At 59.5% G+C, this 109109-nt stretch carries 124 protein-coding genes and 4 tRNA genes (1 of these 128 only partly in view); 53 read left to right on the top strand and 75 right to left on the bottom strand.

Going from position 1 to position 109109, the window contains the following annotated elements:
* Positions 1-969, top strand: the 3' end of a protein-coding gene (locus ASC80_RS06135) for a TonB-dependent receptor family protein (RefSeq protein WP_056293970.1). The gene continues 1131 nt to the left of window position 1, outside the view; 969 of the gene's 2100 nt are visible here — the last part of the coding sequence; its start codon lies beyond the left edge, outside the window; the stop codon is at positions 967-969.
* Positions 970-1447: 478 nt separating this feature from the next.
* Here ASC80_RS06135 and ASC80_RS06130 read toward each other — a convergent pair whose 3' ends face one another.
* The 22 genes from ASC80_RS06130 to ASC80_RS06030 all read right to left on the bottom strand — a co-directional run bounded on the left by ASC80_RS06130 (position 1448) and on the right by ASC80_RS06030 (position 21940).
* The gene (locus tag ASC80_RS06130; RefSeq protein ID WP_056293967.1) at positions 1448-1717 is read right to left on the bottom strand and encodes a DUF1467 family protein; all 270 of its coding nucleotides are present in this window, start codon (positions 1715-1717) and stop codon (positions 1448-1450) included.
* A 4-nt stretch (positions 1718-1721) separates the two neighbouring features.
* Complete coding sequence (gene mce, locus ASC80_RS06125; protein ID WP_056293964.1) at positions 1722-2126, bottom strand: methylmalonyl-CoA epimerase; 405 nt, start codon at positions 2124-2126, stop codon at positions 1722-1724.
* Between the two features lie 16 nt (positions 2127-2142).
* Positions 2143-3813 carry a ribonuclease J gene (locus ASC80_RS06120; protein ID WP_056293961.1) on the bottom strand — a complete coding sequence of 557 codons (1671 nt, stop codon included), beginning with the start codon at positions 3811-3813 and terminating at the stop codon, positions 2143-2145.
* Positions 3813-4622, bottom strand: a complete 810-nt coding sequence (locus tag ASC80_RS06115; protein ID WP_056293958.1) for a biotin--[acetyl-CoA-carboxylase] ligase — start codon at positions 4620-4622, stop codon at positions 3813-3815. The genes ASC80_RS06120 and ASC80_RS06115 overlap by 1 nt, the downstream gene beginning before the upstream one ends.
* Position 4623: 1 nt before the next feature.
* Positions 4624-6057, bottom strand: a complete 1434-nt coding sequence (nuoN, locus tag ASC80_RS06110; protein ID WP_056293955.1) for an NADH-quinone oxidoreductase subunit NuoN — start codon at positions 6055-6057, stop codon at positions 4624-4626.
* A 25-nt stretch (positions 6058-6082) separates the two neighbouring features.
* Complete coding sequence (locus tag ASC80_RS06105) at positions 6083-7594, bottom strand: NADH-quinone oxidoreductase subunit M (protein ID WP_056293952.1); 1512 nt, start codon at positions 7592-7594, stop codon at positions 6083-6085.
* On the bottom strand, positions 7591-9660 hold the full coding sequence (nuoL, locus tag ASC80_RS06100; protein WP_056293947.1) for an NADH-quinone oxidoreductase subunit L: 2070 nt from the start codon (positions 9658-9660) through the stop codon (positions 7591-7593). Before nuoL ends, ASC80_RS06105 begins: the two co-directional genes overlap by 4 nt.
* Before the next feature lie 112 nt (positions 9661-9772).
* The gene (gene nuoK / locus ASC80_RS06095) at positions 9773-10081 is read right to left on the bottom strand and encodes an NADH-quinone oxidoreductase subunit NuoK (RefSeq protein ID WP_056293945.1); all 309 of its coding nucleotides are present in this window, start codon (positions 10079-10081) and stop codon (positions 9773-9775) included.
* Positions 10078-10713, bottom strand: coding sequence for an NADH-quinone oxidoreductase subunit J (locus tag ASC80_RS06090; protein ID WP_056293944.1), 636 nt, complete (start codon positions 10711-10713; stop codon positions 10078-10080). The genes nuoK and ASC80_RS06090 overlap by 4 nt, the downstream gene beginning before the upstream one ends.
* A gap of 9 nt (positions 10714-10722) precedes the next feature.
* Positions 10723-11211: an NADH-quinone oxidoreductase subunit NuoI gene (gene nuoI, locus ASC80_RS06085; protein ID WP_056293941.1), complete on the bottom strand. Its 489-nt coding sequence runs from the start codon at positions 11209-11211 to the stop codon at positions 10723-10725.
* 7 nt (positions 11212-11218) lie between these two features.
* Positions 11219-12289: an NADH-quinone oxidoreductase subunit NuoH gene (gene nuoH / locus ASC80_RS06080; protein WP_056293939.1), complete on the bottom strand. Its 1071-nt coding sequence runs from the start codon at positions 12287-12289 to the stop codon at positions 11219-11221.
* 4 nt (positions 12290-12293) lie between these two features.
* The gene (nuoG, locus tag ASC80_RS06075) at positions 12294-14369 is read right to left on the bottom strand and encodes an NADH-quinone oxidoreductase subunit NuoG (RefSeq protein WP_056293936.1); all 2076 of its coding nucleotides are present in this window, start codon (positions 14367-14369) and stop codon (positions 12294-12296) included.
* A gap of 4 nt (positions 14370-14373) precedes the next feature.
* Positions 14374-15699 (bottom strand): NADH-quinone oxidoreductase subunit NuoF, encoded by a 1326-nt coding sequence (gene nuoF, locus ASC80_RS06070; protein WP_056293933.1) that lies wholly within the window; start codon positions 15697-15699, stop codon positions 14374-14376.
* Positions 15700-15718: 19 nt separating this feature from the next.
* Complete coding sequence (locus ASC80_RS24135) at positions 15719-15889, bottom strand: hypothetical protein (RefSeq protein ID WP_200941149.1); 171 nt, start codon at positions 15887-15889, stop codon at positions 15719-15721.
* Positions 15889-16515 (bottom strand): NADH-quinone oxidoreductase subunit NuoE, encoded by a 627-nt coding sequence (nuoE, locus tag ASC80_RS06065; protein ID WP_056293931.1) that lies wholly within the window; start codon positions 16513-16515, stop codon positions 15889-15891. Before nuoE ends, ASC80_RS24135 begins: the two co-directional genes overlap by 1 nt.
* Before the next feature lie 20 nt (positions 16516-16535).
* Complete coding sequence (locus ASC80_RS06060) at positions 16536-17489, bottom strand: FkbM family methyltransferase (protein ID WP_056295670.1); 954 nt, start codon at positions 17487-17489, stop codon at positions 16536-16538.
* A 29-nt stretch (positions 17490-17518) separates the two neighbouring features.
* Positions 17519-18727: an NADH-quinone oxidoreductase subunit D gene (locus ASC80_RS06055; protein WP_056293928.1), complete on the bottom strand. Its 1209-nt coding sequence runs from the start codon at positions 18725-18727 to the stop codon at positions 17519-17521.
* Complete coding sequence (locus ASC80_RS06050; protein WP_056293925.1) at positions 18727-19377, bottom strand: NADH-quinone oxidoreductase subunit C; 651 nt, start codon at positions 19375-19377, stop codon at positions 18727-18729. The genes ASC80_RS06055 and ASC80_RS06050 overlap by 1 nt, the downstream gene beginning before the upstream one ends.
* Positions 19378-19387: 10 nt before the next feature.
* The gene (locus tag ASC80_RS06045) at positions 19388-19984 is read right to left on the bottom strand and encodes a NuoB/complex I 20 kDa subunit family protein (RefSeq protein WP_056293921.1); all 597 of its coding nucleotides are present in this window, start codon (positions 19982-19984) and stop codon (positions 19388-19390) included.
* Entirely contained in the window at positions 19975-20340 is a 366-nt protein-coding gene (locus ASC80_RS06040) for an NADH-quinone oxidoreductase subunit A (protein ID WP_056293919.1), read from the bottom strand. Before ASC80_RS06040 ends, ASC80_RS06045 begins: the two co-directional genes overlap by 10 nt.
* 262 nt (positions 20341-20602) lie before the next feature.
* The gene (locus ASC80_RS06035) at positions 20603-21694 is read right to left on the bottom strand and encodes a tartrate dehydrogenase (RefSeq protein ID WP_056293916.1); all 1092 of its coding nucleotides are present in this window, start codon (positions 21692-21694) and stop codon (positions 20603-20605) included.
* 169 nt (positions 21695-21863) lie between these two features.
* Positions 21864-21940 (bottom strand) — tRNA-Asp (locus ASC80_RS06030).
* 219 nt (positions 21941-22159) lie between these two features.
* Between ASC80_RS06030 and ASC80_RS06025 the strand changes: the two genes are divergently transcribed.
* Together ASC80_RS06025 and pepT are read left to right on the top strand one after the other, a co-directional pair.
* Positions 22160-22459, top strand: a complete 300-nt coding sequence (locus ASC80_RS06025; protein ID WP_056293912.1) for an HU family DNA-binding protein — start codon at positions 22160-22162, stop codon at positions 22457-22459.
* A 249-nt stretch (positions 22460-22708) separates the two neighbouring features.
* Positions 22709-23959, top strand: coding sequence for a peptidase T (gene pepT / locus ASC80_RS06020; RefSeq protein ID WP_056293909.1), 1251 nt, complete (start codon positions 22709-22711; stop codon positions 23957-23959).
* A gap of 155 nt (positions 23960-24114) precedes the next feature.
* Here pepT and ASC80_RS24130 read toward each other — a convergent pair whose 3' ends face one another.
* The 10 genes from ASC80_RS24130 to ASC80_RS05970 all read right to left on the bottom strand — a co-directional run bounded on the left by ASC80_RS24130 (position 24115) and on the right by ASC80_RS05970 (position 33066).
* A complete protein-coding gene (locus ASC80_RS24130) occupies positions 24115-24315 on the bottom strand; it encodes a hypothetical protein (protein WP_156464282.1) in 201 nt (66 codons plus the stop codon).
* A gap of 166 nt (positions 24316-24481) precedes the next feature.
* Positions 24482-24610, bottom strand: a tRNA-Val gene (locus tag ASC80_RS23600).
* Positions 24586-25449, bottom strand: coding sequence for an SDR family oxidoreductase (locus ASC80_RS06010; protein WP_056293904.1), 864 nt, complete (start codon positions 25447-25449; stop codon positions 24586-24588). Before ASC80_RS06010 ends, ASC80_RS23600 begins: the two co-directional genes overlap by 25 nt.
* Positions 25450-25509: 60 nt before the next feature.
* Positions 25510-25586, bottom strand: a tRNA-Val gene (locus ASC80_RS06005).
* A 68-nt stretch (positions 25587-25654) separates the two neighbouring features.
* Positions 25655-26059 (bottom strand): GFA family protein, encoded by a 405-nt coding sequence (locus ASC80_RS06000; protein ID WP_056295667.1) that lies wholly within the window; start codon positions 26057-26059, stop codon positions 25655-25657.
* Between the two features lie 102 nt (positions 26060-26161).
* A complete protein-coding gene (gene lon / locus ASC80_RS05995; protein ID WP_056293903.1) occupies positions 26162-28588 on the bottom strand; it encodes an endopeptidase La in 2427 nt (808 codons plus the stop codon).
* Positions 28589-28939: 351 nt separating this feature from the next.
* Positions 28940-30214 (bottom strand): ATP-dependent Clp protease ATP-binding subunit ClpX, encoded by a 1275-nt coding sequence (gene clpX / locus ASC80_RS05990; RefSeq protein WP_056293902.1) that lies wholly within the window; start codon positions 30212-30214, stop codon positions 28940-28942.
* A 396-nt stretch (positions 30215-30610) separates the two neighbouring features.
* The gene (locus ASC80_RS05985) at positions 30611-31246 is read right to left on the bottom strand and encodes an ATP-dependent Clp protease proteolytic subunit (protein ID WP_056293899.1); all 636 of its coding nucleotides are present in this window, start codon (positions 31244-31246) and stop codon (positions 30611-30613) included.
* A 226-nt stretch (positions 31247-31472) separates the two neighbouring features.
* Positions 31473-32834 carry a trigger factor gene (gene tig, locus ASC80_RS05975; protein WP_056295666.1) on the bottom strand — a complete coding sequence of 454 codons (1362 nt, stop codon included), beginning with the start codon at positions 32832-32834 and terminating at the stop codon, positions 31473-31475.
* Between the two features lie 147 nt (positions 32835-32981).
* Positions 32982-33066 (bottom strand) — tRNA-Leu (locus tag ASC80_RS05970).
* Between the two features lie 161 nt (positions 33067-33227).
* On the opposite strand from ASC80_RS05970, the gene ASC80_RS05965 reads away from it, so the two are divergent.
* Complete coding sequence (locus tag ASC80_RS05965) at positions 33228-34541, top strand: multicopper oxidase family protein (RefSeq protein ID WP_056293893.1); 1314 nt, start codon at positions 33228-33230, stop codon at positions 34539-34541.
* A gap of 4 nt (positions 34542-34545) precedes the next feature.
* Here ASC80_RS05965 and ASC80_RS05960 read toward each other — a convergent pair whose 3' ends face one another.
* A complete protein-coding gene (locus ASC80_RS05960) occupies positions 34546-36045 on the bottom strand; it encodes a bifunctional ADP-dependent NAD(P)H-hydrate dehydratase/NAD(P)H-hydrate epimerase (protein WP_056293889.1) in 1500 nt (499 codons plus the stop codon).
* A 406-nt stretch (positions 36046-36451) separates the two neighbouring features.
* Between ASC80_RS05960 and ASC80_RS05955 the strand changes: the two genes are divergently transcribed.
* Together ASC80_RS05955 and glnA are read left to right on the top strand one after the other, a co-directional pair.
* The gene (locus ASC80_RS05955) at positions 36452-36790 is read left to right on the top strand and encodes a P-II family nitrogen regulator (RefSeq protein ID WP_056293886.1); all 339 of its coding nucleotides are present in this window, start codon (positions 36452-36454) and stop codon (positions 36788-36790) included.
* A 94-nt stretch (positions 36791-36884) separates the two neighbouring features.
* Positions 36885-38294: a type I glutamate--ammonia ligase gene (glnA, locus tag ASC80_RS05950; RefSeq protein ID WP_056293883.1), complete on the top strand. Its 1410-nt coding sequence runs from the start codon at positions 36885-36887 to the stop codon at positions 38292-38294.
* 94 nt (positions 38295-38388) lie between these two features.
* Here the strand turns inward: glnA and ASC80_RS05945 are convergent, their stop codons facing one another.
* Positions 38389-39087, bottom strand: a complete 699-nt coding sequence (locus ASC80_RS05945) for a hypothetical protein (RefSeq protein ID WP_056293880.1) — start codon at positions 39085-39087, stop codon at positions 38389-38391.
* A 132-nt stretch (positions 39088-39219) separates the two neighbouring features.
* Between ASC80_RS05945 and ASC80_RS05940 the strand changes: the two genes are divergently transcribed.
* A complete protein-coding gene (locus tag ASC80_RS05940) occupies positions 39220-40353 on the top strand; it encodes an AI-2E family transporter (protein WP_056293876.1) in 1134 nt (377 codons plus the stop codon).
* 82 nt (positions 40354-40435) lie between these two features.
* Here ASC80_RS05940 and ASC80_RS05935 read toward each other — a convergent pair whose 3' ends face one another.
* The 6 genes from ASC80_RS05935 to ASC80_RS05910 all read right to left on the bottom strand — a co-directional run bounded on the left by ASC80_RS05935 (position 40436) and on the right by ASC80_RS05910 (position 44157).
* Complete coding sequence (locus ASC80_RS05935) at positions 40436-40732, bottom strand: antibiotic biosynthesis monooxygenase family protein (protein ID WP_056295663.1); 297 nt, start codon at positions 40730-40732, stop codon at positions 40436-40438.
* A 118-nt stretch (positions 40733-40850) separates the two neighbouring features.
* Positions 40851-41084, bottom strand: a complete 234-nt coding sequence (locus ASC80_RS05930; protein ID WP_056293872.1) for a hypothetical protein — start codon at positions 41082-41084, stop codon at positions 40851-40853.
* Positions 41085-41134: 50 nt separating this feature from the next.
* Complete coding sequence (locus ASC80_RS05925) at positions 41135-42385, bottom strand: GGDEF domain-containing protein (RefSeq protein ID WP_056293869.1); 1251 nt, start codon at positions 42383-42385, stop codon at positions 41135-41137.
* A gap of 248 nt (positions 42386-42633) precedes the next feature.
* Positions 42634-43110 (bottom strand): 30S ribosomal protein S9, encoded by a 477-nt coding sequence (gene rpsI, locus ASC80_RS05920; RefSeq protein WP_056293867.1) that lies wholly within the window; start codon positions 43108-43110, stop codon positions 42634-42636.
* Positions 43110-43574 carry a 50S ribosomal protein L13 gene (rplM, locus tag ASC80_RS05915; protein ID WP_056293865.1) on the bottom strand — a complete coding sequence of 155 codons (465 nt, stop codon included), beginning with the start codon at positions 43572-43574 and terminating at the stop codon, positions 43110-43112. Before rplM ends, rpsI begins: the two co-directional genes overlap by 1 nt.
* Positions 43575-43725: 151 nt before the next feature.
* Positions 43726-44157: a PaaI family thioesterase gene (locus ASC80_RS05910; protein ID WP_056293859.1), complete on the bottom strand. Its 432-nt coding sequence runs from the start codon at positions 44155-44157 to the stop codon at positions 43726-43728.
* 135 nt (positions 44158-44292) lie between these two features.
* On the opposite strand from ASC80_RS05910, the gene ASC80_RS05905 reads away from it, so the two are divergent.
* From ASC80_RS05905 to ASC80_RS05895, 3 genes are all read left to right on the top strand, one after another.
* Positions 44293-45126 (top strand): enoyl-CoA hydratase, encoded by an 834-nt coding sequence (locus ASC80_RS05905; protein WP_056293856.1) that lies wholly within the window; start codon positions 44293-44295, stop codon positions 45124-45126.
* 20 nt (positions 45127-45146) lie between these two features.
* Positions 45147-45752: a CoA-binding protein gene (locus ASC80_RS05900; protein ID WP_056293855.1), complete on the top strand. Its 606-nt coding sequence runs from the start codon at positions 45147-45149 to the stop codon at positions 45750-45752.
* Between the two features lie 135 nt (positions 45753-45887).
* Positions 45888-47168 carry an O-acetylhomoserine aminocarboxypropyltransferase gene (locus ASC80_RS05895; RefSeq protein ID WP_056293852.1) on the top strand — a complete coding sequence of 427 codons (1281 nt, stop codon included), beginning with the start codon at positions 45888-45890 and terminating at the stop codon, positions 47166-47168.
* Between the two features lie 88 nt (positions 47169-47256).
* Here ASC80_RS05895 and ASC80_RS05890 read toward each other — a convergent pair whose 3' ends face one another.
* Positions 47257-48075 carry an FTR1 family iron permease gene (locus ASC80_RS05890; protein ID WP_056293848.1) on the bottom strand — a complete coding sequence of 273 codons (819 nt, stop codon included), beginning with the start codon at positions 48073-48075 and terminating at the stop codon, positions 47257-47259.
* A 169-nt stretch (positions 48076-48244) separates the two neighbouring features.
* Positions 48245-49336: a COX15/CtaA family protein gene (locus tag ASC80_RS05885; protein WP_056293846.1), complete on the bottom strand. Its 1092-nt coding sequence runs from the start codon at positions 49334-49336 to the stop codon at positions 48245-48247.
* 96 nt (positions 49337-49432) lie between these two features.
* On the opposite strand from ASC80_RS05885, the gene ASC80_RS05880 reads away from it, so the two are divergent.
* Both ASC80_RS05880 and ASC80_RS05875 read left to right on the top strand, forming a co-directional pair.
* Entirely contained in the window at positions 49433-49648 is a 216-nt protein-coding gene (locus ASC80_RS05880; RefSeq protein ID WP_056293843.1) for a DUF2842 domain-containing protein, read from the top strand.
* Between the two features lie 161 nt (positions 49649-49809).
* Positions 49810-50997: a GNAT family N-acetyltransferase gene (locus tag ASC80_RS05875; protein ID WP_200941148.1), complete on the top strand. Its 1188-nt coding sequence runs from the start codon at positions 49810-49812 to the stop codon at positions 50995-50997.
* Positions 50998-51005: 8 nt separating this feature from the next.
* Here the strand turns inward: ASC80_RS05875 and ASC80_RS05870 are convergent, their stop codons facing one another.
* Complete coding sequence (locus tag ASC80_RS05870; RefSeq protein ID WP_056293842.1) at positions 51006-53165, bottom strand: GumC family protein; 2160 nt, start codon at positions 53163-53165, stop codon at positions 51006-51008.
* A gap of 177 nt (positions 53166-53342) precedes the next feature.
* Between ASC80_RS05870 and ASC80_RS05865 the strand changes: the two genes are divergently transcribed.
* From ASC80_RS05865 to ASC80_RS05845, 5 genes are all read left to right on the top strand, one after another.
* Positions 53343-53972, top strand: a complete 630-nt coding sequence (locus ASC80_RS05865) for a polysaccharide biosynthesis/export family protein (protein WP_056293840.1) — start codon at positions 53343-53345, stop codon at positions 53970-53972.
* 1 nt (position 53973) lies between these two features.
* Positions 53974-55104 carry a glycosyltransferase family 4 protein gene (locus ASC80_RS05860; protein WP_056293838.1) on the top strand — a complete coding sequence of 377 codons (1131 nt, stop codon included), beginning with the start codon at positions 53974-53976 and terminating at the stop codon, positions 55102-55104.
* A 137-nt stretch (positions 55105-55241) separates the two neighbouring features.
* Positions 55242-56750 carry an undecaprenyl-phosphate glucose phosphotransferase gene (locus ASC80_RS05855; protein WP_502690945.1) on the top strand — a complete coding sequence of 503 codons (1509 nt, stop codon included), beginning with the start codon at positions 55242-55244 and terminating at the stop codon, positions 56748-56750.
* 21 nt (positions 56751-56771) lie between these two features.
* Entirely contained in the window at positions 56772-58031 is a 1260-nt protein-coding gene (locus ASC80_RS05850; protein WP_056293833.1) for an O-antigen ligase family protein, read from the top strand.
* A 153-nt stretch (positions 58032-58184) separates the two neighbouring features.
* The gene (locus tag ASC80_RS05845) at positions 58185-58901 is read left to right on the top strand and encodes a DUF1236 domain-containing protein (protein WP_056293831.1); all 717 of its coding nucleotides are present in this window, start codon (positions 58185-58187) and stop codon (positions 58899-58901) included.
* Between the two features lie 99 nt (positions 58902-59000).
* Here ASC80_RS05845 and ASC80_RS05840 read toward each other — a convergent pair whose 3' ends face one another.
* The 5 genes from ASC80_RS05840 to ASC80_RS05820 form a co-directional block, all read right to left on the bottom strand.
* The gene (locus ASC80_RS05840; protein WP_056293828.1) at positions 59001-59249 is read right to left on the bottom strand and encodes a PilZ domain-containing protein; all 249 of its coding nucleotides are present in this window, start codon (positions 59247-59249) and stop codon (positions 59001-59003) included.
* A gap of 24 nt (positions 59250-59273) precedes the next feature.
* Positions 59274-59468 carry a hypothetical protein gene (locus ASC80_RS05835; protein ID WP_056293825.1) on the bottom strand — a complete coding sequence of 65 codons (195 nt, stop codon included), beginning with the start codon at positions 59466-59468 and terminating at the stop codon, positions 59274-59276.
* Positions 59469-59798, bottom strand: coding sequence for a PilZ domain-containing protein (locus ASC80_RS05830; protein ID WP_056293823.1), 330 nt, complete (start codon positions 59796-59798; stop codon positions 59469-59471).
* 211 nt (positions 59799-60009) lie between these two features.
* Complete coding sequence (locus ASC80_RS05825; protein ID WP_056295659.1) at positions 60010-60294, bottom strand: hypothetical protein; 285 nt, start codon at positions 60292-60294, stop codon at positions 60010-60012.
* 445 nt (positions 60295-60739) lie between these two features.
* A complete protein-coding gene (locus ASC80_RS05820) occupies positions 60740-61033 on the bottom strand; it encodes a hypothetical protein (RefSeq protein ID WP_056293820.1) in 294 nt (97 codons plus the stop codon).
* A gap of 394 nt (positions 61034-61427) precedes the next feature.
* Between ASC80_RS05820 and ASC80_RS05815 the strand changes: the two genes are divergently transcribed.
* A complete protein-coding gene (locus ASC80_RS05815) occupies positions 61428-62687 on the top strand; it encodes a tyrosine-type recombinase/integrase (protein WP_056293816.1) in 1260 nt (419 codons plus the stop codon).
* A gap of 50 nt (positions 62688-62737) precedes the next feature.
* On the opposite strand, the gene ASC80_RS05810 is transcribed toward ASC80_RS05815, so the two are convergent.
* Positions 62738-62983 carry a hypothetical protein gene (locus tag ASC80_RS05810; RefSeq protein WP_056293813.1) on the bottom strand — a complete coding sequence of 82 codons (246 nt, stop codon included), beginning with the start codon at positions 62981-62983 and terminating at the stop codon, positions 62738-62740.
* A 251-nt stretch (positions 62984-63234) separates the two neighbouring features.
* Between ASC80_RS05810 and ASC80_RS05805 the strand changes: the two genes are divergently transcribed.
* From ASC80_RS05805 to ASC80_RS05765, 9 genes are all read left to right on the top strand, one after another.
* A complete protein-coding gene (locus ASC80_RS05805) occupies positions 63235-63420 on the top strand; it encodes a hypothetical protein (RefSeq protein ID WP_056293810.1) in 186 nt (61 codons plus the stop codon).
* A 348-nt stretch (positions 63421-63768) separates the two neighbouring features.
* Complete coding sequence (locus ASC80_RS05800) at positions 63769-64257, top strand: hypothetical protein (protein WP_056293809.1); 489 nt, start codon at positions 63769-63771, stop codon at positions 64255-64257.
* Positions 64258-64431: 174 nt separating this feature from the next.
* Positions 64432-65013: a TMEM175 family protein gene (locus tag ASC80_RS05795; protein ID WP_056295658.1), complete on the top strand. Its 582-nt coding sequence runs from the start codon at positions 64432-64434 to the stop codon at positions 65011-65013.
* Positions 65014-66270: 1257 nt separating this feature from the next.
* Entirely contained in the window at positions 66271-66696 is a 426-nt protein-coding gene (locus tag ASC80_RS05790) for a Rap1a/Tai family immunity protein (protein WP_156464280.1), read from the top strand.
* A gap of 138 nt (positions 66697-66834) precedes the next feature.
* Entirely contained in the window at positions 66835-67311 is a 477-nt protein-coding gene (locus ASC80_RS05785; protein ID WP_056293804.1) for a hypothetical protein, read from the top strand.
* A gap of 122 nt (positions 67312-67433) precedes the next feature.
* A complete protein-coding gene (locus ASC80_RS23595) occupies positions 67434-68060 on the top strand; it encodes a hypothetical protein (protein WP_156464279.1) in 627 nt (208 codons plus the stop codon).
* A gap of 60 nt (positions 68061-68120) precedes the next feature.
* A complete protein-coding gene (locus tag ASC80_RS05775) occupies positions 68121-68381 on the top strand; it encodes a hypothetical protein (RefSeq protein WP_056293800.1) in 261 nt (86 codons plus the stop codon).
* Between the two features lie 65 nt (positions 68382-68446).
* The gene (locus tag ASC80_RS05770) at positions 68447-68815 is read left to right on the top strand and encodes a hypothetical protein (RefSeq protein WP_056293797.1); all 369 of its coding nucleotides are present in this window, start codon (positions 68447-68449) and stop codon (positions 68813-68815) included.
* 139 nt (positions 68816-68954) lie between these two features.
* Positions 68955-69170, top strand: a complete 216-nt coding sequence (locus tag ASC80_RS05765; protein WP_056293794.1) for a hypothetical protein — start codon at positions 68955-68957, stop codon at positions 69168-69170.
* A gap of 1219 nt (positions 69171-70389) precedes the next feature.
* On the opposite strand, the gene ASC80_RS05760 is transcribed toward ASC80_RS05765, so the two are convergent.
* The 8 genes from ASC80_RS05760 to ASC80_RS23590 form a co-directional block, all read right to left on the bottom strand.
* Complete coding sequence (locus ASC80_RS05760; RefSeq protein WP_056293791.1) at positions 70390-71883, bottom strand: hypothetical protein; 1494 nt, start codon at positions 71881-71883, stop codon at positions 70390-70392.
* Between the two features lie 860 nt (positions 71884-72743).
* Positions 72744-72959 carry a cold-shock protein gene (locus ASC80_RS05750; protein WP_056293783.1) on the bottom strand — a complete coding sequence of 72 codons (216 nt, stop codon included), beginning with the start codon at positions 72957-72959 and terminating at the stop codon, positions 72744-72746.
* A 123-nt stretch (positions 72960-73082) separates the two neighbouring features.
* Positions 73083-74192 carry a phage major capsid protein gene (locus ASC80_RS05745; RefSeq protein ID WP_200941147.1) on the bottom strand — a complete coding sequence of 370 codons (1110 nt, stop codon included), beginning with the start codon at positions 74190-74192 and terminating at the stop codon, positions 73083-73085.
* Complete coding sequence (locus tag ASC80_RS05740) at positions 74189-74509, bottom strand: hypothetical protein (protein WP_056293776.1); 321 nt, start codon at positions 74507-74509, stop codon at positions 74189-74191. Before ASC80_RS05740 ends, ASC80_RS05745 begins: the two co-directional genes overlap by 4 nt.
* Before the next feature lie 15 nt (positions 74510-74524).
* Complete coding sequence (locus ASC80_RS24240; protein ID WP_210168405.1) at positions 74525-74857, bottom strand: hypothetical protein; 333 nt, start codon at positions 74855-74857, stop codon at positions 74525-74527.
* Positions 74858-75198: 341 nt separating this feature from the next.
* Positions 75199-76047, bottom strand: coding sequence for a hypothetical protein (locus ASC80_RS05730; protein WP_244487191.1), 849 nt, complete (start codon positions 76045-76047; stop codon positions 75199-75201).
* 208 nt (positions 76048-76255) lie between these two features.
* Positions 76256-78331, bottom strand: coding sequence for an AAA family ATPase (locus ASC80_RS22950; protein WP_082512418.1), 2076 nt, complete (start codon positions 78329-78331; stop codon positions 76256-76258).
* Positions 78312-78572, bottom strand: coding sequence for a hypothetical protein (locus ASC80_RS23590; protein ID WP_156464278.1), 261 nt, complete (start codon positions 78570-78572; stop codon positions 78312-78314). The genes ASC80_RS22950 and ASC80_RS23590 overlap by 20 nt, the downstream gene beginning before the upstream one ends.
* A gap of 136 nt (positions 78573-78708) precedes the next feature.
* Between ASC80_RS23590 and ASC80_RS05720 the strand changes: the two genes are divergently transcribed.
* Positions 78709-78963 carry a hypothetical protein gene (locus tag ASC80_RS05720; RefSeq protein ID WP_056293767.1) on the top strand — a complete coding sequence of 85 codons (255 nt, stop codon included), beginning with the start codon at positions 78709-78711 and terminating at the stop codon, positions 78961-78963.
* Positions 78964-78990: 27 nt separating this feature from the next.
* Here ASC80_RS05720 and ASC80_RS22945 read toward each other — a convergent pair whose 3' ends face one another.
* Positions 78991-79200 carry a helix-turn-helix transcriptional regulator gene (locus ASC80_RS22945; protein WP_082512417.1) on the bottom strand — a complete coding sequence of 70 codons (210 nt, stop codon included), beginning with the start codon at positions 79198-79200 and terminating at the stop codon, positions 78991-78993.
* Between the two features lie 450 nt (positions 79201-79650).
* Between ASC80_RS22945 and ASC80_RS05710 the strand changes: the two genes are divergently transcribed.
* The 5 genes from ASC80_RS05710 (at position 79651) to ASC80_RS22935 (ending at position 83606) form a co-directional block, all read left to right on the top strand.
* Positions 79651-80958 carry a tyrosine-type recombinase/integrase gene (locus ASC80_RS05710; RefSeq protein ID WP_156464277.1) on the top strand — a complete coding sequence of 436 codons (1308 nt, stop codon included), beginning with the start codon at positions 79651-79653 and terminating at the stop codon, positions 80956-80958.
* A gap of 235 nt (positions 80959-81193) precedes the next feature.
* Complete coding sequence (locus ASC80_RS24535) at positions 81194-81397, top strand: helix-turn-helix transcriptional regulator (RefSeq protein ID WP_056293757.1); 204 nt, start codon at positions 81194-81196, stop codon at positions 81395-81397.
* A gap of 196 nt (positions 81398-81593) precedes the next feature.
* Entirely contained in the window at positions 81594-82460 is an 867-nt protein-coding gene (locus ASC80_RS05700) for a bifunctional DNA primase/polymerase (protein WP_162244578.1), read from the top strand.
* 77 nt (positions 82461-82537) lie between these two features.
* Positions 82538-82888, top strand: a complete 351-nt coding sequence (locus ASC80_RS24715) for an AAA family ATPase (protein ID WP_162244577.1) — start codon at positions 82538-82540, stop codon at positions 82886-82888.
* Positions 82889-82907: 19 nt separating this feature from the next.
* The gene (locus ASC80_RS22935; protein WP_162244576.1) at positions 82908-83606 is read left to right on the top strand and encodes a tyrosine-type recombinase/integrase; all 699 of its coding nucleotides are present in this window, start codon (positions 82908-82910) and stop codon (positions 83604-83606) included.
* 133 nt (positions 83607-83739) lie between these two features.
* Here the strand turns inward: ASC80_RS22935 and hxsC are convergent, their stop codons facing one another.
* The 4 genes from hxsC to hxsA2 are packed head-to-tail and all read right to left on the bottom strand — an operon-like array spanning position 83740 to position 87009.
* Positions 83740-84924 carry a His-Xaa-Ser system radical SAM maturase HxsC gene (hxsC, locus tag ASC80_RS05685; RefSeq protein ID WP_200941146.1) on the bottom strand — a complete coding sequence of 395 codons (1185 nt, stop codon included), beginning with the start codon at positions 84922-84924 and terminating at the stop codon, positions 83740-83742.
* On the bottom strand, positions 84921-86378 hold the full coding sequence (gene hxsB, locus ASC80_RS05680) for a His-Xaa-Ser system radical SAM maturase HxsB (RefSeq protein ID WP_056293744.1): 1458 nt from the start codon (positions 86376-86378) through the stop codon (positions 84921-84923). Before hxsB ends, hxsC begins: the two co-directional genes overlap by 4 nt.
* A gap of 12 nt (positions 86379-86390) precedes the next feature.
* The gene (locus ASC80_RS05675) at positions 86391-86741 is read right to left on the bottom strand and encodes an HxsD-related protein (protein WP_156464276.1); all 351 of its coding nucleotides are present in this window, start codon (positions 86739-86741) and stop codon (positions 86391-86393) included.
* The gene (gene hxsA2, locus ASC80_RS23585) at positions 86725-87009 is read right to left on the bottom strand and encodes a His-Xaa-Ser repeat protein HxsA2 (RefSeq protein ID WP_156464275.1); all 285 of its coding nucleotides are present in this window, start codon (positions 87007-87009) and stop codon (positions 86725-86727) included. Before hxsA2 ends, ASC80_RS05675 begins: the two co-directional genes overlap by 17 nt.
* 400 nt (positions 87010-87409) lie before the next feature.
* On the opposite strand from hxsA2, the gene ASC80_RS05670 reads away from it, so the two are divergent.
* From ASC80_RS05670 to ASC80_RS22930, 5 genes are all read left to right on the top strand, one after another.
* Positions 87410-87943: a hypothetical protein gene (locus tag ASC80_RS05670; protein ID WP_156464274.1), complete on the top strand. Its 534-nt coding sequence runs from the start codon at positions 87410-87412 to the stop codon at positions 87941-87943.
* An 83-nt stretch (positions 87944-88026) separates the two neighbouring features.
* Positions 88027-88302 (top strand): hypothetical protein, encoded by a 276-nt coding sequence (locus tag ASC80_RS05665; RefSeq protein WP_056293734.1) that lies wholly within the window; start codon positions 88027-88029, stop codon positions 88300-88302.
* A gap of 94 nt (positions 88303-88396) precedes the next feature.
* Positions 88397-88849, top strand: coding sequence for a hypothetical protein (locus ASC80_RS23580; RefSeq protein WP_156464273.1), 453 nt, complete (start codon positions 88397-88399; stop codon positions 88847-88849).
* 31 nt (positions 88850-88880) lie between these two features.
* Positions 88881-89282 carry an MAPEG family protein gene (locus ASC80_RS05655; RefSeq protein ID WP_056293728.1) on the top strand — a complete coding sequence of 134 codons (402 nt, stop codon included), beginning with the start codon at positions 88881-88883 and terminating at the stop codon, positions 89280-89282.
* A gap of 156 nt (positions 89283-89438) precedes the next feature.
* Positions 89439-89654 carry a hypothetical protein gene (locus ASC80_RS22930; RefSeq protein ID WP_502690944.1) on the top strand — a complete coding sequence of 72 codons (216 nt, stop codon included), beginning with the start codon at positions 89439-89441 and terminating at the stop codon, positions 89652-89654.
* A 40-nt stretch (positions 89655-89694) separates the two neighbouring features.
* Here the strand turns inward: ASC80_RS22930 and ASC80_RS23575 are convergent, their stop codons facing one another.
* The gene (locus tag ASC80_RS23575; RefSeq protein WP_156464272.1) at positions 89695-89985 is read right to left on the bottom strand and encodes a hypothetical protein; all 291 of its coding nucleotides are present in this window, start codon (positions 89983-89985) and stop codon (positions 89695-89697) included.
* Between the two features lie 60 nt (positions 89986-90045).
* Here ASC80_RS23575 and ASC80_RS22925 point away from each other — a divergent pair, with 60 nt between their 5' ends.
* Positions 90046-90345, top strand: a complete 300-nt coding sequence (locus ASC80_RS22925; protein WP_082512413.1) for a hypothetical protein — start codon at positions 90046-90048, stop codon at positions 90343-90345.
* Positions 90346-90718: 373 nt separating this feature from the next.
* Here the strand turns inward: ASC80_RS22925 and ASC80_RS05640 are convergent, their stop codons facing one another.
* Positions 90719-90991: an HAD family hydrolase gene (locus tag ASC80_RS05640; RefSeq protein ID WP_056293718.1), complete on the bottom strand. Its 273-nt coding sequence runs from the start codon at positions 90989-90991 to the stop codon at positions 90719-90721.
* Positions 90992-91044: 53 nt separating this feature from the next.
* Here ASC80_RS05640 and ASC80_RS05635 point away from each other — a divergent pair, with 53 nt between their 5' ends.
* The 5 genes from ASC80_RS05635 (at position 91045) to ASC80_RS22920 (ending at position 93355) form a co-directional block, all read left to right on the top strand.
* The gene (locus ASC80_RS05635; RefSeq protein ID WP_056293715.1) at positions 91045-91770 is read left to right on the top strand and encodes a DUF6328 family protein; all 726 of its coding nucleotides are present in this window, start codon (positions 91045-91047) and stop codon (positions 91768-91770) included.
* Positions 91767-91961: a hypothetical protein gene (locus ASC80_RS05630; protein WP_056293712.1), complete on the top strand. Its 195-nt coding sequence runs from the start codon at positions 91767-91769 to the stop codon at positions 91959-91961. Before ASC80_RS05635 ends, ASC80_RS05630 begins: the two co-directional genes overlap by 4 nt.
* Before the next feature lie 203 nt (positions 91962-92164).
* On the top strand, positions 92165-92401 hold the full coding sequence (locus ASC80_RS05625; protein ID WP_056293707.1) for a hypothetical protein: 237 nt from the start codon (positions 92165-92167) through the stop codon (positions 92399-92401).
* A gap of 304 nt (positions 92402-92705) precedes the next feature.
* Positions 92706-92867: a hypothetical protein gene (locus tag ASC80_RS05620; RefSeq protein WP_244487189.1), complete on the top strand. Its 162-nt coding sequence runs from the start codon at positions 92706-92708 to the stop codon at positions 92865-92867.
* 71 nt (positions 92868-92938) lie between these two features.
* Positions 92939-93355, top strand: a complete 417-nt coding sequence (locus tag ASC80_RS22920; protein ID WP_082512412.1) for a hypothetical protein — start codon at positions 92939-92941, stop codon at positions 93353-93355.
* A gap of 312 nt (positions 93356-93667) precedes the next feature.
* Here the strand turns inward: ASC80_RS22920 and ASC80_RS23570 are convergent, their stop codons facing one another.
* On the bottom strand, positions 93668-93820 hold the full coding sequence (locus ASC80_RS23570) for a hypothetical protein (RefSeq protein ID WP_156464271.1): 153 nt from the start codon (positions 93818-93820) through the stop codon (positions 93668-93670).
* A 627-nt stretch (positions 93821-94447) separates the two neighbouring features.
* Between ASC80_RS23570 and ASC80_RS05610 the strand changes: the two genes are divergently transcribed.
* Entirely contained in the window at positions 94448-94636 is a 189-nt protein-coding gene (locus tag ASC80_RS05610; protein WP_056293698.1) for a hypothetical protein, read from the top strand.
* Between the two features lie 319 nt (positions 94637-94955).
* Complete coding sequence (locus ASC80_RS05605; protein ID WP_056293696.1) at positions 94956-95150, top strand: hypothetical protein; 195 nt, start codon at positions 94956-94958, stop codon at positions 95148-95150.
* 145 nt (positions 95151-95295) lie between these two features.
* Here ASC80_RS05605 and nhaA read toward each other — a convergent pair whose 3' ends face one another.
* Entirely contained in the window at positions 95296-96495 is a 1200-nt protein-coding gene (gene nhaA, locus ASC80_RS05600; RefSeq protein ID WP_056293695.1) for a Na+/H+ antiporter NhaA, read from the bottom strand.
* Here nhaA and ASC80_RS05595 point away from each other — a divergent pair.
* Positions 96477-97859, top strand: coding sequence for a cytochrome P450 (locus tag ASC80_RS05595; protein ID WP_244487188.1), 1383 nt, complete (start codon positions 96477-96479; stop codon positions 97857-97859). The two genes, nhaA and ASC80_RS05595, sit on opposite strands and share 19 nt — an antisense overlap.
* A gap of 180 nt (positions 97860-98039) precedes the next feature.
* Here the strand turns inward: ASC80_RS05595 and ASC80_RS23565 are convergent, their stop codons facing one another.
* A complete protein-coding gene (locus ASC80_RS23565) occupies positions 98040-98219 on the bottom strand; it encodes a hypothetical protein (RefSeq protein WP_156464270.1) in 180 nt (59 codons plus the stop codon).
* A 177-nt stretch (positions 98220-98396) separates the two neighbouring features.
* On the opposite strand from ASC80_RS23565, the gene ASC80_RS05590 reads away from it, so the two are divergent.
* The 4 genes from ASC80_RS05590 (at position 98397) to ASC80_RS24120 (ending at position 101300) form a co-directional block, all read left to right on the top strand.
* Positions 98397-98600 (top strand): cold-shock protein, encoded by a 204-nt coding sequence (locus ASC80_RS05590; protein WP_056293691.1) that lies wholly within the window; start codon positions 98397-98399, stop codon positions 98598-98600.
* An 854-nt stretch (positions 98601-99454) separates the two neighbouring features.
* The gene (locus tag ASC80_RS24125; protein WP_200941145.1) at positions 99455-99592 is read left to right on the top strand and encodes a hypothetical protein; all 138 of its coding nucleotides are present in this window, start codon (positions 99455-99457) and stop codon (positions 99590-99592) included.
* A gap of 720 nt (positions 99593-100312) precedes the next feature.
* Positions 100313-100495 carry a hypothetical protein gene (locus tag ASC80_RS24235; protein WP_156464269.1) on the top strand — a complete coding sequence of 61 codons (183 nt, stop codon included), beginning with the start codon at positions 100313-100315 and terminating at the stop codon, positions 100493-100495.
* A 613-nt stretch (positions 100496-101108) separates the two neighbouring features.
* Positions 101109-101300 (top strand): hypothetical protein, encoded by a 192-nt coding sequence (locus ASC80_RS24120; protein WP_056293686.1) that lies wholly within the window; start codon positions 101109-101111, stop codon positions 101298-101300.
* Between the two features lie 189 nt (positions 101301-101489).
* Here the strand turns inward: ASC80_RS24120 and ASC80_RS05575 are convergent, their stop codons facing one another.
* The 6 genes from ASC80_RS05575 to ASC80_RS05550 all read right to left on the bottom strand — a co-directional run bounded on the left by ASC80_RS05575 (position 101490) and on the right by ASC80_RS05550 (position 105581).
* Positions 101490-101927: a hypothetical protein gene (locus ASC80_RS05575; RefSeq protein ID WP_056293685.1), complete on the bottom strand. Its 438-nt coding sequence runs from the start codon at positions 101925-101927 to the stop codon at positions 101490-101492.
* Between the two features lie 2 nt (positions 101928-101929).
* The gene (locus ASC80_RS05570; RefSeq protein WP_156464268.1) at positions 101930-102856 is read right to left on the bottom strand and encodes an LAPAL motif-containing putative phage structural protein; all 927 of its coding nucleotides are present in this window, start codon (positions 102854-102856) and stop codon (positions 101930-101932) included.
* Between the two features lie 323 nt (positions 102857-103179).
* Positions 103180-103497, bottom strand: a complete 318-nt coding sequence (locus tag ASC80_RS05565) for a hypothetical protein (protein WP_056293679.1) — start codon at positions 103495-103497, stop codon at positions 103180-103182.
* A gap of 416 nt (positions 103498-103913) precedes the next feature.
* Positions 103914-104195, bottom strand: coding sequence for a hypothetical protein (locus tag ASC80_RS05560; RefSeq protein ID WP_056293677.1), 282 nt, complete (start codon positions 104193-104195; stop codon positions 103914-103916).
* A gap of 151 nt (positions 104196-104346) precedes the next feature.
* A complete protein-coding gene (locus tag ASC80_RS05555; RefSeq protein WP_056293676.1) occupies positions 104347-104670 on the bottom strand; it encodes a hypothetical protein in 324 nt (107 codons plus the stop codon).
* On the bottom strand, positions 104670-105581 hold the full coding sequence (locus tag ASC80_RS05550; RefSeq protein ID WP_056293669.1) for a peptidoglycan-binding domain-containing protein: 912 nt from the start codon (positions 105579-105581) through the stop codon (positions 104670-104672). Before ASC80_RS05550 ends, ASC80_RS05555 begins: the two co-directional genes overlap by 1 nt.
* Before the next feature lie 290 nt (positions 105582-105871).
* On the opposite strand from ASC80_RS05550, the gene ASC80_RS05540 reads away from it, so the two are divergent.
* Positions 105872-106699, top strand: a complete 828-nt coding sequence (locus tag ASC80_RS05540) for a class I SAM-dependent methyltransferase (protein ID WP_056293664.1) — start codon at positions 105872-105874, stop codon at positions 106697-106699.
* A 185-nt stretch (positions 106700-106884) separates the two neighbouring features.
* A complete protein-coding gene (locus ASC80_RS05535; protein ID WP_056293662.1) occupies positions 106885-107727 on the top strand; it encodes an acyltransferase family protein in 843 nt (280 codons plus the stop codon).
* A gap of 133 nt (positions 107728-107860) precedes the next feature.
* Here ASC80_RS05535 and ASC80_RS05530 read toward each other — a convergent pair whose 3' ends face one another.
* Both ASC80_RS05530 and ASC80_RS05525 read right to left on the bottom strand, forming a co-directional pair.
* Positions 107861-108139: a hypothetical protein gene (locus ASC80_RS05530; protein WP_156464267.1), complete on the bottom strand. Its 279-nt coding sequence runs from the start codon at positions 108137-108139 to the stop codon at positions 107861-107863.
* Positions 108140-108186: 47 nt separating this feature from the next.
* On the bottom strand, positions 108187-108954 hold the full coding sequence (locus ASC80_RS05525) for a trypsin-like serine protease (RefSeq protein WP_056293658.1): 768 nt from the start codon (positions 108952-108954) through the stop codon (positions 108187-108189).
* Positions 108955-109109 lie beyond the last annotated feature (155 nt).

Here is a 109109-nt window from a genome sequence, read left to right as displayed (position 1 = left end):
GCCAATCTCGGCGGCCAGAAAGGTGCGCTGCTGTCGTCATCGCTCGACCGCTCCAGGAACACCTCGGTCTATGTCGAGGATTCGTTCTACGTCCTGCCCAACGTGGCGGCGATCGGCGGCACGCAATTCCTCTACGCCACGCGCGACCGCGAGGCGCGCTTCGGCAGCAAATCGGGTTCGACGGAGTTCAATCTCTGGAGTCCCAAGGGCGGACTGCTGTGGGACATCGATCCGACCTGGCAGGCCTTCGCCAACATTTCGCGGAGCGCCGAGGTGCCGAGCTTCGGTGAAAGCGCATCGGGGCCGGGTATTCCAAACATTCCGTTCACCGACATTCGCCCGCAGCGCGCCACCACCTACGAGATCGGCACCCGCGGCAAACGACCGGATATGACCTGGGAGCTCACCGCCTACCGCGCCAACATCCGCGACGAGCTGCAGTGCATTTACAGCGCGTTCGGCAATTGCAACGTCACCAATGCCGACCGCACCGTGCATCAGGGGATCGAGGCGGGTCTTGGCGTCGCCGTGCTCAGGGGCCTGTTCGACCACGGGCCGCAGCCTAACAAGGTCTGGCTCAACGTCGCCTACACCTACAACGACTTCCGCTTCGACAACGACCCGACCTTCGGCAACAACCAGTTGCCCGGCGCGCCGCGCCACATGCTGCGTGCGGAACTGCTCTACAAGAACGCCAACGGCTACTACATCGGGCCGAATGTCGAATGGGTGCCTCAGGCCTACTATGCCGATAGCGCCAATACGCTGACGACGGACGCCTATGCGATTTTCGGACTGAAAGCCGGCGTCGATGACGGCAAGTATTCGATGTACATCGAAGCACGCAACATCGCCAACACCGCCTACATCGCCAGCACCAGCATCCTCGACCGTGCGACTGCCACGTCGCCGCTGTTCGAGCCCGGCACCGGCCGCGCCGTCTACGCCGGATTCAAGATGAAATGGTAAACAAACGGCGCACTGTCTGCAGGCTGCAGACAGTGCGCCGGAATGAGCGCTTTCATCGTCAATACGCTCGACCTGCGCGGACGAATGAAAAAACCCTTGCGAAACCCACTTTCACGTGTGCCGACGGTAAGACTGTAGGAGGTGCCGCGAGAAAAAACTATTGCTTGAGCCTTGAACAAATATTGCCGAAAAACGTGACAACACGAAATGTTTCGGCTACACACAATCCCTCAGACTGGCGACGCATTCCGCTCACCCAGTCTGGTGGTCCAAGTCTTGGGAGGAGCCCTTGGCGCGCACAAGCAGCGCCACCCCCGTTCAACCAAAGATTAAATCCAACGCAGTCGGGGAAATATAGGGTCGACACAATTTTTCAGAGCAGGGCTTGGCCCTGCTCTTTTTTTGTGTGCGGTTTTTGTGTGCGATCTTTATGTGCAGTGGTTTTGTCTGCAATGGCGCTGATCGACGCGGCGCACGCCTAGATCGGAACCCCCAGCAGCTTCGATAGCCACTCGACGTTGAAATAGCCCGCGAGATAGAGCGTTGCGCCGATCGTAAAGACGATCGCCGAAACGATGGTGGTCCACAGCAGCTTGCGCCCCATCGCCGCCATCACCGGGGCGCCTGGATCCGTTCCCGGTGCACCCTCACCGTCCTCGTGCTGGCTGCGGACGCCGAACGGCAGCACCGCGAACAGCACCACCCACCACAGGACGAAATAGATCGCGATGCCTGATGAGATTGACATGACGTTACGACTGTTCGATTTCGACGAGCGCGCCGGAGAAGTCCTTCGGATGAAGGAACAGCACCGGCTTGCCGTGGGCGCCGATCTTCGGATTGCCGTCGCCCAGCACGCGGGCCCCCTCGGCGATCAGCGTGTCACGCGCCGCGATGATGTCCGGCACCTCGTAACAGACGTGATGGATGCCGCCGTCGGCGTTGCGCTCGAGAAATTTGGCGATCGGGGATTCAGCGCCGAGCGGCTGGATGAACTCGATCTTGGTGTTCGGCAGCGTGGCGAACACGGTGATGACACCATGCTCCGGCAGCGGCACGGCTTCCGAAATCTCGGCGCCGAACGCGGTGCCGTAAATCTTCGCCGCCTTTTCGGCGTCGCGTACCGCAATCGCCACGTGGTTGAGCCGGCCGAGCATGATGTCCTCCGTTAATTCAGACTGTCAGGACGTGAACGACGCAAAGCGGCTTCTTGCCCCATTGCTCGGCGACCGAGGAGCGCACCGCGCGCCGCACGGACTCCGCTACCGCATCCGGATCGCGGCGGCGCGCCCGCGGCAGCGTTTCGACCGTCGACACCACAATGTCAAACACCTCGTCGGCGATGACCTCGCCGGCCATGTTCTTTTCCGGGATACCGACCAGATCGACCTCGGGATCGTCGGCCAGTTCGCCCTTCCCGTCCAGCACCAGCGCAACGAAAGCGCAACCGGCGAACGACAGCTTGCGGCGCTCGGTCACAGCCCGCGCTTTCGCTGTTTCGAGAATATTGCCGTCCTTGTAGATGCGGCCTGCCGGAACCTCGCCGATGATCGCAGGCTCGCCGGGACCGAGCCGGACCTGATCGCCGTTGCGGCAGACGATCACTTTCGGCACGCCGCAGGCCCGCGCGAGTTTGGCATGCTCGGACAGATGCAGCGCCTCGCCGTGGGCCGGAATCAGCAGCTGCGGCCGCACCCACGAGATCATCTCGCGCAGTTCATCGCGCCGTGGATGGCCGGAGACATGCACCAAATGGGTGCGGTCGGTGATGACCTCGACGCCTTGCGTCACCAGCCCGTTGATGATGGCGCCGACCGCCTTCTCGTTGCCTGGAATCGTGCGCGACGAAAAGATCACGGTATCGCCCTGGTTGAGCGTGACCTGCGGATGATCGTCATTGGCGATGCGCGCCAGCGCCGCACGCGGTTCGCCCTGGCTGCCGGTGCACAGCGCCAGCACCTTGTCGGGCGGAAAATGCCCGTAGAGATCGGCGCGGCGAAACGCACCGACGCCGTCGAGATGCCCGGTCTCGCGCGCGACCTGCACCACGCGCTCCATCGCCCGGCCGACAAGGACCACCTCGCGGTCGGCGGCCTTCGCGGCTTCCGCCACGGCGCGCAGCCGGCCGACATTCGAGGCAAAGGTAGTCACCGCGACGCGGCCTCGCGCGGCCTTGATGATCTCGGTGAGATTTTTCGCGACTTCCTGCTCCGATGGAGAGCGGCCCTCGCGCACCGCGTTGGTGGAATCGCCGATCAGCGCCAGCACGCCCTCGTCGCCGAGTTCGCGCAGCCGCTTCTCGTCGGTCGGCTTGCCGGTGATCGGCGTCGGATCGATCTTCCAATCGCCGGTGTGCAGCACGACGCCGGCCGATGTTCGGATCGCCAGTGCATGCGACTCCGGAATCGAATGGGCGACCGGAATGAACTCGACGCTGAACGGGCCTATTTCCACGGTGCCGCCGGATTCGATGACGGTGACTGGAATCTTCGGCGGATTGCGCTCGCCTGCACATTTCGCCTCGAACAGCGCTGCGCTGAAAGCAGTGGCATAGATCGGGCATTTGAGCCGCGGCCACAGGTCGATGATCGCGCCGAAATGATCCTCGTGAGCGTGAGTGAGGACGAGGCCGACGAGGTTCTTCCGCTCGCTCTCCAGAAACCGGATGTCCGGCATCACCACGTCGATACCCGGAAGATGCTCCTCGTTGCCGAACGACACGCCGAGATCGACCGCAAGCCAGCTGCGCTGATGGCGGTAGCCAAGGCCGTAGAGCGACAGGTTCATGCCGATCTCGCCGACGCCGCCAAGCGGCGTGAATGTCAATTCGTCCGGCCGCGCCATCATGCCGCTCCTGCTGATCGCGCGGTGCCGAAATGAACATCACCGGCGGCAATGGAAATACGCTCGCCGCCGTCGGTTTTAAGGATCAGGCAACCAGTGTCGTCGATGGTCTCGAAAATACCTTCGACCGATTTCTCACCGGCCTGAATCGAAATCGGCGCGCCGATACCGGCCGCGCGCTCGAGCCACAGGCGGCGAATTTCGCTGAAACCGTGCCCCTCGTCCCAGATGCCGCGGAATTCGGCCCAGGCATCGGACAGCGCATGAAACAGATCCTCGGCGCCGACCTGGATGCCGAGCGCCGCCAGCGAGGTCGCCGGATACGGCGTGCCTTGTGGCGCGGAGACGACGTTGGTGCCCATCCCGACCACGATCGCCAGCCCGCCGGCCACCGCTTCTGCCTCGAGCAGGATGCCGGACAGCTTCTCACGTCCGGCCAGAACATCGTTGGGCCACTTCAGCGCGAAGCCCCAGTCGGCTGCACCGCCCGTGCGCAAAGCGGCTTCGATGCTGACCTGCCGCAACGCGGCGTCCAGCGCCAGACCCGCGGCAAAGCCGAGGGTGGCGGCGACGGCGGGCGTCACGTCGATGATTTCAAGGATACTGGCGGCGAGGTTGCCGCGCGGCGAAACCCATGCACGCGAGCGGCGTCCGCGTCCGGCGGTCTGCTGATCGGTCACCAGCCATAGCGGACCGGCCTCTCCGGCCCTTGCCCGCGCAAGCGCTTCCGCATTGGTGGAACCGATGCTCTCGAACGCAACGAGCCGGGTGCCGGATGATTGTGATCGCGGACCGAGGCTAAAGGCCATCTCAGAACAGCGATTTCGCGGCCACTGTCGCCGCGTTGACCAGAGGCGCTGGATAGAAGCAGAACAGGATGTTGAAGATGCCGGCCACCGCCAGCACGGTGCGCAGTTCCGGCTGCACCGGATCGACCGCACCGACCGGTTCGTCGAAGTACATCACCTTCACGATCGCCAGATAGTAGAATGCGCCGACCACGCTGGTCAGAACGCCGATCACCGACAGCACGAACAGGCCGGAATGGATCGCCGCGAGGAAAACGTAAAACTTGGCGAAGAAGCCCGCGAGCGGCGGAATGCCGGCCAGCGAGAACAGCAACATGGCGAACAGGAAAGCCAGCACCGGGTTGGTGCGCGACAGGCCCGCGAAATCGCTGATCTGCTCGACCGCCTGCCCCTTGCGCTTCAAGGCAAGGATGAACGCGAAGGACCCGAGCGTCATCGCGACATAGATGGCGATGTAGACGAGCACGCCCTGCGCACCTTCCGCCGTTCCGGCCGCAAGGCCGACCAGCGCGAAGCCCATGTGGCCGATCGACGAATAGGCCATCAGGCGCTTGATGTTCTTCTGGCCGATGGCCGCGAAAGAGCCGAGCGCCATCGAGGCGATCGACACGAACACGACAATCTGCTGCCACTCATGGGTGACGGCCGGAAATGCGGTGAGCAGGATCCGAACCAGGACCGCCATCGCCGCGACTTTCGGCGCCGAGGCGAAGAACGCCGTGACCGGAGTCGGTGCGCCTTCATAAACGTCAGGCGTCCACATGTGGAACGGCACGATCGAAATCTTGAAGCAAAGCCCGACAAGCAGGAAGACGATGCCGAACAGCACACCGATGCTGCCGGTTTTGGCCACGGCCGCGATGCCGGCAAAATTCACCGTTCCGGTGAAGCCGTAGATCAGCGATGCACCGTACAGCATCATGCCCGACGACAGCGCGCCAAGGACGAAATACTTCAGGCCGGCTTCGGTGGACTTGGCGTTATCGCGATGGCTCGCCGCAACCACATACAGCGCAAGGCTCATCAGTTCGAAACCGAGATAGAACGTGATGAGATCGGCGGCCGAAATCAGCACCATCATGCCGACGGTCGAGAGCGTCACCAGAATGGAATACTCGAAAATCTTCGCCTGTTCGGCGAGGAAGCCGCGCGACAGGATCAGCGTGACGACGGAACCGATCAGCGCCAGGATCTTCAGGAAGCGGGCATAATCATCGAGGATGAAGCTGCCGCCGAAGGTCGTCAGCTTTCCAGCGGGAAGCCACAACACCAGGGCTCCCGTCACGACAAGGAGAGCCGCCGCGAGTGCGGTCACCGTCCCAACCGTGCGCTGGCCGCGATACGCTCCCAGCATCAGCAGGAGCATGGCGCCAACGGCCAGCACGATCTCCGGTATCACCGGAAGCAGCGAATACCCTGCAACGTTCAAATTCATAGCGCCCTGTCCTGACCTGTTGCGCTCAGTGCAACAGCGCGGCTGCCTTCACGACAGATACCGCCTGATTGTAGTTGGTCACGAGTTGCTGCACCGACGCCGCCGACATATCGAGCACCGGCGCCGGATAGACGCCGAACAGGATCGTCAGAATGAGAAACGGCGCCAGAATGATGATCTCGCGGAATGTCAGATCCTTGATGCCGGCCAGCGACGGCTTGTCGAGCGTGCCGAACACAACCTTGCGATAGAGCCACAACGCATAAGCCGCCGACAGGATCACGCCGAGCGTCGCGAAGAACGCGGTCGGCAGCGAAACCTTGAAGGTGCCCAGCAACGTCAAGAATTCACCGACGAAGCCGGACGTTCCGGGCAGGCCGACATTGGCCATCGTGAAGGTGAGGAACACCACCGCATAGAGCGGCATCCGGTTGACCAGACCGCCATAGGCGGCGATCTCGCGGGTGTGCATGCGGTCGTAGATGACGCCGACGCAGAGGAAGAGCGCGCCCGACACGATGCCGTGCGACACCATCTGGAACACGCCGCCTGCGACGCCCTGCATGGTGCCGGCGAAAATGCCCATCGTCACGAAGCCCATATGTGCGACCGACGAATAGGCGATCAGCTTCTTCATGTCCTGCTGCACCAGCGCGACCAGCGAGGTGTAGATGATCGCGATTGCCGACAGGGTGAAGATCAGCGGCGCGAAGTCATGCGACGCCAGCGGGAACATCGGCAGCGAGAAGCGCAGGAAGCCGTAGCCGCCCATTTTCAACAGGATAGCCGCCAGCACCACGGAGCCTGCGGTCGGCGCCTCGACGTGCGCATCCGGCAGCCAGGTGTGGACCGGCCACATCGGCATCTTGACCGCGAACGAGGCGAAGAACGCGAGCCACGCCCACGTCTGAAGGTTACGCGGCACGGCGGTGTGCATCAGCGTCGGGATGTCGGTGGTCCCGGCATTCCAGTACAGCGCCATGATGGCGAGCAGCATCAGCACCGAGCCGAGCAGCGTATAAAGGAAGAACTTGAAGCTGGCATAGACTCGGCGCGGGCCGCCCCAGACGCCGATGATCAGGAACATCGGGATCAGGCCGCCTTCGAAGAACAGGTAGAACAGCACGAGATCGAGCGCCGAGAACGTGCCGATCATCAGCGTTTCGAGCACCAGAAACGCCATCATGTATTCGCGCACGCGCAGTTGCACCGACTTCCAGCTCGCGAGGATGCAGAACGGCATCAACGCGGTGGTGAGGATCACGAACGGCAGTGAAATGCCGTCGACGCCCATGTGATAGCCGATGGTGTTGGCGAGCCAGGGCGCCTTCTCGACAAACTGAAAACCGGCCTGCGACGGATCGAACCGCGCCACCAGGATGAGGGAGACGGCGAAGTTAACGACCGTCGTCCACAGCGCGATCCAGCGCGCGTTGCGGTCGGCGGCTTCGTCCCGCCCCCGCGCCAGCAGATAAAGCAGCAGTGCGCCGACAGCCGGCAGGAAGGTGACTACGGAAAGGATGGGCCAGGTCGTCATTGCTGGCCCCCAAGACCGAACATAAACCAGGTGATCAGCCCGGCGACGCCGATCAGCATCGCGAAGGCATAGTGATAGAGATAGCCGGTCTGGATGCGGACGACATTGCGCGTCACATCAAGCACGCGCGCCGAAACACCATCCGGTCCGAAGCCGTCGATGATGGAGCCGTCGCCCTTCTTCCAGAACAAACGCCCGATCCATAACGCCGGCCGCACGAAAATCGCATCGTACAGTTCGTCGAAGTACCATTTGTTGAGCAGGAATTTGTAGAGCATCTGGTGCTGGTTCGCGAGTTCGACCGGCAGGTACGGCCGGCGGATGTAGAACAGCCACGACACCAGGAAGCCGATCACCATCATCACCGTCGGCGAGAACGCGATCCAGCCGGGGATGTGGTGCATCTCTTCGATGACGTGCGGGTTCATCTTGATCGATTCACGGAAGAACTCTCCGATGCCGTGTCCGGCGAACAGCTCCTTGAACGGGAAGCCGGCCAGCACCGATCCCATCGCGAGCACCGCCAGCGGGATCAGCATCACGAACGGGCTTTCGTGCGCCGCCTCATAGTGATGACGATCATGCGGTTGGCCGTGGAAAGTCTTGAAGATCAGACGCCAGGAGTAGAACGAGGTCAGTCCGGCGGCGATCACGGTGCACAGGAAACCGTAGAGCGCGAACGGATTGTGCGCCACGAACGACGATTCGATGATCGCATCCTTGGAGAAATAACCGGCTGTCAGCGGGAAACCGGTCAGCGCCAGTGTGCCGATCACCATCACCGTATAGGTGAAGGGAATCCGGTCCTTCAGGCCGCCCATGTGGCGGATGTCCTGCTCGTGGTGCATCGCGTGGATCACCGAGCCGGAGCCGAGGAACAGCAGCGCCTTGAAGAAGGCGTGGGTGAACAGGTGGAAGATGCCGACCGAATAGGCCCCCGCCCCCATTGCCACAAACATGTAGCCGAGCTGCGAACAGGTCGAATAGGCGACGATGCGCTTGATGTCGTTCTGCACGAGGCCGATGGTCGCGGCGAACAGCGCCGTGGTGGCGCCGATGAACATCACGAACGCCTGCGCGTTCGGCGCAAGTTCGAACAATGGCGACAGCCGCGCGACCATGAACACGCCGGCTGTGACCATGGTCGCGGCATGAATCAGCGCCGACACCGGGGTCGGGCCTTCCATCGCGTCCGGCAGCCAGGTGTGCAGCAGGAACTGGGCGGACTTGCCCATCGCGCCCATGAACAGCAGCAGGCAGGTCAGCGTCAGCGCGTCGACGTTCCAGTGGAAGAACGGAATGGTCTTGCCGACGAGGCCCGGCGCACCGGCGAAGATGGTTTCGAAATCGGTCGAACCGACCAGCGCGAAAATCGCGAAGATGCCGAGCGCGAAGCCGAAGTCGCCGACGCGGTTGACGACGAACGCCTTGATCGCCGCGGCGTTGGCCGACGGTTTCTGGAACCAGAAGCCGATCAGCAAGTAGCTTGCGAGGCCGACGCCTTCCCAGCCGAAGAACAGCTGCACGAGGTTGTCGGCGGTCACCAGCATCAGCATCGCAAAGGTGAACAGCGACAGATAGGCCATGAACCGCGGACGGTTCGGGTCTTCATGCATGTAGCCGATGGAATACATGTGCACGAGCGACGACACCGTGGTCACCACCACCAGCATCACCGCCGTCAGGGTGTCGACCCGCAGCGTCCAGTTCACCTTGAGATCGCCGGAGCTGATCCAGCTGAACAGTTGCACCCGCACGTCGTGATGCATCAGGCCGACATCGACGAACGCGACCCATGACAGCGCCGCCGAAATCAGCAGCAGCGCCGTTGTGATGACTTCAGCCGTTCGTGAACCGGCCGCCGGCGGCTCGACCGGATGGTCGTGGTCGTCGTGACCGTGATCACCGTGAGCATGATCGTCATGAGCAGCGGCGGCATGGCCGTCCCCATGATCGGCATGATCCATTTCGTCGCCGCTGGGGTTGCGCGAGTGGGCGCCCACGATCGTGATCGCGCCTGCAAGCAGCGCGCCGATGAGCGGCAGAAAAACGATGGCCTCGATCATGATAACATTCCCGCGTGGAACGTTGCGGTCCAACCGGCAACGCTCCGCCTGCCCTTTATCTCGAGCATGATCTGATCCGAAAACCGGTTCCCACTTTTCGGGATCATGCTGCTCAGCCCTTCATCAGGTTGATGTCCTCAACCGCAATCGAACCGCGAATGCGGAAGAACACCACCAGCACAGCAAGGCCGATCGCCGCTTCCGCTGCCGCCACCGTCAGCACCAGTAGCGCGAAAATCTGCCCCACAATGTCATTGAGAAAACTCGAGAACGCCACGAGGTTGATGTTGACCGAGAGCAGGATTAACTCGATCGACATCAGGAGAACGATGACGTTCTTGCGGTTGAGAAAAATACCGAGGATGCCGGTCGTGAACAGGATCGCCCCGACGGCGAGATAATGGCCAAGACCGATCGTCATTGCACCCACTCCCCTGCGTCGGTGTCCTGCAATCCCTGGCCCGGCGTGACCTTGCGCATCGCCATTGCGGTCGCCTTGCTGCGCGCGTTCTGCACGCTGACGACCTGACGCTTGACGCTCGCCTTGTGACGCAGCGTCAGCACGATCGCACCAATCATCGCCACCAGCAGAACCAGGCCCGCGAGCTGGAAGTAATGGATGTAGCGCGTATAAAGCACCATGCCGATGGCTTCGGTATTGCTCATCGTGGCCGAAATCGGTGCGGTGATCGATTTGGAAATCGTCGGCGAAATCACCCAGCCGCCGACGACCAGCAGCAGCTCGGCGAGGAATATTCCGCCGATCAGCAGGCCGAACGGCATGTATTCAAGGAATCCCTGACGCAGTTCGGCGAAATCGACATCGAGCATCATGATGACGAACAGGAACAGCACCGCCACCGCGCCGACATAGACGACGACAAGGATCATCGCCAGGAATTCGGCGCCGAGCAGCACGAACAGTCCCGCCGCGTTGACGAAGGCGAGGATCAGGAACAGCACCGAGTGCACGGGGTTGCGCGACGTCACGACCATCACGGCCGAGGCGACGCAGACGCCGGCAAACAGGTAAAAGAACAGCGCGGGGATCATGCGTCAGCCTTACCGGTACGGCGCGTCGAGCGCGATGTTCTTGGCGATCTCCCGCTCCCAGCGGTCGCCGTTGGCGAGCAGCTTCGCCTTGTCATAATAGAGTTCCTCGCGGGTCTCGGTGGCGAACTCGAAGTTCGGTCCCTCCACGATGGCATCGACCGGACAGGCCTCCTGGCACAGTCCGCAATAGATGCACTTCACCATGTCGATGTCGTAGCGCACGGTGCGGCGGGTGCCATCGTTGCGGCGCGGGCCGGCTTCGATGGTGATGGCCTGCGCCGGGCAGATCGCCTCGCACAGCTTGCATGCGATGCAGCGTTCCTCGCCGTTCGGATAACGGCGCAGCGCATGCTCACCGCGAAAGCGCGGCGAGATTGGCCCTTTCTCGAACGGATAGTTCAGCGTCGGCTTCGGCTTGAAGAAATAGCGCATCGTCAGCACGAAGGCTGCGGCGAACTCTTTCAGCAGAAGCGAATTAGCTGCGGTTGCTATACCCATGACGACCTCATTGCGGGGCAAGACCCGCGAATTGCAGCACACCCGCGACGATCACGACCATCGCCAGCGAAATCGGGAGAAACACCTTCCAGCCCAGCCGCATGAGCTGGTCGTAGCGGTAGCGCGGCACGATCGCCTTCGCCATGGCGATCATGAAGAACATGAAGAACAGTTTCAGCGAGAACCAGATCACGCCCGGCACCCAGTTGAACGGCGGCAGGTCAATCGGCGGCAGCCAGCCGCCCATGAACAGGATCGCGCCCATTGCGCACATCGTGCAGATCGCGACGTATTCGCCGAGCATGAACAACAGGTATGGCGTCGAGCCGTACTCGACCATGAAGCCGGCGACCAGTTCGGATTCCGCTTCGACGAGATCGAACGGCGGACGGTTGGTTTCCGCCAGCGCCGAGACATAGAAGATCACGAACATCGGCAGCAGCGGCAGCCAGTACCAGTTCAGGAAGGTCAGCCACGGCAGGCCGATCAGATTGGCAAGGCCCTTGGTGTGCTGCGCCTCGACGATGGCCGTGAGATTCAGCGAACCGACACAGAGCAGAACGGTGATGATGACAAAGCCGATCGAGACTTCGTAGGACACCATCTGTGCCGCCGAGCGAAGCGCCGCGAGGAACGGATACTTCGAGTTCGACGACCAGCCGGCCATGATGATGCCGTAGATCGACAGCGACGAGATCGCAAAGATGTAGAGGATGCCGACATTGATGTCGGCGATCACCCAGTTGAGATTGACCGGGATCACCGCCCAGGCGGCGAGCGCGAGCACGCAGGTCACCAACGGCGCCAGCAGGAACACGCCCTTGTTGGCACCGGCTGGGATCGTCGGCTCCTTGAGCACGAACTTCAAAAGGTCCGCGAACGATTGCAGCAATCCCCATGGCCCGACCACGTTGGGGCCGCGCCGGATCTGCACCGCCGCCCAGATCTTGCGGTCGGCGAGCAGGATGTAGGCGATCGCGATCAGCAGCACGACGAGGAGCAACAGGCTCTGCGCCAGCATGACGATCAGCGGCCAGAGGTAGTCGGTCCAGGCAGAGCTTGCGAAAAATTCAGCCATCACGTCACTCCGCCGCCGCCAGCGTCTGCCCGGAAGCGAGACGCGAGCATTCGGCCATCACCGCGGATGCCCGCGCGATGGGGTTGGTCAGATAGAAATCAGAGATTGCGTTCTTGAACGCGGTCTTTTCGAGATTGCCGCCGCGCTTCGCCAGCGCGCCGACGCCCGCAGCATCGGCCGCCGCGATCTGGTCGATGCGCATCAGATGCGGCACCGCTTTGAACAGCGCCTGCCGCAGCTGCGCCAGTGAATCGAACGGCAGCTTCTTGCCGAGCGTTTCCGACAGCGCGCGGACGATCGCCCAATCCTCGCGCGCCTCGCCCGGCGGAAAGCCGGCACGGTTCGCCATCTGGACGCGGCCTTCGGTGTTGACGTAGAGGCCGGATTTTTCGGTGTAGGCCGCGCCCGGCAGGATCACGTCGGCGCGATGCGCGCCACGGTCGCCGTGAGTGCCGATGTAAACGACGAAGGTGCCGTCAGCGGCTTCGATCTCATCCGCGCCCAACGAGAACAGCACGTCGAGCGTGCCGAACGCGGTCATCTGCGCGGCAGTCAACCCGCCCTCGCCCGGCACAAAGCCGATGTCGAGCGCTCCGACCGTGGACGCCGCACTGTGCAGCACCGCGAAACCGTTCCAGCCGTCCTTGATCGCGCCGAGATCGGTCGCAAGTTTCGCCGCAGCCGCAAGCACCGCCGCGCCGTCATGACGGCCGAACGCACCGGAGCCGACCAGGACGATCGGGGTCTTGGCGGTCTTGAGGACGTCCGCGAACGAATGCTTGCCGGCGGCGAGTTCGCCAAGCGTGTCCACGCCCGCGCCGATGTGCTCGTATTTATACGTGAGGTCGGCCTTCTCGCCGATCATGCCGATCTTGAGCTGGCCGGTGCGCCAGCGCTTGCGGATGCGCGCGTTGAGAACGGCGGCTTCCTTGCGCGGATTGGAGCCGACGATCAGCAGCGCATCGGCCTGCTCAATCCCGGCAATGGTCGGGTTGAAAATGTAGGACGCGCGGCCGGCCTTCGGATCGAATGCCGCGCCTTGCTGAACCGCGAGATTGGCCGAACCGCATTTCGCGAGCAGTTCCTTCAGCGCAAACATATCCTCAGTAGCAGCAAGATCGCCCGCGATGGCGCCGATGCGCTTGCCGTCGGATCGCGCAACCTTGGCTGCAATCGCCGCGAACGCTTCGGTCCACGATGCCGCGCGCAACTTGCCGTTCTCGCGGATGTACGGACGGTCGAGGCGCTGGGTACGCAGGCCGTCGACAATGTGACGGGTCTTGTCGGAAATCCATTCCTCGTTCACCGCCTCATTGACGCGCGGCAGGATGCGCATCACCTCGCGGCCGCGGGTATCGACGCGGATCGCCGAGCCGACCGCGTCCATAACGTCGATCGACTGGGTCTTGCCAAGCTCCCACGGACGGGCTGCGAAGGCATAAGGCTTCGAGGTCAGCGCGCCGACCGGGCAGATATCGACGAGGTTGCCCTGCAACTCGGACGTCAAAGCGCTTTCGAGATAGGTGGTGATCTCGACATCCTCGCCGCGGCTGATCAGGCCCATCTCCGGCACGCCGCAGACTTCGGTGGAAAAGCGGACGCAGCGCGTGCACTGGATACAGCGGGTCATCGAGGTCTTGACCAGCGCGCCGAGATACTTGTCCTCGACCGCACGCTTGTTCTCGGCGAAACGGCTGGTGTCGACGCCGTAGCCCATCGCCTGATCCTGCAAATCGCACTCGCCGCCCTGATCGCAGATCGGGCAATCGAGCGGATGGTTGATGAGCAGGAATTCCATCACGCCTTCGCGCGCCTTCTTCACCATCGGCGAGCGGGTCTTGACCGACGGCAATTCGCCATTCGGACCGGGACGGCAGTCGCGCACGCCCCAGGCGCAGCTTGCCACCGGCTTCGGCGAACCCGCGACCTCGACGAGGCACATGCGGCAGTTGCCGGCGATCGACAGCCGTTCGTGGTAGCAGAAGCGCGGAATCTCAGCGCCGGCGGCTTCGCACGCCTGCAGCAGCGTGTACTCCGCCGGAACGTCGATCTCTTTTCCGTCAACGAGAATCTTGGTCATCACCCTACTCCGCCGCGACCATGTTGACGGGATCGAGCACGCCGATGTCGTCGATGGTGGACTTGCGTGCGTATTCGTCGATGCGCCGTTCGATTTCCGGCCTGAAGTGGCGGATCAGGCCCTGAATCGGCCACGCCGCCGCGTCACCCAACGCGCAGATGGTATGGCCTTCGACCTGCGTCGTCACTTCGAGCAGCATGCCGATTTCTTTCTTGTGCGCGCGGCCTTCCGCCATGCGCGACAGCACGCGCCACATCCAGCCGGTGCCCTCGCGGCACGGCGTGCACTGGCCACAGCTCTCATGCTTGAAGAAGTAGCTGATGCGGGCGATCGCGCGCACGATGTCGGTGGACTTGTCCATCACGATCACGCCAGCGGTGCCGAAGCTCGACTTGACGGCGCGGGTGCCGTCGAAATCCATGATCAGTTCTTCGCAATCAGCCGCCGGAATCAGCGGGCATGACGCGCCGCCGGGAATGATCGCCAGCAGGTTGTCCCAGCCGCCGCGAATGCCGCCGCCGTGCTTCTCGATCAGTTCCTTGAACGGAATGCTCATCTGTTCTTCGATCACGCACGGCGTGTTGACGTGACCAGACAGGCCGTAAAGCTTGGTGCCGACATTATTCGGACGGCCGATGCTCGCGAACCACGCCGCGCCGCGCCGCAGGATGTCCGGCGCCACCGCGATCGATTCAACGTTGTTCACTGTAGTGGGACAACCGAACAGGCCGACGTTGGCCGGGAACGGCGGCTTCAGGCGCGGCTGGCCCTTCTTGCCTTCGAGGCTTTCGAGCAACGCGGTTTCCTCGCCGCAGATATACGCGCCGGCACCGTGGTGAACGTAAAGGTCGAACGGGAAACCGTGAATGTTGTCCTTGCCGATCAGCTTGGCCTCATAGGCCTGATCGATCGCGGCCTGCAGATTCTCGCGCTCGCGGATGAACTCGCCGCGCACATAAATGTAGCCGACATGCGCGCCCATCGCGCAGCCGGCGATCAGGCAGCCCTCGATGAGAAGATGCGGATCGTGCCGCATGATCTCGCGATCCTTGCAGGTGCCCGGCTCGGATTCGTCGGCATTGACCACGAGGTAGCTCGGCCGACCGTCGGCGTTGTCCTTCGGCATGAACGACCACTTCATGCCGGTCGGGAAGCCCGCTCCGCCCCGGCCGCGCAGGCCGGAGGCTTTCATCTCGCTGATGATCCAGTCGCGCCCCTTGTCGAGAATGGCCTTGGTGCCATCCCAGCCGCCACGGCGGCGCGCGCCCTCGAGGCCCCAGTCGTCGAGGCCGTAGAGATTACGGAAGATGCGATCCTTGTCGTCGAGCATTATGTCGCTTCCTGACCAATCAGCTTTTCGTTTGCCGGTAGGCGAGCCCAGCCGCCATCGCAGCGAACGCCACCGCCCAGCTCAGGCTCGATTCAAGTCCCGAGTTGAGCACGTAATAGTTCAGCACGAACATGAACACACCGGCGCAAATCGTGTGCAACGCGACCTGACGGATCCTGGCGGCGTCCATCATTTGCTCCCTGCCTTTTCGGGTGCCTTGAGAACCCTCGGTCCTCCAACAGGCGCGGCGCAATGGCGATCGATTTGCGGACCCGGCTTCGGCGGATTGCCCGAAGCGAATCCGTCGAGAACCTTGTTCAGGGTCTCCGGCGTCAGGTCCTCGTAGGTGTCCTTCCAGATCATCACCATCGGCGCGTTCACGCAGGCACCGAGGCACTCGACCTCTTCCCAGCTGAAATCACCATCGGCCGAAACATGGAACGGGTCGTGATGGATACGATGCTTGCAGACGTCGATCAGTTCGCCGGCGCCGCGCAGCATGCACGGCGTCGTACCGCACACCTGAACGTGGGCCTTCTTGCCGACCGGCGACAGCTGGAACATGGTATAGAAGGTCGCGATCTCCATCACGCGGATATGCGGCATCCCAAGCAGATCGGCGACGCCACGGATCGCCGCCTCCGAGATCCAGCCGTCATGCTGCTCCTGCGCGCGCCACAGCACCGGAATCACCGCTGCCGCCTGACGGCCGGGCGGATACTTCTCGATCTGCTTCTTCACCCAATCGAGATTCTCCGCGCTGAATGCGAAGCTCGCAGGTTGCAGTTCCTTCGGGGCCAAACGGCGAACAGCCATCGTACCAGTCTTTCAATCTTTCAGTGCGCCACGTTGCCTTGCGTCATGGCGCGGCGCGCGTTGCCAGAATTCATGCTGTAGAGACGCTGTTCCCAGAACGCGCTCGCGGTCGCAAACACGTTGTAGCCGACGTGGGAGGCGACCTTGATGCGATCGAGCGTGGAGAGCTGCGTCAGCGGTTCGAAGCGGTCGGTCGCCGGATCGTGGACGATCGCCTTCATCGGCGTGTTCTCGAGAATATAGCGCGACACCGTGTGATTACGGTCGCTGCCGTGCTCCTCGCAAATTACCATCGAGTCGGTCTGCAAAATCCGCGTCCCGCCTTTGATGGCGTCGATCTCGACACCTTCGACATCGAGCTTGATCAGATACTTGCCGGTCGCCGGAATCTTGCCGTCGTCGATCAGATTATCGAGCGCCAGCACCGGCACCTCTTCCCCGCTCGCATCGGCGCCGCCTGCGATGCTGAAGGCTTCGTGCTTGGTGCCGGACAGCCGCGCCGTCCCGCGCTCCGATCCGATGGCGCTCTTGATCGCCTCGAAGCGGTTGCCGTTGACGCGGACATTGTTTTCCAGCTTCGGAAAATTCTGCGACGACGGTTCGATCGCGATCGCCCGATGCGAGCCAAAACGCTGGCTCGACACCATTACCGACCAGTAGCCGTAGTTGGCGCCGCAATCGAGCAGGACATAATCGACATCGCGCGAATCTAGCAGCAATAGCTCGAGTTCGTCCTCATACTTGAAAGTACGGTTGAGCAGCTTGCTCCAGTAGCCGTCGCCATACGGAAACGCGAAGGTCGCGTCCGGGTTGAGCATCACGTTGATGTTGCGCTCCGGCAGCATCATCTTCAGCATGTTGGCGCACATATTGTAGCCGCGATGAGACATCAGCGCGCCCACCTTCGATCCAGCCAGCAATGCGAGGCCGATGGTGCGCTCCCACGGAGACGCACCGCGCATCGCGCCGGTCATGCGGTCGAACTCGATGGGCGGCTGCACCGTCACCGATCCACCTCGCCGAACACGATGTCGAGCGAACCGAGAATCGCGGACACGTCCGCAAGCAGGTGCCCCCTGCAGATGAAATCCATCGCCTGCAGGTGTGCAAATCCCGGCGCACGGATCTTGCACTTGTACGGCTTGTTGGTGCCGTCGGAGACCAGATAGACGCCGAACTCACCCTTGGGCGCCTCGACCGCGGCATAAACCTCGCCGGCCGGAACGTGGAAGCCTTCGGTGTAGAGCTTGAAGTGATGGATCAGCGCTTCCATCGAGCGCTTCATCTCGCCGCGCTTCGGCGGCACGACCTTGTTGTCCTGGATCGAAACCGGCCCCTGCCCTTCGGCGACGCGCAGCTTCTCGATGCACTGCTTCATGATGCGCACCGACTGGCGCATTTCTTCCATACGGATGCAGTAGCGGTCGTAACAGTCGCCGTTCTTGCCGATCGGGATGTCGAAATCCATCTCGGCATAACATTCGTAGGGCTGCGACTTGCGCAGGTCCCATGCGGCGCCCGAGCCGCGCACCATCACGCCCGAGAAGCCCCACTCCCACGCCTGCTCCAGCGTCACCACGCCGATGTCGACGTTACGCTGCTTGAAGATGCGGTTGTCGGTGAGCAGAACTTCGAGATCGTCGACGACCTGAAGGAACGGATCGCACCAGTTCCAGATGTCCTCGATCAGTTTGGGCGGCAAATCCTGATGCACGCCGCCGACGCGGAAGAACGCCGCGTGCATGCGCGAGCCGGACGCGCGCTCGTAAAACACCATCAGCTTTTCGCGCTCTTCGAAACCCCACAGCGGCGGGGTCAGCGCGCCGACATCCATCGCCTGAGTAGTGACGTTAAGCAGATGCGACAGGATGCGGCCGATCTCGGAATACAGCACGCGGATCAACTGGCCGCGGCGCGGCACGGTGATGCCGAGCAGCTTCTCCGCCGCGAGGCAGAAGGCATGTTCCTGATTCATCGGCGCGACGTAGTCGAGCCGGTCGAAATACGGAATCGCCTGCAGATAGGTCTTTTGCTCGATCAGCTTTTCAGTGCCGCGGTGAAGCAGGCCGATATGCGGATCGACGCGCTCGACGACCTCGCCATCCAGCTCCAGCACAAGCCGCAGCACGCCGTGCGCGGCCGGATGCTGCGGGCCGAAGTTAATCGTGAAATTGCGCATTCCGGGGACTGCGGTACCAAGGGCTTCGGTCATCAGCCACCTGCCTTTGCAGGAGTAGAAACGGGCGCCGCCGGTGCTTCGCCGGTTTTCTTCTCATCGCCCGGCAACGCATAGTCGGCGCCCTCCCACGGCGAGAGGAAATCGAACTTGCGGAATTCCTGGTTGAGCCGGACCGGCTCATAGACCACGCGCTTCTCCTGGTCGTCGTAGCGGACCTCGACGAACCCGGTGAGCGGAAAGTCCTTGCGCAGCGGATGGCCGTCGAAACCGTAGTCGGTCAGCAGGCGGCGCATGTCCGGATGCCCAACGAAGATCACACCGTAGAGATCGTAGGTCTCGCGCTCGAACCAGTCGGCGCCGGGGAACACTCGAATGATCGAGGGCACCTGCGTGGTTTCGTTGGCCTCGCCGCGCAAGCGGATGCGCGCGTTCAGGGTCGGCGACATCAGGTGATAGACCACATCGAAGCGGTTCTCGCGGCCCGGATAGTCGACGGCCGTGATGTCGGTGAAGCTGACGAAGCGGCAGCGCGGATCGCTCTTCAGGAAGCTTGCGACCTCGACGATCTTCGCCAGATCGACCGAGACGGTGAGCTGGTTGAAAGACACGTCATGGCTCAGCGCCGCTCCCGGCAGCGCACCAGTAATGAGTTGACCAAGGGCATCGAGCCTGGCGTCTTCCATCAGTTAAGCCTTAGCGTTCAATCGTTCCGGTGCGGCGAATCTTCTTCTGCAGCAGCAGTACGCCGTAGAGCAGTGCTTCCGCCGTCGGCGGACAGCCCGGCACATAAATGTCGACGGGCACGATGCGGTCGCAGCCGCGCACCACCGAATACGAATAGTGATAGTAGCCGCCGCCGTTGGCGCACGACCCCATCGAGATCACGTAGCGCGGCTCGGGCATCTGGTCGTAGACCTTGCGCAGCGCCGGAGCCATCTTGTTGGTCAGCGTGCCGGCCACGATCATCACGTCCGACTGGCGCGGCGAGGCGCGCGGGGCGAAGCCGAAGCGCTCGACGTCATAGCGCGGCATCGAGACCTGCATCATCTCGACGGCGCAGCACGCGAGGCCGAAGGTCATCCACATCAGCGAGCCGGTGCGCGCCCACGTAATCAGGTCGTCGGCAGCGGCAACGAAGAAGCCCTTGTCGGACAGCTCGTGATTGATCTCGAGATAATAGCGATCATCCGCGCCGACCGGCTGGCCGGTGCGCGGATCGAGAATCCCTGTCGCAGCCTGCGACACGGCCGGTTGCAAAACCGGTTTAGCCGGGGTCGGACTCAATCCCATTCGAGCGCCCCTTTCTTCCATTCATAGGCGAAGCCGACGGTCAGCACGCCGAGGAACACGATCATCGACCAGAAGCCGACCAGCCCGAGTTTGCCGAAAGCCACTGCCCACGGAAACAGGAAGGCGACTTCCAGATCAAAGATGATGAACAGGATCGCCACCAGATAGAATCGCACATCGAATTTCATGCGCGCATCATCGAAGGCGTTGAAGCCGCATTCGTACGCCGACAGCTTCTCCGGATCGGGTTGCTGATAGGCGACCAGAAACGGCGCCACCAGTAGCGCCAGACCGATGACGGTCGCGACACCGATGAACACCACAAGCGGCAGATAATTCTGCAAGATTCCGCCCATCGGCGACCCTTTGCTGCCCGAAATTGTTCCGCAGATTCGCGGAACATTGGAATGGTTCGAAGGGATAGCCCAGCGCCACAGTGAGGGCAAGACAAGCTATCCTGACGCTCGTCCGGGGATCACAATTTCGATAATTGCCGGCCCGCGGCGCGCACCGTGTCTCATCCAAAAGTAGAAAGACCTGGACAAATCTCAAGCTGCGCGGCGCGTTAATTCGATTGCCGTTTCCGTCAGTTCCGAACCGGAATGCTGGAGGAAACCCTCAGGAAATCGCGTCGGCGACGGCCTTTCCGCAAATCTCCGTATTGGCCTTGCCGCCGAGATCGCGGGTCCGCAGCTTTTCCTCCTTGAGGACGGTTTCGATGGCCGAAACGATCGCCTTGCCCGCCTCTGGTTCGCCGAGGTGATCCAGCATCATGGCCGCTGACCAGATCTGCCCGATTGGATTGGCAATCCCCTGCCCGTAAATGTCCGGCGCTGAGCCGTGGACGGGCTCGAACAATGACGGGAAGTCGCGCTCGGGATTGATGTTGCCGGACGGCGCGATGCCGATCGTGCCAGTGCAGGCCGGACCCAGATCCGAAAGGATGTCGCCGAACAGGTTCGAGCCGACCACGACATCGAACTTGTCGGGGTTGAGGACGAAATGGGCGGTCAGGATGTCGATGTGATACTTGTCCCAACGCACGTCGGGATAGGCTTTGGCGACCTCCTCCACCCGCTCGTCCCAGTACGGCATGGTGATCGAGATGCCGTTAGACTTGGTCGCCGAGGTCAGATGCTTTTTCGGCCGGCTCTGGGCAAGATCGAACGCGAACTTCAGGATCCGGTCCACGCCGGTCCGGGTCATCACGCTCTGCTGGGTGACGAATTCGCGGTCGGTGCCGGGGAACATGCGGCCGCCCACTGACGAATACTCACCCTCGGTGTTCTCACGGACCACGAAGAAATCGATGTCGCCTGGTTTGCGGCCGGCCAGCGGCGAGGTCACGCCGGGCATCAGGCGCACCGGGCGCAGGTTGACGTACTGGTCGAACTCGCGGCGAAACAGGATCAGCGAGTTCCACAATGAGATGTGGTCAGGCAGAACCGACGGCATGCCGACAGCGCCGAAGAAGATCGCGTCGTGGCTGCCTATCTGGGTCTTCCAGTCCTCCGGCATCATGCGGCCGTGCTTGAGGTAGTAATCGCAGGACGCGAAATCGAACGTGTCGAGCTGAAGCTCGAAGTTGAACTTCGACGCCGCCTTCTCCAGCGCACGCAGGCCCTCGGGCACAACCTCCTTGCCGATGCCGTCGCCGGGAATGACGGCGAGACGATATTTACGATTGGTGCCGGTGTGAGGCTGGGACATCGATGCGTTCCTACATTTTACGGGAATTCGTTGAGTTTCTTGGCCTAAGACGCGAACGCAGGCCACGGCTGCGGCGAGACGTCACCATTGCAAAATCGGCGCGTCTCGGAAAGAGGCCGAGTGCTCGGGAATTGCCAAAACCACTGTAAAATCGGGGATTTGCCATAAATGGCGCGAGAGACGGGGCTCGAACCCGCGACCTCCGGCGTGACAGGCCGGCGCTCTAACCAACTGAGCTACTCCCGCAGGGACGCTGTCGCGATCCGCAGAGACGCTGGGACTTAAAGGGACGGATGACCCAAGTCAAGGATGTTGCGAATCCGCCCTCTGAATGGCTCTTTTCCACATGTCGATTCAAATAATGCCTGATTTAAAGGGCAAACAGCATATGCAGGACGCTCCCGAATCAACTAAGCCCTGATACACAGTCAGTTCTTAAGTCACCGACCACCCAAGGAGGGTTAAATGGCGAAGAAAGCAGCTACTCCGACGACCGTTACGCTCAAGCATCTCGCGGCCGCGCTCGCTGAGGAGCACGAATTGTCGAAGAAGCAGACCGAGGCGATTCTCGGCGACCTCGTGACCCGCATCACCAAGCACCTCAAGAAGGGCGAGCGCATTCGCATCGTCGGCCTCGGCATCCTCCAGGTCCGCAAGCGCGCCGCCCGCATGGGCCGCAACCCGGCCACCGGCGAAGCCATTCACATCAAGGCCAGCAAGAAGGTTGCCTTCCGCGCGGCCAAGGAACTCAAAGAAGCCGTCTGATCTCGGCTTTTCCTCGCAAAACGCCGCTCTCGCCCGCCCACGCGGCGGCGCTGAGGGCGGTGTTTTCTTTTGCGGGTTCTCGTGTCGATCGGCGTAGTCTCCGGCTGTCATGACCGGGCTTGACCGGGCAATCCATCCTTCTGAATAAATCTTGTGAGATGAATGCGCGGGCCATAGGCGAGCGAAGCGACGCCGTTCTCCGAACGGCTATGCCCGCGCAAGACGAATCGCAGATGCGGAGATCGCCAAATGCAGCCTCTTCAATTCAAGCACACCGTTCTCGATCGCTTCCTGCGCTACGTCCGAATCGATACCCAGTCCGACCCCGCCTCCCCGACGTGTCCCTCGACGGCCAAGCAGAAGGACCTCGGCCGCCTGCTCGCCCAGGAATTGCGCGACCTCGGCATCGCCGACGCCCACATGGACGACAACGGCTACGTCTACGGCACCGTGCCTGCGACCACTGACAAGACCGTGCCGGTGATCTGCTTCTGCTCGCACATGGACACCTCGCCCGACTGCACCGGCAAGGACGTAAAACCGCAGATCGTCCGCAACTATCAGGGCGGCGACATCGTGCTGCCTGCCGATCTGACACAAATCATCCGGACCAGTGAACACCCCGCGCTCGCCGACCAGATCGGCAACGACATCGTGACCACCGACGGCACCACGTTGTTGGGAGCAGACAACAAGGCCGGCCTCGCCGAAATCATGGATGCGGTGCAGTTTCTCGTCACCAACCCGCAGATCAGACATGGCACCATCAAGATCCTGTTCACGCCGGATGAAGAGATCGGCCGCGGCGTCGACAACGCCGACCTGAAGAAACTCGGCGCCGACTTCGCCTACACCATCGACGGCGAAACCGCGGGCCATCTCGAGGACGAAACCTTCTCGGCCGATGGCGCCACCATCCACATCCAGGGCGTCAGCGCCCACCCCGGCTGCGCCAAGGGCCGCATGGAGCACGCGATCAAGATCGCTGCGCGCATCGTCGAGCACCTGCCGAAGGATACCTGCTCGCCGGAAACCACCGAGGACCGTGAAGGCTTTCTCCATCCCGTCAGCATCGAGGGCGGGCTCGACAGCGCGACGCTGGGCTTCATCGTCCGCGACTTCAGCGAGGCCGGACTAAAGGAGAAAGAAGACCTGCTGGAGCGTATCGTTCGCGAAGTGATGAAGGACTTTCCGCGCTCGTCCTATCGCATGGAGATCAAGGAACAGTATCGCAACATGAAGGAGGTGCTGGACAGGCACCCCGACATCGTCACCAACGCTATGGATGCGATCGAGCGCGCCGGGATGACACCGGTTCGCAGCAGCATCCGCGGCGGCACCGACGGCTCACGCCTGTCGTTCATGGGCCTGCCCTGCCCCAACATCTTCGCCGGCGAACACGCCTTCCACTCACGACTTGAATGGGTCAGCGTCCAGGACATGGAAAAGGCTGTGCAGACCATCGTTCATCTGGCGATGATCTGGGAGGAAAGAGCGTGATCCGGATTCTAAACTGTCTTGGCGCTGCGTTAGCGTTCGTTCTGTCGATGCCGTTGAACGCGCAGGCGCAGCAGCCCGGCTTCGACATTACAGTCACCGCGAATGCCACGAAACCCAACGGCAGCCCGTGGGATGGCGTGCCGCGCTTCGGCAATTCAAAAATCAATCTCAATGCCGCGCCCGATATCGCGGTGTGCATCGTGCGCGCAAATGCGAAGCCGGAATGCATCTGGCGGCCGCAACGACGGCGGCTGCTCTCGATCTGCCAGAACGCATGGACCTGCAAGTTCGGCAATGTGCCCGCGCAGCCGCTGCCCATCGGGCTGGTCTTCATCGATATCGACGCGCGCAATCACGACGTGATCGATGTTGCGATTCTCACCGACAGGAACGACGCCGATGCCAATGCGGAGATCGCGGATTCGCTGCGCACAGCGATGACCATCCTCACTCCGAACCGCTCTGAAAATACCAAGGAGCACCTTGTTCGCAACGCCAAGCTGCTGCCGCTTGCCGATTGCGTGGCCGGGAAGCCATGCCGACTGACGCAATCGCAATTTACGCTGACGCGGCGCTAAATTCTAGAATTGGCTGGCGCCCGATCCTCTCGGTGTAAACGAGATGCTCTAGCCAGCAGAGCCAGCTTTCCCGGTGCCGGCCAACCGGTCCTCGGCCAACATTAGTGCCAGCCCCGCCGCGAAGTCCCTCGGCTCCACGCCCAGTTCATCCCGCATGGGTTGCAGCGGAAACATCACGTCTTCCTGAAGCCGCCGTAGCGTATTGGGATCGACCGGCGGCTGGAGGCCGATGGCCTGCACCAGCGCCAGTGCCGCGATCGCCGGCGCCAGCGGAACCGGCAGTATCGCCCGCCGATAACCCATCGCCGACGCACACAATTGCGCCATGTCGCGCCAATGCATCGGCGCAGGACCGCAGACCGGGATGACGTTCGGGCCTTGCCATGTCCGCGTCGCCGCGGCGGCGATGCAGAGCGCGACGTCCTCAACGAACACCGGCTGCACCAGATTCAATCCGCCGCCCGGCATCGGCAGCACCGGCCAGCGCCGGATGACATCGAACAACCGGCGAAGATTGTTCTCCTGCCAACCGCCATAGATCATCGTCGGGTGCAGCATCACGCCATTGCGCCCGCTCTGCATGAATGCGGCTTCGGCATTCACGACCTCCCGTCCACGCGGCTCAGGAACCTTCGAATACCGCCAGGCCGATCCGACAAGAACGAGCGTCGGGGTGCGCGATCCAATTGCGTCAAGAATCCGGGATGTGAAGCGAGCATGAGCACACGACACCACGACATCGGCATCACGCAGCGCCGCCTGCGCGTCCGATATATCGCCCGTGAAGTGGTCCGCACGCGGATCGAGACCGGTGCAATCACGTGCGACCAGCCGCATGGCGAGGCCAGCATCGAGCAAACGCGCTGTCGCGCGCCGGCCAATGTCGGACGATGCCCCGAACATGACGATCATTGGAAACTCCCCCACCCCGGGAACCATACATCGCCGGATCATGCAAGGAGATTGGGGTGATGGTAGGCGGTGACGGATTCGAACCGCCGACCCTCTCGGTGTAAACGAGATGCTCTAACCAGCTGAGCTAACCGCCCGTCGCGTCTGTTTAGCCTTGCCAGACCCACCAGCGCAAGGCGGCAAGACCGCGCCGATCCGTCACGGTTCATTCCGTGGGCGAGCCCGGCAAATCGCGGAGGTCGGATGTCCACGGCGCTGCCGAACGAAACCAGATTTGCCGGCGCGGTTTCAGATCATGGCGCTGCCGGATGCTGCCCCAGCGGATACCCCAGCCATCCGGCTGTATGTCATCCCCTGACGTAAAAACCGGAGATCCGCACTCGGAACAAAAATGCTGAAAACGGGTGCGGCCATTTTCACCGACCTTCGCGTAGATTTTGGGGTCAGCACCGGTCAATTCGATCTGCTCACGCGCGCACAGCACCGTGACCCGATAAGGCGATCCCGTCAGTTGCTGGCAATCCGTGCAATGACAAATCGAGACCCGTTCGGGATCGATGTCGGCGCGATAACTGACGCGCCCGCAATGACATTGACCGTCGATCTTCATCATGAGGTTCCTGGCCGAAGGTCGCGACAGTTTCCGCCAACATGCGCCAAAAAGAAACGGCGCCCTCGCGGGCGCCGCTTCGTTGTGGATATTCAACTCGCCTTAGTGAGCGGTCAGGCCGCCGGCAGCCTCATCGGTCGCATCGGCCTTCGGCAGCGCCGAGGTATCCTCTTCCCAGACGATCGGCACCGGCTTGCGCACCAGCGCCTTGGCGAGCACGTCGTCCATCCGGGCCACCGGGATGATCTCCATGCCGCCCTTGATGGCGTCGGAAATCTCGGTGAGATCCTTGGCGTTGTCCTCGGGAATGAAGACCGTCTTGATGCCGCCACGCGCGGCCGCAAGCAGCTTCTCCTTCAGACCGCCGATCGGCAGCACCCGGCCTCGCAGCGTGATTTCGCCGGTCATGGCGACATCATGCCGGATCGGAATGCCGGTCAGCACCGACACGATCGCCGTGGCCATCGCGACACCGGCCGAAGGTCCGTCCTTCGGCGTGGCGCCTTCCGGCACGTGGACGTGGATGTCGCGGCGGTCGAACAGCGGGGGCTCGACGCCGTAGTTGATCGCCCGCGAGCGGACATACGAGGCCGCCGCCGAGATCGACTCCTTCATCACGTCACGCAGGTTGCCGGTGACGGTCATGCGGCCCTTGCCGGGCATCATGACGCCTTCGATGGTCAGCAACTCGCCGCCGACATCGGTCCACGCCAGACCGGTCACGACGCCGACCTGGTCGTCGCTCTCGATCTCGCCGTAGCGATACTTCGGCACGCCGAGGAACTCCTCGACCACCGGTGCGGTCACCTTCACCGCCTTCTTCTTGGAGATCATCAATTCCTTCACCGCCTTGCGGGCGAGTGTCGAAATTTCGCGCTCGAGATTACGCACGCCCGCCTCGCGGGTGTAACGGCGGATCAGGAACAGCAGCGCCTCGTCATCGATCGACCACTCCTTGGAAGTCAAACCGTGCTTGGCCACTGCGGTCGGGATGAGATGCTTGCGGGCGATCTCAACCTTCTCGTTCTCGGTGTAGCCGGCGATCCGGATGATCTCCATGCGGTCCATCAGCGGCCCGGGAATATTGAGCGTATTCGCGGTCGTGATGAACATCACGTTGGAGAGGTCGTAGTCGACCTCCAGGTAGTGATCGTTGAACGTCGAGTTCTGCTCGGGGTCGAGAACCTCAAGCAGGGCCGACGACGGGTCGCCGCGGAAATCGGCGCCCATCTTGTCGATCTCGTCCAGCAGGAACAGCGGGTTCGAGGTCTTGGCCTTTCTCATCGACTGGATGATCTTGCCAGGCATCGAGCCGATGTAGGTCCGCCGGTGACCGCGGATTTCCGCCTCGTCGCGCACGCCGCCGAGCGACACGCGCACGAACTCGCGGCCGGTCGCCTTCGCGATCGACTTGCCGAGCGAGGTCTTGCCGACGCCCGGAGGGCCCACGAGGCACAGGATCGGTCCGGTCAGCTTGTTGGCGCGGGACTGCACGGCGAGATACTCGACGATGCGGTCCTTGACCTTCTCAAGCCCGTAGTGATCCGAGTCGAGCACTTCCTGCGCGGCAATGAGGTCCTTCTTGACCTTGGACTTCTTGCCCCATGGGATCGACAGCAGCCAGTCGAGATAGTTGCGCACGACCGTCGCCTCGGCGGACATCGGAGACATCTGCCGCAGCTTCTTCAGTTCGTGCTGCGCCTTCTCGCGAGCTTCCTTCGAGAGCTTGGTCTTGGCGATCTTCTCTTCCAGATCGGCCAGCTCGTCGCGACCTTCGTCGTCGCCGAGCTCCTTCTGGATCGCCTTCATCTGCTCGTTGAGGTAATACTCGCGCTGGGTCTTCTCCATCTGGCGCTTGACGCGCGAGCGGATCTTCTTCTCGACCTGCAGCACCGAGATCTCGCTCTCCATCAGGCCGAGCACCTTCTCGAGCCGCTGCGACACCGACAGCGTCTCCAGAATGGTCTGGCGATCGGAAATCTTCACCGCGAGATGCGAGGCCACGGTGTCCGCGAGCTTGGCGAAATCAGTGATCTGCTGAACGACGCCCACCACTTCGGCGGAAATCTTCTTGTTCAGCTTCACGTAGCTTTCAAAATCGGACACGACGGAGCGGCCGAGCGCCTCCGCCTCGACGCTCTTGGCATCGGTGTCGGCGAGCGCGATGGCGGTCGCCTCATAGTAGTCGGCCCGATCGGTGTATTTCTCGACGCGCGCGCGCTCCAGTCCCTCGACCAGGACCTTCACGGTGCCGTCGGGGAGTTTCAGAAGCTGCAACACGCTGGCGAGCGTGCCGGTCTCGTAAATCGAGTCCGGGCTCGGATCGTCATCGGACGCATTCTTCTGCGTCGCGAGCAAAATCAGCGCATCGTTCTTCATCACGTCTTCGAGCGCGCGGATCGACTTTTCGCGTCCAACGAAAAGCGGAACGATCATGTGCGGGAAAACAACAATGTCGCGAAGCGGCAGCACCGGATAGGCGTGGCTTTCGCCGTGAACGATATTTGGACGAGGCTTGGAGGCAGTCATGCCCGTATTCCTTTTGTTGTGCCCCCTTGCACGCAGTCCGCCGCTCAGACGCAACCGCCACAAGGTGCCGTGTACCGGAAAAGAAAGAGCTCTCTTGAGCCATCGGCCGCAACGCGGCCCTCACCACCCGGGGTCATATCGCGGCGAATCCAGAAAGCTCTGTGCTTCACCGCGCCCCATTAGGTGGCTATCGGCCGCGATGGTGTCAAGTGATGGGAAATCCCCATCAACATTGGCGTTTTAGACTCATTGGAAGATGAGTGGAACCAGCCGCAAGCGCCACGCACTCGGCGTTGAGACGGCTCAGCCGAGCTAAACCGAGGGGCTCCACGGAGCCCCTCCCTGCTTCGATCAAGCGCTGGCGCTGGTTTCGGCCGGACGATCCGTGCGGTCGGCGTAGATGTAGAGCGGACGTGCCGTCGCTTCCACCACTTCGCGCGAGATGACCACTTCCTCGACGCCTTCGAGGCCGGGAAGATCGAACATCGTCTCGAGCAGGATGCTCTCCAGGATGGAGCGCAATCCGCGCGCGCCGGTCTTGCGCTCGATCGCCTTGCGGGCGACCGCGCCAAGCGCTTCGTCGGCGAACGTGAGCTCGATGTTTTCCATCTCGAACAGCCGCTGGTACTGCTTCACCAGCGCGTTCTTCGGATCGGTGAGAATCTTCTTGAGCGAAACCTCGTCGAGATCCTCGAGCGTCGCCACCACTGGCAGACGTCCGACGAACTCAGGGATCAGGCCGTACTTCAGAAGATCCTCGGGCTCGACATGGCGGAAAATTTCGCCGGTACGGCGATCTTCAGGCGCCAGCACCTGGGCCGCGAAACCGATCGACGTGGTCCGCCCGCGTGACGAGATGATCTTCTCGAGGCCGGAGAACGCACCACCGCAGATGAAGAGGATATTGGTGGTGTCGACCTGCAGGAACTCCTGCTGCGGATGCTTACGGCCGCCCTGCGGCGGGACCGATGCAACCGTACCTTCCATGATCTTCAGCAAGGCCTGCTGCACGCCTTCGCCCGAGACATCGCGGGTGATCGACGGATTGTCGGACTTGCGGGAAATCTTGTCGATTTCGTCGATGTAGACGATGCCGCGCTGGGCCCGCTCGACATTGTAGTCGGCAGCCTGCAGCAGCTTCAGGATGATGTTCTCGACATCCTCGCCGACGTAACCGGCTTCGGTCAGCGTCGTCGCGTCCGCCATCGTGAACGGCACATCGAGGATGCGGGCCAGCGTCTGCGCAAGCAGCGTCTTGCCCGAACCGGTCGGACCGATCAGCAGGATGTTCGACTTCGCAAGCTCAACGTCGTTGTGCTTGGTCTGGTGATTGAGGCGCTTGTAGTGATTGTGAACCGCGACCGAGAGCACCTTCTTGGCGTGCTGCTGACCGATCACGTAATCGTCCAGAACCTTGCAGATTTCCTTCGGCGTCGGAATTCCGTCGCGCGACTTCACCAGCGAGGATTTGTTCTCCTCGCGAATGATGTCCATGCACAGTTCGACGCACTCATCGCAGATGAAAACGGTCGGCCCCGCGATCAGTTTGCGGACCTCGTGCTGGCTCTTCCCGCAGAATGAGCAATACAGCGTGTTCTTCGAATCGCTCGTCCCGACCTTGCTCATTCCTGTCTCCGTCTGCCGCTCGATCTATTCTGGCGGACTGTCCCATCCCGGCGCACGCCGGACTCTCGTCTAGATAGGAGCAAAATCCGTACCAAAAAGACCCCGCACTCCTGACCCGCGCGAATCGCAGCCTCTCTCGAATCTGCGGCCATTCTAGCCGATCATCTGGAGCCAACCATGGTGCCACCCGACTATCAAGAATTCACTAACCCGGCGAACACCCAACTGCGTAATCTTACCGTGATTTGCGACGATTTCGCGAGCATTCAGGCCCGAATTCATCGCAGCGTTGCGAGAATGACGCACCGCATCCACAGGGAACTCGCGTCAAAGTGGCAAGATCGCAGCCCGGCAGGGAGAATGCACAAGCATCCGCTCTGCCGCGACTGCAACTCATTACGATGTCTTCGGCGCCGACGGCTCCTCGGCACGCTTCTCAATCACCTTGTCGACAATGCCGAAATCACGAGCCATCTCGGCGGTGAGGAACTTGTCGCGTTCCAGCGCGTCCTCGATCGCCTTATAGGTCTGGCCGGTATGCTTGACGTAGATCTCGTTAAGCCGCTTCTTCAGGTTCAGGATTTCCTGCGCGTGCAACATGATGTCGGTCGCCTGGCCTTGGAAGCCGCCGGACGGCTGATGGACCATGATGCGCGAATTCGGCAGCGAGAAGCGCATGTCCTTCTCGCCGGCGGCAAGCAGCAACGAACCCATCGACGCCGCCTGCCCGGTGCAGAGCGTCGAAACCGGCGGGCGGATGAATTGCATGGTGTCGTAAATCGCCAGACCCGATGTCACCACGCCTCCCGGCGAGTTGATGTACATCGAGATTTCCTTCTTCGGATTCTCGGCTTCGAGGAACAGAAGTTGCGCGACGACCAACACCGACATGCCGTCCTCGACAGGGCCGGTCACGAAGATGATGCGCTCTTTCAGGAGGCGCGAGAAAATGTCGTAGGCCCGCTCGCCGCGGTTGGTCTGCTCGACCACCATCGGCACCAGGTTCATGTAGGTTTCAACCGGATCGCGCATTAATCACCTGAGAGTTGGTAGAGACGAACGATCGTCCCGTGATGCTTGGCTTGGCGAGACACAGATATGAGCCGATTGCCCGGCGGCAAGGCCACCGCAAACAGCGCCTGTCTGCTGAATTCCGCCGGGAGTTGAGCCGATTCGGCCACGCCCGCAAAGCGACGCAGCTGCGTCGCCCTGCCCTTTCCGATTGTATCGTTAACGCCGGGCGAGCCCGGCGACCACATCAGGCCGCGGTTTTCTCGCTGTCGTCGTCCTTGAGCAGGTCTTCGCGCGACACCTTCTTTTCGGTGACGGTGGCGAGTTCAAGAATGAAGTCGACCACCTTGTCTTCGTAGATAGGTGCGCGAAGCTGGGCGAGCGCGTTGGGATTGCTGCGATAATAATCCCAGACTTCCTTCTCGCGGCCCGGCATCTGGCGCGCACGATCGATCACGGCGCGGCTGACTTCGTCGTCGGTCACGGTGATCTTGTTCTTCTCGCCGATCTCGGAAAGCACGAGGCCGAGACGCACGCGGCGATCGGCGATCTTGCGGTACTCTTCCTTGGCCGCTTCCTCGGTGGTGTTCTCGTCAGCGAACGTCTTGCTCGCTGAATCCATCTCCGCCTTGATCGAGTTCCACATCAGGTTGAACTCGTCATCGACCAGTGACGGCGGCGGATCGAACTTGTGGGCTTCATCGAGGCGATCCAGCAGCAGGCGCTTGACGCGCTGGCGGGTCGCGCCGGCGAATTCCTGCACCAGACGATCGCGCATCGCTTCCTTGAGCTTGTCGAGCGATTCCATGCCGAGGTTCTTGGCGAACTCCTCGTCGATCTTCGACTCCTGCGGCGCCTCGATCGCGCTGGCGGTGGTTTCGAACTCGGCGTCCTTGCCGGCCAGATTCGCCGCCGTGTAGTTCTTGGGGAACGACGCCTTCACGGTGCGGGTCTCGCCTACGCCGATACCGATGAGCTGGTCTTCGAAGCCCGGAATGAACGTGCCCGAGCCGATCACGACCTGGATGTCTTCGCCAGTGCCGCCGTCGAACGCAACGCCGTCAATGGTGCCCTTGAAGGCCACCGTGACGCGGTCGCCGGATTCGGCCTTCGCACCCTCGGCTTTCGCCGCATAGGGGCGGTTCTGGTCGGCGATTCGCTTGAGCGCTTCATCGACGTCGGCGTCGGTGACTTCGGCTACCGGCTTCTCGACGTTGAAGGTCTTGAAGTCGGCAAGCTGGATCGCAGGCACGACCTCGATCGCAACCGAGTAGTTCAGGTCGGACTTGCCGGACAGAACCTCCTCGATCTCCTTGGCCTCGGTCGGCATGGTGATCTTGGGCTCGGTCGCGAGACGGAAGCCGCGCTCGGTGAAGAGCTGCGTGTTGGTATCGCGGATCAGCTGATCGACCGTCTCCGCGGCAACGGAACGGCCGTACACTTTCTTCAGATGCGCAGCCGGCACCTTGCCTGGGCGGAATCCGTTGAGCCGGACCTTGTCCTTCATCTCGTCGAGGCGTGCATCGATCTTGGCATCGATGTCCGACGCCGGAACGCTGATCTGGAATTCGTGCTTCAGTCCCTCGGCGAGGGTTTCTTTGACCTGCATGGCGTCAATCTTCTTCCGGCTTCGCCCGGTCGGCGACCGGGCCTTGTCAATCTGTTGGACGCACAGCCCGAAGGCCTGCATCGGTGGGTACGGCCGACGCGCGAAAGCGTCTTCCGAAAATCGGCGTGCGCAAACGAGAGATCGCGCTGGTGCGGGCGGAGGGACTCGAACCCCCACAACTTTCGTCACTGGAACCTAAATCCAGCGCGTCTACCAGTTCCGCCACGCCCGCGCAGCGCACATCGTCCGGCGGCACAGCCGCGAGCGGCGGGCTTATAACATGAGCCAGCCGCTTCGCAGCAAGAAAAACGCCCCCGCCGCCCGGCGCTTGGCCGCAACCCAGCCTAACTGTGCCCGCTGGACTTCCACGCCGGAAAATGGTCCGGATCAGGCATGGAAAACTGCCGTTTTTCGCGAGACCGCCGGACCCTGCTGGCCGCGCTCGGCTCGGTTGCATTGGCGCCCCTGCTATCGCGGCCGCTGACTGCGCAGGCCGGAGCATCCCTTGCCCTGACACTGAAACCGGGCACGCTCGATCTGCGCCCGGGGCCCCCAGCCAGCCCGGTCTGGTCGCTGAATACCGCAGCCTCCAGCTTCATGTCTCACATCAGGCAAGGTGACAATGTTACTGTTGCCGTTGCGAATGAGCTGCCGGTTCCCACGGTTCTGGCTTGCCGGGGCCTGGATGGCGGGGCATCGGCTGCTGCATTGACAGCCCAGCCGCCCATGGCCTCGGGTGGGCAGGCGGCCTTCGCCCTGCCCGTGCGGCACTCCGGCACATTCCTGCTCGATTCCGGTCTGCTCGGCGATGGCGCGGAACGCCCTTCCCTCGGCCACGTGCTGACCGCCGCCGAAACCACGGTCGTGACTGCCGACCGCGACGAGGTGCTGCTGATCGAGGACTGGCGGCTCGACGGGACCGGCAAGGCGCTTGCGCCGGGACGCGCCACCGATGCCACGCCGCTGTTCACCGTCAACCGCAAGCCCACCTTCGACATCGACGTGAAGAGCAACGAGCGGTTGAGGCTTCGCATCGTCAACGGCTGTCAACGCGCACTGATCGCACTGAAAGTTGCCGATCATGATGTGCGCGTCATGGCGATCGACAGCCTGCCGGCGGAGCCTTTCATCGCTCGCGACGGTCAGCTGGTGCTTGCGCCCGGCACCCGCATCGATGCTTTTCTCGACGCGACGCGCCCGCCCGGCTCGGCGTCCGAGATTCTTCTGCATGACGGCACCAAAGCGCAGCCGGTCGGACGGATCTTGACCGCGAAGGACACTGCGCGCGCTGCGCCGCTACCGCCGCCCGCACCACTGCCGTTGAATGGCCTGCCGGCGCGGCTGGATCTGCGAAACGCCTTGCGCGTGGACGTGGCGCTCGATCCGGCAGCGTCATGGGTCACGCCGGCCAAGTTCGACAAGGCTGCTGCGCCGGCGTTTCGCGCCAAGCGTGGCCGCATCGTCGTGCTGGCTTTGAAGAACACCACCGCGTCGGCGCAGATCTTTCGTCTGCATGGTCACCACTGCCGGCTGCTCGACAAGCTCGACGACGGCTGGAAACCGTTCTGGCTCGACACCCTCGCACTGCAGCCCGGCGAAACCCAGCGCATCGCCTTCGCCGCCGAGTTCGCCGGCAACTGGCTGATCGAAACCGTCGCTCCGGTCTGGAGCGCGCCGCGCCTCGTGCGCTGGTTCGCGGTCGAGTAGACCGTCAGTAGTCGACACCGAATTCGTCGTAGAGACCGCGCAGAATTTCCGGCAGCATCTCCGGCAAATCCTCGGCGATCAGGCCGGGACCGAATTCGCGTGCGGCCTCGCCATGCATCCAGACTCCCATCGAGGCCGCCTCAAAGGCCGGAACGTGTTGGGCCAACAGGCCCGCGATGATCCCCGCCAGCACATCGCCGGAGCCTGCTGTCGCCAGCCACGGCGGCGCATTGGCGGCAATCGACGCGCGCCCGTCTGGCGACGCCACCACGGTGTCCGGCCCTTTCAGCAACACCACCGCACCGGATTCCCGGGCGGCTGCACGCGTCTGCTCAAGTTTCGATGACACAGGATCGGCTTCGCCCGGTTCCTTGAACAGACGCGCGAACTCTCCGGCATGCGGCGTGAGGACAATTTGTGAATCACGCGCGCCTTTGATCGCAGCGAACAGCGCCTCCGGCGCATCGGCAAAGCTCGTCAGCGCATCGGCATCGAGCACCACGGCGCGCCGGCCGGTCAGCGCTTCCAGTACGAGGCCGCGCGTCCGCTCGCCGACACCCGCCCCCGGTCCGATCACGCAGGCATTGAACCGCGCATCCGACAGCATCTCGCCAAACTGCGCCCGGTCATCAACCGCGCGGACCATCACGGCCGTCAGAGCCGCCGCATTGACCGCGAGCGCATCGGATGGCGACGCCACCGTGACCAGCCCTGCTCCCGCACGCAACGCCGCGCGCGCCGCGAGCCGCCCCGCGCCGGTCGACGCCTGACCGCCCGACACCACAACGGCATGCCCGCGAGCGTACTTATGTCCGTCGATCCGGGGCAACGGAAACGAGGCTCGCCACAAGTCAGGAGCGTTCTCGAAAGCCTTCGGCTGAATATCGTCCAGCACCTGCGCACCGATGCCGATGTCTGCGACCTCGACCTCGCCGCAATGCAGCCGACCCGGCAACAGCAGATGCGCCGGCTTCCGGCGGAAGAACGTCACTGTGCGCGTCGCTGTTACCGCGATGCCCATGACCTCGCCGGTGGTGCCGTTGGTGCCGCTCGGCAGATCGACGCTGAGGATCGGCACGCCGCTCGCGTTCATCGCCGCGATCATGTCGCGCGGATCGCCCTTCGGCGGACGGTTGAGTCCGGCGCCGAACAACGCATCAATAATCAGCGCCGGCCGTCCGAGTGCCGCAGGGTCGCAGGGCAAAACCTCCCCGTGCCACGCCTGCGCCGCCAGCGCGGCATCGCCTTTCAGCGAGTCACGGTTGCACAGCAGAACCACCGCGACATCGCGGCCGCGTTTGGCCAGTTCGGCCGCCGCGACGAACCCGTCGCCGCCGTTGTTGCCGCGACCGGCGATCACCAGGATCGCGCCAGTCGGAGCCAGCGCCTGCGCGGCATCGGCTACCGCGCGCCCCGCCTGCTGCATCAGAGCGAAGCCGGTGGTGCCCGCTGCGATGGTCAGGCGGTCGGCGCGGTCCATCTCGTCGACAGTCAGAATTTCCATCAGGGTTCGCTCAGATCGCCTCATCGGCAGGCAGTCTGGACTTCCAGACTGCACACCTCTCATTTTGGTTGATGATATTTTGTGCAATTGCCTAATTTATAAGCTGCCCAGAATGCCCAATCCTGCCTCATGACGCGGCACTCCGGGAATTAACAAACTGATAATGCTGCATAATCGCACCCTTGGCGAAACTGGCACGGACCCTGCTTTTAAGGTTGATGCCGCGGAAGGGTCCTTCCCCCGCGAAACGAAAGGATTTGTCCGGTTGCTGTCGCTCCCGGGTGTCGGTTAGGTCGCCGCCAGCGGGTGGCGGGCGATGCCGGTCGAAGCAGAGTGCCAAATGAGATGCGCGTCAACGCGCAAATTCGAAGTCGAGCCAGAAGTCTGAAGTGCCGGGAGACAGTCAGTGAAAAAGATCGAAGCCATCATCAAGCCGTTCAAACTCGACGAGGTGAAAGAAGCGCTTCAGGAAGTCGGACTGCAAGGCATCACCGTGACCGAGGCCAAGGGCTTCGGCCGGCAGAAGGGGCACGCAGAACTCTATCGCGGCGCCGAATACATCGTGGACTTCCTCCCAAAGGTCAAAATCGAGATTGTGATCGGCGACGACCTGGTCGAGAAAGCCATCGAGGCCATCCGGCGCGCCGCACAGACCGGCCGCATCGGCGACGGCAAGATTTTCGTGTCCAACATTGAGGAAGCCATCCGCATCAGAACGGGAGAGTCCGGACTGGACGCCATCTAGGCCCGCCTCCCTCACCCTCCGTCCCGCCCCGCGCGAACACCTTTCACCCACCACCAAATCATCACGAATAACGGCAGTTAGATAAGAGGTATCCATGAAGACCGCCAAAGACGTCCTCAAGTCGATCAAGGACAACGACGTCAAGTACGTCGATCTGCGTTTCACCGATCCGCGCGGCAAGTGGCAGCACGTCACGTTCGACATCTCGATGATCGACGAGGAAATTTTCGCCGAAGGCACGATGTTCGACGGCTCCTCGATCGCGGGCTGGAAGGCGATCAACGAGTCCGACATGTGCCTGATGCCTGATCCGGCCACCGCGACGATCGACCCGTTCTTCGCCGAGACCACAATGGTCATCACCTGCGACATTCTCGAGCCGACCACCGGCGAGTCCTATAACCGCGACCCGCGCGGCATCGCCAAGAAGGCAGAAGCCATGGTGAAGTCGATGGGCGTGGGCGACACCGTGTTCGTCGGCCCCGAAGCCGAGTTCTTCGTGTTCGACGACGTGCGTTTCCAGACCACGCCTTACAACACCGGCTTCAAGCTCGACTCCTCCGAACTGCCGACCAACTCGGACACCGAGTACGAGGGCGGCAACCTCGGTCACCGCATCCGCACTAAGGCCGGCTACTTTCCGGTGCCACCGCAGGATTCGGTGCAGGACATGCGCTCGGAAATGCTCGGCGCGATGGCTCGCATGGGCGTCAAGGTCGAGAAGCATCACCATGAGGTCGCATCCGCGCAGCACGAACTGGGCATGAAATTCGACACCCTGACCCACATGGCCGACCAGATGCAGATCTATAAGTATTGCATCCATCAGGTCGCGCACATCTACGGCAAGACCGCCACCTTCATGCCGAAGCCGGTCTATGGCGACAACGGCTCGGGCATGCATGTTCACCAGTCGATCTGGAAGGACGGCAAGCCGACCTTCGCCGGCAACAAGTACGCCGACCTGTCGGACACCTGCATCCACTACATCGGCGGCATCATCAAGCACGCCAAGGCCATCAACGCCTTCACCAACCCGTCGACCAACTCGTACAAGCGTCTGGTCCCGGGCTATGAAGCGCCGGTGCTGCTTGCCTACTCGGCACGCAACCGCTCGGCCTCGTGCCGCATTCCCTACACCACCAACCCGAAGGCCAAGCGCGTCGAAGTCCGCTTCCCCGATCCGATGGCGAACCCCTACCTCGCCTTCGCCGCGATGCTGATGGCCGGCCTCGACGGCATCAAGAACAAGATCGATCCGGGTCCGGCGATGGACAAGGACCTCTACGATCTGCCGAAGGAAGAACTGAAGCAGATCCCGACGGTTTGCGGCTCGCTCCGTGAGGCGCTGGAAAACCTCGACAAGGACCGCGCGTTCCTGAAGGCCGGCGGCGTGTTCGACGACGACTTCATCGACAGCTTCATCGAGCTGAAGATGACCGAAGTCGAGCGCTATGAGATGACCCCGCATCCGGTCGAGTTCGAGCTGTACTACTCGCTCTGAGAGTTGCCGAGCCGCCGGGACCTCCATCGACGGCATGGCAAAAATGAAAGGCGCTCCTCACGGAGCGCCTTTTTTCTTGGAACAACCGCTTTTGTCAGTCGGCCTCGAAGGCGAGTTGCGGATCGGTCACCGACGGCGCCAGCGTGATCCCGGCAGCGGCAAGCGCCGCGGCCGCCGTACCGGACTGCGCCAGCCACGGCAGCTTGCGCTCGATCCCGCGCGTCACCGGCTCACCCAGGGCCCCGCCAAAATCGAGCGGCCACCACCCGGCCGGCACCACCGACAGCGTCACGCCCCGAAGCCGAAAGCCCTCACCGAACGTCGCCGAGAGATCATCCGGCCTCACGAGGCGGGCCGTTCCCGGTTCTGCCGGATCGGTGAAGCTGATCATGAGCGGGATCGCATCACCCGTGACCGGCACCGGCGCTCGCTGCTGGCTCACCTCGCGGAAACTGACCCTGCGGCCGGTCCCTGCGAACGCGGTGATCGGCAGATAATTCATTCCGTCGGTGTTCGCCTTGGACGCATCGTGAAGCAGGAGCATCACCAGATTCCGCCTGTCACCGAGATCGACGAACACGGCATCGCCCTTGGTCCGCGTACCGCCGCTTCCGGTGCCGCCATAGCCGCGATTGGGATGCACCGACATCACGCCCGACGCGGATGTGAGCCCCTGCGGCCCTTCGACCTCGACCGTCAGCCGGTATTTGTACTCGGGCCGCCCGAGGCGAATCTGGTCGCCGACCAGCAGAGCCACGAACAGAAGTCCAAGCCCGGTCCATCGCGACAACATGCTGCGCAGATCCCCTTTCCGGCCGGCGACGATAGGTCGCCGGGCTGAATTATTGCTGAAACGGATCGCCGCGCTTGCTCAAGTGCCGCGTTTCGGGAAAAACTGCGGTGTCCCTTCAGGCGAGGATCGCGCGTGACACCATCCGAGAGCAAGCTTCAATCCCGCAACGACCTCGCATGGTCGATCGCTGTCGGCGGGATCGGCGTCATCGCGTTCGCGGTTTTCGTGGTGTTCGCGTGGTACTACGCGCCGACGCTGTTCCTGATCTTTGCCGGGGCGTTGCTCGGCGTCGCGCTGACCGCGATGACTAATCAGCTCCACAAGATCATGGGCGGACCGCACCCGCTGCGGCTCGCCATTGTCTGTCTGATGCTGGCAGCGCTGATCGCGGGGATCGGAACGCTCGGCGGCTCGACGATCGCCCAGCAGGCGACGGCGTTGAGCGGCACGATCAAATCGCAGATCGTCAATCTCAAGGGCTTTCTCGAACGGCACGGCGTCGATACCAGCTATCTCGACCTGAATGCCGCGACCCCCGCCTCCGATACGGCGGCACCGGTGGCAACACCTGCGCAGCCACGCAACAATCTGCCGAGCGCAGGAGCGATCGCTTCCGGCGGCGGCGCGATCGTCAGCCAGACGCTGAAACTGATTCTCGGCACCGTCGGCGCGGTCGGAAACTTCTTTATCGTCCTGTTTCTCGGGCTGGCATTCGCGGCGCAGCCGTCGGTCTATCGCAAGGGACTGCTGGCGTTGTCGCCCAAGCGGCATCGCGCCGATGTCGAAGCGGTGGTCGACAGGATCAGCGTAACGCTCGAACGGTGGCTGATCGCGCAGATGATCACCATGGCCGCCGTCTTCGCAGTGACATGGATCGGCCTCGCGATCATCGGCATCCCGGCCTCGTTCATCCTCGGAATTCAGGCTGGCCTGCTGGCGTTCATTCCAACCATCGGCGCCCTGCTCGGCGGGCTCATCATCCTGCTGGCCAGCATTTCATCGGGGTTGGTCGCCGTGATCAGCGCGTTCGTGCTGTTCATGGGCGTCCACGCGCTGGAAAGCTACATCCTGACGCCGATCCTGCAGCGGCAGGCGCTGGAGATCCCGCCGGCGACGCTGTTCGCGTTCCAGATACTGCTCGGCGTCGTGTTCGGAGTGTGGGGGCTGGCACTGGCGCTGCCGATGGTCGCCATCGTCAAGGTCGTGATCGATTACATCCGCGAAGATGACGCCAGGCCGGCCGAAGTCCTGATTGCCGCGCGTTAGCGGTCTGCGTCTCCGCTGGAATCAAGCCGGAATCAAAAAAGGCGCCTCCATGGCGCCTTTTCATGTCGCAAGACGCGACCGCTCAGAACGCCTTGACGGTCTGGGTGTGTTCCACCTCGGGGGGCGACGCGAAATGCGGCCCGACCAGTGCGCGCCATTCGGTGAAGTTGGCCGATTCCCGGAAATCGACGGTGTGGTTCTCCAGCGTCTCCCACTTGATGTGCAAGCGATACCGCGACGGCTTCTCGATCGATTTGTGCAGTTCGAAGCTGATCCAGCCCTTGCAACGCTTGAAAATCGACTCGGCCTTGCCGATGGCGGCCTCGAAATCCTTCTCGCTGCCCGGCTTGATCTCGATCTGTGCGATTTCTGTAATCATGGTCTTTGCGCCCTTTTTCATGACCCGGACGGCTCTAGCGTAAAATACAGGGCGTTCAAAGCTGCCGGGCAAAGAAAAAGGCACCCCCGGCGCCTGAAACCCTCTTCCGCCGCGGCCTTTACAGGACGATCAGCAGGACGCCCGAAAGGATAAAAACACAGCCCGCCAGCATCAACGGCTGCCAGTCGATCCGGGTTGCGTAGCGGCCCTGGGCGCGCCGCTCGGTGATCAGTGCGCTCTCGTATTCGTCGGCCGTCGAGAACATGCAGGCAAACCCGGCCCGCGCCGAAGCCGCCGTGGCCTCAAGCGAGGAGACATCCTCATGACTGTCGTGAGTGCGTGTGCCGATCATGCCTCATGGTATGACGCGAAGGGTAAACACATCGCTAACCATGTTGCCGTTCAGGCGTGGGCGTCGGCCAACTCGCGGCGCGGCTGCGCGTCGTCAGGTGTGATGAGACCTGCGACGCCGAGCCTGGATTGACCGAGCGACAGCGGCTCTTCCGCTGCGGCCTCGACCCGATTGCGGCCGCCGCGTTTGGCCTGATAGAGCGCGGTGTCCGCCGAAGCCATCAACACCTCGAGTTCGGTGTGCGCCGGGCCGCCGGCGACCCCGATGCTCACCGTCGTCGCCAACGGTTCGTCGTCAACCGCAACGCCGGCATCCTGGAACGCTTCACGCACGCGCTCCGCCGCCGTCAGCGCTTCGTCCATCGCGCACGGCAGAAGTGCCGCGAACTCCTCACCGCCGATGCGGCCGACCAGATCGGTGATGCGCAAAGTATTGGCGACGACATTGGCGAACACCTTCAGCACCTCGTCGCCGGTGGCGTGGCCGAACGTGTCATTGACCGACTTGAAGTGGTCGATGTCGAAAATCATCACCGTGATCGGACGGCCCGCCTTCGCCTCGCGCTCGATCATGCGTGATGTGGCTTCGCTGAAGCCGCGCCGGTTGAGCAGCCCCGTAAGCGGATCGACGGATGCCGCGAGCTTGTGGGCGGAGACCGTGCGCTCCGACACCAGCATGAAGATGATGAAGACGGTGCCGACCGCATAGAGCACCAGTTCGACCGCGAACGCCGCGACCCACATGCCGCTCAGGCCGCTGCCGAACGGATGGATGACATCGCTGATCAGGATCGGCATCATCAGGACCATGCCGTGCAACATCGGCACGATCACCGCCGGCCAGCGTGACCGCAGGCTCTTGCGCCGCTCGCGCCACAGTTCGGTCGCGGTCAGTGCAGCGTAGATGGCGACGATCGTTGCGCCCAGCGTCATGCGGGCTTCGTCGCTCAGTGGGTGAATGAAAAGGACCGCCGCAATCCAGATCGCGGCGCCCGCGATCAATCCGGCGATACTCGGCGCGCGGCCGTGAAACACCCGCGCCGCATCCCAGACCATGCCGCAGGCAATGAAGCCGACGGCGTTGACGGCCAGCGCCAGCCACAAGCCCAGCGCAGTGCCGCCCGCGATCCACAAGGCGATCGAGGCCGCACCGAGAATGTAGGCCGCTCCCCACCATCCCAGCGCCGGGATTCTCTCCTGCCGCCAGAAAAACAGCAGCATCGCGCCAAGGAGCGCCGCAACCAGTGTTGCGACAAGGTAGAGCGTTGAAATATCGAGCGACATCGTCGCGCCGGCAGGCATCGTAAAGCTTCTGCTTAACTCGGACGGAGCCGGAATAGCCCCCTCAGCCAACCTGACGCTAGCAGTGAGGTCTTGGAAGTGTGTTTGCGGCGGTCACATAATTTTCGTCAAAAGTATCTGCAATTCGCCAGCAATCGAGAATAACGAAAAAAGGGCGCCCGAAGGCGCCCTTTCGACTGACTTGTCCGCAATTGCGGAGGATTGGATCGAACCGATTAACGTTTCGAGAACTGGCGGCGAAGCGCGCCTTAGCGCTTCGAGAACTGGAAGGAGCGGCGGGCCTTCGCCTTGCCGTACTTCTTGCGCTCGACGACGCGCGAGTCGCGCGTGAGGAAGCCGCCCTTCTTGAGGACCCCCCGCAGTTCCGGTTCGAAGTTGGTCAAGGCCTTCGAGATGCCGTGACGAACAGCGCCCGCCTGACCCGACAGACCGCCGCCTGCGACGGTGCAGATCACGTCGTACTGGCCCTGACGGGCAGCGGCGACGATCGGCTGCTGAATCATCATGCGCAGCACCGGACGGGCGAAATAGACTTCGACCTCGCGGGTGTTGACGGTGACCTTGCCGGTGCCCGGCTTGATCCAGACGCGGGCGACCGCGTCCTTGCGCTTGCCGGTGGCGTAAGCACGGCCGAACTTGTCCACTTTCTTGGTGTACTGCGGCGCTTCCGGTGCGGCGGTCTTGAGCGCCGACAACTGGTCGAGGGACTGCATGGTATCGGACATTATGCGGCCCTCATGTTCTTGCGATTCATCGATGCGATATCCACGACTACCGGCTGCTGTGCTTCATGCGGATGCTCGGCACCAGCATAGACGCGCAGGTTGCCCAGCTGCACACGGCCGAGCGGACCGCGCGGGATCATGCGCTCGATGGCCTTTTCGAGAACGCGCTCCGGGAAGCGCCCTTCGAGGATCGACTTCGCCGTGCGTTCCTTGATGCCGCCGATGAAGCCGGTGTGGTTGTAATAAACTTTGTTGTCGCGCTTGCGCCCGGTGAGGACGACATGAGCAGCGTTGATGATGATGACGTTGTCACCACAATCGACGTGAGGCGTGTAGGTCGGAAGGTGCTTGCCGCGCAAACGCATGGCGACAAGAGTGGCGAGACGGCCGACGACCAGACCCTTGGCGTCGATCAGCACCCACTTCTTCTCGACCTCGGCCGGCTTTGCCGAAAACGTCTTCATGTGAGGTTATCCGTGAAAAGGTGATGTCCGGCGCAACTGCCGGGCTGGGCGAGGTTCTAGATAAACCCCTCGCGCGCGTCAACGATCATTTGTGCAAAATAATCTATAGAAAACAACTAGTTAGAAATATGGTTTTATAATACCGCTAAAATCATTGAGCATCTGGAATAGAGTACGTAGCGGTGACATGCGCGATCGGATCCGGCGAAGTGCCTGATAACAAGATCACTTCCCCGACCGCGAGGCGCTTGCCGAGTTTCATCAGCTTGGCGGCGGCGACGACATCCTGCCCCGGCTGGCCCTTGCGAAGAAAATTGATGTTGAGGTTGGTGGTCACGGCCAGCCCGACCGGCCCGATCGCCGACAGCAGCACGACATACATCGCGAGATCCGCCAGGGCCATCAGCGTCGGCCCGGATACCGTGCCGCCCGGGCGCAACATCCGCTCGCTGTAAGGCTGGCGCAGTAGGCACATCGCACCATCGGCGCTTTCGATCTGAACCTCGCCGCTTCCGAAGGCCTGGGGAAATTCCTTGTGCAGGAATGCCTCCAGTTCGGCGACGGTCATTTTCGCATTGGCCATTGATGGTTTGTCCTGCACCACGTCATATATGACGGCCTTGTATCACAGGGCGCGATCAGCAAAAGTGGAATCCGGTTTTGCGTTTTGCGGTCCATGCCTTGCAAATGACGCACGATCATGCCCACGGACACTTTCATGACGACCACATCTGCCACCCGGCCTCCATCGGCCAAGACATCGCCCTCGCCGCTTTCGCGCGAAACCATCGATGGCATCGCGGTGCTGACGCTCGATTCACCGGCCTCGCGCAACGCGCTGTCGGAGACCATGCTCGCCGCGCTCCACACGGCTCTGGATTCGATCCGCGACGACACCAGCGTGCGCGCCGTGGTGATCGCCGCCAAGGGGCCGGCGTTCTCCTCAGGCCATGATCTCAAGGAACTGACCGCGCGGCGCGCCGATGCCGACGCCGGCTTCGCGTATTTCTCCCAGATCATGAATTCTTGCAGCGCGATGATGCAGGCGATCGTGCGGCTGCCGAAGCCGGTGGTCGCTGCTGTACAGGGCGTTGCCACTGCGGCCGGCTGCCAGCTGGTTGCGACCTGCGATCTCGCCGTTGCATCGGAGAATGCGAAATTCGCGACACCGGGCATCGATATCGGGCTGTTTTGCTCGACGCCGATGGTGGCGCTGTCGCGCAACGTCTCACGCAAGCACGCGATGCACATGCTGCTGACCGGAGAGCCCATCAGCGCGCAACGCGCCGCCGAACTGGGTCTCGTCAACAGCGTGGTGCCGGCCGGTACCGAGCGCGACGCGGCGATTGCGCTCGCCCGCAAGATCGCGCTCAAGTCGGCGTACACGCTGCGTATCGGCAAGGAAGCATTCTATCGGCAAGCAGAAATGCCGCTGTCCGAGGCCTATCACTACGCCGCGCAGGTGATGGCCATGAACATGATGGCACGTGACGCCGAGGAAGGGATCGGCGCTTTCATCGAAAAGCGCGATCCGAAATGGGAGGACCGGTAAGCCGCCGGACGATTGCCTGAATGAACCACGACTCCTATCCCGACAGCTACATTCGCCAGATCCTCACCAGCGTCAAAACCATCGCCATGGTCGGCGCGTCGCCGGTCAACGTGCGGCCGAGCTACTTCGCTTTCAAGTATCTCGCCGAGCGCGACTACGACATGATCCCGATCAATCCGGGACAGGTCGGCAAGAGGCTGGTCGGCAAGCCGTTCGTCGGCTCGCTGCGCGATGTCGATCGGCCGATCGACATGATCGATATCTTCCGCGCCTCGGATCGCGCCATGGCGATTGTCGACGAGGCGCTGTCGCTGAAAGTGCTGCCGAAGGTGATCTGGATGCAACTCGGCGTTCGTAACGACGAGGCTGCCGCCAAGGCCGAAGCGGCCGGAGTGAAGGTGGTGATGAACCGCTGCCCGAAAATCGAATACGGCCGCCTCACCTCCGAAATTCAATGGATGGGCGTGAATTCGCGCACGCTCAGTTCGAAGCGAGCACCCGTCCCCACCAGCGGCATGCGACTCTCTCTCCATCGTGCCAGCGTCAGCGGCGGCACGACGGCGGCCGCCGATCGCGCCGCGCGCGACAAAAACGAAGTTGCCGCTGTTCCACCCGTGAAAGAATGATCGCCTCCGCCGCGACGAAAAGCGGCAACCTTATTATCAATTCGGGCTTGTTTGCGCGTTCAGCTTGACTGAAACCCTGCGCACCCGCAGCATATTGTTCTCATGCCGTTTCCCGCCACCCGAAGGGATTTTCTAATGACAGAACGCTTGCCAGGTTTTTCGACGCTCGCCATTCACGCGGGCGCACAACCCGATCCGACGACCGGCGCACGAATAACTCCGATCTATCAGACCTCGTCATTCGTGTTTAACGATGCCGATCACGCCGCATCGTTGTTCGGGCTGCAGACCTTCGGCAACATCTACACCCGCATCGGAAATCCAACCAACGCTGTCCTTGAGGAACGCGTCGCGGCGCTCGAAGGCGGCACCGCCGCGCTGGCGGTGGCATCCGGCCACGCCGCGCAGGTTGTGGCGTTCCAAACCCTGCTGCAGCCCGGAGACGAATTCATCGCCGGCCGCAAGCTTTATGGCGGTTCGATCAACCAGTTCAACCACGCCTACAAGAGCTTCGGCTGGAACGTGGTGTGGGCCGACAATGATGATCCCGCCACTTTCGAGCGCGCGCTGACGCCGAAGACCAAGGCGATCTTCGTCGAGTCGATCGCCAACCCCGGCGGCTCGATCACCGACATCGAGGCCATCGCCACCATCGCCCGCAAGGCCGGCGTGCCGCTGATCGTCGACAACACGCTGGCATCGCCCTACCTGATGCGGCCGATCGATCATGGCGCCGATATCGTCCTCCACTCGCTGACCAAGTTCCTTGGCGGCCACGGCAACTCGATCGGCGGCATCATCGTCGATGCCGGCACGTTCGACTGGTCGCGCGACGGCCGTTACCCGATGCTGAGCGAGCCGCGTCCGGAGTATCACGGCATCAAGCTGCATGAGACGTTCGGCAACTTCGCGTTCGCCATCGCGGCACGCGTGCTCGGCCTGCGCGATCTCGGCCCGGCATTGTCGCCGTTCAACGCCTTCATGATCCTAACCGGCATCGAGACGCTCGGCCTGCGAATGCAGAGGCACTGCGACAACACCAAGGCCGTCGCCGAATGGCTTTCTGCGCATCCGGCGGTGTCATGGGTCAATTATGCGGGTCTGCCCGGCGACCGCTATCATCAGCTCGCGCGCAAATACACGCCGAAGGGCGCCGGCGCGGTGTTCACCTTCGGTCTCAAGGGCGGTTACGACGCCGGCATCAGCCTGGTATCGAACGTCAAACTGTTCTCGCATCTGGCCAATATCGGCGACACCCGTTCGCTGATCATCCATCCGGCCTCGACCACCCACAGCCAGCTCAGCGACGCGCAGAAGGCTCAGGCCGGCGCGGGCGTCGATGTGGTGCGGCTGTCGATCGGCATCGAGGACAAGGAAGACATTATCGCCGACCTCGAGCAGGCGCTCGGCGCCTGAGGCGATAAACTTCTCCAATAAAAAACGCGGCGCCGGGCATGGCGCCGCGTTTTGATCTGGAGAGAGCAAGTATGACTTTCTGAAATTCCTATTCGGCGGCGTGCAACTCCGCCTCGGCCTTGTCGCGGCGAACCAGCCGTGCGTTGCGCTGGATGATCGAGAACGTCGCAAGCGCAAACAGAATCACCAGCAACTGCACCGAAACCGCTTCCAGCGTCGGATTGAACCCGATCGACTCCAGCCAGCCGAAGTTCTTGAGCTCGGTGAACGGAACGAGAGTCTGTTCCTGGAATTCGGTGATCGCCTCGCCGATGAACTTGATGCCCATCACGAACAGGAATGCCGAGGTGACAACGAACAGCGGGCGCAGCGGAATTCGCTGGGCGACCAGATTGATGAAGTAGAACAGGACGACGAGACCAACAGTCGCTGCTGCGAGGCCCGCAAACAACCCGGCGCTCCAGCCGCCTTCGGTACCAGCAAGCGCGGTGACGAACAGCACCGTCTCGGCGCCTTCGCGGAATACGGCGAGGAAAGCGAGGACGCCAACCGCCCAAGCGGTGTCCTGCGCCAGCGCGCTGTTGGCCTTGGTGGCCAGATAGTCCTGCCAGCCGCGCGGATCCTGCTTCACCATCAGCCAGCCGCTGACATAGAGCATCAAAGCAGCGGCCACGAGAATAACGATACCTTCGAGAAGATCGCTGTGCTGACCTGAATTCAGGACCGCGAACAGCCATGCGGCGATCAGGCTCGCAGCCACCGCCGCCAATGCACCGGCATATAGTGCCTCAACCCGATGACCGCCGCCGACCTTGCGCAGATAGGCTGCCAGCGCGGCGATCACCAGCATCGCTTCGAGACCTTCCCGAAGCAGGATGACAGCGGCCTGAACAAACGCATTGGACATGAGAAACCCGGCAAGCCCATCGATTGGACAATTTCGGATCGTTCTACCGCCCGTACCGGCCATGTAAACAGGACTTGCACGCACTAAAATGTGAGACTGCTGGAAAACGCAGATAATGGCCGTGAATCAAGGGTTTCTGAGATTTTACCGCAGTTTAGAATTGCTCGATTCAGCCAGTCTGGCCGAGCGCCATGTCGAGCCTTCCCTTGCGCGCTTCGCGGCGATTTGCGCCAAGCCGCTCCGCCTGAAACAGCGCCAGCGTCAGCACCACGATCGCGACCGCCTGGTGCGCCAGCCCCAGCGAGATCGGCACCTGATGCAGCAAGGTGACGATGCCAAGCACGGCCTGCACCGTCACCGCCGCGGCGAGCCACAAGGCGCCGTTGATCGTGGCGGTCCCGGCGCGCGCGCGGATGGCGTCGACGGCATGCGCAATCGCCAGCGCAAACAAACCATAAGCGATCATGCGATGGGTGAACTGCACCGTCAGCGTATTGTCGAAGAAATTCCGCCACCACGGCTGCTCGAAGAACAGCCGTGCCGCGGTCGGGATGAATCCGCCGTCGATGTCCGGCCATGTGTTGAAGACGTGGCCAGCGCGCAGGCCGGCGACCAACGCCCCGAAATAGAGCTGGATGAACACCAGCCCGAGCAAAATCCGGCCGGTCCATTTCAGGCGCGCGGATTCAGAGGGCACCGGTTGCGACTTCAGGCGGCGCAGCGTCCAGACAATGGCCGCGAAAATAAACAGCGCCAGCATGAAGTGAATCGCGAGCCGATACTGTGATACCGATACCCGGCCTGACAGGCCCGATTTCACCATCCACCAGCCAACCGCGCCCTGTACCCCGCCGAGCACGAAGATCACCCACAATCGCCGCTTGAGGTCGGACGGCATATACCCCCGCCACAGAAACCAGAGAAACGGCAGCAGGAAAACCGCGCCGATGCTCCGCGCCAGCAGCCGGTGACTCCACTCCCACCAGAAAATCGTCTTGAACTCGTTGAGGCTCATGCCGAGATTCATTTCGCGATACTGCGGAATGGTCTTGTAGGCCTCGAATTCCTTGTTCCATGCTTCCGCGCTGAGCGGAGGGACCATCCCCGCGACCGGCTTCCATTCCACGATCGACAGACCGGATTCCGTCAAGCGCGTCGCTCCGCCGACCAGCAGCGTGCCGACGATCATCGCGGCGACGATAACAAGCCACACGCGTACGGCGCGCAACTGCGAGGATTTCGGAACCGGAGTTTGGATCATGGAAAACGATGGCTTGAATGAATTTGCGCGGTCCTTATAGTCCCGCCACTTTTCCGCGCAAGGCGCGGTTTACCGCAGGACCCGCACGTTTCCGTCATGAAAATCCGCACCCGAAAACTGATCGGAACAGTCGGCCTGCTGTGCCTCGTGGTCGTCTGGTCACTGGCCGGAATGGCAATCGCCCAGACGCCGTGGCTCGCGTCCTCCCGGCTGGCGCAGGGAATCTTCTACGTGGTGGCCGGTCTGGGCTGGGTGCTGCCGGCAATGCCGCTGATCGCGTGGATGTCGCGGCCGGATAAACCCACAGCGTAAAAACCGGCGCTGCGGCCTTCACGCCTGGTGTTAAAAGCCGATTTAGGCCCCGCCGCTCTGCGATCGTCATTACCCTTTGTTGACGTTTGTTTGAAAAGGTCAGGCGAATGCGCCCGCGTGGCGCGCCGCCCATATTTCATAAATTCAAACAAGGCCTTGCGATGACCATGGCTGCCGCAATCGAAAGCCAATCCGCGTCGACACCGTCAGGCCCGACATCCTTGCGCATCGCGCGGATCGACATCCTGCATGACGTCGACGTCGCGGAAACCGCATGGCGCGCGCTTGAGGCGGACGATCAATTTTCGACGCCCTATCAGCGCTTCGACTTTCTGAAAGCGTGGCAGGCCAATGTCGGAGTGAGCGAGGGTTTGCAGCCCTTCATCGTCGTCGCCACCAGCGCGGATGGCAAACCGCTGTTGCTGCTGCCGCTGGCGATGGGGCGCGAGAACGGCGCCAATGTCGTTCGCTTCCTCGGCGGCAAGCACACGACGTTCAACATGGGACTGTGGCAGCGCGACTTCGCCAGTTCTGTGACAAAGGCCGATCTCGATACGGTGCTATCCGCAATCCACGATCACGGCGCCGATGTGCTGGCGTTCACGCAGCAACCGCGAAACTGGATGGGTCTCGCCAATCCGATGACCCTGCTGCCGGGACAGCCCTCCCCCAACGCCTGCCCGCTGATGGTGTTGTCGCACACCTCGCCGGAAACCAAGATCAGCACCGGCTTCCGCCGCAGGATGCGCACCAAGGAACGCAAGCTGCAGGCGTTGTCCGGCTACCGCTATCTGCTGGCGCAGACCGATGAAGAGATCGAGCGCCTTCTCAACGCGTTTTTCCTTATCAAACCGCAGCGCATGGCGGCGCAGAAGCTTCCCAACATTTTCGCCGACCCCGCCGTCGAGAAATTCATCCGCGAGTCCTGTCTGGCGAAACTGCCGGACGGCCACCGCGCCATTGAAATCCACGCGCTGGAATGCGACGCCGAAGTGATCGCGATCTTCGCCGGTGTCTCCGGCAACAAGCGCTTCTCGATGATGTTCAACACCTACACGATGTCGGAAAACGCCAGGCATAGCCCGGGCGTCATCCTGGTCCGCAGCATCGTCGACCACTATGCGCAGCACAATTACGACTCGTTCGATCTCGGCATCGGATCGGACGACTACAAGCTGCAATTCTGCAAGGACGACGAGCCGATCTTCGACAGCTTCATTCCATTGACTGCGCGCGGCAAGCTGGCAGCGTTCGGCATGTCGTCGCTGACCCACGCCAAGCGGCTGGTGAAGCAGAATCCCGCACTGATGCAGATGGCGCGGCGGCTGCGCGGCGCCCTGCAACACTGACGGACGGTTCAGGCGGCGGCAATCCGCTCGCCCGCTGGACCAATGTCTTCGGCCGGTGCGGCCGCGCTCAGGATCGTCGCATCCTCGAAACCGGAATCCATCAGTTGTTCGCGCATCTTGATGCGCGCCGCCGGCGTGATGGCGGGGTCCGGAACAATCACCGCATGAGCATTCCCGGTGATAAGCGTCGTCGGCAGATCGGCGGCGGTTCCGGTATCGAGCACAACGTGATCGTAGGCGCGCATCAGCGCGTCGATCGCAAGCCCGAGCCGTGGAAATTGCAACAAGGCGCGATCCGGATGACGGCCCGCGCCAACGAGATGAAGACCTGACAGCCGGTCCTTGGTGATGATCTGGCTGAAGGAGGCACTGGCCTGCATCAAATCGCTTAGACCCGGCGCTGCCGGATCGTTCGACACCGCTGCCAGCATCGGCGACGTCATGGTGAGATCGACCATGACCACCTTGGCACTGCGCGACAATTGCCGCGCCAGCGTCAACGCCGTTAAGGTGACATCCTCGCCGGCATGGGCGCCGATCACGGTAATCTTGCGCGCACTCTCTCCGGCCGCCAGCAGAACCTCGGCCAGTCCGCCGATCTCGGTCACCGGAGACGTCATCTGTGGATGGGTATCGCGGATTTCAGCCAATGGTGCGAGTTGCGTATCGCGCGGCAACGACAACCGGGGCGCTGTCATGCGCAGCAGTTCAGCGGTTGCGATGTAGCCTGAGGTCAGCAGCAGCGTTATCAGCGTCGCGATCAGCACGATCGGCAGCTTCTTCGGATAGGCCGGCGTATTCGAGACGAAGGCGCGCGAAATGATCCGGCCCTCGGACGGTGCGGCGTCGATATTCTCGCGCGCGGTCGCCTCGCGATATTTCGCGAGATAGGATTCAAGCAGATCCCGTTGAGCCTTGGCCTCGCGCTCCATTGCGCGCAGCTGAATGTCCTGGCTGTTGGTCGAGGTCGCATGGCGCTTGAGCTGATCGAGGCTCGCGTTCAAGCCGTCAACACGGGCGCTCGCGACCTTGGCGTCGTTTTCCAGTGATCGCGAAATCTTGCTCGCCTCTTCGCGCAATTGACGATCGAGATCGGCGATCTGCGCCCGCAACTCCTTGATGCGCGGATGTTCGCTCAACAGCGTCGCGGACTGCTCGGCGAGTTGCGCCCGCAGCGTTACGCGCTGCTCGGCGAGCCGCCGCACCAGTTCGGAATTCAGCACCTCGGAAGCTTCGACCGGCCTGCCGGTTTTCAGCATGGCGCTGATCGCCCGGGCGCGGGATTCGGCATCGGCCATCTGGACGCGCGCATTGTTGAGTTGAGTGTTGAGTTCACCCAGCTGCTGGTTGGACAACGAGGTGTTGTTGGTGCCGACGAACAGGCTGGATTTGGACCGGAAGGCTTCGGCGCGCGCTTCCGCGTCCGCGACCTTCTTGCGCAGGCTGTCGATTTCCCCGGACAGCCACTGCCCGGCCGATTTCGCCTGATCCTGACGCGCATTACGCTGGAAAACGAGATACTCATCGGCGATCGAATTGGCGACCTGCGCGGCAAGTTTTGGATCGCGCGACTGGAATTCGATGACCATGACGCGGGACTTGTCGACCGCATAGGCCGTCAGGCGCTGGCTATAGGCCTCCAGCACCCGCTCTTCAGGCGTCATCCTGAACGGATCGCGGCCGATGCCGAACAGCGACAGCACGCTCTTCCAAGGCGACGGACCGTTGAGGACCGGATCGAACTCGGGCAACTGGTCGAGCTTGTTCTTCTTGATGACATTGAGCGCAAGGTCGCGCGACAGCAGCAACTGGACCTGGCTGGTGATGGCTTCGGCGTCTGGCGTGCTGCGCTCCTCGCTGCGCTCGCCGTTCGGCCGCAGGAAGACGTTTTCGCGGCCGTCGATCAGGATGCGCGCTTCCGACTTATAGCGCGGCGTGATCATGTTGACCGCGACGATCGACAGCACGAAGACAACCGCCGTCGGCACGATTACCCATTTGCGCCGACGTACGAGCGCCTGCCAGATCAGCTGCAGGTCGATATCGCCGAGTTGGCGCGGCGCAGCAAGCGCGGGCGCTTCAACAGCCGCAGGAGCGGCCGGCTCCACCGGGCTCGCATCTCTGGCAAACACGCCGTTGATCCGGTCACGCCAGTACGCCAAACGCATCGATTACTCCCACCGGACACCACTGAACAGCTCCGGCGATTACAGTCCATTAAGGTTGCCGCCGGGTTAATTCTGGTGAAAAGCCCCTTTGCCGCAACCGCGAATGGTCTGCTGGTCATGCTTTGTTAACCATGAATGCCCTTAATCAGACTCACTATTTTCCTTGTTGGATTGCTCATGCGGCGTCGTTGCGCGCTCATCGCTAGCCTGTTTGCCGCGCTCGCCGTTTCGGGGTGTATGCGCACCGCTGCGCCTGTCGCATCCGCCCCGTCGAATACCCTCGACGCTCTCGCTTACCGCCAGAAGCCGAACGTTGCCGCGACCCGCGCCCCCTATGCGCCGGGCGATGAGCCCTATCAACTCGACGCCGGCGACAAGCTGCGGATCGTCGTTTTCGGCCAGGAAGGCCTCACCAATACCTACGCCGTCGGCGCCGGCGGCTCGATCACGATGCCGCTGATCGGCGGCGTCCCGGCGCGCGGGCTGACCACAGCCGAACTCAGCGCTTCGATTGCCGCACGCCTCAGGCGCGGCTACCTCCGCGAACCGTATGTCGCGGTCGAGGTCGAGACTTACCGGCCGTTCTTTATCCTTGGCGAGGTCGCGGCTCCCGGGCAGTATCCCTACGTGCCCAACATGACAGTAGAGAGCGCCGTCGCCATCGCCGGCGGTTTCACACCGCGCGCCCAACGCAGCGACGTCGAACTCACCCGCCCCGGCGAGGCTGCCACCGCGCACGCCACCGTTTCGCTCGGCACCCTGCTGCGTCCCGGCGATACCATCGTCATCGGCGAGCGCTGGTTCTGACATGCCCGAGACCACCAAGCCTCTTCGCATCCTTCACGCCGTGCGTGCGCCCGTCGGCGGCATCTTCCGGCATATTATCGATGTCGCTAACGGACAGGCCGATCGGGGCCACGAAGTCGGCATCCTCGCCGACAGCCTGACCGGGGGCGAACGGGCCGAAGCTGCATTGAAAGCGATTGCGCCGCGCATGAAGCTGGGCACGTACAGGCTTCCGATTCATCGCGAGCCGCACCCCGGCGACGCACTCATCGCGCGGAAATTCCTCGGCCTGGCGCGCCAACTCAAACTCGACGTGTTGCACGGGCATGGCGCGAAGGCCGGCGTATTCGTCCGCCTCAAGGGCAAGTCGAAAAAAATCATCCGCGTTTACACGCCCCATGGCGGCTCCCTGCACTACCCGCCGGACACTCTTAAAGGCGCGGTCTACAGCCGGATGGAACGAGCGCTGATGAATCGCACCGATCTATTCCTGTTCGAGAGCGCATTCGCGCGCGACACCTACCAGCGGGTAATCGGCAAGCCCACGGGGCCGGTGCACTGTGTATTCAATGGCGTAACCGCAGCCGAATTCGACCCTGTTATCCCGGCGGACGACGCGACCGATCTGGTTTATGTCGGCGAGTTTCGCCGCATCAAGGGGGCGGATCTCCTGATCGAGGCGGTCGCTCGGCTGCGTGCCGACGGCAATCCCGTGACCCTGACACTGGCCGGCGACGGCGAGGAAACCGCCGCGCTGAAGGCCCAGGTCCAGCAATTGAAGCTCGGCGACGCCGTGCGCTTCATCGGTCATGTCAAACCCCGCTACGGGTTTTCAAAAGGCAGGCTGCTGATTGTCCCCTCGCGCGGCGATTCGATGCCTTATGTCGTGATCGAGGCTGCTGCCGCCGGCGTTCCGATGCTGGCAGCCCGGATCGGCGGCATTCCCGAGATTTTCGGCCCCCATGAGGACGCCCTGTTTGCCGGCAACAGCATCGGGGCGATGGCTGATGCCATCGAAGCGGCCCTTGCCGACCTCGAAACCGCCAGAGCCCGGGCGAAGGATTTGCGCGAGCGCATTTTCGTGCACTTTTCCCAGAAGGCGATGGTCGATGGCGTACTCGCCGGTTACCGCGATACGCTCGGTACAGATTAACCGAAATTTACCAGCGATAACCCTATCTTCCGGTTTGTTCGCTAATGCCGTCACGAGGGACTTCCGCCTCGGTGGCGCATTGTCACATGGCGGCAAGACAACGGATATCTGACGTGGAACCACTCGACCTGCGCTCGATGATGGACTCCGCCTCCGCCACGGCGTCCGCGCCGCGGATCGAGCGGCGGCGACGCCTGACACCTGCGGCGCTTGCCATCACGAACGAGAAAGTGCGAACCGCCTATTCGCCGGTCGTCATTAACGGCGTGGTCCGGGTCTCCGATTTTGCGCTGATCTTCGTGGTCGGGATCGCGTTGAACCTCGCCTACGTCGCCCCGCTCGACGGGTTCAAATGGGGTTATCTCTGGGCGATTTCCGCGATCGCGCTGGTCGCGGTCATTAGTTTCCAGGCCGCAGAGATTTACGACATCCAGGTTTTCCGCGGCCAGCTTCGCCAGATGACCCGGATGGCATCGTCATGGGCGTTCGTGTTCCTGCTGTTCATCGGGGCCTCGTTCTTCGCCAAGGCAGGCGGCACGGTCTCGCGCGTCTGGCTCTCGGCGTTCTTCTTCACCGGCCTCGCTGCGCTGTTTGTCGACCGGCTTGTGTTGCGCGCGCTGGTCCGGCGCTGGGCGCGCGAAGGCAGGCTCGATCGCCGCACCGTCATCGTTGGATCGGATGACAATGGCGAAAAGCTGATCAAGGCGCTCGATGCGCAGGACGATTCGGACCTTCGCATCCTCGGTGTGTTCGACGACCGCAACGACGCGCGTGCGCTCGACACCTGCGCCGGAAAGCCGAAACTCGGCAAGATCGACGACATCGTCGAATTCGCCCGCCGCACCCGTATCGATCTCGTGCTGTTCGCACTGCCGATCTCGGCCGAAGGCCGCATCCTCGGCATGCTGAAAAAGCTGTGGGTGCTGCCGGTCGACATCCGCCTGTCGGCGCACACCAACAAGCTGCGATTCCGCCCGCGCTCCTATTCCTACATCGGCAAAGTCCCAACACTGGATGTCTTCGAGCAGCCGATCACCGACTGGGATCTGGTGATGAAATGGCTGTTCGACCGCGTTGTCGGCGGCATTCTGCTCATCCTGCTGTCACCGGTGATGGCGGCGGTCGCGCTGGCGATCAAGCTCGACAGTCCGGGGCCCGTGCTGTTCCGCCAGAAGCGGTTCGGCTTCAACAACGAACGCATCGACGTGTTCAAGTTCCGCTCGCTTTACCATCATCAGGCCGATCCGCTGGCCAGCAAGGTCGTGACCCGGAACGACCCGCGCGTCACCCGCGTCGGGCGCTTCATCCGCAAGACCAGCCTGGACGAATTGCCGCAACTCTTCAACGTCGTGTTCAAAGGCAACCTGTCGATCGTCGGCCCGCGTCCGCATGCCGTGCAGGGAAAATTACAGGCCCGCCTGTTCGACGAGACTGTGGATGGCTATTTCGCCCGCCATCGCGTCAAGCCGGGCATCACCGGCTGGGCCCAGATCAACGGCTGGCGCGGCGAGATCGACAACGAGGAAAAGATCCAGAAGCGCGTCGAGTTCGATCTCTATTACATCGAGAACTGGTCGGTGCTGTTCGACCTCTACATCCTGTTCAAAACGCCGCTGGCGCTCATCAAGGGTGAGAACGCCTACTAGCGCGCGCTCGCGCGAGGAGCCATGGCCATCACGCTCACCGCCTCTCCGCCCCTGTCAACCGCAGCGATTCCGCCGAGGACCGCGGCGGTGCAGCGCGCGCTGATGTGGGCCGCGGGTTGCGGCGGCGCCATCGTGTTCATCGAACCGAGCCCGTATGAGTGGGTCACGCTGATCGGCATCGTCTTGTTCTACGTGACCGGCCTGCGCCTGCGGCCGGTGTTTCTGCCGCTGATCGCAATGCTGTTGACGCTGAATATCGGCTACACGATCTCCTCCGCCTACCTGATGAACAAATCCGAGATCATCAACTGGGTGGTGACATCCTGGTATATGGCGACGACGGTGATCTTCTTTGCCATGGTGCTGTCGGAGGACACCGAAGCACGTCTCGACCTGCTCCGCCGCGGGTTGATCGTGGGCGGCGTCATCGCCTCCGCCGCCGGCATCGCCGGATACTTTCATCTCGTACCAGGCGGATACGATCTCCTGACCCTTTACGGCCGGGCCCGCGGCACATTCAAGGATCCCAACGTGCTCTCGGCGTTCCTCATCCTGCCGGCGCTGTTCTCGTTGCAGAATGTCGTCACGCAGCCACTCGGAAAATCGCTCCGTGGCGCGCTGGCGCTTGGGATCATCACGCTCGCGATCCTGCTGGCGTTCTCGCGCGCTGCATGGGGGCAGCTTGTATTAACATCGGCATTCATGCTGTGCCTGATGTATCTGACCAGCCCATCGACAAAGCAGCGCCGCCGGATCGTGCTGACCACCATCGCCGCTGTCGCCGCCGCGATTGTCCTGCTTGCCATTCTGCTGTCGTTCGATTCGATCGACAATCTCTTCAAGGAACGCGCAAGCTTCAATCAAAGTTACGACGAAGGCCGCTTCGGACGTTTCGGACGACACGTCCTCGGTTTCCAGATGGCCCTCGACCTGCCGCTCGGCATCGGGCCGTTGCAATTCACCCGGTTTTTTCCCGAGGACACGCACAACTCGTTCCTCAACGCTTTCATGTCCGGCGGCTGGATCGCCGGGATCACCTACCCTGCGCTGGTGTTCATCACCGTCATCATGGGATTCAAGCTGATCTTCCTGCGTGTGCCATGGCAGCGCGCGTATCTCGCGGTGTTCGCCGCGTTTCTCGGCACCGTCGGCGAAGCTTTCATCATCGACGTCGATCACTGGCGCCATTTCTGGCTGATGCTGGGCGCGATGTGGGGATTGTTCGCGGCGGCACATGACGCCACCGCAGTCATGCGCAATGCTTCGCAGCCTACTACCTGAGCTACCAGATCACTTTAGCCTCATGTGTTCCTGTCCCGGAACCAACACGATCGCGCCTCATGGATGAACCCGTGTTCACGCAATAAACTTCCGCTGTCCGGAACGGTAAGCAACCTTCCTCGTTGTGAGTTGGGCAGTCACGAGGAGGACACCATGAGAAAGACACTTCTGATTTCCGTCGCTACCGCCGCACTCATCGCTGGCGGCAATGTTGCGTTCGCGCAGGGCATGAACAAGGGCGGTGATGCACCCGCCGCAACCGCGCCTTCTTCCGGCTCACCGTCGAGCGGAGCGGCCGAGAAATCGGCACCGATGAAACGCGGTGAAGGCGCCGAGAAAACGCCCGGCACTGGTATGAAGGCCGGACAGGCGGAGCAGAAAATGCCGCGGGCAAACGATTCAGCCCAGCACGAGAAAGACATGAAGTCGAAGAGCACTGAGTCGGACAGCAAGTCCGGCAACAAGGCTGCGTCCGAAACCACCAATGATCGCAAATCCAAGAGCGATATGAAGGCGGATTCGAAGAACGGCGCTGGCAAGGCCGACAGAAATGCCACCGAAACCACGGGCGGCGACAAGAAGGCCGGCACCACGACAGGCCAAGCTGGCGCGGGTGCCAAACTCACCACCGAGCAGCGCACCAAAATCACGACCGTCATTCATAAGCAAAATGTGAAGCCGGTGACAAACGTCAACTTCTCGATCTCGGTCGGAACGCGCGTGCCGCGCACGGTGTCCTTCCATCCGGTGCCGGTCGAGATTGTCGAAGTCTATCCCGACTGGCGCGGCTACGAGTTCTTCCTCGTTCGCGATGAGATCGTGATCGTGAATCCGCGGACACTCGAAATCGTCGCCGTCATTCCGGCGTAACGATCTCCCTCACCGCCTGACTAACTGCACAACGGCAGCCGCCGGCTGGAATGCCCAGCCGGCGGTGACGTGATCATTGGCGTTCGGTTGGCGGCAAAACTAAAAAGACACGCCGAGACGCGGGCCGTTGGTCCAGACGACACGGCATTTCTTTCGCGTGCCGGCATACAGCAACTCGAACCGGTTCGGCAGAGGCACGCGCGGCAAAACCTCAAGGCAGGCGCCGCCGGCGGAATAATCGACAATGGTGCAATTCACCACCGGCGATTTGATATCGACAATGATCTTTCCGGATCTGGACAGAGTGCCGGACGGCTTGATTCGCTCAAATCTGCGTTTCTGGGCCATGGGCGATATGCCACTCACACCCGGTCACGACTGACTAAGAAAGCGATCGAGATCGCTGGCCAACGTCTGGGCGATCTCCTCATTGATGGCGTATTTTAACATGCCGTCGCTGGTCTGCAGTTCGATCTCACCGGTCAGCGGGACTTTGGTGAACGTCGTCACCGAAACCGCAAGTATCGTGCATGGGTCGGCGAGACTGGCCGTCACGTCGCGCAACATTCAATGCCCACTTTCCGCGAGCTGCCGTCTATCGTTCGGCGTCCCGGCTTTTTTCTTTTCAACACTCTTGAGAAAGCGCGCGCCGATCTGATCGCCGTTGACACGGATTAATTCGCACCGGCGATAGGCCAGACCGGTCGACGACAACAACAGGAAAAATTCCTTGAGATCGAGCCCTGCCATCGAGCCTTCGACCTGTAGCAGGACGCCGCTCTCGGAAATATCCAGCATCGCGCAATGGCGACGCCAGGTGCCGTCAATTCCCATGATGTGAACGCCAACGCCCTTGCCAAAATCGACGCGGGGCCGCTGCCTGTGTTCTTTGCCCATTGCAACCTCTCCATTGAGGCGCGCACACGCACTGCAAATAAAAAATACGCTTACGAAAAGGTCAGCAATAATGACCCGTTATAAAAGCACTAATAAAATCGGTAAGAGCGTAAGACTGAAGTCTGAACTTTTACTGAACGCACGCACGCCCAAACGCACTCCGTGAACAATTCACGGCAACGTGTCCGCCAAACGCTGTGGTTGTGACGTGTCAGACCGATCCGTGCGGCGTCTTTGAAATATCGTCATTGTCGCCGACGCGAGGCTCCCTCGCCTGGGGCAGGTCGTCATAGCCGCGACGACTGCTGTAGAACGTCAGCGCCATCAACCCGCAACCAATCAGCAACGAGAAGAAAACGCCCAGTCCCATCGCGATGTAGCCGTGCTTCGACATCACCACGTCTGATTGTGCGACCCATCCTTCCGTTGCCCACCATATGGTTGCGGCAAGAAGTGCGAGGAGGAAGGCGGTGACTGCGACTGAGCCTTTGGTCATGATGGTCTCCCGATTGCGGCCGGTGCTGCGAATTCGGAGTAGCATCGCTCTATGCACATGGTAACTCGCATCCGTCGACTGCGACTTACATGTGCATTCGGGCGTCTTTTCACAATGCGCCGCGGCCGGACATAGCTTAGCCTTAAGAATAAGATCCGGCGGCACACCTCATCCGCGCAGCGACCATACCTGCAGTATCCGCGAGGAAGTTTGCTCTGCGACAATCTTGCAGATTCGATCTGTGATCGATGTCGTGCGGCGTTTTGTCCGCGAAATCACACACGGATTTCGTTTCAAATCCTTCGCCGAGTTCCTATGTATCGGACAGGGACGCCATTTGGCCGTCCTCCCAGAACTTAACCCGGTGCAGCTTGGCTGAACCGGGTTTTTTCATACCTGCCGTGGCCGTTGCAATCGGAGACAGGAACGTGGATCGCCACGATGCCTATGAGCGCTTGCTCCATTTCGCTTCCGCCCATTGCAGCCCCTTGAGCAGCGGCCCCTGCAGAAACGGCAAATCCTGCGCAATGATGATCAGGCCGAGCGGCAGCATCCAGATTCCCAGAACCGGCAGAAAGCTGAAGATGCCCCCGAGGATCAAAAGGATCGCGACGCCCACACGCGCAATCAGCGACGATGGCTTGCGCAGCCAGTGCAGGAACCTGCCGACGCTTTCGGGCAACCGCTTTTCGATTTTTTCGAGATAGCGGTCGAGTTCGGCCTGTGTTGGGGAGGTCAAGGAATGTCTCTGCGCTGATGGATCGGTGTTTTGCCCACCCTAAGCGCATCAATGTGGCGGATGATGGCGGTGCCCTGCGGATAAACTAAGGGGTAAAATGGCTGGCCGATGGCAACCACGAACGCCAAAGCCCGCCCCCGCCTTCAATTTCCACACAACTGTTTGTTTTAGTTGGGATAAATGGTCGGAGCAGAGGATTCGAACCTCCGACCCCTAGTCCCCCAGACTGATATGCGCGTTTTCCGATGGCTTCCGGCCAGTTTCGTCGGGTTACGCTGAGCGCGCAGTATGCTTATAAATCGGGATTTTTCTGGATTTCTACGATCGCCGCTCGTTTCCGCTTAATAGCATTATCGGTGGCGACTCGGTGGCGATTCCTCACTATAGAGAATGTATGCCGGTCATCAAAATCAATCGACGCAGCGTCATCGCCCTAAAGCCGAACCATGGGGCAACCACCTACTACGACGAGGCGCTTACGGGCTTCGGCCTTCGGCTTCGTCCAACCGGTGCCGCCTCCTGGTTTATCGAATATCGCCCCGGAGCGGGCGGCAGAGGCGTCGCTAAGCGCCGCATGGTGATTGGCACGCTGGCCACCCTATCGCCGGAGAAGGCGCGGGAGGCCGCCGAAAAGCTGCTGGCAAGCGTTAAATTGGGGGGCGACCCGGCAGCAGACCGAAAGGCCGCGCGAGAGGCCGAAACTGTCAACGACGTCCTCGACAGCTACATTTCGCAGCACGCCAAGCCACACCTAAAGGAAGCCAGCGCGAATCTGCTCGGCATTTACTTCGACAAACACATCCGACCTGCGCTCGGCGGTCGAAAATCCACGAGCATCGCAAAACCCGACGTCGCCCGCCTGCACAGAACGATCGGCCGAAAGCATCCCGTTACTGCAAACCGCGTCGTTGTGGCCCTAAAGGCTGCTTACAACTTTGCGATTGGGCACGGCAGCCTACCGGAAGGAACCAAAAACCCCGCTGCCGGTATCGAACTTTTCGACGAAAAGTCCCGCGAGCGGTATTTGACCGTTGAGGAGCTCCGGCGGCTTGGTGAGGCCATCGAAGAGGCCGAAACTGTCGGGATACCATGGGAACCGGATCCCCACAGAAAATCAAAACACGCCCCTCGCCCCGAGAACCGCCGCGTCAAAATCGACCAACACGCTGCTGCGGCCCTGCGCCTCCTGCTATTCACGGGGTGCCGTCTACGAGAAATCCTGCACTTGCGCTGGAGCGAATACGACGTAGAGCGCGGCCTATTGTTTCTTCCGGATTCAAAATCGGGGCAAAAAACTGTAGTGCTTTCGGCACCTGCGACTGCAATCCTTACCGATCTGCCACGTCTTGGTGTCTATGTGATCGCGAGCGAGAGTTCGGGGGAAAAAGATGAAAAGCCCCGCGCCGATCTGAACAGGCCGTGGCGCGCTATACGAAAGCGTGCCGGGCTGGACGATGTACACCTTCACGATCTGCGGCACAGTTTCGCGAGCATCGGAGCGGGGTCGGGCTTGGGACTTCCCATCATCGGGAAGCTATTGGGGCACACTCAACCATCCACAACACAACGGTACGCCCATCTAGACGCCGACCCGGTTAGACGGGCCGCTGACATCATCGCCGGAAAGATCGCCGATGCAATGAACGGGAAGTAGCGCCCCACCCGCCTTTGCGGATGAGGCGCAGGCGGCGGAGCACGCTTGGTTTACGCTTGCCGGTTGGCCGCCTCGCACCGCGTTTGCGCGTCATCGCCAACGATCTTCTGTACGTGGCCACTCAGTTCTGCAGCCTCGCGTTTGAGCGCTTGCACCAAAAACCATGCGCGCGCCTTCAGCAGCGTTTCATCATCCTCACTGCTATCATCGTCGAATTTGGAAATGACATCATTCAGAAGGTCCAGCCCGATCGTGAGGCGACGATTGGCTTCGTCGAGTTTGTCGAGAACGCTCATCGTGCCACCTCCAAGATTTTCGCGCTAATCGTCATAGGCACGGCCATCTTGCGGCCGGATGGTCGGGGCGCCGGAGCCATAACCGCGGGCCATTCAGGCGACGTGCCTTCGCAATCGGGACGCAGCCCCTCTTGGCTCCAGCCGCCGGTTTGCGGGCCTTCATTGGCCCAGCCTAGGTTTCGCTCATCGTCGACGGCCGGCTCAAGGTCGCCCCCATCATCCTCAAGCTCGCGTCCACTGTCGGCGTTGAGGTGGAAGAACCTGCTGCCTTGGTCGTCGTTCTCGGGGAAACAGTTCGCGCCGCGCCAACCGGGGGTGGGCTCGTCGTCCGTGCCGGGTTCAAAATCGCTCTCGTCGCCTTCCCGATCGCTCGATGCGTCGGCAAGATCGGGTTCGAGGTCGGGATCGGTGTCGAGGGTATCGAGAAGGTCGATTAAGAGATCGATCTGCGCCTCAACGGTTTGGCGGGTAATGGGCGGATTCGTGGTAGTGGTTGGATTAGCGATGGGCGCTCCTGAGGGCGTCTAGGGTTAGGCCCGGCGCGGGAGCTATCACCTTCCCGCCGGGCTGCTTTCATGGTATCATGAGATTATGGCTAAATCAACTCATGATACCACGAAACCACGCAATCAACGCCCGACAACTACTGGTGAACCCGTCATGGTGCGCGTTCAACCGGATATGGCTAAGGCCCTCGACGACTGGCGCCGCCAACAGGAAGACCTCCCCGGCAGGCCGGAAGCAATAAGAAGGCTGGTCGAAGTTGCGCTGAAAGGCAGTAAGCGTTGACTGCCGTCTTGCACGGAGAAGACGTAACGCCCCTTGGCATCTATTTGCTCGCGCGCAGTTACCATCGGGCAGCCGATACCGTTGCGAATGATCATAAAAATGCCCTACCCGATCCTCCTGCGCGCCTCCTGTATCTTCACGCAGCGGAGACCTACCTCCGCTGCTTTCTGCGAACTAAAGGCGTCACGCCGCAGTATCTAAGGCGGTTCAATCATCAGTTAGGCAACATGTCGGATGAAGCCATGGCGCTCGGATTGAGCACCAGCGCAAAAGTGACCAAGTATTTGAAGAGCGCAGCCGCCGAGAATGACTATGTCCGCGCCCGATATGATATCAATGTGCGCGCCCCCTCTTGCCCGCCACCTAAGGGGAAGAGATCAACTGCGCTCAAGGTGCTTCAAGCAGTGGTGCACGATCTGCAAATTTCCATCGAGGACGCGTTGTTGAAAATGGGTGTCGTGCTCCCACGGACTACGATCCTGTGATCGCCATTCGCCTATCTCCGGAGTAGCGCGAGACGGTCGATGCATGGGCCCCGCGCCAGCCGGACAAGCCTCCGCGTTCCGAAGCAATCAGGCGGTTAGTTGAATTGGGCCTCAAGGGTAAATCAGAATGACCTTTGATGAGGAGCGATATTGAACCAGATCGGTCGTTTTGAAATGCGTCGATTGGAGGCCTTGAGCAACACTATCTTCGGTGTTGCGATGACGCTACTCGCCTACGATCTGCCGAAGGCCAGCAAGTTCGTAAGCGCTCCGGCTTGGATGGACCTTGTCAACGCCTACGCTCAACCGGTCATCGCTCTCATGATCAGTTTTATCGTGGCCGGCGTGTTTTGGCTCAGCCATCATCGGCGACTCACCTTCGCGCCGGAAGGCAGCCGAGGCGAAGTCTTCCTCAATCTGATCTTCCTGCTGTCGATTGTCATGCTTCCGGTGACGAATGGACTTTACGGCGCGTATCGGCTCGATAGTGTCGTAGCTGTAAGCTACGGCTTCCATCTGACGATCATTGCCTGCTTGAACGCGCTGCTATGGGTTTTGGCGCTGCGAGGTCGCCGCAATTCTGAGTTGCTGACAATCGCGGTCTTTCCGGTCTTCGCACTGGTGTTCGCAACGGTGATGGCCGCCGTCGCTCCATTCGTTGCACAATTCATGTGGTGCCTGGCCTTTGGCGCGCCTCTAGCGGGGTGGTTGGTGGCCCGTCGTTCCCGTGCACTTGCCGACCAAGACGCCCATTAAAATTCGTTGTTTGCCCCCTTCCCCGCGCATCGACTTCTTGCGATGAGCCGCTGTAGCTCGGTCGATTTGTAGCCATAGCGACATATCAGGATGAGTTAGGGGGAAAACTCGCGCCATTTCGATTCGTTGGTTGGAACGAGTCAAACTTCCTTGGTAATGTATTTCCGCGTTCAACGAATCAGTAGGCGACCCCCTTCTTCAAGGGTTTGGGGGCTATCCAGCACCCAAGGGGCAGCGGCCTATTCCGCATTCGTTGAATGGAGACAGACCATGTTCGCATGGCCGTCTTGTCCGCTTACGATGCCCGTCCGGGTCTGCGCGTACACGCGCTTTCGACTCGGTCGATGGGAGTCGGTGCGGACTCACTGCAGAGGGCTGCCGAACCGCTGAGCAGAGCGGTCCGGCGTTAGTCCACAATCTGAGGGGTCGCCCACGGGCGGCCCTTCGCGCTTCCGGCGAGGCCGGAACTTGGATGCAACGATCGTTGCAAATATCGATGTGATTCAAAAGCGCGGCGCACTAGCCCGCTTAAGCCTCGCTCAGCGATGGTTAACGCCATGTTAAGGCGCTCCATCTGCGTATCCTCTCCCTGTCGACGGCGCGAGTCGCGCTCTTTTGTTAAAAGAACCTTAAACGCCGGCTAGCCCGCATTCAACAACTGGTTATGCACAGGTGCATCATCTAGACGCCCTCAGGTTCCCCTCGACTCATTGTTCTCTTTTTGTTCTAATAACGTCATGAGCGATCGACCCGCATCATGGCGCATGCCAACAACCAAACAGCTGGAAAAAATGGCTGAGCGACACGTTCGCCAGGAAGTCTCGCTGTCGTCGTCCGACGAGGAGGCTTGGTGGCAATCCGTGATGGCCGACCCGCCATCGCCCCGCCCTCGCTTGCCGATCCAACAGCGTCGGCTTTCAGAAATCCCGCGGCATGTTCTGCGCGTCGAATGCTCACGGTGCGGCCGGATTGTTGAGATTCAGACAGTCGATGCCGTTCGCCTATACGGTCCGCATGCTGTCTGGAAAGATGTCGGGCAAAAGCTGCTCGATGATGGATGCCAGGTACGCACCGGCCGGTATGAAGAGGACGGTTGCTGGCCGCAGTGGGCACAAAACGGAGTGCTCCGATTGTATAATGAATGATTGCGGATATTATCGAACGATCGATTTTATCAGGACTTCCCGTTTTCAAGAAAATTGATAGCGAAAATCCCCTGCCTGGTTTGATGTGCCTTTCATCCATAGGGAGATGGTTATGAATTTTAAAACGACTTTATCCGCAGCGCTTTTTGTTGTTTTCACGACTCCTGCTTTCGCGGGCTTTTTTGACGGCAATGAACTGCATAAGAAGTGCAGCCCGGACTTTCGCGAGTTCGCACTCGGATATATGGCCGGCATTACCGATAAGTCGATAATCGACCACAGCGCTTTTTATGCCGCGTGGCAAGCGACTGTTGATACAAATGCGACGACAGAGGCGCGAAACAAGCTCCAAAGAAATATGAGCCGCGCGTCCCTGGCTATGGGAAAATTTTGCATGCCCGACAGTGTGAGGCTGAGCCAAGTGCTTGATGTCTTCTGCAAGTATGTTTCAAACAATCCTGAAAGCAGGCATTTAAATGGGGCGGAGCTTTTCAGTAAGGCAATGAGGGCGGCTTGGCCCTGTCCCGTTATAGAGTAACGGTGATCCGCAATCTTACGCCGCTTCGATAAGCTGGGCGACACTGTTGCTGCAATCCCGTCACCGTTGATCGAACATGCCGAGTCCTTGGCGAAGGCCAATAGCAAGCGGTTCGTCGAGCAAGAAAGGGTAAACTAAATGGTCGTCGCTGAAACGGTTGCAGGGCTGGGTGCGATTAGGACAGCATTCGATTTAGCAAAGACCATCAAAGATCTAGATGATCGTACACGGCGAAACGAAGCGATTATCGACCTTCAACAAAAGATTCTTACGGCACAGGAAGCCCAAGCGGCGCTCATTAAGCGCATAAGCGAGCTGGAAGCAGATCTGGCTGGCATGAAAACATGGGAAGCAGAAAAGAAGCGCTATGAGCTTAGGGATTTGAGATTGGGATTTTTCGCTTACATTCCGAAAGAAGGAATGGAAAACGGCGAACCGGCGCATGCCATTTGTGCAAACTGCTACCAGCGAGGTTTCAAGTCCATTTTGCATTTGAACAATACTCTGGATGCTCGTGACAGGACGTGGGATTGCTCTGCATGCAAAGCAAAAATCAGAAATCAACGGAGCGATATGGCTGCGTTGATCAAGGAATGCCGCGCATCAATTTCATAGCGCGCACATCCGTTCCCGTTTGAGCCGCGACGGGCCCAAAAGGCCAAAGCATCCAGCGGCCACGGCATTGAGCGGGAGGCTTAAAGGGCGCTAGGCTATTTGCGGGGGGGGGGGCCACAACGTTGTTCAATATAGAGAACGATCTAACTGGCGCGGCTAAAAAATTGAGCGAATGGGCAACAATGGCCGCTAGATCCTACGGGATTTACGCTGGAATAAACACCGCCATAAGCCATGCGTCAGACAAATCAACTCTCTCTGTTCATCATGCCGACGAAATTCGCGCCCAAATGGCTCTTATGACTGTTGTCCGCGCATTCGCACTTCTCGATCGCTCCACAGACCTTTCCATTCAAAAGGTTTACCGATTTCTCGAACAACCGCACGCGCTTGATGTTGTATCGCAACTGTACTCCGAAAGTGATCCTCATTGGCCCTTGGACTCTTCTCGCAACGAGTGCCGCAAATTCTTTGAACGCTTTCTGACAGAGTACAGAACTATTGATTGGGAGTCTTTCGGTCGCCTTCAATCGTTCCGAAACAATGCGCTCGCTCATATTGGAGTCGAGATAACAAAGTTTGTTCGGTATCAAGAACTGGAACTAATCGTCAGAACCTGCGCTCGCTTAAGTGGAGAGTTCACTCTTATGGTCTCGGGTCTAAATCACTGGCCGGAAGAGGACATTGATGAGTACAGCCGAAGCGCATTTGAGTTCTGGTCATCCCTTTTTGCTGCTGATGTAACCTAGAAGGTTTTACTCAGTAGCTATCGCAATTATAAGCGGACATCCGATTAGCCGGGGGGCAACATGGCTGGGTTTCTCAAATTCGTTGCGGGCGCATGCCTTGTTGTTACATGGCTTGGTTTCGGATTGATTGCGTTCGGTGCGATCATGTCTACTGATCCTAGCACCCAATCAGGCGGCTTTTGGATCTATGCCGTTCTGACATGCATTGGCGTATCACTGCCGGCGGCCATCCTGTTTGCGTTTGCCGCAGTAGTTGAAGACGTTGCGGAGATGAAGGGGCATTTGGCCGCGATGCGGCGCTACTACGAGCCACAGCGTTAGCGCGAGTGTCGGCCGAGATAGATACAACTAGTGTTCAGTGTCTGCCATATTTTTTGGATACTCTAATGAAGATCATTGCCGCGGCCTTCTTGGCCACTGTTACATCCGCTTTTGCCCAAACAGTCGTCGACGAATCTGGCTCGGGAATTAATCCTGTCGCGATGGAGAGCGCGAAGTCCGCGATAACTTGGAAACTGCGTGATCCAATTTCAGCTCAAATAAAGGGCGTCCGCCTTATTCATACGAGCGAGTTGCGGCCAGATGTTCTGTGTGGCTACATCAACGCCAAGAACGGATATGGCGGATACGTTGGATTCAAGCCGTTCTATTATGAGGTAAAGCGAAACCTTGGCGGCGTCGTTCAAGACACCTCCAACGAACTGGAGCGCCTGCCATTCGAGTGGTCGGGTTGCGCCAAAGCGTTGGGAAAGTGATAAATAGATTGCCTCTCCACGCTACCTTGTCGACATGCCTCAGACAAGGCGCGCACTACGTCAGCGTGGCTGACTTGTGATCTTCTGAAACTCACTTAGGTAGGTGACTGGCTGAACTAAACAGGCACTAGGTGTTGCCATGCAAAAGCTAGTGGCCATATCGCCAGAAGAGTTGCACGAGATTGCCGACGCGGCCGAAGATGAAGCAGCGGTACTTCCGCCGTGCCCGCGGCGCGACCTGATGATGGAGCAAGTCTGGCGAATGAGGCGCCAGGCAAATCTCGCACAATGGACGGGCGTCGAGTTGCTTCCGGCCGAGGTGCAGGAAAAAGCCACACTGCCGACTCTTTGGTGATCTCGGAATTTGTCGTGGACCTCGCCCCGCGCCACCCTATTTTTCCGGGTTGGCCGGAGGATCATCTTCTTTCAGAAGCCGGACCAAGTCCGACAGGGACGAGTGGTCACCGTCCTTCTCAGAAGGAGTTTCGACTTTGGGTCTCGGCTTCAACCACCGTCGAAGACGGTCTGCATAATCAGATATTATCATGACTACCGCCTCCGTTTGCGGTAGATCAAGCTTTCGGAGCAGCAAGGGTTGCAAGAAGCCGGAAAGATTCTCACTCGCTTTCTTATGCCCGGTAGCGCACAATGGAACATACGCCCAACCCGCTTGAAATCTTCAAAAGTGGAGAGGCTGCTCTAAGCCGTATACCCTCCTCACGAGTAAAAGCAGTGGACGAAGAAAGTACGCGGAAACGGCGCCCGCTAACCTGGCTTGATCTCTTGCCGCTGATCGTTGGATTCGGCTGTGCAATCGCGATGTGGTCGGCCGGCGTGGTGTGGGTGATCTATCGGTAAAATTATGTCCAAACGCCACCATTACCCGCACGCCGACGGCCTTTCCGAATTGGCGCTGGGGTTTTTTTTCGGCCTCGGCGCAGGCCTGTGTTTAGTCGGGCTAGCGGCTGTGCTGGTTATCGCATTCGTTCCGCAGTGGATTCCATCGCCGATACTTGGGCTGCTAGCACTTCACTAGTCGCGCTGCTTGTGCTCGCTGCACCGCAAACCGTGCAGACGCGGCGGCAAGACTGTGCCTAAAATTACCTATGGGCAGTTCGACACCATATTGTCCAACCTGCGGACAGCCGATGACTTCCCTCTCCAACCAGAGGAAGCCGTCCTACATTTGCTATAGATGCGATGAGGACCCGCTCACGTCGCCGAAGGTGCGAAAACTGATGCAGGCGGTTAAGCCTCTGAAGGATTCGTCCGAAATTCCTGGCGAGTGATTTGCCCCAGCGAATGCGCGCGGACTAAAAGTCACCGACGCCATTTGCGGCGGCAGTGACTGAACGTATCAAAAATGCGATCAGCTGGAAAACCGTAACCTATTACGGCGGAGATGAACGGCGGTTGAACGAAGACCCGCGCCGCACTTCACCATCACTCTTCCGCTGATGGAACGCAGTCGCCCCCATAGCAATTAAAACATGCCGTCTTCGTCATGACCCTTCCGGGACGGCAGGCCCAGCCACGGTTGATCACCCCCGCATCGGCCGTGGCCGGGCTCATCGCTAATGCACCGAGATCGCTACGCCATAAATCTCGATCATCTTGTTATTGAGTGTCTTAATTCGCGCCGTGTAGGACGTGCCAGCGGTGCAGGCTACATCATCGGTTTTAGCCATAGACCGCCCACCTTGCCCATACGCCGTAAGCAGAGTGAGTGTCGTAGTTGACCACGTCGAGCCACCGTCGCAGGAGAGTTCAACGGTAAGGTCGGTGTTGAGTGTCGGCGCTGCGGTATTGTCGTATTCGATAAGACAACTCGCGTTTTCCACGCTGGCATCCGCGGTTTGCGCTGTCGTAACAACAGTCATGTTGCTGGTGGTGCCGGGCGCGTAGAACTGCACCTCCGCAAGGCACATCGTTCCAGCACTACCTGACTGAGTGACCTCAACGAATACATGATCGTACGCAGTCGTCGTGTCGCTGCTATTGACCGTCCGCCCAGCCGACTCGTCGCTCGTGCCAGTGAAAGTTAAGGTCCCTAGCAGCGTGCCGTCCGACGCGCTTGAAGGTGCGGTTCCGTTTTTACCGCGTAGGTTGATGGTGATGCTAGGCGTGCCGCTAACGAAGCCGATGTTATTGGTCCCGTAGACGATCGCTTTGCCTATGGCCTTTCCGCCCAAATAAGTTTTACCGGCGTAGAAGCTAGTTGCGGACGCCTTTTGCGCTGCCGCCGATGACGGCTGGTCGGTTACGTCATCGAAAATGGCACTTGTCCGGGTCGTCGTATTGGTAATGAGCGTACCAGTCGCAGACGAAATCAATGTACCGGTCGTAGACGTCGGCTTTACGAGACCGTTAGTGGTGTCGAGCGCGTAGCCAGGGAACGCGGCCCCTACATCCCTTGCGGGTGCTTTGGCGTTTATACGCTGGCCGACGACATCGGGCCAAGACGCTATGACCTTCCGAGTGATGGTGTCAGGTGTGACGGTTACCAGGATGCCGGCCCCGCCGACGACATACGAGGGGGTGCCATCGTTCCAGTGCTCGGTAATGACGGGCAAGGCCCGTTGCCGCTCTAACACCATGCGACAGAACCGGTCAGGATTCGCTCCCACTTCGTCCTCCGCATAATCGAGCTGGATCAGCGGTTGAATGGAGCCCCAAGGTGGATCGACCCGCTTAAAATCAGGCACATCATCTACGGTAGGGCGAAAGTCCATGATCCAGAACTGCTGCTCACCTTCGTCCGAGAATCCGGCGACAAAAAACTTGTGTTGGTAAGGGCCATAGCCCGATAGCAAGCCTTGCTCGATATAGAATTTAGCTGCGCGCTTTGTATCGGCGAGGAGTTCGCGAATTGAGCGGGCGCCTTGAACAGAAAGGGACACCAGTCTTCCCAAATCGCCCGAACCACTATGGCCGATCGCAGATCGCGCGGTAGGCACAGGATAAATCTTTGGTTTGAACTGCGTGACGACTGCGCTTTTGTCGTACACCGCCGTATCGCAGAACATGTAGAAGACGCCTGGAAATTGAATAATGTTGAGAGCGGTCATGTAAATCCTATTTAAAAAGCCACGCGCCTAGACTCCGTGGCCGCGCGTAACGGTGTTGCAACCCGCTTGACCGGCAATTGCGGCCGTGCGGTAGTTCGATTTTTGGATCGTTGATGATTTTAGAAATTATTGCGGGCGTGCTGGCCATCTTGGCGGCCTTCGCACTGCTCATGCGGTGGTGGCAGAAGCGGCAAGATGTGCTGCGATACATCGAGCGGCGCGATGATTAGTCGAGAAGGTCGTCAGGCTCGTCAGGCGGAGCCCATGCCACCTTGCTGGCATCCACAGGGGTCAGTCCCATTTGGCCGGCACAGAGCCTAAGTAGGTTCATGCTCTGGATACCAATCTCCCCGCCGGTCATCAGACGCGATCGCATAATGGAGGCGATCTCAACAAGACATCGATGTGTTGCATTCAACCAAGGAGCTTCTGCGACGAAGCCGTACCATGCCTCTTGCTGTAGCTCGGTTAGCCACGGCGACGGCTCACCGAGCGGAGCGGCGGTAGGTTCATTGCGGTACTTATATCGTTCGGGATGGACAAGATTGCGGCCCTCAATATGAGCCACAGTCATTGGCTTTCTTGGCCTGGACAATTCGACCCCATTTTCTGAATCGGAGATGCATGTAAAAACGGGTGCCGCCGGCGTGAGAAAAGCTCAGCTTTCGACTTTTTCAACCGCCCCTACCCTTCGTTCCGACGCACTTCGCTCACGCGCAGGAGCGTGGTCAGGCCATCGTCATCGTCGAACATGACAATGAAGCGCGGACAATCATCATCCCCAGCAATGCCAACTACGGTGCATGGTATCCAGTCGCGACCACACCTTAGCTCGGCTGCGAAAGAGTTGATCCCGATCATCAAAGAGCCCGCAAGTTGATCGCTCGCGTTTTGCCATCCTCGCGTTCGGCCACATCAAACAGGAATTCCTCGCCGACCCGTGGAATGTCCACGCCGGCTTTTTGCAGTTCAGAGATGTGGACGAAGAAGGCGCGGTCGTCGTCGGTGCCAGCGCCTATTGCGATGAAGCCAAAGCCGCGCTTGTCGAGATATTTAACGAGTGTGCCGGTGTACATAAAAATCCAGAATTGATGAAGGGGTGGCGGTCACCCTTAGGAATGGATGACCGCCCTGCTCACCGGTTTACGTCCGACCAGCGAGCGAACCGCGCGCGCCCTGCGGCATGCGCGGCTAGATTGTTATTCGCTCGCGACGTCGAACTCGCCGTGAACGAAACTTTCAGGCCTGTACACGGCAAGGGCCAAACGTTCCTCGCACCGAAAAGTACACATATTCTTTGCGAAATTTTCTGCGTGCTCGGTGCTCACTTCAAGCACCGCCTGCTGACGATCGAATACTTGCGCTGCGATATTCCAGGCGCCGACTGCAAACTCACCGGTCGGCATCGCAGTCGTTTCGACGATCGGCAGTTTCCACATCACGCTGGTGCCGCCCTCAACCACGTTGATGTAGATGTACCGGCCGTTATCGTCCTTCGTCGTTTCGATATCCGCGACATCATCCGGGTGCAGGATGATCCCCGACGCACGATACTCGGCCTGACGAACCTGAAGGATTGCGCGGCGCAGGAGATCAATCTTCGTATCGCCGGTTTTGCGAAGACCGGTGTCGAACTCTGTCGCCTGCGGCAGAATTCCGTGTAAATTCTGCCCGGTGCCACTGCCCCAAAGAAGTTGATCCTCCTCTTTCAGAGTGAGGCCATAACGCGCACGCACGTTGATGTAGCTCGCAAGCGTGTCGGAATCCGCGAGGATCTGCAACGATGCATCGAAGAGGTGAGCGATCGTGCGAACCGGAGTGGTGACCATGTTAAAGGTTAACTCAGAGGTCGGCTTCGTCTGACCTTCGGTAACCGGTCGCGCGTTATTGGTATAACCAGTCTCTTTGACGTACTCGATCGAGGCCAGCCCCGTTTTGCCGGGAGCGATGAGGTCGCGCACCGTCATAACGCGTTGGGCCGGCGCAATGATGCCAGGGAGGCGATGGCCTGGCACAAGCGAAGTGCCAGCGGACGTGCCGGCACCGACCGTGCCAACGCCAGAAGTGATGGCAGCCATTTCAACCGTCGCGCGACCGCGGACACGACCGCCATCGAGCAATTTGAACGACTGCGACGAAGCTAGCGCGTGGCCCGGAGAGAACTCATCGGAACTATTGCTGTGATTATACGGTGCATCCTCGGACCGAGCAGCCCGCCGCTCAAGCTCGCTCAGGCGGGTGCTGTGATCTTCGCGGACCTCCTTAAAAACTTCGGTTAGCTTGGTGATAGAGTTGTTCAATTCACTCAAATTAGTAGTCCTTGTAAATGCCGCAATAGGGCAGCAAGCGCGTCTTTCATTTCTTCGTCTTCACGGTATTCATCGAGAAACGAAAGTCTCTCACGCGCCCACAGCGGCACGTCTTCGCCGTTGGCTTCCGCACGCTTTTTTTCTCTCATCGCCGCTTCGATCTGGACGATGTGAGTTGCGAGCGGGTGACCTCGTTTCGCCAATTCTGCAAGCGTTTGTCGCGCGGCAGTCAGTGGCGAAGGCGCGAATTCCGACTCGCCGTTTCGCTCGGCGAATTTGTCGTGGCCGTAGTGAATGGCCGGAGTGGCGTTGAACATTGGGTTTCCTTATGTTTAGGCGAGCGCCCGCGACAGCTTCGCGACAGCGAGCGCGTCGTCGGCCTGTTCGGGTGAATAGCCTCGGAATTCGAGTGCGATCGCTGCGAGGGAGTCGCCGGGAACGATGACAGTCCGGGCCGCTGCGTCCCGCGATCGCTCTGGGCCGTAGTTCAGGTGTTCGCCGGAGTTTGAGATGATTGTAGCCGCCGGCTCCGGTTCAATCTGGATTACGAGGTGCCCAATGCCGGACGTCGGCACGGTGCCTCGGATCCACCCCTCAGCGATGTCGATTAATACAGCGCCGTTGGTGGCCGAAAGGCAGGAATACTCCTGAACGCTCTGCGGCACGGAACCCAGCCCACGATCCGCGACCACGCAGAGCAACAGCCTAGCCAAATGTAACGGCCCCATATCAGGCACGTTTCGGCCGGAAGCCTTTGGGAGGGCGCCACACTCAGCTGCACGTTGCGCAAGTGCAGCGGCTCTGCCGGAATTCAGGTGGAGGCGCCGCGCAAGCACCTCGATCGCCTTGGATCGAACCATCGGCGGCCTCATATGTTTTGAAAAATGATTGTCTGTGGTGCAAAAGGGACTCCGCACGTATGCGGAGTCAGGTGCACATCACGTCGAGCAGCAACGAATTGCCGCTAACGCTTAGAGCGGAGTCAGTGGCGAATTACGGACGCGGGCTAAGCCGCCTCCCGATCTGCAGCGTCGCGCACGGCAAACTCGGTCATCAGCTTGGCAATGCAGGCGTCAACCATAGCGACGCCCTTTCGTTCGGCGGTTTTAGCGCTGAGTCCAAGCGACGTGCCGATTTCCTCCGAAGTAGCCGTGCCCAGCGCCAACTCCAGCACGCGACATACCTCATGTCCGAGGCGGCGCTTCATGGCATCGTGGTCGAGGCGACGGGCCGCCTCGTCGTCGGCGTCGGGCAATTCGCCGGGCATCGAATAGCCAGTGCCCATTGTAACCCTAGCCGTATCTTCTGCCGGACCACGCGGCTTGCTGAATGTCTCGACCATGGAGCGGTATCGGCCGCGCACCTTGACGGCAATGATACGCTTCTTGTCGTCATACAGGATCCGGTTAGCTAGATCAGGGCGGCCCTCCTTTCGGTCATCCTCATCAAGTTTAGCAGCTTCGCACAGGTCGTCTGCGTCAGGCAGTTCCTCGTCCATGCGGCCATCGACGCGGCTGATTTCGCTACGCCCAGTTTCGTCGGTGGGACTGTTGTCGTTGGCAGCGTGGAAGCCGCCCGCAATATCCAAGCCCTCGTCACGTGCGAACCTTTCCAGTGCCTGGATCTCACGCCAGGCATCCGCACGCTTCAGCCGGCCGAAGGTTGGCCACTCGCGGTTGCGTGCCCGAACCTCGCGGTTGTCGTCTTGATCTGCGCGCTGCTGGGCCAGGATGTGGCGATGTTCTGCGGGAGTGCGTGTGGTATTTTCGTTGTGGTGGTGCATGGTGGATCTCGTGACGTGATGTGCTTTTTGGCCCTTGCCGGGTTTTTGGCGTGGCCGGAATTCCGGCTGCACGCGGGCATGTTTCCCCTCCAGTTTTGCACGCGGATAAACTTTCCTAGGGGCGCAGGTCATTGGGGCGATGGGCTTGGAGTGTGCGGATACCCCCCAACCCGGACCGGACACCGGACAACGGACACCCCTACGGGGTGTGTCCGTGTCTGTCCGGGTTAGTGTCGGGGCGGACAAAATAGAAAATGTCCGGACATGTCCGGTTGTCCGGCTATGTCGGCCAAAACCACTCGCCCACCTGTTGCGCTTGCTGATTGGCTGAAAGCATAGCCTTCGCCCGAACAAATCTCTTCTGGAGTGTGCCATTCGCAGCGTTTGCGTCCGCCTCATAGTACGCGGAACGCCACTGGTCCTCTGTTACGACGCTGACGCCGTCAGGGAAACTCGGGCCTTCTGGGGCAACACCTTCATTGGCAACAGCCGCCCGGAGAGCCTCCAATACTTTCTTCGCGTAACCCGAAACTGCCATCTTGGTTGCCACGCTCTCGCCTGCCACGACCACAGGCGCGGTCGTCGGTTCGCCCTCCTCGTCTTTGGCGATCTCCACCGACTGCATCGTGAATGTCGCGATCGTGCCCTCCTCGCCGTCGTTGGCTCCGTCACACTTCAATGTGTAGGTTCCCGCGTTCTTACTGACTAGAAAGCTTGCGTCGACCGCGCCATCCAGATCAATTGCGCCCTTCCCGCGTTCACCGCTCCATGCCGTGTGATGCACGACGGTAAGGTGTGAGCCAGTCAGACGTACGAGTTCATCGCAAGCCGCAATAAATTTCGACATATCCTTCGAAGCGTTTTGGTCGCCGGGACCGAAAACCCGCGTCAGGGTGTCCAGCACGATCCAGACGCAGCGTTGGCCGCAATCGTCCGATGCCTGCTTGATGACATTGGCAAGTGCCTTGGCGTCTACGAGGGACGAGGTCATATCTAGGCGGCCGCTGATTACGACAAGCGGGACGTCGTAAACTCCGTAGTGCTTGCGCAAGGCTACCATTCGGCGTTCGGTTAGAGCTCGCCGCTCCGCTGCAACGTATGCGACCATTCCCTGGGTCACCCGCCGGCCAAACCAGTCCATGCCGGCAGCCACATGGAAGCAGCCATCGCCTGTGATGACAGATTTACCGGTGCCAGGAAGCCCGGAGATTGTGGTCATCTCGCCATCACCCAGCACACCTTTGATGGTCCATGCTTTGGGCTTGCCTTGCTCAATATCTCCGAACCACGTGACGTTGAAGCGCTCGCGAAGCTTTGACATTTCCGGTGTTGTGCCGTCGCCTGCGAGTTTAGACGTCAGCTTGCTGGTATCGATACGCGGTGTCCCGTTATCAAGCTCGCCCACTCGCTCAGTCAGCCAGTCCACGGCCTCGTGCGGCTGCATGCCTAAACATGCGCCAACCAAATCAATCGGCGTATATCCCTTGTTGCTGTCCGCATAATCACAGATGCCCTCTGGCTGAATATTCAGCGCGCGGCCACGTTTCTTCGCGGATGCACTGTTCGATGGCCGGAAGCTCGCAACTGAGTGATAGCCGGAATGGTATCGCTTCAATCCCTCAAGACCGAGTTGGGGTACCCAGTCGTCTAGATGGTCGTAAGCTCGCTGGTTGAGCATTGACCAGGGATGGTCGGACCAAACAAGGGACGTCCTATCGTTGTCGTTTGCTGGTGTTTTGCTGGCACGCTTGAGCAGAGTCCCGCGACTGGCGAAATGCTCCTCTACACGCGCCAACAGCTCCTCAATGTCTGCTGGAGAAATATCAGGTAGATCACTAAGCGGCGTCTCAGCCGGCGATCCGTTAAACCACTGATACTCGCTGCCGGTGTCGGGATGGACGCCGAACGCCACGAACTGATTCCCGGCACCAAGTACCTCAAGCTGACACTTGTGGCCTCCGATCTCATAGGCGCCGGTAGAAGCCTTCGCGCGGGGCGAAGCTGTACGGAACAAATAGCACCGCTTAGGAGCCTTGCCGATGCGATACGGTGCGGCCGAGGCCCATGGCAACTGCTCGACCATCGCGGCCACGGCATTTGCCGTTTCTGGATCCGGCGTGTCCACGTCAATAGCCACGACGTGACCGGTCAAGATGCCGGTATTCGTAGCGTCTGAATGCAGGCGGGCTAGTCCATCCATCTGGTCCGCGGTCCATTTGGCGTTAGGCCAATTGAGACCGCAGGCCTTCTTCCCCTCGACGGGAATAATCCTGTATCCGTGCCCGATAAGGCCGCGGCGAAGGTGAACAACCGATTCGTCGGCGGTGTTGTGGGAATTAGCTGCGAGTGCGGTCATTGTTGCGATGGCCCGTCGATTCGAGTTCAGTAAGGGTTGCTGCTGCAATCTCCGCGACGACCGCTGGAGAAAATGAGCAAGTGCGGCCACGTTCGGAGTTCTGCCCGAAGGCGCGGAACGTGCCGTCATCAGCCCGCGAGACGCGGATTCCGTAAAGTTTCGCACCATCGACCAGCTCAAGATCGACATGCGCGATGGTTGACCCGCCAGGCGGTGCCCGGCGGACTGATAGGATTTTCATGGTGTGTGGCTTTGGTTGGTTTCGGACTTACCTCGCCGCCCATGCGGGCGACGATCAAGTTAGTTGGCAGGAACCTTGCGAGGGATCCTGCGGGGCTGAACCGTGAGTGCCGAATTCAAACACATAGAGGCGCACAATGAGCCACCCGTTCCGCGATGAGACACGAACCTCGCATGCCTTTCAAATTTCCGTTCTGATCGCCGAGATGGAGCAAACAGTGGAGCTGCTTGGCGAAGGCATTGCCGCAAGCGAAACCCAGGCCAACGTGTTTGACAGGACTGCCATCGCCTATCCGCCCCTCGCCCGATCGCTATGGGAGCGACGGACGAAATTGAGGGAGACGATCTCGGACCTTCGGCGCCGAGTTCCCGTGCCGGCTGTGGAAGTCTGAGGCAAACGCCGCGGCGGGCCTCAAACATCACGCCGTCGCCCTGATGTTTTCGTTGGCAGCCCAAGTACAGGTGCGCCGCCTGGACAAGATCCAGGACTCAACATCCGCGCGGTCATACTTCACGGCGCGGCCTATTTTGAAAAATGCTGGTCCGGAGCCGTCGCAGCGTTTTTTCGCGAGCGACGAGCGGGACAAACCGGTCAGGTCCGCGACCTGTTCTAAGGATAAGAGATTCAAAGGAGACTCCCGCTAAGGGAGGGAAACAATGCCCCGGCGGCCCATGAGGGCTTAAGTGCCAGTCGGCGAATTGGCTGTTCGGTAGCGTGAAACTGCAATTCGTTCCAAAGCTAGTCACCAGATGGCGAAACTGCCAAGTTTTAATTTTCGCAAAATAAACCCGCCGTTGGACACCGACTGGTGGCGACCCGGTGGCGACTCGATAAAAATTGCTATTTCGGGATTCGACCTAAGTCTTTGATTTAAATGGTCGGAGCGAGAGGATTCGAACATCCGACCCCTAGTCCCCCAAGCTGGAAGTTTATTCCGTCAAGAACCGGCATGCGCCCTCATAAGCCATCTAAGCCATTGTATCTACTTGCGTTTCCTCCTCAAGAGCCGCCATAGGCTAGCTACGATTGGCCTTGGCGTGCATCCCCGGTGCTTCCCGCGGACGCAGGAGGAGCTGATATGAAGGACCAGCCTATTACGAAGTCGCTGATCGACGGCCTACGGCCCGGCGCTAAGGAGTATTGCGTTTGGGATGCCCGCCTAGCCGGGTTTGGCGTTCGTGTCCGGCCAACTGGGAGCAAGTCATACATCGTGGTCTATCGCGCCGGCAGCGGCCGCCGAGCGCCGTTCCGGCGATACACGATCGCCGCTATCGGAAGGTTGACACCGGACGAGGCCCGGGGTCGCGCGAAACGAATCCTGGGCGACGTCGCTCACGGCCAGGATCCGGCCGACCAAAAAAGGCGGGAGCGCACAAAAAGAAAGGCGACGACTTTCGACGAGCTCGCCGGCTTCTATCTCGATCAGTATGCCAAGGTGACCAAAAGCTCCTGGAAGAATGACGAGGGCTACCTGAAACGGCCGCGCGCGAAGTGGGGGAAAAGGCCAGCGGCAGACGTGTCGGATGATGATGTGGCCGAATTATTGGACGAGATCGCTAGAACCGCCCCGGTCAGCGCGAACCGCACTCAATCGGTCCTGCACACCCTCTTCGCCTGGGCCAAAGAACCGGGCCGGAAGTATGTAAATGCCAATCCGGTTTCCGACATGAAGAGGCGCAGCAAAGAGTGCAAGCGGGAGCGCGTTCTTGATGATTCCGAAATCAGACGCCTATGGTGGGGGTTGGACGACCCCGCATTGCCCGCGTCCCGCTCCGTGGCATTGGCGTTGAAGTTCATCCTTGCGACCATGGTTCGCCCTGCCCAAGCGGCCGGTGCGCTCACATCGGAGCTAATCGATTTGGGATGTGCCCAAGCGGAATACCACATTCCGCGACAGCGGGTAAAATGGCGCCGAGAGGTAATCCAACCTCTTAACGGCCTTGCAACGTCCCTGATCAAGGACGCGCTAACGAACGACAAACAAACAGCGGTTTTCCCAGGGCGAGAGATTAACGAACCGCTTCGCCGGAATTCCTTGTCGCAGGCCCTGACAGGAAAGCCCGATGAGAATGCCGAGGGCGAACGGCGAGCCGACATTCGCGCATTCCTAGGTATGGCGCATTTTACGCCCCACGACCTACGACGCACGGCGGCTACTTTGGCCAGGCGGGCTGGAGCACGGCGAGAGGACGTTAAGGCCACGTTAGACCACCTCGAGGGCGATGTGACAGCGGTCTACGACAAGTACGACATGGTCGCCGAAAAGCGCGAAGTGGCCAATGTCTTGGCCGCCGAACTGTTGAAGATCATCGGCAACGGGCCGGAATACATAGATTGCGAACAACAGCCCCGCGGTCTCCGGTGCTTCCGTCCTGACAACCTGTAAAAATATTTTTGCATCAGCAGATGCATGATCCCCCCATGAATGATGCTGTGTACCCTGCTCGGTCTGCGGGGTATGCGGCATTTCGATTGCGAATTTGCGGGCGCGTGCCACCTGTTGCGGCTCTATTCCAAAATTCGCAGGCTTGTGGTAATTTCATTTCGACAAGCGAGGTTTTTGGTTTTTTGGGTTCTTGGGATGAGCTTGTCGCCGTACTCACAGTTTTCCCGAGGACATCATGCCTGACCGCCCTTTCCTAACGACAAAGCAAGCTGCCTACCGCCTGGGTCTTTCTCAAGCGACGCTGGAGCGTATGCGCGTTCGTGGCGACGGCCCGCCGTTCATGGCAATCTCGGTGCGCCGCATAATCTACGACATTGACGTACTTGATGCATGGGCGCGTAGCCGGACTTTCCGGTCGACAAGCGAGTACGCCGCATAAATGCTTTCAGCATGCCCCGCCCGGCATGCGCGTATCGCTCCAGGGCGACCACAAGGAGCACCGCCGGCCACTCATTTTACTCGTGCTCAGATTCCAGTAGGCCGAAACGCAATCCAGCCAACCTCGTTACGCGGGTGCGCCAAAAAGATTTGGCCCCGCCGACCGGCAAGTCGAACGAGGCCAAGGATTTTTGAACGTGAAAGAACATAGCACACCTGCGACGCAGGTTCAACAAACTCCCCTTGCACCAAGCCGTGAAAGCAAGCGAGCGCTTGCGATTGGATACGCCGAGCTTGGCCTTCCCGTCTTTCCACTCGTCCCGAACGGCAAGACGCCGGCCCTCGCCGGAGACTGGAAAGCGCGAGCGACAACCGATCCCGAAAGAGTCGCAGATCTGCGGACATGCCCGGTCACCGACGCTGAACTCGATTACAATATCGGCATTGCCACCGGTCGCTCGTTCGGTAGGGGCTTTTTGCTCGTCGTCGACGTCGATACACGCGACGGAAAGCAAGGCGATAAGAGCCTCGCGCTGCTCGAGGCCATATATGGCGATCTTCCGGCAACTTTCACAGTCCGGACGACGTCCGGCGGCCGGCATTTCTATTTTCTGTCACGCGCCCCTGTCCGCAACAGCGTTTCAAAAGTCGGCAAGCATGTCGATATCAAGGGTCTTAACGGCTACGTCGTCGGCCCTGGATCCACGATTGACGGCAAAATATACGGCCTCGAGAACGCGGTACCGATCGCGGCCGCACCAGAATGGCTCATCCAGCTCACAGGCGCACCACGGGAGCGTGTAGCAGCCACAGGTGAGCCGCTGGTCGACCTCGACAGCCAAACCGCCATCGCCCGCGCGATCGACTGGCTGACATCCAACGCGCCTGAAGCGATCGAAGGCGCCAACGGAGACGCCACAACAATCAAAGTCGCCAACCGCGTCGGGGACTTCGGAATCAGCGCCGGGACCGCGCTGGACCTGCTGTTGGCATCGCCTCCGCCGAGGCCGAGTTCGATGCCGTGGAGGTGGACACCAAAGCGACGCCGAACTGTAAGGGGCTGATAGCCATAGATTGGAGTGATCTACGCCTGGACCTAGATCAACCTTTCCTGATCGACCGCGTTACGGGTCTTGGAGCGATGGTCGTCACCTACGGCGACAGCAATGTAGGAAAAACCTTCGTTAAACTGGACCAGTGTTTCCACATCACCGCCGGGCTCGATTGGAACGGACATAAGGTCAAGCAGGGGCTTGTGGTGTATGTCGCGGCCGAAGGCGGCAGCGGCTTTATCAAACGGATCGAAGCGTACAAACGGCATTACGGCGTGGGTAACCTCCCCTTCGTGGTCGTCCCCTGCCCGATCGATCTCCAGAGCGAACGGGCAGATAGACACCAAGCGACCGCGGACAGCGATGCGAAATCTCAATGCATACTTCAAGTCGTCGCTCTTACGCGAAGTCGACGTTCCCGCATGCGTCGCATACGTTGAAGCACGCCGAACCGGTCAAGTGAAAGCCGTACTCCGCAAGCATTCCACTCGAATTGGCGCGGATGGAACGATTAGGCGCGAACTGAACGTTCTCGGGACCGCGGCGCGTTTCACGTTAAAGCGTCGCTTTATCAAACCAGAAGATATGCCGTCCCTGGAAGTGCCGGCCGAGCCACCAGGCCGCATCCATCACCTCACAAGAGACGAGCTGAAACGCGTCTTCAAATCCGCGACTGGCTCACTTCGAGACTTCATCTCGATTGCTTATTACACAGGCGCGCGGCGAGCCGCTGTTGAAGGGCTACGATGGGATCAAGTTGATTTAGAACACGGCCATATCAACTTCCTACCGGCAGATGCAACCCCGCTACAGCGTAAGTCTCGAAAACGTCGCCCGATCGTTCCGATTGATCCACAACTGCGACCAACGCTCGAGCGACTACGAATCCGAAAGAACGATTGGGATTTCGTGCTGCCACCGATAGTGTACGCGGATGCCTTCAGACGGCATATGACGGCGCTAGGTATGCCAGGAAAGAGATACCCTCACATTCTCAGGCATACGCGGGCTACTCACCTTCTCCAGGATGGCATCTCAATCTACAATGTCGCGCGGCTGCTCGGCGATAACCCAATGACTGTCGAGAGGGTCTACGGGCACCACAGCAGTGAGTTTCTTGGCGCCGCGATCGGCGATAAGAGTCCCTCCTTGGGGTAGCATCTGCAGAATGCAGGGGCTGCAGATGCACTAGCACTGTCCCAAAGATTGCTCCTCGTGCTGCAATGAATTCATCACAATCAAATCTTTCAGTGTTGTAAGAAGTGAACTAATTAACGACGCCGCCCCTGAGCTACAAGGTGATAGCGTGTATGCCGCGGCTAAATTTAGGGCGTCCAGTCGTAAAAAATCCGCTGCAGACGATCTTTTCCTGACAGCCATCGCATTCTTCGACGAACCCGTTTTTCCAATCTGAAATAGATTGAACCGCGTGTGGCCATATCGATTTATTCAGAACACATTTTGGCAAATTATAAATTGAGACTTTAACGTCGGCGCTGAGCAAGCAATCGACGGCCTTCGCCAACTCATCGCGGTAATCCATGGGATCAATCCAAAGGCTTGCATCATTCGCAATCGCGAAGCCGGTATTTTCAAGACCCATCAATGCGACATGGTCTACGAACGGCAGATTTCGAGCAATCCAACTGCATGTCTTAACAATGATCGGTGCTGTTAGCGCATGAAGTACCACGCGGATTTCGACCCGCTGCCCCCGATCTTTTAGCTTTAGAATACCGAGTATGGTTTCGTCGAAAGCTCCTTTGGCTTGAACAACATGATCGTGAATAGAATCGACCGATGCATAAACTGGTATCGCCGCCATCAAGCTCGGATGCTTCAGGTCTTTCCAGGCATCGACGACCTCCGAATTTGCGAAAGCTCTGCCGTTTGTAAGTACTTGAATAGATGTATGCGGCAATCGATCACGACAGTCCTTCAGAAGGCCAATGAAATCCCGCCAGTCAGACAACGTCTCTCCGCCCGTAAAAGTTATTGCTTTTGCGGATGGATCAATCAGCGGCAGACTTTCGCGTATTTCCTTTAGTATCCACTGATCTTCGACATCCTTTGGTGGTTGCGAGCACATTAAGCAGTAATTATTGCAGCGTTCGGTAACGAGAAAAGAATTATGCGCAGAGCTCCGACGAAACAGCGTTCGGAATTTTGCCGACGAATGGTCAAAGCCAAGAACGTCTCCGTCGCCGAGATAGGCAAACTTATGTGGGACAGTAAACAGCGCGCAGTTTTTTGCGATTTGTTCGTGATTTTCATACCAGCCATCTGAGACTAGAAAAATTGATGACCAGCCAGCCTTCAGCGCCGCATTGAATTGTTCAGCAGATTTAACCAACGCAAAATCTTCAGGACACCGGTTAGCAGTACTGTCGACCGATCGCAGTCTTACCACCGAACGACGGCGATCTGCGGGCAATCCAGTGCTAGACGAAGCTGTGCCATACAGAGGAAGTGTCATGAACTCGCCCATCTTCGCAAAATGGCAGCGTCCTCTGGTGAATTGTCTAGAATATCAAGCAAAAGACTCATTATGCCTTTCTGCCGGGCGCAGAACCCAGAAAGCGGTTTAATCCCCAATACGTCACCTTGGGTTGCATGGTGGTAAACCGGATCCGCACCGCAATGACTCTCAAAAACGCAAGTCGAGCACTCAGGTGCTGTCTGGGTTAAAGATCCCGAGATCGCTTCGATTAGCTTATCGGACAGAATGAGCGAGTTGTAGTCATTCTCGTTAACGTGCCCAAGTCTGAAAGCATTGTCGCCTGTCTCGGCAAGCATGCGGCCTTCGTCGGAGGCAAACACGCTTCCATCGTAGTTATAGACGAGCGCTCCGATGCCAACTCCGGCAGGACTGCGTAAATCCACATACCCTAATGGCCTATCCGAAAGCATTCGGGTTAGCATGAGCGAAGCGTAGAACTCTCTGAACGGCCTGCCTTTACGATTGATCTCCAAAACGCGTCTTAAGCCTCGCTCATAGAAGGCCAGCCAGCTATTAGGAGTGTACCGCTGATACTGTCTAGTCTTGATAGCAAAACCAAAAGGCGAAAGCGGCCTTAAGAAAATTCCGTCTAACCCTAGTTTGAGATACTCGTCGATAATCTCATCTACGCGATTCAGACTAGCTTCGGTCGTAGTCATTAAGGCACCGACTCGATCTAGTCCAAGGACTTCTTGGGCTTGCTTTATGCCAGCAACAGCCAGTTCAAAGCTATTTCCACCCGGCCGCGGTCGGTTCTTGTTGTGCAGATCAGAAGGACCATCCAGCGACGCTGACAGCAGAATATTGTTCGATTTGCAAAAATCGAGCACGCCGTCATTTAACAAAGCTAAGTTCGACGCGATTACGAAATCGACTACTTTCTCTGAAGTCTCGGATAGCCTTTTCGCATTCGATACGATGAATCGGATTAGCGGAAAATTTAGAAGAGGTTCGCCGCCTTGAAACTCTATCTTAATACGAGCGCTTGGACTTTCGAACGCAATTCCCAGAGCACGCAAGGCAATTTCTTCGCTCATATCGAATCGCGAGCGGTCAGTGCTCTGGCGTGATACTTGGCAATACGGACAGGAATGCTCACATCGAAGAGTTACAACAAAAATATGAAGCGGCGTTGCCTGGCGAAGAAATGCCATCCGGCTTCGCAGCCGAGTCGCGAGCAGTTGTTGCTGGGCGGATTGACTTCGGCCGGTGATCAAGTGGGCTGCGTAGGCTCGCTCGTAAAGTCCGTCGCCCGGCTTGATTTCTAAATCGACCAGTTTGTTCAGTTCACCTTCGGTTAAGCGAATAAAATCGCCGACCAAATTTGCTACAAGATACTGATTGGCGCCTGTTCGCTCAAGATTAAAGGGCAGCAGCATGAGTTCGTCGCTAGCGGCGCTAAAAGCTTCGGAAGCCAGGAAGCGTGCCATGATGTTCTAGCTTTAATCGAAACGTTCTTGAGTGGCAGCCAGCGAGCCAAAGGCCAAAGCAAGAATGACATTCCGCACGCCTTCAGTTTTTTGGGCGACGCGCCTTCGTAAATTTTCATCTGTAACAAAATTTAAAAATCGCACCCTAAGATCGTCCAAACTTATGCTTTCGCGCTTCGAACTGTTGGACAGAAGTGACAGTCGGCAAACGAAGCGGTCTTCAACTAGATCAAACTGGCAGGTTGCTATCCCAATCAGTCGATAGGCTGCAGCCTCCAACGCATCCAAGGGCTGAATGCGAGAGTCAAAATCGACAGTTATTTCTGTCAATGCCGGCTGAGAAAATTTAACGACTTGAGACATGAGACGCATGTGAGGCATGCGATACGTGTGAAGAGTGGCCAGCGACAATCGTTCCGTCTGCCTGCTTTGTCATGACGAATCCTAGCAGGTCTTCTCCAACTTGGATTGCCGCGTTCGGCGCTGGTTTTGCCGAGTTCATCATATCGGAAGCAATTCCGTTCTGATCGATCGTATTGGTCGCTTTTGCTTCAGCTTTATCCGAAGAAACGCCGGTCAGCGCTGCAAGCGCGGCGCTCAATGACAAAAGAATTTTTTGCTTATGGCTCATTGAACAATCCCCTGCTTCTCAATCGGAGAACGATACAACCTAAAGACGTACTCCGTCTATCCGCTTCTACGCGTCGATGAGACAAAATACAGGTTTTAACCAGGTATCCGGTTAGGCGCCCTGCCCCGTCGCGCAACGCTGGATTTATGTCGGATGACGATGTTAGGATTTCAGTGGGTTTGGGGAGTTAATTTATATGCGTATTTTGTGCATTGCGGCACTTTGCGCCGCTGTCGGCGGCTGCGTGACTACAGAGACGGTCCAGTTTCGAGCGTCCAATCCACAGCAGCAAGCAATGGTTCGAGACGGGCGCCCTGCTCTCGTCTCTCGTCAAAAATCTTCACTGGTCCTAGTTCGTCCAGCATCACGAGAACTGCAGTCCGGCGGACGTCCTGTCTTCGTGGTCGGCATCAATAACCTCGGCAAACAACCCGTAGAATTTCGGGTCGGTCAGGTCGAGGTAGCCCAGATCGTCAACGGACAAGAGTTTCCGATGACCGTGGTGACCTACGAAATGCTGGCGCGAGAGGAACGCAACCGTCAGGTCGCGGTCGCTATCCTTACTGGAGTCGCGGCCGGAGCGAACGCTTATGGCGCCTCACACGCAGGCTACGGCAGCTATACAACGCCGAGTGGCCGAACAGGCACCTTCTACAGCCCGACAGCCGCGGTGATCGCCCAGAACAATGCTGCGATACAAAATGAAGCGATGATTTCAGCTACGATCGAACGTGGCCAAGCGAACCTCGTTCAGCTCGAACAGACCGTGATTAAGGACAACACGCTGCTACCCGGCGAATGGTACGGCGGATCTCTGCATCTCTCACCGCCGACAACGCCGCCGTCGGGCAACCAGAAAACCTATACGATCGTCATCACTGTTGGCGCGGATCGACACGTGATCGAGGTCGCTCAGGCACCAACTGGAGCGTAAGTCGTGATGGCTGATGTGCGATCTTTACCGCCACATGGTCAAGCCGTGGCCGAGTTTCCCTGTTACAAACCGCCTAGCGTCCGATGACCACCTTCCTCTTCATGCTCACGCCGGCGACCGAGCGTGTTCTAGTTGAGCGCGTGACGCAGGAGCTCGACGATCAGTTTCCGGAGCATGAGTTTATCGCCGGCGGCGCCGATATTCCGGAATTCGAGAACACAATCCTTGCTGTTCACGGAACGGCCGGGAAAGGCGAAGTGCCCGGCATTGTTCGGGTGCCCGACGAAGCGGAGGTTCAGCGTGTGAAGGATGCTTTCGCGGTTATTCTCGAAGGCGTTAGGGATTGGAAGCCGTCATGACGCACCACACGCTACGGTCGTTTCTGATTGCCGCGATTATAGTCCAGTCCTCTGCCGCCTATGCAGAAACAACCGTGTGTTACGGAGACGGTAAATGCACGATCGTGACCTCTTCTGGATCGCGCCAAATGTCGCAGAAGGAAGAAATCGCGCATCGCAGAGATCAACAGCGTGGACGGGTCGAGAATATCGAGTGTCCTACCGCCCGCTCGCCGGCACAGTGCGAGCAGTTAAAGAACGAACTGTACCGGTTATTCAATTGGCTGGAGGACATTCTGTAATGCGCATGTTTATTCTGGTGTTGGCGTTCATGTCGCTTACAGGTGAAGCCGTCGCGCAATCGCCCCGGCCTTACACGCTCTATAGAAACTCAATAACAATAGGGAATATTCGCGGAGGAGCGCAGCGGATCCACATTGCATCGTTCGATACAAAAGAAGGCGAACCCTACAATAAAGAAAACTGCGAGACGGCCGCGGGTCTTTTCCAACGACAGCCAGGCGTAAAAGTCCGGTACTGGTGCGAACTCGGGGCCTATCGCCCCTAAAGAACAACCCGCCAGCGCGCGTGAGGATCTCATGTCTAACACGGCAATTGCCCTGATCGGTTTCATCGCCTCGACGCTGGCCCTTTTAGTGCTGATGGAAGCTCTACGAACCTACATGGTTCTAGCGGGCAAGGTCCCAGCCAATGGCTTTGTGCCCGGCAACGACAATCTATCGCCCTTCATGCAGCGTCTCGCCCGTGCACACGCGAATTGCATTGAGGGCCTGCCTGTGTTCGGGGGACTTCTTCTGGTTGCCCTCGTCCTGGACAAGACCGCGTCCACCGATGGGCTCGCTCTGTGGTTCTTGGGCGCCCGAATTATTCAATCAACCATTCATTTGATTTCAACGAGCGCCCTGATGGTGAGCGCACGCTTTACGGCATTCGCCGTTCAAATGGCAATCGGCGTTTACTGGGTTATCGCCTTGGCATAGGTCGCCGGAAGCGGAACGATTGAGCGAACCGCTTGTTTCCTGAGTCTAGTAAAGGACAAGGGTATGGCAAATTCAGATCACGGGATCAGCCTGGACAAAAAGAATCAGGAACAGCCGACGGATAAGAAACGGGCGCAAGATTCCAGTTCGAAGAATATTCCTGGCAGCGGTTCCCAGAACGATAAGGCCAGCGGGGCGCCAGAGCCGAAGCCACGACAAACCGATGACGGGCTTCCCCGACAAAGCGAAGATGACATTCAGCGGGAGCAATTAGGACCACGCGGTGTACCGGGACAAGCGGATCCTGCCAAAATGACCCCGCAACGCGAAAAGAAGACCCCGAAAAATATTGATCCCGGCCACACGACCTAAGCTAGGGCGATAGATACTGCTTACCTTGCCCAGCTTAGCGTCAGCGCACTTTGTCGCAGTCGATTGAATTTTGAAGGTCCGTCACTAAGTACAGGTCATGCTCTAGCAACGTCGTTTCCTTTTTGCTGACGACGACCTTCAATCTGCCGAAGGCATAGAGCTGAATCCCCCCGCTTCCGAGAAACATCACCGCTGTCCCGATGCTTAAATTGCCTCGGCACGGCGAAAGTTCATGCGAGGTGTGCAGATGATACTGATCAGTGTCGGAGCGATGCTCCTGGCTTGGGTGGGCTTCATTTGGCTCATGGACCCCGATGGCGTTCAGAAGCACACAGATAGCCGCTGGGCCTCACGCAAAAACAAAGAACCGAGATATTATTAGGAGAGATCGATGATGACTGGATCACAATGTCGCGCGGCTCGCGCGCTCGTTGAGATTTCACGCCCCATGCTCGCCAGACGTTCCGGGGTCGACCTCGGCGCTATTGAGCGTTTCGAGAATATTTCCGGGTCCCTCAAACGCGACAAGATCGAAGCAGCACAACTCGCGCTCGAAGAGCTTGGAGCAGTTTTCATCCCGGAGAACGGAGCCGGTTACGGCGTGCGGTTGAAATTCAGTAATGTCGAGGCGACACAGATAGCGCGGTTCGAATGTGAAGGTGGCATTGTTGCGAATGATCGGGTCCCATGAAGGACGCGTGATCGGATGCCTAGCGCAAATGAAAACGGCCGGCGCTGAGAATATGTCGCTCATCTGATGAGCGATGCGGCAGATCACGGATGTACTGACTGCTGCGAAGTCCCGCCATTTCTGGCGGGACTTTTTTATTCGCGCCCTAGCTCTGCTCAAGGACGCCTCAACCTGCGCAATTTCGTCATCGATCAGCGAGCGCGGGTCAAAACCGCCAAGAAGGCGGCAGCAACGTTGCTGTCAGTGTTTGGCATCACTGCCAGATGACGTTGCCGGCACTCGGTCAGCGCCACAAAGCCTAAAGAGCCGCTGCTGGAATAGCTTTCGGGAGACAGCCAATTATATTGGAACCTTCAGCCCCGTGCGCCCTTGGTTACATAAAAAGGAGCTTCAATGGTGAACGGCGCAGTCGTGAAAGCAATGGATCCATACAATATGCTCCACAATCGAACTTCTCCTTATGCGGAACATCCGGCAGTAGCGTCCTGAGCATATCCGCGCCATCCATGCCGGAAAGGCTCTGCAATACTTGGTGCGACAGCGGGTATCCGGCATCCTCCAGGGTTTTCTCCCAACAGGTGAGCGTGAGAGGCACACTATCTACGAGCGTGCCCTCGATATCCAGAATGATGGAGATCTTCTGCATCGTTCTTCCTCAGAGAGGGAACTCGGGAATGCGGCAAAAGTTCATAGACTCTCATGACGACAGAACTCGATCGCAAGGTCAAAATAGCACTGGATGAATCGCGGCTCCTCGTTCTGGGCGCGCAAGTGCTGTTCGGCTTCGCCTTTCAAGCCGTGTTTCAGGATCTCTTTCGGGACGTAGCAGCCGTCACTCAGGCGCTTCAGTGCATCGCGCTCGGACTTCTTTGTATCAGCGTCGGCCTCCTTATCGCACCATCAATGTATCATCGCATCGCCTGCGGCGGTCAAAGTAGCCACCGCGCCATCCACATCACGACAAGCCTCACAAGTTGGAGTTTATTCCCGCTGACCTTGGGCCTTGGTGCCTCCATCTTCGTCATCTTTGACCGATTTGCAGGCCGCGGAGCCGCTTTCACGATCAGTGCGGTCGTGACCGGTGCTGGTTTTGCGTTGCTTTTTGGATTGGGATTAGCATTGCGCAAAAACGGGAAGCCTCTGCCAGCCGAAAGCGAAACACCTCTCAAAACCAAAATCGAACAGCTTCTGACTGAGGCTCGCGTCATCATCCCGGGAGGACAAGCTCTACTCGGCTTTCAATTCGTAGCCACGCTTACCAAGAGTTTTAGCGAGTTACCGAACTGGGTGCAGAATGCCCATGCCACAGCGCTACTCGCGGTTGCTCTGTCCGTGCTTCTGCTGATGACGCCAGCGGCTCTCCATCGCCTCGCCTATCACGGAGAAGACGACCCTGAATTTTGCGCGTCGGATCGAAACTTGTGAGCGTTGCAGCATTGCCGCTCGCTTTCGGCATCGCGGCGGATATTCTGGTCGTCTTCTATAAAATCAGCGAAGACATACAAATCGCCATCTGGGCCGGCTTGGCGTTTTTCGCTGTACTCGTCCTGGCTTGGTATATTTATCCGCTTCTTCATCGCGAGCACGGGAATACTCCGCTTGGCAATGACAAATAGATCAGTTTCGTTGCCGAGTCCGAACTACCAAGGAACGAAAATCCCGATGCGAGATTAAACTGACATGGAGAACGACCAATCTGACAAATTCCCGGAATCCGGGGGCGAGCCTACGCCGCTTTTGCTAATCGCGGTCGCTGTGATCCCATTGTTGGCTGCAGCCGGCTGGTTCTTCGGAGTGTTCGGATAAGCAGGAGGAAGTGATGGGTCGCGCAAGCTACGCAGTCCTTGAGCAAGGCGATCAATGGGTCGTCCTCCACGATGGCGAGACGAATGGCGATTTCGCGACGAAGGAGGCCGCGTTCGAATCCGCTGTTGCAGCTGCCTCTCTGGCGATCCGGCAGGGACACGAAGTTTTAGTTAGCGCTCCGGGACGCGACGCGGGCAATGGTACCGCGCTCGGCGCCAAGGTCGACGCCCATGAAAGCCCGAAGAATTGAGGTGCCGCCTGATCTGGCTTTCTGAGATCGCGCCGCAGAGTTTTCCCAAATGAAAGGTCAGATGGACGCAATCGAGCAAGCATCGATTCAGCAAAAATGCGGGATCCAGTTTCAGCGACCTGAGCCCGCGCCGCTTCCGGCCGCGCCACCAAGAGCGGCGAGTTAAAGCAATTGCGTTTTATTGAGCACGGCCGCGCATTTTGCGCTGACCTGAAAGCACGGCAGGAATATGAAAGTCTCTAACCTAATCCCGCTTTGGCTTTGGCGCCGACGCACCCTCTCCCGCTACGCAGATGACAGGGCCGTGCAAGACTTCGCGAAGGTTGCCAAGGATCAGGGCGCGCCGCTCGACTACGATCGCACCGAGAAGCTGGCAGCCTTGCTTTCGGACAACAGCGACCCCGACGAAAACCGGATTGCGGAGATCGCGCGCTTGATGGGCCAAACAGACGACAAGCCGCTGTAGATCGGCCGCCGCGGAACAACCACATATAGGACGATTTGCCTAAGGCTTGCTGATCGGTTTCGATCGGCGCCATGGGCACTAAATCTCGCGAACGTCTGTATGGCTCGACGATCTCAGCCAGCGCTGAGCGGGCGCGTGAAGCGCGTCGGAAAGCGGACGTACTCGCATGTGAGGCGTGGAATTATCGAATGCTGGGCTATCGTGGCCCGGCGCAACCCTCACCGACGCTTGGCGACGCGCTCAATGCCGGCTTCCGATACCTGGAAGTGATGTGCCTTGGCTGCGAAACCTGCCAGACCGTCGACCTGACGATCGTGCGTCGACCAAAAGCGACCACCCCGATTCACGAACTTGAGCGCTTCATGCGTTGCAAGCCCTGTTCCCGAGAGCGCGGCTCGCCGTACAAACGCGGTGCGCTCGTCGCGCTTCGGCGTGAACCAATATCTGCGGCGCACCCGGCGTCGGTCTGGTATCCGCCGGAATGGTAAAAAGCCCTGCTCCGATGAGTCCGCAGCTGCTCCAGAAGAAGGTACTGGCCTGTTTTAACCCCTAGTGGCCAAAATTGAATTTCGCAGTGGCCTATTTTGATTTAGCGTGTTCCTCGTGGGGAACCGCTCATGCATTATCTCAGGTAGAGCAGATGGCCACGCCGATCTGCGAAAAATGCCATGAAGAGATGGCCTGGTCTCACTCGACTCTCGTCGCGGACGAACAAGCAATTGTCCATGTATTCACATGCGCGCATTGCGGGACGATGGTCGAAACAAAAACCCTTGTCCCTAAAAAAGAGTAAGGTCGCCTCAGTGGGCGATCTCTTTTGTTTCTTCGCCTTTATCTTCTAGCTTAACTTTGAAGCTTCGGCCCGGATACCATTCCTTGAGACCCCAAGTCCCGCGACCGACCTTCACCGCATCGCCGACTTCAATAGTATTTGCCGGTTCCTTGGAATTCATATGAAGGCCACCGGCCGTTCAGAAGCCATCCGCCGTCTTGGGGAGACTGCGCTAAAGGCCAAGTAGTGCCAGCCCGGGCAAGCCACATCCCCACTTATCGCGAGCGGAGCATTTTGCAGCTGCTCAACGATCAAGGCGAACTACACAGAACGCGCCTTCAGGCCGGGGGCGTGATAATTGAAAAAATGAAAGCAAAGGGCTGGATTCAGGTCGTAAAGCCGCGCACGTACCGGATAACGGCCGCGGGAATAGCTGCTATGATGGCAAAAATTCCGCCGGGATTGTAGTGAGGGGCGCTTACGCGCGCCCTGCAATCCGCGGCATTCCCTGTATGTGCCAAAAAATGAGGCGACATGAGCCCGTTCTGGCAGTGGCTGCGAGCCGCGATAGCACCAGATGGACTGCCCGACGTGCTCCTGGCATTTGGTGCCGGTGCCCTCGCATGGATCATTACGGGTTTTCTGAAATCAGTGTTCGGCTAAACTGGGCAGCCGATCAGGAGAGGATGAACCAAGCGTCGCCGCCTTTTTCATTTATTCCGATAAGAGGGCCAGATGGGACATTCCGTCTGACTTTTTCTTTGATCGCATAATGCTTAGCTTCTCACCGGAACTGAGAGGGCGTGCCATGAGTGAGATCGTCGATCTGCCGCCGGTGAGACTTCGCGAGCTTGCCGATACTGCCGAGGACGAAGCCTATTTTTTCTCGCCGGGATCGACGCGCCAACGATTGTTGACCATGGCTGATGACATGAGACGCTGCGCAAACCTCGCCGAATGGCTAGGCGACAACGTGAGAGCGAGCCTCGGCAGCTGACCGAGATGATGACTACTCGTCGGCCGGGCCTACGTGGTTCTGGATCGCGGGCGGTTTTATCGTCGGAAGAAAGGCGCGGCAACGACGAAGAAGTGCCAGCCTACCGTCCCGCTGCCGGAGCGCCTGCTGGCACATTTGCGCCGCTGGCATCGCCATCAATCCCGATGCCCTGCATTTTCGTCGAGTTCAACGGGAAGCCGGTCACCTCGGTGAAGACCGCGTTCAAAACGGCCGACCCTGGAAGGATCAAAAGAATACAGGTGTATTGTGAAAGCAATGCTAAGATCCCGTCGACGACCACCGCTGAGACGAGGCGGCCATGAATAAGTTTCTATTAGCGTTTGCACTGTTGACAATTGCCGGCGTGCTCACCTTCGTGGGATTACCCGATAAAGCGGGAAACAGCCCCCGTTTTCTCCGCTTCGAAGCGGCAGTGCTTCTTTATCCCTCACTGGTACTGATATTCATCGCGTCCGGTCTCGCCACTCTGATTGCCGCCATCATGCAAATTTGAAATCAGCGCAGCGGGAGCCGCAGAAAGTCGTTAGTTTTGAACATCTACAAGCAAGCCAACTGCGAAGCCTAAGGCAAGCAGTGCAGCCACGGCTATCAAGATCGCGATCACGACCGACCCGGCACCCCTTTTCTGCGACAACCGTTTATCCATTATTGCGCGCCATTCTGTTGATTGGTCGAGCGGCGAACACCAACACCATTACCCCTGCTAAGCCGGCGAGCGCCGAACCCATGAGGACGCCTAACTTCACTTCTTTTAGCAACGCTTCATTATCGGGAAATGCAAGCAGGCCAATAAATAAACTCATAGTGAAGCCGATGCCGCAGAGAAGTGACACCCCGTAGACTTGTGTCCAGCTGGCACCGTCGGGGCGTGTCGCGAGCTTAGCTCTTACCACAGCCCAGGTTGTTAAAAATACTCCGGCTTGCTTCCCCAAAAAAAGCCCCAACGCTATGCCGAGGGTTACTGGAGAGGAAGCCACTTTCCAGTCCATTCCCGAAAATGAAAGACCCGCGTTGGCAAATCCGAAGATCGGTACGATTAGATAAGCCACCCAACGCTGAAGCGCATGCTCAAGAATTAACAGCGGTCGAGCAGAACTAGAATTTTCACGTTTCGGGGGCAACGGAATTGTTAAAGCAAGCACAACACCGGCGAGGGTCGCGTGAACGCCAGACTTCAATGTGAATATCCACAGCAGGAGGCCGAGGAACAGATAAGGCGACAACAGCCGAACTCGGGAGCGCATGAGCAAAATCAGTACGCCGATCACAACGGTCGCTGAAAGAAGCCAAGCTACTGAAAGTCGATCTGTATAAACTAACGCGATGATAATGATCGCCCCGAGGTCATCTAAAATAGCGAGCGCCGTCAAAAAAATCTTGAGAGAAACGGGTACGCGACTACCTAAAAGAGCGATTGCACCTAAAGCAAAAGCAATATCGGTTGCCGTTGGAATTGCCCAACCGCGAGAGGTCGCCCCGCTGATGCCATTGAATGCAATAAAGACGAGTCCCGGCACGATCATGCCGCCGATCGCTGCTATGCCAGGCAAGATGCGGCGCTGCCAGGTAGCAAGTTGACCTTCGAGAAATTCCCGTTTGATCTCCAGACCAACGAGCAAAAAAAATATCGCCATCAATCCATCGTTGGTCCAATGAATCAAGGTAAGACCGGCGACCTCGACGTGTAACGCCTTAAAATAATACGGCGCGAAAGTCGAATTGGCGATCAGTAACGCAAGGGCTGCCGCCAGCATTAGGATTATGCCGCCGGCCGCCTCGCCGGTAAGCAGATCACGAAGAGCAGACGCGGGACGGCTTCTTGAAGGATCTGGATGCATCCGGCCCGGTTGCCACAACGCATCGCCAACGGCAACTGTTCAAATGTCGCGATCTGAGGAACCTTTCAACGGTCTTGGCAGAACCTGACAATTACAAAAGTGGCGGCCACTGCGTTACGCTGGAATCGCCGACAAACGTGAGAATAGATATGTCTGAGAAGCAACGGTTCGACATCTTGTCTCCCGATTTCCACGCCGATCCGTTTCCCACCCTTGACCGCATGCGAGCAGAGAACCCTTTGGTTTGCATGAGGCTTCCGATTGTGGGACGCACCTGGCTTGCGGTGACCCACGATAGCTGCGCAGAATTGCTGAAGAACTACGAAGATTTTGCTCGCGATCCCGCTAACGCAGGAAGCAGGACACAGGAGCGGGTATTGAAGGTCCTGCCGAAAACGGTTGGCCTTCTAGCCTTGAACATGCTGGGCCACGACGATCCCGAGCACCGTCGCCTGCGAGGGCTCGTCGATCAGGCCTTCCAGCGGCGCACTATTGCAGTTCTAAAGCCGATGATCGAAGAGACGGCTGATCGGCTTGTTGCCCGACTGGAAGGAAGGACAGAGGCCGATCTGATGGCCGAGTTCTGCCGCGATCTGCCTCTTTCGGTGATCTGTGCAATGCTCGGGCTTCCGGAACAGGATCACGATCGATTCAAGAATTGGCTTGGCGGTTTAAAGGATACCGCGAACATTTACTCCGTCGTGCGCGCTATTCCGGGCGTGATCAGCGTCGTCCGATATCTTCGGCGCGTTTCAAGACATGGTAGCGGAGCGCGATCTGACGGTCTCATTGCTGCGCTGCGTGACACTGAAATCGATGGCCACAGACTAACTGAGGACGAGTTAGTATCGATGATCTTCCTGCTCTTCGGTGCGGGGCAAGAAACGACAACCCATCTGATTTCAGGAGGACTCTTCGCGCTGCTGTCGAATGAAGAGCAATTGCACGGACTGCGCAATGATCTGGGGTTGCTGCCGACTTGCGTCGAGGAATGCCTTCGCTACGTGTCGCCGGTGCAGATGACCAAGCCTCGCTTCGCGGTTCGCGATCTGATTTGGCATGGGCGGCAATTCCGCCGCGGCGATATGTTCGCCGCATATCTCGCGGCGGCAAACTGCGATCCTGCGAAGTTCGAGCGGCCGCATGAATTCGATATTAAGCGCCACCCAAATCCCCACCTTTCGTTCGGCACCGGCGTGCATTTTTGCCTCGGATTTCAACTCGCCCGAGCGGAGGTCGCGGTCGGATTTGAGCGACTTATCAGCCGCTTCCCCAACCTCCGAATTGATAGACGGGTGGATATTCGCTGGCGCAAGCGGCTGGGTATTCGCGCTCTGGCTGGATTGCCTGTCCGCTTCGATTGATATCACTTAGAATCAGCTTGAGCATCACGCACTTTCATTTCGAACCTGCTGGCGTCGCGCATCAGTCTATAATACCTCCGGCCGAACTGCACGACCTGCCGATTGTGCCGAAGATCAAGCCCGCATCGGGCGGAGCGACTGCTTGGCCGCTGGCATCAACCGGGTCATTTTTCGCTGACGCTATTCCTCTTCCGGCGGCTTGAGGCCGGGCGACGAAACCCACTTGTCGATATTCGCCTCGGTCCCAAGCTGCTGGGCCTGACGCAAAAGCTTGAACCGCTCGGTGGGCGACTTCGCTCGATAAGCGCGCATCTTCAAGGCGTCGGCCATCTGTGCCGGGGTTATCGGTATTTCGGTCATGCCTGCTCCCCTCAGTTCGAGACTATCAGTTCCCAAGCATCGGCCCAACCACCGGCTCACGAAGCGAATCCCCAATCACTCCGGCGGGATTTTCTTGAGATGAGCTGCCCGAGGGTGGCTTGTAATAAGCCGATAATGCTGGCTTGATATAAGCCAATAACTCTAGGAGAGTGAACCGTGGCTACAGGTACCGTGAAGTGGTTCAATCCAACCAAAGGCTTCGGCTTCATCCAGCCGGACGGCGGCGGCAAGGACGTCTTCGTACATATTTCAGCGGTCGAGAAAGCCGGTCTTTCAGGGCTGAATGAAGGCGCGAAGGTCAGCTATGAGATCATCCAGGATCGCGGGAAAGAGTCAGCCGGCAACCTCCGGGTAGGTTAAGCCCTCGAATGTCCCATTAAATTCCTAACCCCGCTCCGGCGGGGTTTCTATTTTGACGACAGCCATCGCTATATCGAAACGCGATGTTTGATTCATTAGCCTCCAATATTCGTTTCTTCGCATTAACCATTGGCTCGGTCGCCGTCGAACTTTCGCCGCGCTCCGGAATCTACTGTGCGCAATCGGGAGTTCCCTCATGGGCCAATTATACGATGCAGCGAAGGTCAGGCGGCGTTTGAAAGAGATGGCGTATAAATTGCGCCAAGAGGCCATAAGAGATGGCGATTTGGAAACGTGGCGAATCTCGCGCCTGATACGTGAGGTTTCGACTGCCGAGCAAGTCAGAGATGCCGACCGCCGACTCAATCGGTTATGGCGCTAAGCTGTCTGCGACATGACTTCCCGAATTCCCGACGCGGTAAAGGCCCCAGCAACCGCTGGGGCCTAGTCTGGCCGCGATCAATTACCGTGACGCGGTAGGGAAAACGAGCGCGCTATTTTTGCGGTTCCATGAAACCAATCGGCTCTGAAAGCGTCGCGCCTACTAACACTAAGGCGGTTGGCTATGAGCTTATTTGATTTTGCGGGCCGGCTTCGGCGGTGGTTATTTCCCAAGCCGGATATTGAAGCACCGCTTCAAAAGAGTGACGACCACTCATCACTGTCGGACTTGGTCAGGCTCCTCAAAGAGGATGGCCCGCCGGGTGAAAAGCCGCATTAGGTCACTCGGAAGTTTGATGGCAGCAACCTATCCGTGCCACAGGGGTTAACCTGTATCACCGCTCGGGACTGGCCTGCTTTAACCGTAGGCGCAGCGTCCCCGATCGTACTCTGGCCCCTTAAAGGAGGCCGCGATGGACAACTTCATCCATACGGAGAATCTCAAGCTTTTCCGAAAGGTGCTTGATGAGACGACCGATGAGAGCAAGCGCAAATGTCTGCTCGAATTGATCCGGGATGAAATGGCAAAGGAGCCAAAGCCGAAACAGTAAGGCCGCTTAAGTGGGCGGCGGCCTCGCCGGTTTATCGTCGCCGACTCGGGAACAGCCAATAGACCGCAAGGCCGATAGATATCAGCATAGCGATCGTCAGGCCAATCTTGACGGGGCTTCAAGCCAACTGGAAACAAAAAGCCCGATCCGGTGTAAGGCCGAACCGGGCCAGTTGGGGCATATGCGTGGTGTCGACATAACGCCGCCTTTTAGAATACGTTCCCACCATGAGCGATGAATACGTAAAGCGCAGAAGGCGGCCGCTAACATGGCTGACATTCTGCCGCTGATCGTGGGGTTCGGCTGTGCAATCGCAATTTGGTCCGCCGGTATCCTCCGGGTGATTTATCGCTAGTCGCTTCCACGACATTTTGATGCCGCCAGCGATCTCCTTTGGTCGTTTCGAGTTATCCGCGTATGAGCGCGAGCGAAGCTGCCGACTTCCGCAGAAGAGCTGAAGCCGCCCGGCTGAAGGCGGAGAAATCTGTCAGCGGACTCGAAAAAGAAGCGTGGCTTATAATAGCCGAGGAGTGGCTTAAGCTCGCACAATCCGCGGAAAGCAGCACGTAAAGTCCGTTGGCGGATTGTTCCATTCGGAATTGAAATAAACGACTCGCAACCCAGCATAGACCGGTAGACACTGCAGTCATCACCGACCTGCCCGCGGCTTCTATCGGTGTGAGAACGTCAATTGCGCTCCCGCCCAACAGGGAGTTGCTTATGCCCAATTCAGAAAACCGTCCAATCTGTCCGCAATGTCATCAGCGCAAGGTGTTTGCCCTGCAAGTTGGTGGAAAAAAACCGCGCACATGGCAGTGCCTTGATTGCGACCGACCCGATCCACTCCACATGCCAGAAATTACCAATCTGATGAAAGCCATCCTGCCGCTAGAAGGGGGATAGATCGCCACGCAAAAGACGCGAATATTCCCGCGGCGGCAGTGACTGAAACGTCTTCCAAAATGCAACTAGCCGGAAAGCGCGGCCCTACACTGTCGATATGAACGGCAGCTAAGCGAACGGCCCATGACCCGCTGTCACCTTCACTCTTTTGGCTGATGGAACGCAGACAATACGTCAATAGGCGAGGAAGAGGCTAAAGAAATCCCATCAAGCCCGGATAGCGTGCGCCCCGATCCAAGACACACTCAGTAATGCTACGGAGTTTTTTGTAAGCTGTGACCATGGCACCGTGTCGACCATGGCTAGGTATATTATATTTCGATGCCCCAATACCGGCATGAACGTGCAACATTGGCTATCGGCCGCGCCTGAAGATACGAAAGACACTTACTCGTCCGTAGTGTGCCCGGCCTGCGCCCGGCTGCACTTCGTCAATAACTCGACGGGCAAGCTCCTTGGCGAGAAGTAGGCCGCCACAGCTGGCGGCGCATACAAAGACCGGCTCCCGCTTAAGGGGACGGCCAAGCGTCGGGGAAGACGTCTAGGAACCAATCAGCCTCCCGCGCTTGAATCATCGCTCACAGGAATCCACGTCAGTGCGGGAGACACCCGAATGGAAACATCACAAGCGTTCCGGCACCTACGAACCCTCATCAGAGCGGCGTCAGAAACCGACAGCACTGTTCTAATTCACGATCATCTGAAGATGATGATTGTCGTGATCGACAAAGCTACAAAGCCCGCAAAAATCCAGACCATCCCCAATAGTCCAATAGCAAAAATGCCGCGCCACACCGAAGGGTGACGCGGCTAGTCTTGGGGAGGTTTTGTTCCAGAGAGGCACAGGCCGGGCGAACCCGGTCACCCCTTGCGGGGTTAGGTCTCACTGGCTGGGCGCAACCCGTCTTAACGGACATGATTTCCTTGACAGTCCGTGCGCTGTGACCAGAGCGGGCAACTTAATCCCGTTATAGTCCGAGGTGCTGGCGGGCGATTATTTCACGCCGCAGTGAGATTCAGGACGGCCCGACGGAGAAGCGGCTGCGGTCGGCGGACTAGTGCTTGCTTTTGCGTCGACCAAACCGTTGATTGCAGTGTCGACGCCTAGCATAAAGATCTGGAACACGACGAAACAAACGGTCAGCTTAATGCCTAGATAGGCGTTACCTCGCCATCCTACGGTACCCTCCCACTTAGGTACGTGCAGCAGTGCTGAGAGATTGAAAAGCAGGCCTGTCAGGAGAAGACTCCCAACGCCGTACACTAACCACAGTAGCTGACTATGAGTCCGATCGACCGCATATTTCACGGCGGCTAGGATGGCAATCCATCCGAGAACTTTAAAAAACTTCTCGCACCATGAAAAAATTGTCTCGGTCTGAGCGCCAGAGACGATTTCCCAAAATGATGATCCGCTGACGGGCTTGGGCATGTTTAAAAATCGAAACCGGATTGCTGGGCATTGGCGGGCAGAACTTCCAACACTTCGATAATCTCGGTTTTCTGCTCCAGCAATTCGCCGCGCTCGTCGTAAACGTAAGTGAAAATAACTTTGCACCTCAAGCTGTCGCCGGAGTAGAGCGGAACTTGCCGGGTGTGAAATTTCTTAAGCCAAGTATCGTCAGTCACCTTCGCTGAGATGGTCGCTCTACCATGGCTGAATTGCCACATCGATTCTCCCAAAAGATCGGGCTTCCGGATGCCAAGAATGACCTCGCCTTCGCTGTGTGTTTCCTTGGTTTGAGGAACGTCCCGCACGAAATCCCGAGGGGACCATGTTTTCGCAAGGTCAACTTCGTACCTGCTACCGTCCAAATCTACTGTAAGCGTGTCTCCCTGACCTAACATACGCTTCGCGTCCTGAATTTTATCGAGGGATGAAATCAGGCGCCCTTCATGGATTGGCGCATAGTCTGGCAGGTGCCGGACATCGGTTTCCTGCGCGATAGACCTCATTTCCTCGCGAAGGTGATCAAGCGCGGACGAAGCGAAGCTCTGATCCTGATTCAGATATTGGATAGCTACGTACTTCGCCTTGACGAGAGCGGCCCCGACCGCCTTCTTCCATTCAAGCGATTTTAGGGCGTCATCGTCCACCCGCTTGAGGATGTTCTTCAAGAAAACGCGGAGTGAACCCGCTTCAACGTCCTCAAGAACCATGAGGGTTTTAAGTTTTGCATCGACTGATGTAGCAACAGCTTCATCAATACCTTCGAGGCCGTCGATTAGAGAACTTGCAGCGTCAAAAACCCTTCGCGGATCACCCTCGCCCTTCTTAAAATCGATCGTAAACGAAAAATCGCTGTCCTCTGGCGGCACAGGCGCTTCTTCTCCCAGACTAAATATCAAGCCGTTGGCCATGTTTTTTCCGAAGGTTCCATACCCGTAAAATGAGGGCAACCAGTTATCTAGGTCCAAAAGTCTAAATTGCCGCTCACGCGTAGCCTTTCTGTTGGGATCACCGCCACCTCGGAAACAGCCAATAGACGGCGAGGCCGATGGCGATCAGCACGGCGATCGTCAGGCCGATCTTGACGGGGTCGATCATGGCGCGCTCGCCAGATGCTTGCGGTGTTGCCCGGGTTTAGCCCGGGCATGGCGATGCCGGTGATACATCGCTCGTCCCGCCCAACCGCCTAGCTGGAAATGCCCTGCGTCAGCCCAGCCCCAGACCGCGCCATGGATCAGGCCACAGGCCCGCGCCACGCCGTGGCAGATGCCGGGATGCGTGGCCGCGTGACGTTGCGGGAGAATTGGTTGATGTCCAGCGCCATGCCTGACGGATGCAAAGAGCGCCGTACAGAGCCGTGCTTGCGCCAGCCGCCCATGAACTTGATGTGGTAGCCGGACGAATCCAGCTTATCGACAAGGCACTGGAAGGCATGAACAGCGCGGTCGGCAACATGAGCGGTTGCGCCGGATCGGGATCGGATAGTGCCCGCCTCGGCAGGCATGGCAAATAGTGCGCATAGCATTGCTGCCGCCAAAATCAGACGGATCATGATTTTCCTTTTTTGAGATGCAACGAGAGGAAGATTGATCGATTGAATCGGAGCCGCCCCTCGGTGCTGGGCGGCTAGGCCCGGTCAGCTCGGCGGACGGTGGATCGCCTAGAGCGGCCGGGCTGATACCGATAGGTGCAAGGTCAACGCTTCGGAACAAATTGTGCGGCTACGGATTAATTCGGGCCGTTACTTTCGAATCTAGCGGCTAGGCCTGGTCCGCTCTGCGTCCCCCGCAAGAGCGGTCCGGGCCGACTACTAAGAGCAGCCTCATCCTTTTGTGTGATGGAACGACGGCTGCGCCCGGCGGTTGGCAATGGCTGCCGCATTTCGCGGGATCGGCAGCTTGGCCCGGCCGGTGAAACCCACCACCCGACAGACTAACCGGCCAGGCTATGCTTACGGGTACTCGCCGTCTATACCGCCGGGCCGCGGATGAAGCCGCGCCCGTGCCGCAACTCGTAGATTTCCTTGTCGTGCGCGGTCACCCGTTTATCGAGGCCGGAAATCTTCTCATCGAACCTCGCGATGCTGATCAGCACCTTTCCCAACTCTCTGATTTCATCTTGCATTGCCGTCACGTCGTCTTTGAGATTCGCGACGTTGTTCTTCAGGGTCATAAAGACTGCGAACCCACCACCAACGATGGAGCCGATTTCAATGATGTTCCCGATGGTGATGGTGTAGTCGATGACCATTCCAGTATTCCCAGCCCTAGAGTGTCGTCAGCGGCCAAGCCAGCAATGCTGCTTCACACCGAACTCGTTGTGCGCGAGGATTTGGCGCTTCGTGCCATCGGTCAGATGATCACCCCTCGATGGTTGAATGGCCGACCATCCGGCGCAATTGCTAGTCACGCATCCACCCATCAAGGCGCCGGTCAACGTCAGCAGCAGGAGCGTTGCGAATCTCATCGTCAGTTTCCTTTCGGGTTTGAACAGCGCGGGCGTCGGCCTTGGCACGTTGCTCTCGCTCATCTTTGGAGCCGCGATTGCGACCGGCGGCGTAGGCTGTAAACAGCGCGCCGGCGCCGAGGATGATGCCCTTGAGCCACTTCGGCAGCGTGAGCCAGACAGGCAGCAGGGCTTGCCAGAACACCGCGAGCAGCACCGCGGCGATGACAACCCAAACCCACCACGGCACAAAGTTGAACAGCCAGGAGAGTGTGTCCATCAGTTCAGCCTCCCGGTCTGGTAATCGGCGACGGTTGCCGCCTCGCTCTTGTTGGTGGAGCGCCAAATCGCGAAACCGACTGCGGCGATCACCGGCAGCCAGACCCAGCCCGGCACGCCGCTGATGTATTCCTTGACCAGCGATACGTAGGGCGACGCCGCATCATTCGCGGCCGAGATATTGCTGGCGACACACCACACCGCCGCGCCGGCCGTCGATGGCACAGTCAGAACCTTCGACCAGAACCGCGACCAAGCGTTCTGTTTCACGGCTTCGACTTTCGGGGCAGTTTCCTTGGCCGTCGCGTAGGCGCGCTTCGGTGCGACCGGTCGGGACCAGCCCTCAGCCTTGGATTTGGCGATCTCAGCGGTCAGCGCTGGCGAAATGCCCGCCGCAGCCGGGACGCTGCGATCACCGAGGAATGCCGTGATCGCGCCGCGCGTCTTGCCGCCGATCAGGCCGTCCGCCTCCCCCACCTCGTGATAGCCGAGGGCGATCAGATCGGACTGCACGCGCTTGACGTCATTGCTGTAGGTCGCCGTCGGCAGGGTCACGTTCTGCGCCGCGGTTGCCGGGCCGAAAACCTTGGTCTGCGCCAGCTGCCACTCCGCGTCGGACATCGGAATGGGCTTCCCCGCTTCCCATCGCGACTGGGCCTTGAGCAGCTTCCAACCAGCCGGACTGTTGTGCCCCGACCATTTGTCGATCGCGGCCTTCAACGTAATACCGGTGTAGTTCGATGCCCAGAGGTCGAACTGCGCGGCTGCTCCCTGAACGAAGGTCGGGAAAACGGCGATCTTGTTGCCCTGCCCGTCATTGAGCGTGACAAAGCTCGTCGACCCCCATTTTGTAACGCGCACGCCCGGCCACTGTGCACCTGGATTTTTGTAGCGAATGGAAGCGGGCTCCATGGGGGGTCTCCATAGGTTTGCGGCCCCGGAATCGGGGCTGGTGGTTTTGCTGGGGCTGGTGGTAGGTTTCGCCCTATTAGGGCTGGGAAATTTTCAGATGATCTATTTCATCGTCGCCGGCGCTTTAGCGCTGGCCGTCATCATAATTCTAGTGGCTGGCGCAATAGCACACTTCGGGGCTGTTCCGAACGAAGAGGACAAGCCGTGACTTCCGTGAGATACGCCCCCTGAAGAGGGCTGGAAGCGATGCGGTGTGTGATGATAGAAATTGCACCTGGATGGAGTGCTGTATGAAGCCAGCGGTTGGCCTCGATAGCGTCAGAGATTTTTGGCAGGCAAACCCTGTTGCCGCGGCGGGTATTGATGCGATCCCCGGCACACCAGAGTTCTTCGCTAAGTTTGACGCGATCCGCGAAGATGATTCCTGCGAACCTTACGGACTGTCAGACCGAATTCACGGCTACACCTCGTCACGCGGGCTGAAAGTCCTCGATGTCGGCTGCGGCAACGGATACGTCCTGTCTCGATACGCCCGTCAAGGCGCGGACGTCACCGGCGTGGATATTACCGGGACCGCCGTCGGTCTCAGCCGTAAACGGTTTGCGCTCGAAAACCTCCCCGGCACATTCCTGGAAACTGACGGTAAAACGCTGCCGTTTCCCGACAATTCGTTCGATATCGTTTGCTCGATGGGTGTCCTGCATCATACCGCGAATCCGGCTCCCATGGCGCATGAGATGCACCGCGTCCTGAAGCCCGGCGGCCGCTGCATTGTCATGCTCTACAACCGCTACAGCTGGAAAAACGTCGTTCTGTTGCGCGTGCGCCGCGTGCTCGATCCTCAGTTCAAAGGAAAGACGCATCAACAAGCGCTAAACTATAACGATGGTCCCAATTGCCCTCTCGCGCTCGTCTACTCACGCAAAGAAGCGACGGCTCTGCTCTCGCAGTTCGCCAGCCACGAATTCACGAAGACAACCCTAAGTTGGAAACAGCTTTTCATGTTGCCGCCGCTCGTGCGGTTTGCGGAAAAGCACTTTCCGCTGTCGAGCAAGTCTTGGCCAGCGCGTCTCATGGGCTGGAATCTGAATGTGCATTGCCGAAAGCCGACGAACTGAAGCTGCGGCGCATCTCATTGCGATACACTGCGCCTCGAGCGCCTTGGCGTGTATCGCCGTCGAGTCCCGTTAACCCGATCGAATGCCGATTGGCATGGCGCCAAGGCAGCTATGGGCACAATGAATACCTCTGGATGACTTAATGGATGGATGGTAGTTATCGGCGCACCGGCTGGGGAAATTGAATGCTGGAACGCAAGCTACCCGGACTAGATGTCCTTCGCGGGGTCGCGATCCTGATGGTTATCGTGGCTCACTTCCTCGCGCCGACGCTCGGAAGCTCCCTTGTGCTCGGAAATGGCGGTGTAATCCTGTTCTTTCTGCTGTCCGGCTACCTGATGGACAGAAATCTTGCACATGACCCGGCGGTTGGGCCTTACGCGATCAAGCGAACTTTTCGCATCCTGCCGCCCTACTGGCTTTCGATAATCTTGATCGCCCTCACCTCATCAAATTGGACAGTGCCACAGATCGCCGCCAACGCCAGTTTTACCGCTCCTGTATTCGGCTTCGAGCGCATGTCCGGCGTCTATTGGACACTCTACATTGAAGTGGCGTTCTATATGGCCGCGCCATTCCTCCGCATCATGGGCGAGCGAGCAATTCGGCTGGCGCCGCTGATCTTCATTGCAGCTGTGGCTGTGTTTTGGTCCGTACGCGGCGTGCAAATCTTTGCACCGCTCTATATTCTGTTCTGCCTAGTGGGAATGATGATTGGTTCAATCCATCGAAGTGGAATGATCCCATGGTTCTCAACGATCACGCAGGCGAGCTTCAGGCCATTGGAATACTGCGGTCACGTTTCTTACTCATGGTATCTGACCCACTTTATTGTCGGCGTGCCTATCCTTCATCTTGGCGCCGCAATGCATGCGGGACGATGGGCAGCTTGTATAGTCGCGGCAGTTCTATCGTTCGCCGTTAGCGTGGTCATTTTCCGATATTTTGAGAAGCCAGCTATGGAGATCGGACGGAAGGTAGTTCAGAGGTTCAACGCTTCTCCTGGGCTATCGGCTATCTCTGGGTGAGCCGCGAGCATTAGCCATAAGTATGGATTTCTGGGATACTTCCCGTCGAATGCGATCCGCATTGTATCGGGCTGAAGTCGCAGCAGTGTTGATTTATGCACTCATGCCGTACCGTCCTCGGCTCGCACCTATGTCAGCGTAGCCCCGATCCAGCGCCGACGCTAATCGAGCCACCGATCTTGACGCATGTGCCGGTGCCTTCGACCGGCACGAAGCCGGGGCCGTAGTCGGCGCAGGAATTTGCAGGGCGGGGCTTGGCGGCAGGCCGTAATTGTTCGGCGTCGCGCGCGTGCTGCCGCGCCATCTTGTGATCGCGTTTTGCTGAGACAGCAGCGGCAGGGAGCGTCGCGCCAGTGACGACTCCGAGCGATGCGGCCAGGACGATCATGCGACGACGGGATCGAAGGGACATCGTAAAACCTTCGTTGCGCTTGCGGTTCGGGATTACCCACGAAACGATTACAGCATCGCACCCCATCCGCGCACCGTCTTTATAATCCAGTCGCGGTAGAGCGTCAGCGGCGTCACGCCGGTGAGGCCGCCGCAGCCGGCCGCCATCAGCGGTCCGGTCGACCAGCTCACCACGCCGACGACTACGCTGCCGCTGTCCTGATCCTCGAACACCGGCGCGCCGGAATCGCCGGTACAGCCGCCCATGCCGGTGCGGGTGTTGCCGGTCGCAGGATCGACCAGGCGAATCTGAAGTGTGCCGGGCTTACCGGTGACAGCAAGCGTTGCGGCGCGGGCGATGCCGACGCCGGCATCGCTGCCAGCTGCGGTGACGCCGATGCCGGCAACCGTGAACCGCGCGTTCCCGGCAATCGGCACGCGCGGCACGCCGAGAATAGCGGATGCCTTGCCCGGCACCGGCGAGGGCAGCCGCAACAAAGCGACATCCGCGGTAGCGCGATGCGCGGCGATCGCCTGCGCGTTGTAGCTCGGGATGATTGCGATTGCGCGCGGCTCAATCAGTCGCGGCGGCTTGACCGAATAATCGACCACGCGATTGGCGTTGCCGGGCGCGATGCAATGCGCGGCGGTGAGCACGACGGTGGATGTGATCATCGTTCCGGTGCAGACGCCGCCCCCTGCGCCGACCACGGTGACGATGGAGCGCGCGACGGCTTCGGATGGCGCTGAGTTACTTCCGACGATCGCATAGGATGGATCGCTTACACCGAGAACGGCCAAAAGACCCAGGGCAAGTTTGTTTCGACGCGCAGGCATACCTGCTAAGGACAGGGGACGCTCTCAGTTGTCAACCCTGTGCCTTAGCTAAAGAAAGTCGGCTTAATACACGGACGCCGCTCGTACGGAAATGGGCCGTCCATCACCAGCGAGATAAAGGTGTCTTTGAAATCGCGGATAAATTCAGGCTGCCT

It is taken from the genome of Afipia sp. Root123D2, assembly GCF_001425835.1.
Classification (GTDB): Bacteria; Pseudomonadota; Alphaproteobacteria; order Rhizobiales; family Xanthobacteraceae; genus Afipia.
The sequence above is the reverse complement of the archived record's forward strand: the minus strand, read 5'-3'. Positions and strand labels throughout refer to the sequence as shown.

Excerpts from the sequence above, each read along its gene's own strand:
- ASC80_RS06130 (WP_056293967.1), bottom strand. The coding sequence starts at position 1,717 with ATGTCAATCTCATCAGGCATCGCGATCTATTTCGTCCTGTGGTGGGTG.
- mce (WP_056293964.1), bottom strand. The coding sequence starts at position 2,126 with ATGCTCGGCCGGCTCAACCACGTGGCGATTGCGGTACGCGACGCCGAA.
- ASC80_RS06120 (WP_056293961.1), bottom strand. The coding sequence starts at position 3,813 with ATGGCGCGGCCGGACGAATTGACATTCACGCCGCTTGGCGGCGTCGGC.
- ASC80_RS06115 (WP_056293958.1), bottom strand. The coding sequence starts at position 4,622 with ATGGCCTTTAGCCTCGGTCCGCGATCACAATCATCCGGCACCCGGCTC.
- nuoN (WP_056293955.1), bottom strand. The coding sequence starts at position 6,057 with ATGAATTTGAACGTTGCAGGGTATTCGCTGCTTCCGGTGATACCGGAG.
- ASC80_RS06105 (WP_056293952.1), bottom strand. The coding sequence starts at position 7,594 with ATGACGACCTGGCCCATCCTTTCCGTAGTCACCTTCCTGCCGGCTGTC.
- nuoL (WP_056293947.1), bottom strand. The coding sequence starts at position 9,660 with ATGATCGAGGCCATCGTTTTTCTGCCGCTCATCGGCGCGCTGCTTGCA.
- nuoK (WP_056293945.1), bottom strand. The coding sequence starts at position 10,081 with ATGACGATCGGTCTTGGCCATTATCTCGCCGTCGGGGCGATCCTGTTC.
- ASC80_RS06090 (WP_056293944.1), bottom strand. The coding sequence starts at position 10,713 with ATGATCCCCGCGCTGTTCTTTTACCTGTTTGCCGGCGTCTGCGTCGCC.
- nuoI (WP_056293941.1), bottom strand. The coding sequence starts at position 11,211 with ATGGGTATAGCAACCGCAGCTAATTCGCTTCTGCTGAAAGAGTTCGCC.
- nuoH (WP_056293939.1), bottom strand. The coding sequence starts at position 12,289 with ATGGCTGAATTTTTCGCAAGCTCTGCCTGGACCGACTACCTCTGGCCG.
- nuoG (WP_056293936.1), bottom strand. The coding sequence starts at position 14,369 with ATGACCAAGATTCTCGTTGACGGAAAAGAGATCGACGTTCCGGCGGAG.
- nuoF (WP_056293933.1), bottom strand. The coding sequence starts at position 15,699 with ATGCTCGACGACAAGGATCGCATCTTCCGTAATCTCTACGGCCTCGAC.
- ASC80_RS24135 (WP_200941149.1), bottom strand. The coding sequence starts at position 15,889 with ATGGACGCCGCCAGGATCCGTCAGGTCGCGTTGCACACGATTTGCGCC.
- nuoE (WP_056293931.1), bottom strand. The coding sequence starts at position 16,515 with ATGGCTGTTCGCCGTTTGGCCCCGAAGGAACTGCAACCTGCGAGCTTC.
- ASC80_RS06060 (WP_056295670.1), bottom strand. The coding sequence starts at position 17,489 with ATGACCGGCGCGATGCGCGGTGCGTCTCCGTGGGAGCGCACCATCGGC.
- ASC80_RS06055 (WP_056293928.1), bottom strand. The coding sequence starts at position 18,727 with ATGACCGAAGCCCTTGGTACCGCAGTCCCCGGAATGCGCAATTTCACG.
- ASC80_RS06050 (WP_056293925.1), bottom strand. The coding sequence starts at position 19,377 with ATGGAAGACGCCAGGCTCGATGCCCTTGGTCAACTCATTACTGGTGCG.
- ASC80_RS06045 (WP_056293921.1), bottom strand. The coding sequence starts at position 19,984 with ATGGGATTGAGTCCGACCCCGGCTAAACCGGTTTTGCAACCGGCCGTG.
- ASC80_RS06040 (WP_056293919.1), bottom strand. The coding sequence starts at position 20,340 with ATGGGCGGAATCTTGCAGAATTATCTGCCGCTTGTGGTGTTCATCGGT.
- ASC80_RS06035 (WP_056293916.1), bottom strand. The coding sequence starts at position 21,694 with ATGTCCCAGCCTCACACCGGCACCAATCGTAAATATCGTCTCGCCGTC.
- ASC80_RS06025 (WP_056293912.1), top strand. The coding sequence starts at position 22,160 with ATGGCGAAGAAAGCAGCTACTCCGACGACCGTTACGCTCAAGCATCTC.
- pepT (WP_056293909.1), top strand. The coding sequence starts at position 22,709 with ATGCAGCCTCTTCAATTCAAGCACACCGTTCTCGATCGCTTCCTGCGC.
- ASC80_RS06010 (WP_056293904.1), bottom strand. The coding sequence starts at position 25,449 with ATGATCGTCATGTTCGGGGCATCGTCCGACATTGGCCGGCGCGCGACA.
- ASC80_RS06000 (WP_056295667.1), bottom strand. The coding sequence starts at position 26,059 with ATGAAGATCGACGGTCAATGTCATTGCGGGCGCGTCAGTTATCGCGCC.
- lon (WP_056293903.1), bottom strand. The coding sequence starts at position 28,588 with ATGACTGCCTCCAAGCCTCGTCCAAATATCGTTCACGGCGAAAGCCAC.
- clpX (WP_056293902.1), bottom strand. The coding sequence starts at position 30,214 with ATGAGCAAGGTCGGGACGAGCGATTCGAAGAACACGCTGTATTGCTCA.
- ASC80_RS05985 (WP_056293899.1), bottom strand. The coding sequence starts at position 31,246 with ATGCGCGATCCGGTTGAAACCTACATGAACCTGGTGCCGATGGTGGTC.
- tig (WP_056295666.1), bottom strand. The coding sequence starts at position 32,834 with ATGCAGGTCAAAGAAACCCTCGCCGAGGGACTGAAGCACGAATTCCAG.
- ASC80_RS05965 (WP_056293893.1), top strand. The coding sequence starts at position 33,228 with ATGGAAAACTGCCGTTTTTCGCGAGACCGCCGGACCCTGCTGGCCGCG.
- ASC80_RS05960 (WP_056293889.1), bottom strand. The coding sequence starts at position 36,045 with ATGGAAATTCTGACTGTCGACGAGATGGACCGCGCCGACCGCCTGACC.
- glnA (WP_056293883.1), top strand. The coding sequence starts at position 36,885 with ATGAAGACCGCCAAAGACGTCCTCAAGTCGATCAAGGACAACGACGTC.
- ASC80_RS05945 (WP_056293880.1), bottom strand. The coding sequence starts at position 39,087 with ATGTTGTCGCGATGGACCGGGCTTGGACTTCTGTTCGTGGCTCTGCTG.
- ASC80_RS05935 (WP_056295663.1), bottom strand. The coding sequence starts at position 40,732 with ATGATTACAGAAATCGCACAGATCGAGATCAAGCCGGGCAGCGAGAAG.
- ASC80_RS05930 (WP_056293872.1), bottom strand. The coding sequence starts at position 41,084 with ATGATCGGCACACGCACTCACGACAGTCATGAGGATGTCTCCTCGCTT.
- ASC80_RS05925 (WP_056293869.1), bottom strand. The coding sequence starts at position 42,385 with ATGCCTGCCGGCGCGACGATGTCGCTCGATATTTCAACGCTCTACCTT.
- rpsI (WP_056293867.1), bottom strand. The coding sequence starts at position 43,110 with ATGTCCGATACCATGCAGTCCCTCGACCAGTTGTCGGCGCTCAAGACC.
- rplM (WP_056293865.1), bottom strand. The coding sequence starts at position 43,574 with ATGAAGACGTTTTCGGCAAAGCCGGCCGAGGTCGAGAAGAAGTGGGTG.
- ASC80_RS05910 (WP_056293859.1), bottom strand. The coding sequence starts at position 44,157 with ATGGCCAATGCGAAAATGACCGTCGCCGAACTGGAGGCATTCCTGCAC.
- ASC80_RS05905 (WP_056293856.1), top strand. The coding sequence starts at position 44,293 with ATGACGACCACATCTGCCACCCGGCCTCCATCGGCCAAGACATCGCCC.
- ASC80_RS05900 (WP_056293855.1), top strand. The coding sequence starts at position 45,147 with ATGAACCACGACTCCTATCCCGACAGCTACATTCGCCAGATCCTCACC.
- ASC80_RS05895 (WP_056293852.1), top strand. The coding sequence starts at position 45,888 with ATGACAGAACGCTTGCCAGGTTTTTCGACGCTCGCCATTCACGCGGGC.
- ASC80_RS05890 (WP_056293848.1), bottom strand. The coding sequence starts at position 48,075 with ATGTCCAATGCGTTTGTTCAGGCCGCTGTCATCCTGCTTCGGGAAGGT.
- ASC80_RS05885 (WP_056293846.1), bottom strand. The coding sequence starts at position 49,336 with ATGATCCAAACTCCGGTTCCGAAATCCTCGCAGTTGCGCGCCGTACGC.
- ASC80_RS05880 (WP_056293843.1), top strand. The coding sequence starts at position 49,433 with ATGAAAATCCGCACCCGAAAACTGATCGGAACAGTCGGCCTGCTGTGC.
- ASC80_RS05875 (WP_200941148.1), top strand. The coding sequence starts at position 49,810 with ATGACCATGGCTGCCGCAATCGAAAGCCAATCCGCGTCGACACCGTCA.
- ASC80_RS05870 (WP_056293842.1), bottom strand. The coding sequence starts at position 53,165 with ATGCGTTTGGCGTACTGGCGTGACCGGATCAACGGCGTGTTTGCCAGA.
- ASC80_RS05865 (WP_056293840.1), top strand. The coding sequence starts at position 53,343 with ATGCGGCGTCGTTGCGCGCTCATCGCTAGCCTGTTTGCCGCGCTCGCC.
- ASC80_RS05860 (WP_056293838.1), top strand. The coding sequence starts at position 53,974 with ATGCCCGAGACCACCAAGCCTCTTCGCATCCTTCACGCCGTGCGTGCG.
- ASC80_RS05855 (WP_502690945.1), top strand. The coding sequence starts at position 55,242 with ATGATGGACTCCGCCTCCGCCACGGCGTCCGCGCCGCGGATCGAGCGG.
- ASC80_RS05850 (WP_056293833.1), top strand. The coding sequence starts at position 56,772 with ATGGCCATCACGCTCACCGCCTCTCCGCCCCTGTCAACCGCAGCGATT.
- ASC80_RS05845 (WP_056293831.1), top strand. The coding sequence starts at position 58,185 with ATGAGAAAGACACTTCTGATTTCCGTCGCTACCGCCGCACTCATCGCT.
- ASC80_RS05840 (WP_056293828.1), bottom strand. The coding sequence starts at position 59,249 with ATGGCCCAGAAACGCAGATTTGAGCGAATCAAGCCGTCCGGCACTCTG.
- ASC80_RS05835 (WP_056293825.1), bottom strand. The coding sequence starts at position 59,468 with ATGTTGCGCGACGTGACGGCCAGTCTCGCCGACCCATGCACGATACTT.
- ASC80_RS05830 (WP_056293823.1), bottom strand. The coding sequence starts at position 59,798 with ATGGGCAAAGAACACAGGCAGCGGCCCCGCGTCGATTTTGGCAAGGGC.
- ASC80_RS05825 (WP_056295659.1), bottom strand. The coding sequence starts at position 60,294 with ATGACCAAAGGCTCAGTCGCAGTCACCGCCTTCCTCCTCGCACTTCTT.
- ASC80_RS05815 (WP_056293816.1), top strand. The coding sequence starts at position 61,428 with ATGCCGGTCATCAAAATCAATCGACGCAGCGTCATCGCCCTAAAGCCG.
- ASC80_RS05810 (WP_056293813.1), bottom strand. The coding sequence starts at position 62,983 with ATGAGCGTTCTCGACAAACTCGACGAAGCCAATCGTCGCCTCACGATC.
- ASC80_RS05795 (WP_056295658.1), top strand. The coding sequence starts at position 64,432 with ATGCGTCGATTGGAGGCCTTGAGCAACACTATCTTCGGTGTTGCGATG.
- ASC80_RS05790 (WP_156464280.1), top strand. The coding sequence starts at position 66,271 with ATGAATTTTAAAACGACTTTATCCGCAGCGCTTTTTGTTGTTTTCACG.
- ASC80_RS05785 (WP_056293804.1), top strand. The coding sequence starts at position 66,835 with ATGGTCGTCGCTGAAACGGTTGCAGGGCTGGGTGCGATTAGGACAGCA.
- ASC80_RS05775 (WP_056293800.1), top strand. The coding sequence starts at position 68,121 with ATGGCTGGGTTTCTCAAATTCGTTGCGGGCGCATGCCTTGTTGTTACA.
- ASC80_RS05770 (WP_056293797.1), top strand. The coding sequence starts at position 68,447 with ATGAAGATCATTGCCGCGGCCTTCTTGGCCACTGTTACATCCGCTTTT.
- ASC80_RS05765 (WP_056293794.1), top strand. The coding sequence starts at position 68,955 with ATGCAAAAGCTAGTGGCCATATCGCCAGAAGAGTTGCACGAGATTGCC.
- ASC80_RS05760 (WP_056293791.1), bottom strand. The coding sequence starts at position 71,883 with ATGACCGCTCTCAACATTATTCAATTTCCAGGCGTCTTCTACATGTTC.
- ASC80_RS05750 (WP_056293783.1), bottom strand. The coding sequence starts at position 72,959 with ATGTACACCGGCACACTCGTTAAATATCTCGACAAGCGCGGCTTTGGC.
- ASC80_RS05740 (WP_056293776.1), bottom strand. The coding sequence starts at position 74,509 with ATGTTCAACGCCACTCCGGCCATTCACTACGGCCACGACAAATTCGCC.
- ASC80_RS22950 (WP_082512418.1), bottom strand. The coding sequence starts at position 78,331 with ATGACCGCACTCGCAGCTAATTCCCACAACACCGCCGACGAATCGGTT.
- ASC80_RS23590 (WP_156464278.1), bottom strand. The coding sequence starts at position 78,572 with ATGAAAATCCTATCAGTCCGCCGGGCACCGCCTGGCGGGTCAACCATC.
- ASC80_RS05720 (WP_056293767.1), top strand. The coding sequence starts at position 78,709 with ATGAGCCACCCGTTCCGCGATGAGACACGAACCTCGCATGCCTTTCAA.
- ASC80_RS05710 (WP_156464277.1), top strand. The coding sequence starts at position 79,651 with ATGAAGGACCAGCCTATTACGAAGTCGCTGATCGACGGCCTACGGCCC.
- ASC80_RS24535 (WP_056293757.1), top strand. The coding sequence starts at position 81,194 with ATGCCTGACCGCCCTTTCCTAACGACAAAGCAAGCTGCCTACCGCCTG.
- ASC80_RS24715 (WP_162244577.1), top strand. The coding sequence starts at position 82,538 with ATGGTCGTCACCTACGGCGACAGCAATGTAGGAAAAACCTTCGTTAAA.
- hxsC (WP_200941146.1), bottom strand. The coding sequence starts at position 84,924 with ATGACACTTCCTCTGTATGGCACAGCTTCGTCTAGCACTGGATTGCCC.
- hxsB (WP_056293744.1), bottom strand. The coding sequence starts at position 86,378 with ATGGCACGCTTCCTGGCTTCCGAAGCTTTTAGCGCCGCTAGCGACGAA.
- ASC80_RS05675 (WP_156464276.1), bottom strand. The coding sequence starts at position 86,741 with ATGTCTCAAGTCGTTAAATTTTCTCAGCCGGCATTGACAGAAATAACT.
- hxsA2 (WP_156464275.1), bottom strand. The coding sequence starts at position 87,009 with ATGAGCCATAAGCAAAAAATTCTTTTGTCATTGAGCGCCGCGCTTGCA.
- ASC80_RS05665 (WP_056293734.1), top strand. The coding sequence starts at position 88,027 with ATGACCACCTTCCTCTTCATGCTCACGCCGGCGACCGAGCGTGTTCTA.
- ASC80_RS23580 (WP_156464273.1), top strand. The coding sequence starts at position 88,397 with ATGCACGATCGTGACCTCTTCTGGATCGCGCCAAATGTCGCAGAAGGA.
- ASC80_RS05655 (WP_056293728.1), top strand. The coding sequence starts at position 88,881 with ATGTCTAACACGGCAATTGCCCTGATCGGTTTCATCGCCTCGACGCTG.
- ASC80_RS22925 (WP_082512413.1), top strand. The coding sequence starts at position 90,046 with ATGATGACTGGATCACAATGTCGCGCGGCTCGCGCGCTCGTTGAGATT.
- ASC80_RS05640 (WP_056293718.1), bottom strand. The coding sequence starts at position 90,991 with ATGCAGAAGATCTCCATCATTCTGGATATCGAGGGCACGCTCGTAGAT.
- ASC80_RS05635 (WP_056293715.1), top strand. The coding sequence starts at position 91,045 with ATGACGACAGAACTCGATCGCAAGGTCAAAATAGCACTGGATGAATCG.
- ASC80_RS05625 (WP_056293707.1), top strand. The coding sequence starts at position 92,165 with ATGGGTCGCGCAAGCTACGCAGTCCTTGAGCAAGGCGATCAATGGGTC.
- ASC80_RS22920 (WP_082512412.1), top strand. The coding sequence starts at position 92,939 with ATGGGCACTAAATCTCGCGAACGTCTGTATGGCTCGACGATCTCAGCC.
- ASC80_RS23570 (WP_156464271.1), bottom strand. The coding sequence starts at position 93,820 with ATGAATTCCAAGGAACCGGCAAATACTATTGAAGTCGGCGATGCGGTG.
- ASC80_RS05610 (WP_056293698.1), top strand. The coding sequence starts at position 94,448 with ATGAGTGAGATCGTCGATCTGCCGCCGGTGAGACTTCGCGAGCTTGCC.
- ASC80_RS05605 (WP_056293696.1), top strand. The coding sequence starts at position 94,956 with ATGAATAAGTTTCTATTAGCGTTTGCACTGTTGACAATTGCCGGCGTG.
- nhaA (WP_056293695.1), bottom strand. The coding sequence starts at position 96,495 with ATGCATCCAGATCCTTCAAGAAGCCGTCCCGCGTCTGCTCTTCGTGAT.
- ASC80_RS23565 (WP_156464270.1), bottom strand. The coding sequence starts at position 98,219 with ATGACCGAAATACCGATAACCCCGGCACAGATGGCCGACGCCTTGAAG.
- ASC80_RS24125 (WP_200941145.1), top strand. The coding sequence starts at position 99,455 with ATGGACAACTTCATCCATACGGAGAATCTCAAGCTTTTCCGAAAGGTG.
- ASC80_RS24235 (WP_156464269.1), top strand. The coding sequence starts at position 100,313 with ATGCCCAATTCAGAAAACCGTCCAATCTGTCCGCAATGTCATCAGCGC.
- ASC80_RS24120 (WP_056293686.1), top strand. The coding sequence starts at position 101,109 with ATGGAAACATCACAAGCGTTCCGGCACCTACGAACCCTCATCAGAGCG.
- ASC80_RS05575 (WP_056293685.1), bottom strand. The coding sequence starts at position 101,927 with ATGCCCAAGCCCGTCAGCGGATCATCATTTTGGGAAATCGTCTCTGGC.
- ASC80_RS05570 (WP_156464268.1), bottom strand. The coding sequence starts at position 102,856 with ATGGCCAACGGCTTGATATTTAGTCTGGGAGAAGAAGCGCCTGTGCCG.
- ASC80_RS05565 (WP_056293679.1), bottom strand. The coding sequence starts at position 103,497 with ATGATCCGTCTGATTTTGGCGGCAGCAATGCTATGCGCACTATTTGCC.
- ASC80_RS05560 (WP_056293677.1), bottom strand. The coding sequence starts at position 104,195 with ATGGTCATCGACTACACCATCACCATCGGGAACATCATTGAAATCGGC.
- ASC80_RS05555 (WP_056293676.1), bottom strand. The coding sequence starts at position 104,670 with ATGGACACACTCTCCTGGCTGTTCAACTTTGTGCCGTGGTGGGTTTGG.
- ASC80_RS05550 (WP_056293669.1), bottom strand. The coding sequence starts at position 105,581 with ATGGAGCCCGCTTCCATTCGCTACAAAAATCCAGGTGCACAGTGGCCG.
- ASC80_RS05540 (WP_056293664.1), top strand. The coding sequence starts at position 105,872 with ATGAAGCCAGCGGTTGGCCTCGATAGCGTCAGAGATTTTTGGCAGGCA.
- ASC80_RS05535 (WP_056293662.1), top strand. The coding sequence starts at position 106,885 with ATGCTGGAACGCAAGCTACCCGGACTAGATGTCCTTCGCGGGGTCGCG.
- ASC80_RS05530 (WP_156464267.1), bottom strand. The coding sequence starts at position 108,139 with ATGTCCCTTCGATCCCGTCGTCGCATGATCGTCCTGGCCGCATCGCTC.
- ASC80_RS05525 (WP_056293658.1), bottom strand. The coding sequence starts at position 108,954 with ATGCCTGCGCGTCGAAACAAACTTGCCCTGGGTCTTTTGGCCGTTCTC.